The following is a 115343-nucleotide window of genomic DNA, read 5'->3' as shown; positions in this document are numbered from 1 at the left end:
GCGATTGGTAAATTGCAGCCTGCTCTGCCCACCCCATCGGTTGGGGGCGTGTGGCCCAGATCGTGGCAGACACTGCAAGAACAGCGACCGAAGCCGCAACCGCCAGCAATCGCCAGGGTCCGCCCGAAGTTTGAGGTTGGCTGACCGCCGCCTCTGGCAAGTTCACCTGCGGCACTTCGGCGGGAATGTCGTCAAATACTGCTTTCACAACGGGCGCGAAAGAGTCCAACGCCATTAGACGCTGTTCCAATTCTGGATCAGTTTCGATCGCCGCCTCGATGGCGACGGCCTCGGCCGCGTCCGCATTGCCTTCCAGATACGCCCTGAGCGTCTCGTCGGAAAACTTCATTTGCCACTCCGTCGAACGGCGTCTGCCGCATCATGCTGCATCACGTTTTTCAGTTTCTGCCGGGCATTTGACAACCGGCTCATGATTGTTCCTATCGGTACGTCCAGCAACGCAGCGGCTTCGCGGTAACTATAGCCCTCGACAAACACAAGCATAACCGTTTCCCGCTGCGCCTCTGGCAACTGCATCACTTGTGTAAACACTTCAGCAGCGAAAATATTCGTTTCTGAATCCGGTCCGACCGAAATTAATTCAGCTTCGGGCGTTACCGACAGCGCCTGGGCCTTGCGCACCGACCGCGCGCGCACCTCATTCAGCCAGATCGAGCGGCAGATCGTCATCAGCCAACTGTCCAGCCGATCATGCGAAGTGACCTGGTGGTGACGTTCCAGAGCACGCAGGCAGGTGGATTGCAAAAGATCGTCGGCCACATCCGACGCCCCCGAAAGCGCCAGCCCAAACCGCCAGACACGTTTCGAATGCGTCTGGATCGCGCCGCGCACGGCCTGTTCTGAGCTTATTTGGACACCCATCGAATAAATCGCGACCTGTGTGTGTTTGTCATTCACGGACCTGGCCCGTGTGGTCAGGATTTACACACCTGTAGGAGGAATGAAATGAAACTTCTGTTGAAAGCGGTAACGATTGCGTCGACAATTGTTGCAACCCCGGTTCTGGCGCAGACTTGGACGCTGGCCCCAGAAGGCTCGCATCTGGCCTATGGCTCGATCAAGAAAAACACCGTGGGCGAGGTCAATTCCTTTTCGAAACTCTCTGGCCAGGTAAGCCAGGATGGCAAGGCCGAGATCGAGATTGATCTGTCCTCGGTGGAAACAAACATCGACATTCGCAACCAACGCATGATCGAGTATGTGTTCCGCAAGGCCGGGACCGCATCTTTGACCGCTCAGTTCGACATGTCAGAGGTTTCAGCCTTGAGTGTTGGCGAGGCAACGACCGTCGATGCCGAAGCGCAGCTTTCGCTTGCGGGTGCAGAAGTCGGTTTCGATGCCGAGATGTTTGTCGCGCGTTTGTCTGAAACTTCGGTCATGGTGTCGACCAACGATATGATTTTCATCAGTACCGAGGATGCAGGCGTTGACGCAGGTGTCGACAAGCTGATGCAATTGGCTGACTTGCCCGGCATCACCCGAACAGTCCCGGTCACCGCGCGCTTTATCTTCAACCTCGATGACAAAAAGGTCGAGGCTGCACCCGTCGCGGAAACTACCGTTTTAGCTGCAGCCGTAGAGGGCGACGTTAAAGCCGGGAAGAAAGTGTTCCGAAAATGCAGCGCCTGTCACAAGCTGGACGCCGACCGCCACACTGTCGGACCCTCGCTGCACGGCATCTTCGGGGCAAAGGCCGGACAAGCGGACGGATTTCGGTATTCCGACCCTTTGCAACAATCCGAGATCGTCTGGACGCCTGAAACGATGGCCGCATTCCGGACCGACCCTAAAGGCACAGTCCCGGGGAACAAAATGCAGTTTCCGGGCCTGAAGAAAGAAGCCGATATCGCCAACGTTATTGCGTACCTGCTAGCCGAGACTCAGGGATGACTCCAAACCGGGTTCCCTTTTCCCACATGACCACGCTATCCCTTATCTGACTTCGGATAAGGGAGAAGCTGAGCATGAGCGAGACGGTCAAACTGACATTGGACGAGATCCGAGATCTGAGCCTGTCCATTCTGACCAAAGCCGGTTTTGGCCCCGACCATGCGGCCGCAATTACCGAAATGCTGACAACCTGCCAGATCGACGATTGCCAGTCTCATGGTCTGTTTCGCCTGTTCATGTGCATTGACACTATGAAAGCCGGCAAGATCGACGGCCATATTGCGCCCGTCGTTGCGCCCTCGAACAATGCCATTGTGCGCGTGGATGCGCAGGGCGGCATGTCGCTGCTGGCGTTTCGTGAGGCTCTGCCCATTCTTATCGAAAAGACCCGAACCCATGGGATCGCGGCAATGGCGATCAATCGCTGCTTTCATTTCTCAGCCCTTTGGCCAGAGGTGGAACGCCTGTCCGCAGAAGGTTTGGCTGCGATGGCAATGGTTCCCAGCCACAGCTGGGTCGCGCCAGCCGGAGGGACGCGAGGCAGCCTCGGAACAAACCCGTTGGCGTTCAGCTGGCCGCGCCAAGGCAAAGACCCGTTCACGTTTGATTTCGCCACCAGCGCATTTGCCCGCGGCGAGATCGAACTGTATCGCCGCGCGGGCAAGCCCCTGCCCGAAGGCGTAGCGATCGACAAGGACGGGAACCCAACCACCGATCCCCAGGCCGCTATGGACGGAGCGATGCTGACTTTTGGCAGCTACAAAGGCTCGGCCCTGTCTATCATGATCGAACTGTTGGCGGGCCCGCTGATTGACGACCTGACCAGCCTGGAGAGCATGGAGTATGCCGAAGGCCAGGGCGGCGCGCCCTACCATGGCGAAATCATTCTGGCTTTTGACCCGGCCCAGTTCAGCGGCGGTCGCACCGCTGATAATGACGCCCGTGCCGAGCGACTGTTCGCCGATATTGTAGATCAAGGGGCCCGCCTGCCCTCTCAAAGACGGTTCGCTGCACGGGCACGGAATACCGCACGTGGGTATGTGGAAGTGGCGAAAACCTTGCATGATGATCTGCTGGTTCTGGCCGATCAGATGTAACTCTCCTATCTCCTCTTTCCCTTGGCGATGGGGCTGGCTAAGAAGATTCTCCGAACAGACTTCAGGAGGCCCTTTTGGACCGCAACGCCCGCACCATCGCCACCGAAATCAACGCCCGCCCGGAACAGGTCGGTGCCGCAGTAAAGTTGTTGGACGAAGGGGCCACCGTCCCATTTGTGGCAAGGTATCGAAAAGAGGTGACCGGCGGGCTGGACGATACGCAACTGCGGATTCTATCAGATCGGCTAACCTATCTGCGCGAGCTTGAGGCGCGGCGCGAAACGATCCTCGGCTCGATCAAGGATCAGGGCAAATTGACGGATGACCTGGCAAAATCCATTGCGCAGGCCGACACCAAAGCGAAACTGGAAGACATTTACCTGCCTTACAAGCCCAAGCGTCGCACCAAGGCGATGATTGCGCGCGAGAACGGGTTGGAGCCGCTGTCGGATGCAATCCTGACAGACCGGTCCGCTGATCCGGAAGCGATGGCACAAAACTATGTTTCGGACGCTGTCCCGACGACCAAAGACGCGTTGAATGGTGCACGCGACATCATAACTGAGCGGTTGACAGAAAACGCCACATTGCTGGGTGAGTTGCGTGATTTCATGCAGCGCGAGGCCTTGTTGACGTCCAAAGTGATTGAGGGCAAGGAACGGGAAGGCGCAAAATTCAGCGACTATTTCAACCACACTGAGCTTTGGGCCAAAACTCCATCACACCGCGCACTTGCCATGTTGCGAGCCTCGAAAGAGGGTATCGTCACGCTGGATATTGCCCCGGAACCGGAAGCCGGAGCCGCGCGCGCCGAGGCCATGGTGGCCGCTCATCTGCATACACGCAGCGACACGCCAGGAGATAAATGGCTCCGAAAGGTGGCCGGCTGGACGTGGCGGGTAAAACTGTCACTTTCAATGATGGTTGAGCTTATGGCGGACCTGCGCAGCCGGGCGCAGGAAGAGGCTATTCAGGTTTTCTCTTTTAATCTCAAAGACTTATTGCTTTCTGCGCCTGCTGGAGCACGGCCAACTCTGGGTTTGGACCCCGGAATTCGCACAGGTGTTAAAGCGGCCGTCGTTGACGCCACCGGCAAGGTGGTTGCGACCGACACGCTGTTTCCTTTTCAGCCAAAAAACGATCTGAGGGGCGCACAAGCAACTATCCTTAACCTTATCTCAGCCCATAAGATTGAACTGATTGCCATCGGCAACGGTACAGCGAGCCGCGAGACTGAGAAATTGGTCGCGGAAGCTTTGAAGCTTTTGCCAAAATCCGTCAAAGCGCCAACCAAGGTTGTCGTGTCCGAGGCTGGGGCTTCGGTCTATTCGGCGTCAGAACTGGCCGCGCGAGAATTCCCTGATCTGGATGTGTCGCTGCGTGGGGCTGTCTCGATCGCCCGGCGTTTACAAGACCCCTTGGCGGAACTTGTTAAAATCGAACCCAAGTCAATTGGTGTTGGTCAGTACCAGCATGATGTTGATCAACATCGGTTGTCGCAGTCATTGGCATCGGTTGTCGAAGATGTTGTGAACGCGGTCGGTGTAGATCTGAACACGGCTTCCGCGCCCCTACTCTCTCATGTTTCGGGTCTTGGGCCCGGACTGGCCGAAGCAATCGTTATGCACCGCGATCTGAATGGCGCTTTCCAAAATCGAAATCAGCTTTTGGATGTCGCGCGCCTTGGGCCACAAACCTATGAGCAATGCGCGGGATTCCTGAGAATCCGGGATGGTTCCGAACCTCTGGACGCGTCCTCAGTCCACCCAGAGGCCTATGGCCTTGCGAAACAGGTTGTGTCTGCATGCGGCCGAGATATTCGGGACATCATGGGTCATGACGGGGCGCTCAAGAATTTGCGCGCTGAGGATTTTGTGGATGAGAGCTTCGGTTTGCCCACCGTGCGGGATGTTTTCACTGAACTAGAGAAGCCCGGCCGCGACCCACGCCCCAGTTTTGCGACCGCATCTTTTGCGGATGGCGTCGACGACATTACAGATTTGAAGCCTGGAATGGTGTTAGAGGGAACGGTCACGAACGTCGCCGCCTTTGGCGCATTTATCGACATTGGCGTCCATCAGGATGGGTTGGTTCACGTCAGTCAACTTGCTGACCGATTTGTTAAGGATCCGCACGAAGTGGTCAAAACGGGGCAAGTCGTGAAGGTGACTGTCGTTGATGTGGACGTACCCCGTAAGCGTATCGGCTTGACCATGCGAAAAGACGGAGGAAAGTCTGCACGACAAAATAGTGCGCATAAACCACAACAGAAGCGTCCTTACTCATCAAAAGGAAAGGAAGCTCAATACGCAAAAAACAAAAAAAATGCACACAACAGCGCATTTGGCGACGCGTTGAGTGCTGCGATGAAGAAGCATTGAGCTCTAAATCTACTAAGCTTCAATAAATGCGTCTGGTTCTAGTTCCTCCCAGAATTCGAATATCTTCGCGGCATTCAGGCCCGAGCGCCAACCATGCGCTCGAAAGTGCTCTCGGTCGAGGTCATTGTCGAGGCCAGACATAAACAACCTTTTGTCAGCGTCGCGTTGGGTCGGGTTTCGCTGCGAAACCACCTCTTCTACAATTGCAAGCTTGCGGGAACGTTCCGTTCGCTCAGCCGCTCTGGCCTCATACTCTCTGTCTTGCTTTTCTTGTTCTGCCGTTCTTATCTGCGCGGCCTTAATGGCATCTGGACTGGGCGGCGGCGATGTCTTTTCTACGGAACGATAGTCTTCGCGCAACGCAGCCGAGAGAAAACCGACGGTCGATTTCACGCCATCTTTCGCGCTGACATAGTTTAGCTTTTCTTGCACATACTCTTCGCCGTGTTCCGCTATCCATTGGCGGGCCAATCGATCAGAAACGCCCTGGTCGCGAAGAGTCTTGTACGTGGCAAGGTTACGCACACCACCTTCGTCATCAATTTCGAACATCGCTTTCTGAGGGTTACCTTTGATCAGAAAGCGGATATCCGTAACGGTCCGACCTTTCTTTTGAAATTCAGGTTCAATCAAAATATCGGAGCTTTTATTGACCTCAGCGACGGCTGGTTTGATTATTTTTGCGTTGAGGTGCTTAAAACTAGCGTAGTAGTCGCTTCCATCAACACCCATAAGTTTTCGAAAAACATCCAGCGTCCACCACCCGGTGGATCCGGTTCTAACGAACCGATAGCAATTCTCATAAAGCGCCAAGCCGTGGCCGGAACTGAAATTCCGTTGAATCTGTATGTTTATCAGCGCGTAAATTTTAGGGTCATACAGCTTCTGAGCCAAAGCGGGAGAGTATGCATACTCGCACACCCCGTTTTTCAATTTGGCGAAACTGAGCAGAGAAGAGACGCCCCATTCCTGGCGCCCCTGTTCGTCCAACATATCCCATTCAGCGACTGTTTCAGCGAGCGCGCGTAAGCTCATACGCAAGGTGTCAAAATCGTTCGAGTTGTAGCCCACCATCATCGCCAAGGTGCGTGCGTCAATCGTATGCGTCGGCGCAGACGTCAACGCATCGTACGCATTGAGCAACAATACATTGGACAACTTGCGCTGCAATAGAGAGAGTTTGCCGCTAATATGAATTGCAGCGACGTTCTTTTTTACCGTCTCGCGACGCAATGCCCCAGCGAGTTTATCCATATCTGTTTTTTGTTCCGGCATGATTCTGCCTGACTGCTCTTTTCAATATTGTTGGCATGAAAGGTACCCAGCGTGCAATCTGAATTGGGTGCCCAAATACAGGATGACCTTCATCCCGGATACGGGTACCTTGAGAAACCTCTGACATACTTATCCCCAGCAAGACTCAATATCAGGGCCATTCTGGAAGTAATGGCTCCGACCAATTGCGGTTTAGTGGCCAAATTAGGGTCTCAATTTCCAAGAATCTTCGCGTCCCGGGAATCGGCCCCCTTGCACCCGGACTCTAGTTCCCAAGGCCCTGTATATGGGTCCCTTAGGTACCGTATGTAGGTTCCTGTGATACCGGAAGCAGGCACCTAATTTCACCTATCTATTTGAATTAACGTCTCTATTTTTGTCCAAATATCTTAAAGCCCTTAAATGAATCAAACGTTTTGTTGATTGCCTTTTTTAGATTTTTGTTGGTTTCGTCGCGAAACTTAGGGAAATCAGCATTTCTGTGGAAAATTGAATACCCAAGGATAGCTTTGAGGAAAAATGTTCGCTACATTGGGATATATGCGCTGACAAAGCGAACATTTTCTGAGGCATCGACAGTGAATAAGGCAACCCAACTTCCCCTGCCCCCCTATCTGAATCTTGATCCAGCTGCTGCAGCGAAGAAGCTCCCAAATCCTATTGGGACATCTCGATTCGCAAAAGCTGCAACTTTCTGCGCAAAAGGCCGCGAAGACCTGGCCCGCCGCGGTTACGCACCAGATGGCGAAAAGCGCCTTCGTCGTTTTTCAATCTGGGAAATCACAAAGTACCTTATACCAGTGGCCCCTGCTCATTTACGCCGTGTTTTAAAAGCTAATCCTGACTTGCCGCAAGGCGAGGGTGAAGCCGGATCTAAGTGGTTCACGTTAGAGGAGGTTTTGACTCTTCGAAAACACTTTGCGGCGGAAGGTGTCAGTACCAAAGAGTACTTGCCCTACAGACCAGAAGGTTTGCCTGCAAAGGTAGTATCGGTCGCCAACTTCAAAGGCGGCGTTGGCAAAACGTCGACAGCAGCACATTTAGCAATGTCAGCAGCTTTAGACGGATACAGAGTGCTTGTTATTGATTTGGATAGCCAAGGTTCGATGACGTCGATCCTTGGTGGTACGGTGGCAGATGAATGGCAAACGGTATTCCCTCTTATAGCCAAGGATTACGCGCAAGCGGTTCTGGAAGAAAATCGGGTACGGCAGGTGAACGGTCAGCCAGAGATACCCCTTGACGAGACCTTGCAAGAAGCTCTGAAAACGACCCCAAGCGACGTGATCCAGAAAACGCATTGGCCCAACATTGATTTAATCGGCGCGCAGTTGAATCTGTACTGGGCCGAATTTCAAATTCCGGTCTGGCGGATGGGGTTGCGAAGCTGGCCTTTGTGGGATGGGCTTACCAACTTTTTGGACGACAGTGGTGTATTGAATGACTACGACGTTATTTTTCTAGATACGCCTCCTGCACTTGGGTACCTAACGATCAATGCTTTGGCTGCGGCAGACATTCTTTTGGTCCCGCTCGGCGCATCTTTCTTGGAATTCGACTCGACTGGTCGGTTTTTCGATATGCTCTACACGACGTTCGCCAGTATCGAAGATGGAGAGAATGCCGCGCAAAGGGCCGCTGGTCTCCCTGAGCTAAAGTTCGAATGGGACGTGGTCAGGGCGATTATTACCCGTTTTGACGCAAGCCAGCAGACGGATATGGCAAATGTCATCCAGGCCTATTTTGGTGATTTCATGAATGCGTACCGCCAGGATTTCACGGCACTGGTCGGGCAGGCCGGAGAGCAAGTGAATGGTATTTATGAAGCCGACTACCGAGATTTCAATCGCGAGACCTATGTGCGCGGACGGGAAACCTTTGACCGAACATATGCCGAGTTCAAAGAGGTTTTAATTGGCTGCTGGTGGCGCGATGCCCAATTGGGAGGACAGGCAGATGGCTAAACGAAGACGGTTAACCGCACCCGATACGACCAAACTAGAGGAACTGGAGGCCGGTTTCGCGGCGAAACCCTCGCTCAATCCATTCGATGCAACGACGTCCGTTCCGCCGATCGCGCAAGTCGCGGCTGAAGCCGCTTCGTTGAACGGCATGACGACAGTCACAGACCGCGTGGCGTTGGCCCAAGACCAGAACGATGCTGCACTTTGGCGAGATGCCCAGAGCGCGGGTCTCGTCGCCGAGATGCTGCCATTGGATCAGATCGACGCAGAATACATCCGCCGCGACCGAATGGTTGAAGATGAAGAAGCAATGGCGGAGCTTCTTGAATCGCTGCGGGCCCACGGATTGAGGGCACCGATCGAAGTGACGAGAGATGGCGAGGGATTTGGATTGATCTCGGGTTTCAGGCGCTTGGAAGCATTCCGTCGCCTTGCGCGATCCAATGATGGGTTTTTGTACATCCCAGCTTTTGTCCGAGAGGCAGGGTCGGGGCAGGGCGCTTACGTTTCGATGGTTGAGGAAAACGAACTGCGGTCCAACTTAAGCCCATATGAACGGGGGCGTATCGCCGTTCTGGCAGTAGCGCAAGGGGTTTTCGAGACGACAGAAGCCGCCGTTGATGTGCTTTTTGCGACTGCATCCAAAGCCAAGCGTTCAAAGGTACGCAGCTTTGCATTGGTTCACGAAGCGCTCGGTGATCTACTGCAATACCCTGTGGCCCTTTCCGAAAAAGCAGGGTTGAAATTGGCGGCGGCGCTGAGAAGTGGTGCGCAACCAAAGCTTCGCCAGGTGCTCGCTGAAGCAGAGGTATTGGACCCAAAGGCGGAATGGGCCATCTTGGAAGAAGCCATGAAGGTATCCCCCCATTCGGAAGCCAAGAGGTCACGAGGAGGCCGCCCGCAGAAGGTCAGACCTTTGACATCAGTCAAGCTAGTCGGGGGGGGAGTCTTGCGTGGCGAACTTTCATCGGACGAGGTTCGGATCAGGGTCCAGCGCCACGGTGTATCAGAGCAGGATGCTAAAGAGTTATTAAATCACCTCGCAAAGTATCTAAATTAGTATTTGTAGCAAAAAATACCTTTTGAAGATGCACCCATCACGGAACGGGCTAGTTATTGCCAAGAGCACTGTCTCTAGGTAGTGCTCGTTTTTGAAAATTAATGCGCATTATGCGCATAAGGCTTTAGCGGCGCGCCCTCCGAAGGGTTGTCCGAAAGCAGGAAGAGAATAGTTGGGTTTCTATGCTCAAGTTATGCTGTCATTCGGCCCAAAGATTGTGTTGTAACCAGATGAAACAACCTGCCACCATCGCCGAGTTAGGATGCGCACAGATCGTTCGTCATTTGACTATGACTCCCTGCCAGACGAGTTTTAGGTTTCCCTCTTTGGGTGAATGGGTTGAGATTGCACGAAAGCCGGTCGGATCGACTAAGTGGGATCACTTTCAGGGCGAATAGCGGCTCGAACCGAAGAATGTTGGGCTCTCCAACACAGCGAGGGAAAGTGGTATTGCACGGTAATAGCTTTTCTATCGTCACATTTCGAATGTGTAAAAGCACAACTTTTTGCGCATCAGGAAAACACAGCTATTAAATTGAGCCCGTTGTCATCCTGATAGAGCACACGAAAGTGATAAACCGATAATTTTCCGCTACCCTGTAGTCTCGGTGAATTTGCAAGACCCAATCAGCCCCGGTGTGCTTGGCAATAGCGGACGCTGATGACTTTGGCTTACAACTGAAACAAGGTTAGCGCTAATTCGGGAAGGGATGAGGAATCTTTCGATGCGAGCTGTTAGTACTGCATCTTTCTCGCGACCTTAATCAGCAACTTAATATTCGGCTGAATTACCTGTCTGCGGAGCGCGACAAAGCCGTGGCGGTGGAATCGGTTTGTCAAGCACGACAAATCATGTCAGCAAAAGCTTTGTCGAAATATGAGCCGTAAGAGATTTGCCTGGCCGTTGAATCCATGACAATTCTGACCTGGTAAAGGCGGTTTGGGATATAGCTGCTACGACTTTTTCCGGTTGAGACCAGCAGGATGGGGACAGACGACAAGTCCGTCGTGGACCCCGAGCTTCGTGTTTGAGGATTGAACGGTTTGCGCTTTGTAGATGCGTCAATCATCTCGAAAATTGTATCTGGCAACAGGGCGTTGCCAGTCATCATGATTACCGTAAAGGCTGCGGATCTGATCAAAGCGGATCAGCGAGCTTCGGAGACGACTCTTGCAAGGCTCTAAACATGCAGAGCTGTTTCAACGATCACCAAAGAGCCGCGCATTTGTCCTTGAAAACGGAAAGATGTGGAGCGCCACCGTTTGTATCGATAAATAAGGCTCCTTTTTCGGTGAGGGCAACGCGCAAAGAGCAGCTGGCATTCTGGAAGCAAAAGAAATTGCCTGCGAGATGGGTGAAGGTTTCTACGGATTGTGCCGCGGCAATTGCCACGTCAGGATTGCCATGACAACGGCAATCAATACTGTTTTAGACGGTCCTTGTTCTGATCCGGCCGAAACCGTCAAACAACAATGTTTACGGTCGTTTCGGGGCCTTTGGGACCTTGGGCGAATTTCATCGATACCGCCTGGGCTTCCGCCTTGGACATCCTGCGATACAACCCGTCTTTTGCATTGTCCGGATCGCCATCAAGGTAAAACTGTGTGGTCAGCAATTCTCGGCCCTGATCTACGACTTTCACGTGGATATGGGGCGTGCGACCCGGATATTTGGTCGGCTTGATCGTGCGGAACGCATAGTTTCCAGCGCCATCCGTAACATCGTGGCCAAAGCCCTGAAAACCGCGGTCATACGGCACCGGACGATTGTCGCCGGGGTGCAAGTACTTTCCATTCACGTCACATTGCCAAATCTCGATACGGGCACCCGCCATCGGAGTTCCTTTGCGATCGGTAACTTGGCCTTTGAGGGTGATGATCTCTCCGCCTGCCTCGCGCACAAGCCCCGCGACCTTGACCAGATCATTGTCGGTATCATTCATCCGCATGGATCTGGTCGGATAAAATGGCCCCTCTGCAGCGCGCGGCGTTAAATCGGCGGCAAGTACGGACCGCGGCAAAAGGAAACTTCCCGTAACAGATGAAAGTCCAGCCAGAATATTTCGTCGCGATTTTGAATACGCCATGAAATCCCTCCTCAGCTATTCCCGGCCCATCTTGGCATCAAGGCTCCAGCAACCTGGGCCGGAAAATACAAAATACAGGAAAACAAAGCAGTACAAAATCGCGGCATCACCTGCATTCAGGATCGGATAGAAACTCGCCGGGGCGTGGGCAATGAAATAGGCGCTGGCCATCAAACCGGACAGAAGAAACGCCACCGGACGCGTAAACAGGCCCAGAACAATCAGCGAGCCGCCGAATAGCTCCATCATACCAGCGATCCATGGCATCGAGAATGTCGCGACTTCCCACTCGGGCGGGGCAGGGAAGTTCAATATTTTCTGGGTTCCATGAGCCACAAACAGAAGACCCGTCATGATCCGCAAGATGCTGAGAACGCGAGGAGATTGTTTGTTAAGTGCTGCTTTCATTTGTCTATTCCCAAGGATTGGGGGCCAGCTTTGACCGGCCAGCGCCCCATTTAACTTAGAAACCGAATTGGGCGGCTTTTGATGTCGGTCTGGCTTACGGCCAGGACCGCTCGCCTTCGATAACCTGGGCGCTTAGCTCCAGATCGCTGACGTTCTCAAAGTCGGGATACGCGGCCTGCATTGCGGCGATCAGCTCTGCCGAACCTTCTGCCTTTTCTGCGGCTGCTTCGAATGCGGCGACATATTCATTTGTGAAGTCAACGATGCTGGCGTCTTCTGCGCTATCGCCGATGACGTGGCCCGGAATAATCCGCTCGGGCTTCAATTCCAGAATCTGATCCAACGTCGTGCGCCAGTTGTCGCGGCTTTCCGGAGTTTGGGTGTCGGCCATCCATACATGCACGTTTTCATAAAGAACAACGCCGCCCAGTACGGTTTTTTCGGAAGGCACCCACAGGAACGTGTGAACCGGATCATGACCATCAAGGCCAACAACCTGCACGGTTTCACCATCCACCGTCAGGCGATCACCTTCCAGAACGTCAGGAACAATCAACTCGGATGGCGCGTTGCCTTCCAGGATCGGACCCCAGAAATCGTATTTGAGCTGAATGGTCTTCTCGATGCCTTTGACGGTTTCGGGCGTCGCGACAATTTTGACATCCGGGTAGGCCGCGCGGATCGTATCCAGCCCGAAATAGAAGTCAGGGTCTTTGTGGCTGATAAAGACGGTCGTCAGGGGCTTACCAGTCGCCTTGATCATGTCCACCAGCTGCTGTGCATCATCCTTTTCGAATTGCGCGTCTACCAGAACCACCTCGGTCGGGCCTTCAATCAGGTTCGACGAGACCGGGAACAGGCTGCCTTCGTTGGGGTTGAAGGCGGTGATGGTGAGGTCCGCTGCAAAGGCCGCGGTCGAAAGCAGCACGGCTGCTGTGGAAGTGAGGATCGTCTTCATAAGGATGCTCCTAGCAACTACGCGGCCAGTGCCGCGGTCTTTTTGGGGAAGTTTTTGGTAGGTGGAAGTATCGATTTGGGGTGTGCTGGCGCCTTGGAACACATGGCGATGCGTGACGGTGACGTCGGCACATCTCGCAATCAGCGCGTCCAGTATCGGGCCGGTGCCATAGCAACGGTCGCAATAGCTCTCAGTGATGTAGGTAAGGCGCGTCATTGCGGTCTCCGGTTTGGTGAACCACAGATAATGCCCCCTTATTGTAAGCCAAAGGCAATAGATGTAGACATAATGTCAGTCAAAAGGTGACGATATGAAGAAATCCAATCTGAACCGCCTAGAGTACTTTGTTGCCATCGTCGAAGAAGGAACAATTACTGCGGCCGCTGAACGCATGCGCATCAGCAAAGCGGTTGTCAGCAAGCAACTGCAGCTGTTGGAGGAGGAACTTGGTGCAACCCTAGTTGTCCGAAACTCACGCCACCTGAACCTTACGGAAGTCGGACAGTCCTTTTATGAGGCCGCGCGCGCATCAGTGGCACAGGCCGAAGAAGCCTTTGAAGCTGTGCGACAGGGGCGCAAAGAGCCGACCGGAAACCTGCGTATCACAGCCCCGCTTGATATGGGTGTGACATACATTTCACCAGTCGTGGCCGAGTTTCGCATCGCCTATCCGGCTGTGACGATTGATTTGACACTGAGCGATACGCGGTTTGATCCGGTTGAGGCGCGGTTTGACATTGCGTACCGGGTGGGGTGGCTTGCCGATTCCGCCAACGTCGCGCGCAAATTGGCCGGATTCCAACAAATCGTCGTCGCGTCGCCAAGACTAGTTGAGCAGTTCGGGCGACCAGAACATCCAGAAGATTTGGCGAGGCTTCCGTTCGTCGAACACCGAGCGCTACCGAACCCACTACACTGGCAATTTGAAAGCACAAGCGGTGAAACCCGTGATGTTCAAATGACCCCAGCGCTGCGCGCAGACGTAACACCGGCCATCAAAGCAATGGTCGTAGAAGGGGCGGGGATATCTATCCTGCCGGACTTTTTCGCCAAAAGGGAAATCGAAAATGGCACGTTGGTCCGGCTTGTTCCAGACTGGTCGCTTCCAGCCGGAGGAATCTATGCCGTGTACCCTCCCACTCAGTTTCGATCTGCTGCAACTAAACGCTTTGCGGACCTGCTGGCAGAAAGGCTTCGCGAGAATTTAGCATGAATTGAGTGTGGCAGCGCTCGGCCAACGACCACAGTCATCTGGCGGTCGAGTTGTTGCGATATTGCACGGGCGCGAGATCCCGCCCTGGGTTCAAACCTCAGAGGTCCCGCTTGTTTTCTTGCAACGTATCGCGCACGGCTTGCCCGATGAACGCGCCCAATGGATCGGACACCAAACGCTGTGTCTGAACCATTTCGATATCCCAACCGGACAATTCCAAGGGCGGGGCATAAATGGTGCAGCCCGCACGTTGGGCAATATGCGAAAGGGATGCCGGAATAGTAGCGATCATATCCGATTGCGCCACAATGTCAGGCAGCACAGCAAACTGGGTGCCCGTCATGACAACCCGACGCGAAAGACCCTGACGTCTTAACGCGTGATCTACGACGCCAGAGAAGCCGCCACCCAATGTCATCAGAACATGATCCAGATTCAGATAGGTATCCAGCGTCAGCGGCGCGCCCTCTGGCAGTAACCCTTGGCGAGTGATGCAGATAAACTGGTCGCGCAGAACCTTCTGACGCAAGAACCGCGCGGGCAATTTTCCAAATGTCCCCAGCGCGACAGCCAAAAGCCCGTCATCCAGATCGCGTTCAAAACTGCGCTTGTCCAATGGAACAAAGCTAACGCGTAGGCTCGGTGCGTTCTGGTTCAGGTACTTCATCAATGGTGGGGCAAGGTTGATCACCATAAGGTCGGCAGCGGCAATCGTCACATCAGCACGCACCTGTTTGGGGTCGAACTCTGTCGGGGAAAGCATCCGCGAGATGAGCGACAGCGCCTCTTTGATCTGTGGGGCCAGTTCGTCGGCTTTGGCCGTGGGTAACATACCTTCGCGGCTGCGTTGAAACAGGGGGTCGTCGAACTGGGCGCGCAGGCGGTTCAAAGCGTTGCTCATGGACGGTTGCGCCAGGCCAATGGTCTCACCCGCGCGTCCGACGTGCCGTTCACGATAAAGGGCATCGAAGGCCTTGAGCAGATTTAAGTCGAGCGTGTTTAAATTCATTATGTCAATTTCTAATATACTTAATATCCATTTCAAGGATCAACGCCGATTTTCTATATCACTGCTCATGACAGAGAGAGCGGGCAATTCCCGCTGATCCGAGAGTTAGGACAAATCGCCATGAAAACTCAATTTGCAGACTTTCTGAACGGCAAACACGTTGTCATCGTTGGCGGTGGCAGCGGCATGGGCCGGGCCACAGCCGAACTGGCTACCAGCCTCGGTGCAAAAGTGACGATCGCCAGTCGCAACGCGGACAAACTGAACGCGGTGGCGGATGGCATCGAATTGCACGTCTCTGTCGCGGCCGTCGACACCACCAATGAGGCCAATGTCAAATCATGGGCCGCCGGATTGGGAGAGGTTGACCATCTGGTGATCTCTGCCTCAAGCGCGGCCCACGGGGCCTTTACCGACCTGCCAACCGACGACCTTCGGGGCATGATCGAGGCCAAGTTCATCGGCCCATACGTCACCGCCCGCGAAGTGCTGCCCTTCCTGAAAAAGGGTGGATCGGTGACCTTCTTCTCGGGCGTTCTAAGCCGTCGCCCGTCGGCAGGGGCAACAGGGTTGGCTGCGGTAAACGCTGCCGTCGAGACACTTGCCAAAGGACTGGCGCTGGAATTGGCGGGCAGGGTTCGCGTGAACTGCATCAGCCCCGGCATGGTCGATACCGAAGCCTATGCCGGGATGCCCGAAGAGGCCCGCACCGAGATGTTCGCACAAGTTGCCAGCGGCCTGCCGGTCGGGCGCGTCGGAGATGCCGGTGAAATTGCACAAGCCGCTGCGCTGGCCATGACCAACACGTTCATGACCGGCTCGATTCTGGATGTGGACGGCGGGCATCTGGTGCGCGGCTAAACCCCCTCAACGAAAGACAAACAGGAAACGAAAATGTCAGAAGCACTGTCTGACGATCTGCCCTTTGCAGCCAATGAGCTGCCTGAAGGCCGGATCGCATCGCTCACCACATATCGGATGCTCGGCAAGACCGGGTTGCGGGTGTCACCGCTTGCCTATGGCGCCGGAAGTTTCGGCGACGCCTGGGGCGACGCGTGGTCCAGCGGCAAGGCACAGGCCCGCGAGATCTTTGACCGCTATCTCGAGGCTGGCGGCAACTTCTTTGACACGTCCAATGCCTATCAAGGCGGCGAAAGCGAAGAATGGTTGGGCGAGTTCATTAAATCCGCAAGTAACCGCGAACGCGTGGTGGTCTCGACCAAAGGGACAATGAACCAGATTCCGGGCGATCCGAACGGCGGTGGCAACGGGCGCAAACACATTCTGAATGCGTTCGACGCCTCGTTGAAGCGATTGGGCACGGACTACATCGATGTGTACTACCTGCACCAATGGGACATGTTCACCCCGATCGAAGAGGTTCTGGACACATTCGACACGCTGATCCGTCAGGGAAAACTGCTGGCTTTTGGTCTGTCGAACTTCCCGGCCTGGTATGTCGCAAAAATACAGACGCTGGCCGGGTTGAACCATCGCAACCCCGTCTCGTCGATCCAAAACCAATACAGCCTGGCCGCGCGTCATGCGGACTACGAACACTTGCCGATGTGCGACGCGCTGGACATCAGTTTCACTGCCTGGAGCCCGCTGGCCAATGGTCTTTTGACCGGGAAGTACTCGGTGGATGATCAGGGCAATCTGGTGGGTGCTGGCCGATTGACAGACACGTGGACAACAGACCCCAGCACCGCGAACCTGACGTTACAACAGAACATCGCCATCCTGCGGGAACTGGTGCGTATCGCCGAGGAAACCGGTCACAGCGCATCGCAAATCGCTTTGAACTGGATGGTAAACCACCGCGGCGTAACATCTGCCGTTATCGGCGCGCGAAAACTCAGCCAGTTGGAAGACAATCTGGCCGCGCTGGAATTCTCGTTGGACAAGGCTCATGTTGCCGCGCTGGATGCCGTCAGTGAAATGCCGGGACTGTCCCCTTACACGTATCACACCAATACGATGCTGGGCATGATCCACACCGGTGCAAGGATTGCGCGCGTCTGACGATTTGACCCGCGGCCTGCAGAGGCCGCGGGCGCACTTTCACCGTTTCAGGGCTACCTTGCCACCCTTGGCGGCACGTGACCTTGCCTGGAATTGCTCAGAGATTGATGCGGAAGGCCGCAAAACCGTCGGCTCCTTCTCCGGCGTCCTCGATGGCAACACCTTTGACATCGCTGATGTAGTCCCGCGCCTTGGGCCCGGTCTCGAACAGCACTGTGGTGCCCTCTAGCGGCGCAAACGACCAGTTGGCATCTGCTTTTGGATCGATTGTGCCTTGCTCGACAATATAGCGCACGATGACGTCGCGATTGGTGTCTGGGGCTTCGAACACGATTGTATCGCCCAAAGCGCCAGGGAACGATCCGCCGCCCGAGGCGCGGTAATTGTTGGTGGCGATGATGAACTCCATGTCATCAGTCACCGGTTCACCGTTGAAGGCAAGGTTCACGATCCTCGCGGCGTCGGGGTTGATTTCTTCGCCTTTTGGTCCAAAGCGCGACGGCTGCGACAGGTCTATCTGATAGGTCACACCGTCCATCACATCGAAATTGTACGACGGGAAGTCAGGGTTGAGCAGGATCGCGTCGTTGGACCCGGCCTCGATCTGGTTAAACATACCCGCCGACCGTTCCAGCCAGCCCCGCACCTGCGCGCCATTCACGCGAACCGCACGGACCGTGTTCGGATACAGATAAAGATCCGCCACATTCTTGATCGCTACGTCCCCAACCGGAACGTCGGTGTAATAGTCGGGACCACCACGCCCGCCAGCCTTAAAGGGCGCCGCCGCCGAAAGGATGGGCAATCCTTCGTGCTCGGTGCCCTTCATCATCTCTTCGACATACCATTTCTGCGCGATTGAGACGATTTGAACCGAGGGATCATCAGCAACCAACGCGAAATAGCTGTGCAGCGGCGCTGATGTTTTGCCCACGGCGCGGCGGACATAAGCCAGCGTTTCGTCGTGATCCTGCGCGACCGAGTCGAGAACCTTTTGATCGTCACCGACCAGAGCGGTGATCGAACGGTCTTCGTTGCGCTTGGAAATCGGCCGCGCCTCGGACGTTGTGGTCACGACGCGCCATTCGTTTCCGTCCCGCTCGAGCAGCAGGTCAAGCAGGCCGAGGTGTGACCCCCAAAAGCCGCCCATCACGGCGGGTTTGCCCATCAATGTGCCTTTTTCGATGTCGATCCCCGGGCGGTCGGCAAAGGTCGGCGAGGGGAAGACGAGGTGATTGTGGCCAGTGACCAGCGCATCAATCCCCTCGACACCGGCCAGAACAACAGATGCGTTTTCCATGCCGTCCGCATGATCGGCGCTGCCGATCCCAGAATGCGAAAGCGCGATGATCAGGTCACAGCCTTGTTCCTTCATCTCGGGCACGTAGGCCCGAGCGGTTTCGACGATATCTCGGGCTTCGACATTCCCTTCCAGGTGCTTGCGATCCCAGTTCATGATCTGCGGCGGGGTGAAGCCGATGACGCCAATCTTGATCGGGTGCTTGGTGCCGTCTCCCATTTCGATCTCGCGGTCGAGAATGGCGTAGGGCTGTACCAAGGTCTTGTCGTCGCGCGGGTTTGCGCCTTTTTCCTTAGCGATGTTCGCCAGAACCACAGGGAACTCGGCCCCGGCCAGCGCTTTGTCCAGAAACTCTAGCCCATAATTGAACTCGTGGTTGCCAAGGGTGGCGGCATCATAGCCTACGGTGTTGAAGGCGGTGATGATCGGGTGGCTGTCGCCATCTTTCATGCCCCGCTCATAGGCGATGTAGTCGCCCATCGGGTTTCCCTGCAGAAAGTCACCATTGTCGACCAAAAGCGAGTTCGTGGCCTCTGCGCGGATGTCATTGATGATCGACGCCGTGCGGGACAGGCCCACCGTGTCACGGGGTTTGTCCGCGTAATAGTCATAGGGGAAGACGTGGACATGGATGTCCGTGGTTTCCATGATCCGCAGATGCGCCTGGTTGTTCGCAGCGGCCGCAGAAAAAGGGTGCAGGGCAATGGCGGCGGCACTGGCGGTGGTTGTTGCAAGAAACTGGCGACGCGAAATTGATGAGCGGTTGGAAAAAGACATGAGTCACCTTTCAGATTTGTTGGTCAACGCGCCTTAGCGGCCTTGTATAAAATTCGCATGAAATGCGGTGCCCGCATTTTCGACACGTTGTTTGTTCGGAATTATGACAAGTACCATATTCATACTTCCCGAAAACGCTACAGATTCAACCGATAGGGCCCGAGCGTCTGAGCGGGTCATCACCTGGCCGTATTCGCGCTGCCGTAGATGCCCGCGAGGATCTTCGAGCAAACGGAGGCGACATCCTGATCCTTGCGCGCACCGATGCGCGACATGATCACGGTCTTGGCGAAGCGATTGCCCACGCCGAGAAATTCGCAGAAATCGGAGCAGACATTCTGTTCGTCGAAGCGCCCCGCAGCGAAGAAGAAATGCGCGAGATTTGCAGCGCAGTTCCGCTTCCGCACATGGCCAATATCGTCGAGGGTGGCGTAACGCCCGACTCACCCAACGCTGTTTTACAGGACATCGGCTATTCGATCGCCGCCTACCCGCTGTCGCTGATGGCCGCAGCGATGCAAGCGATGGTGACATGCCTCAGGTCCATGCAGAGCGACGAACGTCCCGGGCGGATGGAGTTCACAGAGCTACGCCAAAGGATCGGATTTGACGACTACTACAACGAGTCCGAGAAATACGCGACGTCCAAGCGGTGACCTCAGAATCGGTCTTTTCGCGGCGGGTCGGTGATTGATCCTGCCTGCAAAACTGCGAGGTTCAATTCGCCAAATCGACCTGTTTCAATCCGCCGAAAATGTCGGACCGCGCATCGTCATCCAGACATTCAATTGAGATGGTCGCTTCGAAACTCTCTCTTTCCGGTTCACCGATTGCACCGTTTTGCGTGATCTCATCGGAAAGGGCTGCCAGCACCTGGTTGCCCAGACGAAGCAGCTCGGGGCGGATTTCAGTCACAAGATCAGGGGCTTTTGCAGGGGTGGCATTGCCCGCCTCCCATTGTCGGATCCAGCAATCCTGGATCGCTTTTGCGGCGTCGATCTGGGCCTGAAAGAACGCGGCAACGCTGGGTCCGGACAGACCCAGTTCCTGTGCTGCATCCATTGCGGCGGTCAGGACAACGGCCTCGCGCTCAAGGTCTTCCACGGCAACCGCATTCTCGTGCTTCCACGCAGCGACATCTTTCATCCAGGTCAGCCGCTCATGAATTGACGCGAACAACACGTCCCCGTCGGCACTGACCTGCACACTGCCAAGCAGCAGGAAGCAGAGCGCCAGAACAGGTTTCGACCGCAGCTTTTGATACATTTTCCCAATCCCGTAGTGAATGCCTGTTACTTCAGACGTTCCCCTTGTGGATCAAAGCGATAGACCTTGCTTGGTGAATATCCAAGCCGGATAGCCTGACCGGTATCCACCTGATACTGCCCGAACAGGCGGGCCGTAATCTGGTGATCTTGCATCATGGCAATCACGTTGGTGTCGCCGCCCAGATGCTCGACATGGGTGACATTTGCGGCCACCGGGCCGTCATCAGCCAGAAACAGATCCTCGGGGCGGATACCTGCGGTAATGCCTGCGCTTTCACCAATCAGGTTGGCGGGGAAGAAGTTCATCGACGGCGCGCCAAGGAACCCGGCCACAAACTGGTTGGCGGGGTTGTTATACAGCTCCATTGGGCTGCCGACCTGTTCAACGCGCCCGTCGCGTAGCACCACGATTTTGTCGGCAAGTGTCATTGCCTCGGTCTGGTCGTGGGTCACGTAGATCATCGAGGCATCAAGCTGCTGGTGCAGATTTGCAATCTCCAGACGTGTATTCATGCGCAAAGCTGCGTCCAGATTGGACAGGGGTTCATCAAACAGGAACAGTTTGGGTTCGCGCACAATGGCGCGGCCGATGGCCACGCGCTGGCGCTGGCCGCCGGACAGCTCGGACGGATAGCGGTCGATATAGGGCTCAAGGTTCAGCATCTTGCTGGCCTTGGCGACACGCTCTTCGATGATCTGCTTGCTCTGACCTTCCTGTTTCAGCGCCAGCGACATGTTCTTACGCACGTTCAAATGTGGGTAGAGCGCGTAGCTTTGGAAGACCATCGCAATCCCGCGTTTTGAAGGCGGGGTAAGGTTCATCAACTCGCCACCAATGCGGACCTCGCCCGCGGTCACGTCCTCAAGCCCTGCGATTACACGCAGAAGGGTCGACTTGCCACAGCCCGATGGGCCAACGAAAACGACAAACTCGCCGTCTTCCACCTCGATATTGATGTCTTTCAGAACTTCGACGGTCCCGAAGGATTTGTTCACGTTCGTAAGCGTCAGGGCGGTCATTTGCGTGCCTCTTTCAGCGTAATGGGTTGGCCGGTGCGGATGCTTTCGTCCGCGGCCAGACAGATGGCCAGCGATTGCACGGCGTCGTTCATGTGGCGGGTCAGGTCGATATCTTCGGCGATGGCGCGCAGCATGTAGGCTTGTTCGGCATCGCAGAGCTCCTGATGGCCGGGTTCGTCGGGCATGTCGATTGTCTGATCGCCTCCGGGGCGGTGGACAAGGATGCCGCCGACCTTGGTGTGGCCGTCGATATCGGCCGATGCCCCCTTGTTGCCGTCGGTGATCGAAACCGATCCGTTGGGCGAGACGATGTCTTTCACGAAGAACGCAGTTTCGGACATCATTGGCCCCCAGCCAGCCTCATACCAGCCGACCGAGCCGTCCTCAAAGATCACCTGAAACTGGCCGTAGTTGTACATGTCCTCGGCGACCTCATCGCTCAGCCGCAGGCCCATGCCATGGACGCGCACCGGGTCCGAGTCTGTGATCTGGCACATGACGTCCACGTAATGCACTCCGCAATCGACGATGGGCGAGGTGGTCTGCATCAGCGCCTTATGCGTCTCCCACTCGGCCCCGCTGCTTTGCTGGTTGAGGTTGAGGCGGAAGACGTAAGGCCCGCCCAAATCGCGCGCCTCAGCGATCAGGCGCATCCATGAGGGGTGGTGCCGCAGGATATAGCCGATGACCAGTTTGCGGTTGGTCTCGATGGCTTTGGCGACGACGCGCTTGGCGTCGGCCACTGTGGTTGCCAACGGTTTTTCAACGAAGACATGCGCACCCGCCTCCATCGCGGCGCATGCGAAGTCAGCGTGGCTGTCGGAATAAGTCGCGACAACAACCAAATCCGGTTTTGTCTCGGTCAGGGCAGCGTCAAAATCCGAGTAGGCCGGATAGGCTGACAGATCAGGATGGTCGACGCGCCCGGACCGGTTCACCAGCCCCACGATCTGAGCGTCTGGATGGTTGTGGTGAGCCAACGCATGGCTCAGGCCCATATTGCCAAGGCCGGCGATCAGAACTCGGGTCATTTGACAGCTCCTGAGGTGATGCCGCGGATAAGTTGGCGTGAGAAGATGACATAGAGCACCAGCACCGGCAGGATTGCCATCGACAGCGCCGACAGAACCGCGTTCCAGTCGGTGACGAACTGACCGATGAAGACCTGGCTGCCCAGTGTTAAGGTCTTGGTTTCCTCAGCCGGGGCAAGGATCAGCGGGAACCACAGATCGTTCCAGATCGGGATCATGTTGAAGACGGCAACCGTCGCCATTGCGGGACGAACCAGCGGCAGGACCAGTCGGAAGAAGATCGTGTATTCTGACAGCCCATCAACCCGGCCCGCATTTTTTAGATCGTCCGAAACTTGCCGCATGAACTCGGACAGGATGAACACGGCCAGTGGCAGACCTTGTGCGGTGTAGACGAGGATCAGCGCCCAAAGGGTGTTCACAAGGCCGGTGGCAACCATCATTTCCAGGATTGCAACCGTGCCGATGCGGATCGGGATCATGATCCCCAGCGCCAGATACAGGCCCATGATCAGGTTGCCCTTGAACCGGTATTCACTCAGCGCAAAGGCCGCCATGGCCCCGAACAGCAGGATGAAGGCAAGCGACGCCACGGTGACGATCAGCGAGTTCTGGAAGTAGAGGAAGAAATCCCCCTGTTTCATCACCGTCTGGTAGCCGATCAGCGAGAAACTCTCGGCATCGGGCAGGGCGAGCGGTTCGCGAAAGATGGCGCGGCGGGTCTTGAAGCTGTTGATGATGATCACAAAGACCGGGAACAGGGCTATCAGCGTATAGAGGATCAGCGCCCCGTGCATTGCGGCGGTATTCAGCGGGTTATGGCGTGCTTTGTTCATCGCTTGGCCCTCACAGCTGATACCGGCGCATCCGGGTCTGGATGCCGAAGAGGTAGATGCAGACGCCGACTAAAATGATCGCGAACATGGCCCCTGCGATGGCGGAACCCATATGCGGATCACCCAGTTGCAGCTGGAAGCCAAAGAAGGTGCGGTACATGAACGTGCCAAGGATATCGGTCGAGAAATCCGGCCCCGCCAGCGCGCCCTGAGAGACGTAAATCAGGTCAAACGCGTTGAAATTGCCCACAAATGTGAGGATCGAGATGATCCCAATCGAAGGCAGGATCAGCGGTAGTTTGATCTTCCAAAAGGCCGAGGCGCCGGTGATGCCGTCGATCTCCCCGGCTTCAAGAATTTCCTCGGGGATCGACAGCAGCGCGGCATAGATCAGCATCATCGGAATGCCGACGAATTGCCAGACTGATACCAGCGCCAGCGTGGTCAGGGCGTATTCTTCCTTGCCCAGCCAAGGCGCGAACAGGGATTTCAGGCCCACCGCATCCAACATAGAGGGCGCGATCCCCCACAGCGGCGACAGGATCAGTTTCCAGGCAAAGCCCACGATCACAAAGCTCAGGATCGTCGGAATGAAAATCGCCGAACGATAGAGCGCGGCGAAACGCAATCTTGGATGTGACAGCAGGGCGGCCAGAGCGATTCCGATTGGGTTCTGGACCAGCATGTGGATCAGGAAGAACCAAAAGTTGTTGCCCAGGGCGTTCCAAAACTGTTCTGACCAGATCGGATCAAAGAACAGCGTGCGGAAATTCTGCAAGCCCACGTAGATGCGCGTCTGATCGACCTCGGTAAACAGTGCGAGGCGCAGCGTGTTGAACAAGGGGAAGATCATCACTGCCGTGTAGACCAACACCGCGGGGGCGAGGAAAACGACAATGTGCCAGCGTATGCGGCGGGTCTGCATGGGAAACTCCGGGGAAAAGGTGCCGGACGCGACGCGGGTGGCCGCGTCCGGTGTGAGTGGTTCAGGTCTTACTGATGCGGCGCGTACCAGGTGGCCAGGCCATCCTGCAGCTGCTGGCCCAACGCCTCGGGGCTTTCAGTACCCTTGATGGCCGCAACGGATGCACCCCAGGTCTCGTTTTCGAGGTTCGGTGTGCCGCGCGACAGGATCTGATAGGTCGAACGGATCGTGCTTTCACACTCATCCCGCCAACCGACGATTTCCTTGGCCAGGGGGTCTTCCAACTCGACCGGAGTGTTCGAAAGCGGGAAGAAACCGGGAACCGCATTGCCAAAGATGCTGGCGAATTCAGGGCTGGCAACCCAGGACAGGAAGGTGCGCGCAGCCTCTTGGTTTTCGCTCGCCGTATTCAGGCCGATACCGATGTCTGTGTGGTCCGATATATAGCAGGTGTCACCGGCATTCTGGACCGGCGGCTTGAATGCACCCATCTCAAAATCGGCCTGCGTGTTGAAGCCTGCGATTTCCCAGCTGCCTGCCGGATAGATCGCAGCGCGGCCCAGCGTGAACAGGTTCTGGCTGTCAGGATAGGTCTGCGCTTCAAACCCGTCGCCCAGATATGCGCCCCACTTGGCCAGCGTCGCATAGGGGGCAACCCATTGCGGATCTGTCAGCTTTTGTTCACCCTTGATCAGGGCCAGACGACCTTCTTCACCTTTCCAGTAGTTGGGACCGATGTTGTTATAGCCCATCGTCGCAGCTTCCCACTGGTCGTTGGTGCCCATCGCCATCGGGATATAGGTGCCGTCTTCCTTGATCTTGTCCAGCGCGGCAAAGAACTCGGCCTCGGTGGTCGGAACTTCGATACCCAGCTCGTTGAACGCATCTTTGTTGTAGATGAAGCCGTGGATCACCGATGCCATCGGGACGCAGAAGCTGGCGGATGCATCGTCGGTTTGCCACGCGGATTTGGCAACGTCCGAGAAGTTGCCCATAGCTTCCAGATCGGACAGGTCGGTCAGATGACCGGCCTCATAAAGCGCCAGCGACGCGTCGAAGGGGCGGCAGGTGATCAGATCACCGGCTGATCCGGCTTCGAGCTTGGAGTTCAGAACAGCGTTGTATTCCGCAGGGGCCGACGGAGAAAACACGACCTTGATGCCCGGATTCGCCGCCTCAAAGGCCGGAATGATCTTTTCCTGCCACAGGGCGAGGTCATCGTTGCGCCAGCTTTCAATTGTCAGCGTAGCCTCTTGCGCATAGGCGCTTGTGGCCAGCGCTGTGCCCATCAGAGCCAGGCTCAGAACTTTGCGTTTCATTTGGTTTCTCCCAGGTTGATAGTTTCTTTGTTTTGGTTCAGCCGTTTCATCGCAGGGCGCAGGTGCCCGCTTGTTTCATCCAATAGCGTTTGGGCGTCCTCTGCCGATCCAGCGCCGGCGGCGATCAGCGCGGCACATTTGAGGTTGCCGCCTGCGGTCTTCAGCGCAGCATCCGCGCGCGCGGGCGTCACGCCGGTCAGTTGGCAGACAATCCCGTTGGCCCGTGCGCGTAGCTTGTCGTTGTCCGCCCGCAGATTGATCATCATGCCATCCTGAATATGGCCAAGCTCGATCGCCATCAGCGTAGATAGCATGTTCAGGGCAATTTTCTGCGCCGTTCCAGCGCCCATGCGGGTCGAACCTGAAATCAATTCAGGGGGCGTCGCCAGCAACACCGCATGATCTGCCATAAGCAGCAATTGCGAACCTGCGTTGTTTGCAATCCCGATCACGGGCGTGCCCCTGTCACGCGCCAGTTTTGCGGCGGCCACAGTATAGGGCGTGGTGCCGCTGGCCGAGACAGCGATCAGCGTATCTTTGGCATCCATATCCGCCAGTTCATCCGCAAGACCGTCAACCGCGTCCTCTACATCGCCCAGCATTTCGGCGGTGGTTGGCAATCCGCCAGCCATATGGATGCGGATCTGGGCAGCGGGGATTGAGAACGTTCCCCCAAGCTCTAACGCATCTGAGGCCGCCATAAGGCCCGATGATCCAGCGGCGAGGTAGCGAAGTTTGCCACCAGACCGGATCGTATTGGCCATCGCCTTTGCTCCGCCGCAAATCGGCGCAATAGCATCCAAGGTTACCTGCGCTGCTGATGCCTGCGACTGCGCCAGAAGGTTGGCCGCCTCTGCGAGCGGACGGGTGTCCAACCCATTCGCATCCTGATGCAGTTGTTCCGTTGCAGGCGTGTTCACGTGATTCTCCCCCAAGAGCTTTCAATATCATACCTTTTAAATACCATTAGTCTACCAAATATTTTTTGGCCTTGAATATCTGGAGGTTTAGGGCGGTATTTGGCCCTGTGGTTATATTTAGGACTTCTAAAACGCCAAAAGGTATTATAAAGGTATCTACTATGGCTCACGCACCGAAATACCTGATTCTGGCCGCCGATGGGGGTGGCACGCGTTGCCGCCTAGCGGTTTCCGACGGCAGCGCAACGCATCGGGTCGAGGTGGGCGCGGCAAATGTGTCCACTGATTTCAGCGCCGCCTGCGCCGAATTGCAGCGCGGCCTGAAAGCTTTGGCGGCGCAGTCGGGTTTTTCCTTGGACGAGCTTGCGCAAGCGCGCGCGTATCTGGGCTTGGCCGGGATAACGGGCGAGGCAATTGCCGGAAAGCTTGCGGCCGCATTGCCGTTTCAGAACGTTCGGATCGAAGATGATCGGGCCGCGGCCCTGCGCGGCGCATTGGGGCCCGGGGATGGGTTTATCGCTCATTGCGGAACGGGGTCCTTTATTGCGATGCAAAAGGGCGGCAAGAAAAGGTTCGCTGGCGGCTGGGGCCCTGTTCTTGGCGATCAGGCTTCTGCGCAATGGGTCGGCAAACGCGCGCTGTCCAAAGCGCTGGAATACACGGATGACGTGACCGGACCCTCGAAATTGGCGCAGGATCTGTTGTCTCGGTTTGACGGGGCCGCTGGAATTGTCAAAGCGGCGACCCAAATGACCCCGTCCGAATTTGGAGCCCTCGCCCCCTTTGTGACCGAGCACTCTGATCACGGCGATGAATTGGCACTTTCCGTCCTGCAGGATGGGGCGGACTATCTTACCGACATGATGATGAAAATGGGGTGGACCGCGGACATGCCGATATGTCTGACAGGCGGCATCGGCCCCCTTTACGCGTCGCATCTGCCCCCGGGCATGCAGTCTGTATTGCTTCAGCCCTTGGGCGACCCACTGTCCGGTGCACTTGCATTGGCGCAGGCGTATCAGGAGGAAATCGAACATGAATGTAGCTGATTTCCTGCGCCCGGAAGGATGGTTGGGGCAAAGTTCAGGCCCCCGGTACGTGCAACTTCGTCAACGCCTGGAACAAGGGATAGCGGACGGCATCCTGCCGCCCAACAGTTCACTGCCGCCTGAAAGAGAGATTGCCGAGCTGACCGACCTGTCGCGCGTAACCGTGCGCAAGGCCATTCAGGAACTGGTGCGCAAGGGCGCGATCGAACAACGGCAAGGGTCTGGTTCTTTCGTCCGCGAGCCCGTGGCGAAGGTCGAACAATCCCTGTCCCACCTGACATCGTTCACCGAAGATATGGAGCGGCGAGGGCTCAACACGACCTCGACATGGTTGGAACGCGGTATTTTCCTGCCCTCGCCAGAAGAGATGATGGCCTTGGGATTATCGGCCAACGAACAGGTCGCAAGAATTCACCGCCTTCGCGAGGCCGGAGGTCGCCCCATGGCGTTGGAAAAAGCAGCGCTGCCGCTCGACATCCTATCAAACCCGACTGAGGTAACAGGATCGCTTTACGCTGTTCTCGAACAGGCCGGTTTCCGGCCGGTCCGCGCAATCCAAAAGATCTCGGCGATAAATCTTGAAGCGCCCGAGGCAGAGCTGCTGGATGTTGCAGAAGGGTCAGCCGGTCTTCGGATTCAACGTACCTCTTATCTGGAAAGCGGGCGGGTCGCTGAACTGACTCGCTCAATCTATCGCGGCGACGCCTATGACTTTGTGGCCGAGCTGCGCCTGTCAAACTGAAAGCCTGGGATAATGTCTGACAAAACCACTCAAATGCGGCGGGAAATCAATGAGATACCCGACGCCGTCGATCGCCTTTTGACCGAAGGCGCGGACTTGATTGCACAAACTGCCGACGAAATCCGGGCCCGCGACCCACGGTTCCTGATCTCGGTGGCGCGGGGGTCGTCGGACCATGCCTGCAACTTCTTGAAATACGCCTCAGAGCTGCTGCTGGGGTTGCCGATGGCGTCGGTTGGGCCATCGGTCAAATCCATCTATGGCGTCGACATGCGCTGCGACGACGCCATCTGCGTTTCGGTTTCGCAGTCGGGGCAAAGCCCGGACATCGTTCAGCTGACGCAGTCCGTTACCTCTGGTGGCGCGTATTCGGTCGCGATCACGAACAACACTGCATCTGCCCTGGCCGAGGCGGCCACTGCGACGCTGCCAATTCACGCCGGGCCCGAACTGAGCGTGGCAGCGACCAAGACCTTCGTCACCTCACTGGTCGCAGGACTATGGCTCATCGCGCAGGTCAAGCGTGATGATAAACTGTTGCGCGCAATCCATGGCCTTCCGGACAGTCTGTCAGCGGCCATCGCCTGTGACTGGAGCGTTGTGGCGGATGCTGTCGACGGTCGCTCGCTTTTCACTTTGGGACGCGGCCTGTCCTTGGCGATCTCGAATGAAGCGGCATTGAAGTTCAAGGAAACGTGCCAGATTCACGCGGAAAGCTACTCGGCGGCCGAGGTTCTGCACGGCCCCGTTTCCATTGTCGATCAGGGCTTTCCTGTCCTGGCATTGGCATCCGGTGATGCGGCCGAGGCCAATCTGGCCGAGGTCGCGGATGAGCTGGCCGCAAAGGGTGCGCAAGTTTTTGCAACGACCAGCCGCGTGAAACGCGCGACGCAGTTGCCCCATGTTCGGACCTCTCATTGGATGACCGACCCAATTCCGACAATCGTATCGTTTTATGGAATGGTCGAAAAAGTTGCCGCAAACCGCGGCGTTGACCCCGACACGCCACGCCATCTGAAAAAAGTGACGGAAACGATATGACCGGTCCTTCGATCACCTTTGCAGGCGGCCCGATTTTTGACGGCACGGAATTGCATGACGGGTACGCGGCGCGGTTCCGAGACGGGGTTTTCGACGCATTAGTGCCCGAACATCAAATAGCGCGCGATGATCAGATTGAGGATCTGGCGGGACAAATTCTGAGCCCCGGCTATGTCGACCTGCAGGTCAATGGCGGAGGGGGCGTGATGTTCAACGACGATCCGTCCGTTGACACCCTGGCACAGATCGCCACGGCCCATCGGGGGCTGGGTGCAACGCGTATCCTGCCAACGCTGATAACAGATACGCCTGAAAAAACCCGAGCGTCCATTGATGCCGCGGTCGAGGCCGTTCAGGCCGGTATTCCGGGCATCGCGGGGCTGCATCTGGAAGGCCCCCATCTGTCCGAGCGACGCAAAGGGGCACATGATGCGGCCCTGATCCGCCCTATGCAGCCAGAGGATCTGGACGCTATACTCAAGGCCGCGAAACACTTGCCTGCCTTGATGGTCACGCTGGCCCCCGAAAACACCACTCTGGATCAGGTCGACGCATTGACCCGCGCCGGAGTGATCGTTTCGCTGGGCCATACGGATGCACCGTTTGAGACCTGTATGGCCTTCGCCAAAGCCGGGGCCCAATGTGCTACACATCTGTTTAACGCGATGAGCCAGCTCGGAAGCCGCGAGCCGGGATTGGTCGGTGCCGCACTGTCCTGCGGTTCCATGTCGGCGGGGCTGATTGCGGATGGTATCCACGTCCACCCCGACACAATGCGCACCGCCTGGGCGGCCAAGCGCGGGCCGGGACAGATCTTTCTTGTCAGTGACGCAATGGCGGTCGCGGGTACGTCGCAAACGGAATTCCACCTTGAGGGCCGTTTGATCCGGCGAGAGAACGGCAGGCTGACTTTGCAGGATGGAACTCTGGCCGGGGCGGATTTGTGTCTGACCAAGGCGATACAGGTTCTGACCGAACAGGTGGGCGTTCCGCTTGCCGAGGCGCTTGCCGCAGCCACCAGCGTTCCGCATCGGATGATCGCCAACGCAAGCGACGAACTCAAACCAACACTCTCACATATGATACGGATAGCGACCGATCTGTCCGAAGCCAGACCGGTTTCGCACTAATCCAAACGCCGCCCCATCGGTCGTTAAACTTGAAGGGGTCACAGAGACCATGGCGCGTGGCGACCGCCTCGGATTGGCTATTCCAACGCAGATTTAAGGTGCTGTCGAACCTTGAGGTCCAGTCGGTTGCTGTTCAGATCAACCTCTCCGCAGCTTGAAAACAGTTCCCGGACCGATCGGTAGCTCTCAACCTTTTTCCAAACAACAGGGGATGAGGTCGGCGTGCGCCCCGACAGAGACGCCAGATAGGACATCGTACCGAACAGAAGGCCCGACTTGTCGCGGTGGGGTTTGTTCAAAATATAAAGACAGAGCGAGGCCTCGGGACCGCGTTCGGAATCCACGACGAATATCTGGCCCGCGCGATGGGCCGCTTTGCCATCACAGCGTGTCCAGCGACGGGTTTTCGTTTTGGCATCGCCAAGAGCCTCGATAACCCGGCTATAGACCATGCGATCCCGTTCATCCAAAAAGGCAACGTTGATGATCGCCTTGGCAGGATCGTTCGGTGCCCGGAAGAAGATCTGATAAGACCCTAACAGCGGTCTCAACTTTTGCAAATCCCCCGGAAAGACATCGGTCAGCGGGTCGCGCCGTCGATCGGCGTCTGTTTTGGCAAGATGGGTTTTGTGTCGGCGCAGATCCTCTGGCTCACCCAGCAGAATGCTCTCGTCGATGTCGAAGAAACGGCAGACACGGCGCAGATTGTTCGGTGAAGGTGTACTGCGACCGCTGAGGTACTTTGCGAATTGCTGGTGATTGATGCCGATATCCCGGCACACCGATGCAACAGACGGGTAATCGGCGCAGAGGTAACGCAGATTGGTTGCCAGGTTGTTTTGCATGACCACCCCAAACTTTCGAGCTTAAACTCGCTAAAGAAAGCATAATGTGGCGTTATTGTTAAGCCATATTCGGTACGCAATCCTGCGCGCAACACAGCCATGCCCAGGGGAGGTCAACCGATGGATAAATTTCAATACGTCCGGCAAATGGAGCAGCGCCTGCAATTGCGTCAGGTTAATCGCCGTCAGTTCATGCGCGGGGTTCTGGCGACCGGCATGACTGTCGGCGCGGCGACTCTGTTGGCGGATCGCGCACTTGCCGCCGCGCCCAAAAAGGGCGGCAGCATGGTCGCCGGGATCGGCCATGGGGCGTCAACCGAACAACTTGATCCGGGGCAGATTTCGGCTGGTTTTCTTATTCCCCTAAGCCTCGGCGTGAACGGTTTCCTGACCGCTATTGACGCAGACAGCAATGTCCAGCCGTCACTTGCGCAATCCTGGGAAGCGTCACCGGACGCATCCGTCTGGACGTTCTCGCTGCGCGACGGGGTCGAGTTCCACAATGGCCGCAGCGTGACAGCCGACGACGTAATCGCCTCGATCAACTATCACCGGGGCGAAAACTCGACCTCGACCGGGGCCCCTCTGTTGGCTGGCGTCAAAACACTGCGGGCCGACGGGCCACAGACCATCGTTTTTGAACTGGAAGGCGGCAACGCGGACTTCCCGGCCATTCTCAGCGACTACCGTTTTGCCATTCTGCCCGCTGACGGCGACAGCATTGACTGGCAATCCGGTATTGGCTGTGGTGCCTATCAGCTTAAGGACTTCCAACCGGGGATTTCGGCTGACCTGGTCCGGCACGCCAACCACTGGAACCCCGAAGTTGCGCACGTTGATGAGTGGAAACTGCTGGTGCTGCTGGACACCACCGCGCGTATGGCAGCGCTGTCCGCAGGAACAATCGACGTTGCGGACAAGGTTGACCCCAAAACGGCCAAGTTCATTTCCCGGGACCCCAATGTGACGCTGCACTCGGTTGCAGGTACGCAGCACTATTCCTTCCCGATGCTGACCAACGCTGCTCCGTTTGATGACAACAATGTCCGTCAGGCGATCAAATGGGGTATCGACCGGCAGGAACTGGTGGACAAGATTCTGCTCGGCTATGGGCAGGTCGGCAACGACCACCCAATCGGGTCCGGACAGAAGTATTTCAATGCCGAACTAGAGCAAAAGACATTCGACCCGGACAAGGCGAAGTTCTACCTGAAACAGGCCGGGTTGGACTCGCTGCATGTTGAGCTTTCGACTTCTGACGCCGCTTTCCCAGGCGCCGTGGATGCGGCCACGCTGATTTCGAATTCGGCAGCGAAATGCGGGATCAACGTGACGGTCAAACGGGAACCCAATGATGGCTACTGGTCCGAGGTCTGGACGAAAAAGCCCTGGTGCGCCAGCTATTGGGCCGGTCGTCCGGTCGAGGATCTGATGTTCTCACTGGCCTTCCAATCCGGCGTCGCCTGGAACGAATCCTTCTGGTCCAATGAAAAGTTCGACACGCTTCTGGTCGAGGCCCGCGCCGAGCTGGACAGCGAGAAGCGCCGGCAAGTGTATGGCGAGATGCAGGAAATCGTGGCCAATCAGGGTGGCGTTGCGATCCCGATGTTCGCATCTTACGTCTTTGCCACGCGCCCAACCGTCGGAACGCCCGAGAAATTTGGCTCGAACCTCGACCTGGACGGCAGCAGCTTTATGGAACGCTGGTGGAAAGCTGAGTAGCAGCTGGTTTATGCTAGCATCGCGAATGCGCAGGGGATGGCTCGTGCAGTCATCCCCTAACGTGTTGGGGATTGGACATTTATGAAACTCTTTATTGCAACGCTTTCGACCGAGACAAATACCTTCTGCACCATGCCGACCGCGATGTCGGGGTTCGAAGAATATTTCCTGCGCCATGGAACCGCGACGCAAGAACCGCCGAACCTGATGACCGAAGCGTTGCATGTGTGGCGCGAAAAGGGCGAGGCGCTGGGATGGCAGATCATCGAAAGCCTGACAGCCATTGCCGAACCCGCCGGGCCGACCACGCGGGGCTGTTATGATGCGCTCAGCGCCGAGATTCTGTCCGATTTGGCAGAATGCGGTGGTGCCGACATTATTCTGTTGCAACTGCACGGCGCGATGGTGGCCGAGCATATCGAGGATTGCGAGGGCGATATTCTGACCCGCATCCGTACCCAATGCCCGGATGCCACGATCGGAGTGTCTCTGGACCTGCACTCACATCTGACGGACAGGATGCTGGAAGCCAGCGATCTGATCGTGCACTTTCGGGAATACCCGCATGACGACGCCACCGCCTGCGCGATTGAACTGTTCGATCTGGCGCGGCGCACGCGTGCCGGTGAAATAACACCGCGAATGGCGTATTTTGATACGCGCATGGTGAACCTTTACCTGACCAAAGAAGGGGCCATGAAGGATTTTGTGGCCGAGATGGCGGCAAATCAGAGCAATCCCGGCGTACTGTCCGTCTCGCTCAGTCATGGGTTTCCGTGGGGTGATGTGGAAGATGTCGGTGCCCGAATGCTGGTCATCACGGACGACCAACCAGATCTGGCCTCGCAGCTTGCCGAGCGGCTGGGCCGACGTTTCTTTGACCTGCGCCAAGAGGTGACGACGGAGTATCTGCCAATTCCCAAGGCCCTCGATCAGATCGGCACGAGACCTGGCCTGTGCGTGCTGGCGGATATGGGGGATAATTCCGGTGGCGGCGCACCGGGCGATGCCACCCATATGTTGGCCGCGATGCTGGCGCGCGGCCTGACCAATTTTGCCGCCGGATTGTTCTGGGACCCCGGCGTTCTGCGCATCTGTCAGGACGCAGGCGTCGGCAGCAAGCTGACCGTGCGGCTTGGTGGTAAGACTGGTATTGTCTCGGGCGATCCAATCGATTTGGACGCTACTGTCATGAGCATCAAAACGGGGCTGGGACAGCATCTGGGTACAGGCCTTGAACCCATGGGAACGGTCGTGTGGCTGCGCCTTGAGGGCGAGGTTGACCTGCTGGTGAACGACCTGCGCGTTCAGGTTTACCACCCCGAAGCGTTTGAACAGGTCGGCATTCGACTGGCAGAAAAATCAGCTGCGGTCGTGAAATCCCTGTTCCACTTCTACGGGCCGTTTAGACAGATTTCCGACCATATCCTTCAGGTCGCTAGCCCCGGGGGAACGCAACCTGCGTTCCGCGATATCGCACTGACCAAGCGAACGCTTCCGTATTGGCCGGCGGTGGAACACCCGTTTCAGGATGCGAGCCTCGACAAAGCCGGGTGACTGACCAAGCCGAAAGGTTTTTCTAGGTCCGCGTTGTCCTGACACAAGGACGCGAACCAACTAGATCTGTGTTATGCAGCCTGCACCCAACTGGCAATCCTGTTTCGGTGGATTTTGATTGCAAGTTGGAATCAGATGGCGCTCGTCCTCGTTGTCCAGCCACTCGTCATACAGGTGACGTAAGATGTTGTCCTTTCGGGCGAAATACCGATAGACGGTTCCAACACGGAACCCAACGGCGTTGGCAACGTGGTTTGTCGAAAAGTTCTCGAAACCGCGCTCGACAATGGCGGGTCGGGATACTGGAAGGATTTCTTACACATTGGACTACGCGAGGTTACCTACGCCCATTCGTCATCCATCGACACACCAATCGAAAAACTCGTGCGCCCGGTTCTCGAAAGCGGCACTTATCTACTCTCGCTGGGTGGCGACCGCAATTGTTCCAAACCGCTTCGCAAGGCTGTTGCTGCGGTTCATGGGCCCTTGGCCTCCGCTCACTTTGACGCGCATCTAGATGTGGAACGCTCAGAAGACCGCGTGCAAGATCACGGAGCGATGTTCGGATACGCAATTGAAACCGGCGTGCTACCCCGAAAAAGCCCGTTCAAATCGGTTTTCGGACCACTTTTGAGGACGAAGGCGACTATGGCATGGGGCATTAACGTAAAAGGCACGCTCTGAGCGGCTGACGGCAGACCGCCCGTCAGCCGCCGACATTCCGGCGGCGTATACGTCGGCGGCTCAGACCGATACTGCGGATTTTAGCTGTTCCTCTCCGACTTCGGATTTGGCGCCCTGCAGGAATGGCGCTCCACGCTCAAGCACCAGAAAGTCGTCGCCAAGCGAATAGGCGAACTCAAAATACTGTTCGACCAGAATAATGGCCATATCACCCTGATCGCGCAGAAGACGAATGACTTCGCCAATCTGCTTGATGATGTTGGGTTGAATACCCTCGGTCGGCTCGTCCAATAGCAACAGCTTTGGCTTTGTGATCAACGCACGTGCAATGGCAAGCTGCTGCTGTTGACCCCCCGACAGGTCGCCCCCGCGCCGCGACAGGAACTCTTTGAGGATCGGGAAGAGGTCAAAGATATAATCTGGGATCGTATGATCGCTGCGGGGCAGGCAGGCAAAGCCGGTTTCAAGGTTTTCGCGCACCGTCAAAAACGGGAAAATCTCGCGCCCTTGCGGGACGTAGGCCACGCCTTTTCTGGCGAGTTCGAAAGACGTGGCATTGCCGATCTCTTCGCCGTTCAGCACATAGTCGCCACCGCTACGCGGATGCGTGCCGGATATCGCTTTCAAAAGGCTTGTTTTTCCAACGCCGTTTGTGCCCATCACGCAGGTCACCTGACCCTTACGAGCAGTAATGTCGACGCCGTTCAAAATCTGGCTGCCGCCATAATGCAGGGTCAGATCGGAGATATTCAGAAGGTCAGCGCCCAAGATAAACCTCGATTACTTTTTCGTTCCGGGTGACATGGTCCAACGATCCTTCGGCCAGAACCGATCCCTCGTGCAGCACGGTGACTTTGCAGTTCAGGCGACGGACAAACTCCATATCGTGTTCGACAACGACGACGGCCCGGGTTTTGGCCGCTTCGACAAGAATGTCGGTCGTATGCTTGCGCTCTGCCGGGGTCATCCCAGCGGCAGGTTCATCGACCAGCAGCAATTGCGGGTCCTGAGCCAGCAGCATCCCGATCTCAAGCCATTGCTTTTGCCCGTGGCTAAGCTCACCGGCTTTGCGGTCCAAGGCGCTCTGCAGTCCGATTTCCTCGGCCAGCGTTGCGACTTTCTCGTGATCTGCCTGACGCGCCCGGAACCGCAGCACGGCCAACGGCCCGCGTTTGTTTTTCAGGGCAAGCATCAGGTTTTCGCGAACGCTTTGATCTTCGAACACAGTCGGTCGCTGGAACTTTCGCCCCACTCCGGCCTGCGCGATCTGACTTTCGCTCATGGACAGGAGTGAGACCGACTTTTCGCCCCACAAAACATGACCATCGTCGGGCTTGGTCTTGCCCGTGATGATGTCCATGAACGTCGTCTTTCCCGCCCCGTTCGGGCCGATGACGGCGCGCATTTCGGCCGGACCAATTTGGAACGTCAGGTTGTTGATCGCCTTGAACCCGTCGAAGGATACGGAGACGCCGGAGACTTCGAGAAGCGTGCTCATTCATTCGCCTCCTTTTCGCGCAGCGATCCAAGGTCTGGTCCCAGGTCGGCCCCATGTCGATCCGGTGCGCGGCGTTCCGTAAGCTTGTCGATCAGTCCACCTATGCCGCGGGGCGCGAAAAGCGTGACCGCAACAAACGAGAACCCAAGCAGGATGGTCCACCAGTCGACCCATTGGATCGTGTAGAACCCAAGCGAGATGTCTGGGGCTTGGCCTCCTGTGAACCATGTCGACAGCAACGAGACAAAGGCCGCGCCAATCACCGCGCCGTACAGCCGTCCGCGCCCGCCGATCGCCACCCAAACGGCCAGATAGATCGACGCGATGGGCGCAATTTCGGCCGGGTTAATGATGCCAGCCTGTGGATAGTACAAAGCGCCCGCGATACCACAGATTACGGCGGTGAAGGTGAAGATGAAAAGCTTGTAGGCCTCGACCGAGTAGCCAAGGAACCGAACGCGGCTTTCGTCATCGCGGATGGCGCGAATGACCGATCCGAATTTGCCGGACACCACCCATGCGCAGACAAGGTAGCCAAGGCCAAGCGCCAAGGCGGACGCCCAGAAGAACAGGATCGAGACTTTTGATTGCGGCACCGAGTCCAGTCCCGGCAGGTTCTGCAGCCCGGACAAACCATTGTTCCCGCGCAACCCGCTGTCATTCTGGAACAGGTACAGGGACAGCGCCAGCGTCATCGCCTGCGTCAGGATAGACAGGTACACCCCGGTCACCCGACTGCGAAACGCCAGCCACCCAAAGATAAGGGCCAGCAGACCGGGCACCAACACGACGGCAGCCAGTTGCAGCGGCAGGGAATGTGCGAAGGCCCAGATCGGGGGAAATTCGGACGCGCCGACAACGCCGAAAATCTGGGTGGCGATACCATCCGAGATTTCCTGGGCCGTCGGTGGCAAGGCAGAGGCCGCGAGGCTGTCGACCACGATAATCTCGGTACGGGCGTACATCAGCCACATGCCGATGGCATAGCCGCCAATGCCAAAGAAGGCCATGTGCCCCAGCGACAGGATACCTGTGTATCCCCACACCAGATCCATCGCCAGCGCAGCAAGACACAGGCACAGCGTCTTGCCCAAGGTTTTGATAAAGCTGGTGGAAATCAGCCCGATGCCAAACCCTTCGCCCAAAACGGTGATGATCGCCGTAAACAGGGACAGGATGATCAGAAAGATCGCGACAGAGGGATAACGCAGCACCAGCGGCTTGCGTATCGGCTCGGCTGTAGAAGTCATGTCAACCATATCACGCTTCCGCCGCCCGACCTTTGAGCGCGATTATGCCGCGCGGTCGGAATTGAATGAACAGGATGATGAAAAGGATCATGTAGGTCTGCGCAGCCAGCGTATTGGAGGGGTTGAACCACTCAATCCCCTTTTGCAGCGTTCCGACCATCGTCGCACCCAGCAGCGTGCCCCAGATGTTGCCAACGCCGCCGACGACCACCGTCATAAAGCTTTGCACAATGTAGTCAGAGCCCATCTCGGACGTGACTTTGGCGTAAAGCCCGATGGCCACGCCGGCGATGCCAGCAATGCCCGAGCCCAAACCAAATGTCAGCATGTTGATCCGGTCCGGGTTGATGCCCATCGAGGACGCCATGCGCGGGTTCTGGGTCACAGCCCGCACCTCAAGCCCCAGCCGGGTTCGGTTCATGACAATAAGGAACAGCGCCAGAAACAGCAGCGCCAGAACGAAGATCGCAATGCGAATGTAGCTGATCGACACGATGTCGTTCAAAACCATCGACCCATCCAACCAACCCGGAGCCGTCAGAGGGCGCGCCTGCGTGCCAAAGATGTTCTTGGCCAGTTGCTGCAAGGCAATGGAAACACCGAAGGTTGCCAGCAACGTCTCTAGCGGGCGGTGATACAGCCACCGAATGACCAGCCGCTCCAGCAGAACACCGGCCCCGAAGGTCACCAGAAACGCGCAGGGAATGGCCACAAGGATCGAAAGCGTCAGGTCAGGAATGAACAACTGCACCACATAGCCGGTATAGGCGCCCATCATGATGAACTCGCCATGCGCCATATTGATCACGCCCATGACCCCGAAGGTGATCGCAAGACCGATCGCCGCAAGGAAATAGATCGAGGCCAGAGACAACGCGTCCAACACCAAATCCGCTGTCTGGTTCAAAGCAACCTGCGTTTCGATTTTGTCCAAAGCCGCCTGCGCAGCAAGGGCGATGGGAAGGGGGGCCGACACGTAAACCTTGAAAAACTTATGCTTTTGAACGGCTTCGGCAATATCTACCTGTGTCACCAGCGGGGCCGCCAGACCTTGCTGGGCCAACACCTGATACGCGGCTTCTCGGGCGGCGTCCTCGTCAAGGCTCGCCACTTGTACACCCGCAACGGTATCGCCGTTTATGTTGGCGATCAGGGTTTGCTTTACCGCTGCGGCATCCACTGGTTCCGGGGCCAACCCATTTGCGACAAGCAGGTTATAGGCCTGGTCCTGGGTCAACTCGTCTGATCCGACCTCAATGCCAACCGCGCCATCCGGGATTTCATCTGCGACCTTGATTTCGGATAAAACCAAAGGATTGAGCGTTGCCCTGACATCAACACCGAGATCGCCGACAAAGCTGTCGATTGCAGCAAGCCTCGCGGCCTCACCCTCATCAAAGCGAATGGTGAGCAAGCGCTCCAACCGGTCTTTGCGCGCCTTGAGGTCGGCGTCTTGTTCAGCCTCGATGGAACCCCGCAGGGCAGACAGATGCGACGCTTCGGCGTCTCGCTCAATCGCTGTCAAAGCAGCGTCGCGTGTCCTGGGATTGGGGTCGTTCAGCTGAAACTGCACCAGAGCAGACGCGATCAACCCGCGAATACCAGAATTGGGCTTGAGTTGTTTGTATGCCTTTTTGTCGACAATCCCGATCTCGGCCCCGTCAGATACATCGAAAATCTGCAACCCTCCGTCAGCCTTTGAGGCAAAGACAAACAGACCGGTTTCTTTGTTGAACCACATGTCCTTGGCCTGCCAACGCTCCAGAACGGTCTGCGCTTCCGGCAGCCCACTTTGCGCCAGCGCGTCGATCGCAGGGCCAATCGTCTTGCGAGAGGATTTCTGGATCACCTCCGCGTGGGACTGCAATAGCTGCTGCACCGGGGCATCTGCGGATTGCGCTTGCAAAAGGGTAGGGGCCACAAGGACCAGCAGGGCAAGCACTGCCCGCCTGAACGGAAGCGTCATTTAGGAAGACCTTTGTATTAAGCCTCGGGGCACAAGTCGCGCGCCCCGAGGAATTCAGGTTAAGACCTTAGTAGTTGGACTTGATCTGTACGCAGCTCTCGGTTTCGGTGTTGTACATACCGCAACCCAGCTCTTTCCAATCCGACACGAGAACGGCGGATTCAGGCAGAAAGTCGGTCCAGGCGTCGCCCGGAACTTCTTCGGTCTGGCTGATGATGTCGAACTGACCGTCTTCCTGGATTTCACCGATCAGGACCGGCTTGGCCAGATGGTGGTTGGGCAGCATCACAGCGGTGCCGCCTGTCAGGTTCGGGAATTCCTGACCGTACATGGCGGTCCGAACGGCATCGACATCGGTGCTGTCGGCAGCGGTCGCCGCATTCACCCACATGTTGAAGCCGATATAATGGGCCTCCATCGGGTCGTTGGTTACACGGTCTTCACCCATGCGGGCTTTCCACGCTTCGACCCATGCCTCGTTCGCATCGCTTTCGGCCGATTGGAAATAGTTCCAGGCCGCCAGGTGACCGACGAGGTTGGTGGTATCCAGACCGGCCAGCTCTTCCTCACCGACCGAGAAGGCGACAACCGGAATGTCGTCAGCCGAGATGCCCGCTGCAGCAAGTTCCTTATAGAAACCGACGTTCGCGTCGCCATTGATGGTCGAAATCACGCCGACTTTTTTGCCATCCGCGCCAAGCGCGACCACGTCGGCCACGATCTTGGACCAGTCCGAATGACCGAACGGCGTGTAGTTGACGAAAATGTCCTCTTCCGCGATGCCCTTCTGCTTCAGGTAGCTTTCAAGGATATTGTTCGTGGTCCGCGGATAGACGTAGTCGGTTCCCAGCAGTGCAAATTTCTCAACTTCTAGCTCATCCAGGAAGTAATCCGTGGCCGGGATCGCCTGCTGGTTCGGCGCAGCGCCTGTGTAGAAAACGTTTTTCGAGCTTTCTTCGCCCTCGTACTGAACCGGGTAGAACAGCAGGCCGTTCAGTTCTTCGATCACCGGCAGGACGGATTTGCGGGAAACAGAAGTCCAGTTGCCAAAGATCACGTCAACTTCGTGCACGGTCAGCAACTCACGCGCCTTTTCGGCAAACAGCGGCCAGTCCGAGGCCGGGTCTACAACGACAGCTTCAAGCTCGCACCCCAGAAGACCACCGGCTTCGTTTTGCTGTTCGACCAGCATTTCCATCGTGTCTTTCAGCGTGGTTTCCGAAATCGCCATGGTGCCGGACAACGAATGAAGGACGCCAACCTTGATCGGGCAATCGGCCAGTGCAGGCAATGAACTGGCCAACAGGACTGCGGCGGTTGTAGTGAGAAGTTTGGTGTGCATCAGCATTTCCTTTTATGCGACGCGCAGCAGGGTTGTTCGGGGCGCCGAAACGTCCCATATACCCCCCACGCATAATTGCGGTGTGCGAGGGCGTCTTCAGGTTCCTAGGCCGGGCACCTTCGCACATGTTCCAAGCCGTCTTGCGGCACTCCATAGTGCTAGGACAGTTCTCCACAGCACTCAGAGTCTCATGACCCGAGTTCCTGGACAGATTGAGGGTATTGCCTAATTTTGCGGCAGCGCAGCATGTCCCGCTTAATAATGCGGCAGCGCAGCGAAGCGTCTCTTATGCACCGCCGAGGATCAACAGGTTACACTGATCCAAATACTGCTTGGCGGTACGGCGCGCCGCACTTGCCTTCGTTTCGTCTGAACCAAAGGTCGCGGTTTGCAGCAAACGTGCGTGCGCGTGTTTGGAATTCACCCTGTGGCTTAGGACAAATTCGGCGTTTTCTGCTGTGGTCGTCGCTTCCAGCAAAGACACAAATCCGCCGCGCTGCAGTTCATAGTCCTGAGCTTTTGCATCGTTCAAAAGCCACGCATGTTCCATTTCAGCCGAGAAGCGCCCTGCACAACCTGCAAAGGATTTAACCATATCACCTTCGGCGGAAAGCAACCCGGCAGACATCAGGGAGCACTGAATTGAAAGGAGAATTGTTCTCAAAGCGCTCATAAATTGAACATTGCAACTGAAAAAGCGCCCGTCAAGGCAGCACTTTTGAAACGCCTTTCTGTTGTCTACGGCCTGCTTTGCGCTGAACGCCCAGGTTTATCGGGCGTCCGCCCTCAGTTTCCATCGGTTGCAAGAATCGCAGTCATGGGTGATCTTTCAAGAAATCGAAGGATCGCAATATGTTTAGATATCTAGTAATTGCCCTCGGTCTTTGCGCATCAACTGCCCTGTTTGCCCAAGAGGCCACAGATGATGCTGCAGCTTCAGAAGAAACGTCCGACCGACTTACCGATGCCGAGCTGCAGACATTGGTTGCCCCGGTGGCGCTTTATCCCGACACGCTGCTGATCCAAATACTCGTCGCAGCAACACAGCCACTGGAGATTGTGAAGGCCGAGCGGTACCTGTTGGACAATGCCGACCGCGACCCTGTTGAGCTTGAGCCTGAAATCAACGCCATGGGCTGGGACCCTTCGGTCAGCGTTCTGGCAACGGCATTCCCCGAAGTTGTTGGGCAAATGGCCACCCATATCGATTGGACCGAAACTGTGGGCACCGCGATGCTTGCCCAATCCGATGATGTGATGGACGCGGTGCAGGTGATGCGGGATCAGGCGATTGACAGTGGTGCACTTGTTTCCGGGCCAGAACAAACTGTCGAGGTGTCAGACGACGATACGGTTGTAATCACGCCGACACAGCCTGAAACGGTGTATGTTCCTCAGTATAATCCCGCGACGGTCTACACCGGCCCGTCGACCGGAGACGTCGTGGGCGCGGCTTTGCTGACTTTCGGCGCAGTGGCCCTGATCGACGAGATCTTTGATGACGATGATGGCTGGTACGGCTACTGGGGCTGCCGAAATTGTGGTGGCTGGGGCGGGGGGCCGATCTACCGAAACCCGGACATCGACATTGACGTCGATGGCAACGTCAATATTGGCAATGACATCGATCTGGGCGACCGCACGGATGTTGGCTGGAAGCCCGATCCGGAACGCCAGAAGGAAGCCCGAGAAAGAATTGCAGATCACGAAAGACGCGAAGGTGGGCGCGGTGAGTTGCCGGTCAACCGTCCTGAGGGTCGAACGGACGAACTGCGCGCAAAGCTGAGCCGTGAATCCGGCGCCGCTGATATCAGCCGGGATCGCGCCGGCGCGGCAGCCGCAGTTGGCGCAGGAGCGGTCGCTGGCGGAGCTTTGGCGAACCGTGGCGGTGGAGACCTATCCCTGCCGCAAGTTAACCGCGGCAATGTCGACGTAGACAGGGCCGCTGCAAAACAACAGGCAATCGATCGCACCAAACGTCCGGATGCCGCGAACAGGCCGGTTGCGCAAAGACCGCAGACCGGGACCAGGAAGGCCACGACAACTCAGCGCAAGCCCACAGCATCAAGGGGGCAGGCGATGCAGAAAAAGGCGTCCGGCAGCCGGACACATAACGCATCCAGACGGGGACACGCGGCCAAAGGCACACGGAGACGATAAGATGCGTAGATCAGTATTCTCAGTTTTGGTGCTTGCCGCGACCACGGGCCCCGCGCTTTCGGAAGGGGCTCGGTTTGACACGCCGCAAACCGCGTTGGATGCCTTTGTCGGTGCGTTGCAAGCCAACGATCAGAGCAAACTGCTTGAGGTATTTGGCCCAGAGGCCGAAGACCTGATTGGCACCGGTGATCCAGCGGAAGACCAGGCTAGACGGCAAGAGGTGCTTGGCATGTATGCTGAAGGCTATCGCTTTCAGCCCGAGGATGATGGCGTTGTCCTTTTGCTTGGTGAAGACAGCTGGCCTTTCCCGATCCCAATTTTACGATCGGGAGATGGGTGGCACTTCGATATTGAAGCCGGGATCGAAGAGCTTTCGGCCCGCGAAATCGGTTTGAATGAGCTGGAAGTGATCGATCTGCTTGAGGCCTATGTTGATCTGCAAGCGGCGTTCCGTCTTGTGGATCACAACGGCGATGGCGTCATGGAGTTCGCACGGACGATCATCTCAAACCCCGGAGAGCGCGACGGGCTATTCTGGCCAGACGAAGACAGCTTTGTCGGAGCAGCACTCGCCCGAGCGGCGGCAACCGGGTGGAGCGACGGTGAGGCCGACTATGAAGCCGAACCGTTTCTGGGATACTACTACACGATCCTGCAGGGTCAGGGATCGAACGCGCCCGGCGGAGAGTACTCTTATTTTGTCGGAGACCATTTCGTCTCGGGGCATGCACTGCTGGCAGTGCCCTCGGACTATGGCGAAACCGGCGTTCATTCCTTTTTGGTTGGGGAAAATGGCATAATCTACGAGGCGGATTTTGGCCCGGAGACGCTTGAACGTACCGCTGAAATCTCTGCCTATGATCCGGGTCCGGACTGGTCACCAGTCGAGTAGGTTCGGAAGCAAGATGACAGTATGCGCAGTCTTACAACAGGCAGAGGTTTGACCGCGTCGGGACAGGGCGTCATGTGTTCCCAAGGCGTTGTTCGCCCCTGACATAGACCCGTTGAGCTGACACCTCAGTGCATTCCGTTCATTATTCTGTGACGGCGCGCAGGAAGGTTCCGCGCGCCGTGGTGCGTTTATTCTTGCCAGCTCATGAAGACCTGCCGCGCCTCTTCGCTTTCGGGTCGCAGGTTATCGATACCGCCATAGGGGATGTCCTTTCCGATTTCCGAGTTCGGATATTTGGCAATCATCTTCTGATGGCGCTTGATCATGTCCTGAAACGACGCGCCTGCCCAAAGCGAGTATCCAACCAGCGGATGCTCTTCGCGTGGGTCGCGATAGATGTTGTAAGTGGGCGCGGCCGCTCCGGGGGCACCCGGCGCAGGCAAGTGCATCTTGAACTCTTGCTTGACGACCGAGCGCAAAACCGGACCCTCATACACATAAACGTAGTCGCGACGCCCGTTTCCTTCTCCTTCCAGCAGCAGTGCCGTTTGGTCGATCCCATCGATCACACGATCACGCGGGATAAAGTCTGTGGCGCCCGCGATACGTGCGATTGTGGTGTAGATATCCGAGACGTGGAAAATGTCACCGGCGGCACTGTCGGCTTCGATCACGCCGGGCCAGCGAATGAACGCATCGGTGCGCACGCCCCCTTCCAGGTGTTGGGTCTTGCCACCCCGATAGATCAGTTGGTTCAGCCCGGATGTCCCCTCGTAATGGTACATCAACCCGTTGTCGGCCATGATCATGACAATGGTATTGTCCGCCTCGCCGGTCTCTTCCAGTGCAGCCAGGACTTCGCCGATCCAACCGTCCAGCAGCTGCAGCTTGTCTGCGTGGAACCCTCCGTTCCGTGACAACGCCTGATCGGGATAGGCAAAATTCAGCGGGTAAAGCGGCCAGTACTGGAGGAAAAACGGCTCATCCAACGCTGCAACGCGCTCAAGCTGTTCAATTGCCTGCGACTGGTAGCGCTCGTTCATCTCTTCGTATTTGGCTTGCGTCCATTCTTCGCCCGCGGCCATTTCGACCTCGCGCGCTGTCCCGCCTGCCTCGGCTTCAACACCTGTGACCAATCCATAGGGTTTGAATCGTTCGTCCAATAGAAACGCGTTGTTCTGTCCCGATGCGTGATAGCCCAACATATTGTTCGCCTGCATCGCCTCGCGGGTCATCAGGCTCAGCTGAACCTGTTGATGCAGCGGGAACGCCGCCCAGTCGAAGCCCTGATTGTGCGGGTAGGCCTCTTCAATATCGCCCTGATGCCATTTGCCGACATGCGAGGTGTTGTACCCGGCCTGTTTAAGGATTTCCGGCAGAGTCACTTCGTCGGCAGGCAGTCCTTCACCCACCAAAGCTACTTTCACCTCTTCTACTCCGGCCCGGATGGGATGCCGACCGGTCAACATGGCCGTACGTGTGGGCGTGCAGGAGGGTTCGGTGTACATACGCATCAACGACAAGCCTTCGTTGGCAAAGTCATTGATGTTCGGGGTTTCGATGCCCATAACGTAGTTGAGCTTGCGCTCTCCCATCTGGCCAAAGCTGATGTCGTCGATAAGGATGTACAGAAAATTAGGGGGTTTGCCGCCGTTGGCGTCCCGAATTTCTGCCAACCTCGCTTCGATCTCGATGTCCTGCGCATCCCATTGCTCGCCAAATTGGGCGCGCAGGAACTCAAACTCACCGTCATGCACAATTGCGTCTTGTTGAGCGGCCGCTGGCGTGGCGGCGAGCGCAGCCAGCAAACAGGCTAGAACCCCAGTCTTGTGAATAACACTAGTCACCCTTCTTTCCCCCTTTTATATCCGTGAAGCTCATCGCCTGAACAATCAGTTCGTGGCATTTGGCTGAAATAGATTGATTTGACTGATGTGCCAGCTCAGATAGCCGCCGATGTTCCGGTGGCGTGAGAAACGTCACCACGCGCTCTGATCGAGCATCGGCCTCCGGCAGCCGTGGTCGGCCCATGGTGGCAAGGTTTGGAGTTTTAGCTGACACTTGACTCCCTACGGTTCGAATTCGCTACATTACCGGTAAAGTGTCAGGCTTTGGGAATGGACCACATCAAGAATTCGCCAAATTTGCAAAAGGCTGACCCTGCCATAGCGGATGGGGTGATGCCCGCAGTCGTGCTGAATTTCGACCATCCCAATATGATCGGGGACTTTACGCCCTGGGACATTGACTTTCGACAGCTTGATCCAGGGCGATTATCCACGAGAGTAACAGTGCGCTCCGGGCGCTCGGTGTCAGCCTTGAACATTGCAATGAACCAACGTGTTCACCAACGTGGTGTTTCGCCGAAAGGGTGGGTAACGTTCGGAATTCCGTCAAATGGCGCTGTCGACAAGTGGCAATCAAAGGACGTCACCGATGGCGCATTCCTGTCCTTCGGAGACAGTGATGGGTTCGACGGTATTTCAACAGCCGGATTCACGGGCAACGTTGTTTCGTTTGAAACCGATCGGCTGGAGAAACTAGCAGAAACCTGTGGGTTTCATCTGGAACACGATAATCCGGACGCACACAAACTTAGGTCCAAAGCAGGTTTGGCCAGCATGGCGCAATTGGAACATCTCGTATCCGGGCTGTTGACTAGCGCAGATGCGCAGTGGTCTGAGGAAACAGAGGAAACTCTGATGCTTGAAGCCCTGAGTATTCTGACGGACAACGAAGCGCATTTTGACAGAAGTCAGGCGGCTAGCAGACGGCGTGCTGTTGATCGTGCAATGGACCTGATGGCTGCCAACCTGGAAGATCCGGTTTCGATTGAAGAGATTTGCAAGGAAAGCGGGGCGTCTTGGCGAACTTTGGATCGCGCGTTCAAAGAACAGTTCGGACTTGGCCCAAAGTCATACTATGTGCGTCTTCGGTTGAGCCGCGTTCGAGAGGACCTTTTGACCGGTTCTTTCGATGGCACGATAAACGACGCTGCGAATCGGCGCGGATTTTGGCATATGGGTCAGTTCGCGCGGGACTACAGGCGGTTTTTCCGCGAGTTGCCGTCTGAGACAAGGGGCTTGTAGATATGCCCTCTGGGTTGCCACTCAACGTATTTTAGCCACCCTAACCACTCGATCTTTGCGCTCCATAGCTCGATAGCTGTCCCCACAAAGACTGAACAGAGTTTCACCCGAACACGGCGTCTTCGCGCTTGAGGCAGCTTCGTCCGCTTGGCCGTCGTAGGCGCCGAATTTCGCAAAATCCGGCAGCGGACTATCGGGGTGTGATTGCCTTGCTGACGGCTTCTCAGGACAAATGTCTTTGACATGAATGCTGATTCATGTTTCATATCTTCGTGAGGAAAACGGGAGGAGCCTTTATGTTGCGCATGCTTGCACTAACCGCTGTCGGCGCGTTGATATCGTCGACGGCGATCGCGGAAATCAGAATTGCCCATGTCTACGGCAAAACTGGACCTTTTGAGGCCTACGCGGCCCAATCCCACAATGGTCTGAAGCTGGGGCTGGAATACGCCACCGATGGCACGATGGAGATCAATGGCGAGAAGATCGTCATCATCGAAAAAGACACTCAGTTGAAGCCGGACATTGGCCGCGCGCAACTGGAGGAGGCTTATGGCGACGATGATGCCCATATCGCCGTTGGCCCGGTCAGCTCTGGTGTCGCCTTGGCGATGCTGCCCGTCGCCGAGGAGTATGAGCGTGTGTTGATCGTAGAGCCCGCTGTGGCGGATTCGATCACGGGCGCGAACTGGAACCCATATATTTTCCGCACCGGCCGAAACTCGTCTCAGGATGCAATCGCGAACGCGGTAGCCTTGGGCGGTGAGAACGTCGCCGTTGCAACTTTGGCGCAGGACTACGCTTTTGGTCGTGATGGCGTGGCCGCGTTCAAGGAAGCTTTGGAAGGCACCGGTGCGACACTGGCACATGAAGAATATGTGCCGACCGACACGACGGATTTCACCGCGGCCGCAGAACGCATCTTCAATGCGATGAGTGAGGTCGAGGGCGAAAAGAAGCTGTTCATCATCTGGGCCGGGGGCGGCAACCCCATGAGCAAGATCAACGCGATGGAGCCCAGCCGCTTCGGTGTTGAGATTGCCACTGGCGGGAACATCCTTGCAGCTTTGAAAGCGTACAAAGAACTGCCTGGCATGGAAGGTGCCACATATTACTACTATGAGATCCCGCAAAACCCGGTGAATGACTGGCTAGTCAAAACGCATTTTGAGCGTTTCGACAGCCCGCCCGATTTCTTTACCGCTGGTGGCATGGCTTCCGGCATCGCCATTGTTGAAGCGATCAAAAAAGCCGGTGGTGCCGAAGATACCGAAGCGTTGGTTGCGGCGATGAAAGGGCTTACGTGGGAAACGCCCAAAGGCACCATGATGTTCCGTCCGGAAGACCACCAGGCAATGCAGACCATGTACCATTTCCGCACCGAAATTCAGGACGGCAAGGACTATGGCGTGCCGGTTCTGGTTCGTGAGATCGGCATGGACGAGATGGAAATCCCGGTTCGCAATCAGTAATCCGCGACCTCAGCCTGTCGCATGAAACCGGGGCGGTTCGTTTTTCCCGCCCCGGGACCTTAGGACTTCATCCAATGACCCAGATACTTTTGGAAACTGACGCACTTACAGTGCGCTTTGGTGGGCATGTGGCCGTGGATGCGGTGACCTGCAAATTCCCCGCCGGAGAGCTGACGGCGATTGTCGGACCCAATGGCGCAGGCAAGACGACGTACTTTAACCTGATCTCAGGTCAGATCGCGGCGACCGCCGGAACGGTGACCCTGAAAGGTCAGGACATCACCCGCCTGGGCGTCGCCGAACGCTGCCGTCGTGGTCTGGGGCGCGCCTTTCAATTGACCAACTTGTTTCCCGACCTCTCGGTTCTTGAAAACCTTCGGTTGGTTATCCAGTCGCGTAAACACAATGGCTTTGGGCTGTTTTCAATGGCTGACAGCCACACAGAATTGACTGCGGAAGCCAGCGAAATTCTGGAACGGGTTCGCCTTGATACTCAGAAAGACCAACTGGTGACCGAACTTTCGCATGGCGATCAGAGAAAGCTGGAGGTGGCCATGCTTATTGGCCTCGACCCGCTGGTTTACATGTTCGACGAACCGACCGCAGGCATGAGCGTGGATGAGGCCCCGGTGATCCTGGACCTGATTGCCGAGATCAAGGCCGATACGAGCAAAACGGTGCTGCTTGTCGAACACAAGCTCGACGTGATCCGCACCCTGGCTGACCGCATTATCGTTTTGCACAATGGCGCCTTGGCTGCTGACGGTCCGCCCGCCGAAGTCATGGCCTCGGCCGTGGTACAAGAAGCCTATATGGGCAAGGAGCTGGATCATGTCTGACCCAATCCTGACACTGAAAGATGTCTATACCGACATCGCGCAATACCACATTCTGCAAGGTGTCGACTTTGAGGTGCCACGTGGCGAGGTGACCATGCTGCTTGGCCGCAATGGCGTGGGCAAAACCACGACGCTCAAGACGATCATGGGGCAATGGACCGCGAAGTCGGGCGAAATACTCTATAACGGGCAGGACCTGAAACGCATGCCAGTCTCTGCCCGCGCCCGCGCAGGCATTGGCTTTGTGCCCGAGGATATGGGCATCTTCAGCGATTTGACGGTCGAAGAAAATATGGTGCTGGGTGCCAGCTCTGGTCCGCTTGACCCAAAACGGAAAGAGTGGCTGCTAGGTGCGTTTCCGGCACTGGGCACCTTCTGGAACAGCGAAGCCGGAAACCTGTCGGGGGGGCAAAAGCAGATGCTCTCTATCGCCCGCGCTATGGCCGAAGACCGCGAACTGTATCTGATTGATGAGCCCACCAAGGGCCTGGCACCCGCCATCATTGCGACCATGGCAAACGCTCTGCGTGACCTAAAGGCACAGGGGCGTTCGATCCTTCTGGTGGAACAGAATTTTTCGGTCGCCAAAGCCCTTGGGGACAGCGCCGTAGTCATGGATGACGGGCGCGTAATCTGGACCGGGGCCATGGCGGAACTTGCAAGCAACAAAGACCTTCAGGAAAGCCTGATGGGTTTGAGCATGGAGGCGCACTGAATGACGGCCGCTCCTGATCATAGACCCACCTTCGCAGACGTATCGCTGGGCGAGCGTCTGGACAAGGCGATGCCGTTTCTCTTGATCCCGATCCTGGTGGTGCTTGGGTTCTTCGCGATCGGCGCGCCATCGTCCTGGCTGACTTTGACGGTGTCGGGCCTCGCCATGGGGATGATGATCTTCATCATGGCATCCGGGCTTACGCTGGTGTTTGGCCTGATGGATGTCATCAACTTTGGCCACGGCGCATTCGTGTCGGTCGGGGCCTTCGTCGGGGTCTCGGTCCTGATTGCGCTTGGCGACTGGACCGGTGCGACCTCGCTGCTGCTCAACATGTCCGCGGTTTTCCTTGCGGTTGTAGCAGCGATGACTGTGACTGGCGCGTTGGGCTGGGTGTTCGAAAGAGTTATCGTCAAACCCGTCTACGGCGCACACCTGAAGCAAATCCTTGTCACCGTCGGCGGCCTGATCGTGATCGAACAGCTGATCCATGTGATCTGGGGCCCGGATGAGATCTTTATCAACCGCCCCGAAATGCTGAAAGGCGCGATCACCTTTGCAGGCGCTGCGATGGAAAAGTACCGCCTTCTCGCCGTGGGGATCGGCGCTGTTTTGTTCATCGCCATGCGCATGATCCTGCGCCGTACCAAGATCGGTCTGATCGTGCGGGCAGGCGTCGAAAACGGCCCGATGGTCGAAGCGCTGGGGTATCGTCTGCGCGTGGTTTTCGTTGGCGTTTTCATCGCCGGATCAGCGCTTGCTGGCTTGGGCGGTGTGATGTGGGGCCTTTATCAAGAGGTTATCACTGCGGGCATGGGCGAACGCATGATGGTTCTTGTTTTCATCGTGGCAATTATCGGTGGCCTTGGCTCGGTCGAAGGAGCTTTTATCGGCGCGCTGCTGGTTGGGCTTTTGCAGAACTACGTCGCGTTCCTTGAACCGAAACTGGCGCTTGTGTCCAACATCGCGCTGATGACTGCAATCCTGATGTGGCGGCCACAAGGCATGCTGCCTGTAGTGAAGGCGAAGTGAAATGATTGTGCGTCTGATATCTGGCGATACGCCCCGGTCCCCCATTCTGACCGCGCTTTTGCTGCTGATCCTGATTTGTCTGGCCGGTGCGCCGTTCCTCTTTGAAGGTGTGCGAGCGTTGGATACCGCTGCTCGGATCTGCATCTTTATCCTGCTGGTGGCGGGTTATGACCTGCTTCTTGGATACACCGGGATCGTGAGTTTTGCGCATACCATGTTCTTTGGCATGGGCGCGTACGGCGTGGCGCTGGCATCCACCCATATGGGGCGCGGGTTTGATGCCCTTTTGGTCGGTACGGTCCTCGGCGCGCTGGCGGCAATCGTTCTGGCGCTGTTGATTGGTTTGTTCAGCCTCAGGGTGCGCGCGATATTCTTTGCGATGATCACACTTGCTGTTGCCTCTGCCGTCGCGGTTCTTGTGTCACAGTTTTCTGACATCACCGGTGGTGAAGACGGGCTGACCTATAAAATCCCGCGCGTTCTGACCTCTGCCAACAGGATGGGCGAGGTGATGGGGGTCAAGTTCACCGGGAAGATCCTGAACTACTACCTGATCTTCTTCAGCTCGCTGGCGCTGTTCCTGCTTCTGCTGCGTATCGTGAATTCTCCGTTTGGTCGGGTCCTGCAAGCCATCCGCGAGAACGACTTTCGGGCCGAAGCAATCGGTTACCGGGTGGTCTGGTATCGCACGGCTGCGACCTGCTTGTCGGCGGCCACTGCCGCCCTTGCCGGAAGCTTGTTTGCAATTTGGCTAAGGTATGTCGGTCCGGATACAACGCTGAGCTTCGAGATTATGCTCGACATTTTGCTGATGGTCGTCATTGGCGGCATGGGCACGATGTATGGCGCAGTGCTGGGTGCGGTGCTTTTCGTACTGGCGCAGACGTATCTGCAAAACCTCATGGGCGCCGCATCTCATGCCACCGAAGGCTTGCCACTGATCCCCGAGCTTGTTGATCCCGATCGTTGGCTGATGTGGCTGGGCATCCTGTTTATTCTCAGCGTCTATTTCTTCCCAACCGGCATCGTCGGTCGCCTGCGCAGGCAGCGCACCACATGAGCGTACCGCTGGTTTTCCTGCATGGCTGGGCCATGAATGGCGCGGTTTTTGACGACGTCAAAGCTCGGCTCGGGCCTGATTTCGACTGCCATGCACCGGATTTGCCTGGACATGGTTGCCGAGAAAAGGATGAGCCAAGCCTTGCGCGTTGCGTCGAGGTTGCGGGCAAGATCATCGACCAGTTGGATCATCCTATTCTGGTCGGCTGGTCCATGGGGGCCGCAGTTGCGTGGCAGTATCTCGCGCAGGCAGGCACCCAAAGTTTGGGCGGGCTGGTCACCATCGACATGAGCCCGCGTTTGCTGCCTGACGATAAGTGGACTTTTGGATTGGGCGGCCAAAACGCGGATGCTGTTCTGTCCACGTCCTCGAAGATCGAATTTCAATGGCGCAGCATGGTCCAAAACATTCTGCGTAACATGTACGCGCCCGGCGGTGTGCAAGAGACCGACGACGATGCGATGAGGGCGCTTCTTTTGAAGCAGGACCCGACAACGCTGCGCCCGATTTGGGACGATCTTGTTGCAATGGATGCACGGCAGATCATCGCCGGGATCGATATTCCCTACCTAGTTTGCGCGGGGGCGCAGAGCAGGCTTTATGATCCTGAGGTGGCGTATTGGATCGCCGGACAATCACCTATGGCCGAGGTGCAGATTTTTCAGAACTCGGGCCATTCTCCGCATCTCGAAGAGCCCGACGCCTTCTGCGATGCCCTCCGGCGCTTTGTCAGCACACTGCAAAGCGCAAAGACTGAGCAAAGGAAGACACTATCAAGATGACAAAATCCTCTGCTTCCCAACCGAAAACCAAACGCGGGATCGAACGCCGCGCAAAGATCCTTGCGGCTGCCGAGCAGGTGATCGGTGAAAAGGGCTTTGCCGCTGCTTCCATCGCCGACATTACACGTGCGGCGGAAACGGCACTTGGCACGTTCTACATCTACTTTTCCAGTAAGGAAGAGCTGTTTCGCGAGCTGGTCGAGGACATGGGCCGCGCCACAAGAACCCAGACGACCGAACGGATCGTGGACGCGCCAAACCGATTGGAAGCCGAGCGTGCAGGGCTTGAAGCCTATTTGCGTGTAGTTCGCGACCGCCCGTTGCAATATCGGATCGTAGAAGAGGCCCGATTTGTTGATCCCGAAGCCTATCGCACCTACTACACAGAGTTTGGCAAGGCTTATGCCGATCAGTTGGAACAGGCGGTGCAAAAGGGCGAGATATCTGAAGGTGATGCCGAGGTCAGAGCTTGGGCTTTGATGGGGATCGCGAAGGCTTTGGGCGAGCGCTACGTGCTTTGGGACGACAACGTCGATATCGACCGCGTTGTTGCGGAAGCGCATGAGTTGATCTGCAACGGACTGGCCCCATGAGCGGGTTGGTCACTTGGCAAACAATAGAACTGCCGAACTCGGAACCCTGCTGCCACATCCGCTTGCAAGCGCCGCGCGCAAATGCTCTGGAACCCGGCCTTCTGGCCGAACTGCACAGGGCATTTGATGCGCTGGACCAATCGGATGTACAAAAAGCGCTGATCTCAGGCGGGCGCAATTTTTCGACCGGCGGGGATGTCGGACGGTTTGCCGAGGCGGCGCGGGCCGGGCAAATCGACAGCTATACAGCGCAGGTTGTACCCGTTCTGCAGGCGCTGGTTTTGCGCATGGTCGAGATGCCGGTCGTCCTGGCTTCGGCCATTCGCGGTGCAGCTACAGGTGGTTCGGCCGGGATGGTGTTTGCCTCTGATCTGGCGGTTGCAGCGCCTGACGCCTTTGTTCAACCCTATTACGGAGTGGTGGGTTTTGCCCCGGATGGCGGATGGTCTGCCCTCTTGCCGGACTTGATTGGCGGCGCAAACGCAAGCGGTTGGATAATGGCCAACCATCGACAGGGCTCAGAGCAGCTAAAAGGCCTTGGGCTTGTTCAGGCTGTTGATCCCGACCCCGAAACGCGCGCCGCGAAGCTGCTTGCTGAGATCGATACCGGCACTGCGCTGGCAACAAAATCCCTGTTCTGGGACGACAAGCGCCGGGCGGCCGTCAAAACACGGCTCGAGGCTGAGACCGAGGCTTTCCGGGCCCTCATTGGGCGGCCGGAAACTCTGACCAAGATGCAAGAATTCCTTCAACATGGGGGATGAAAGAGATGTTTGACCAGATCCCAGACATGGCCGCAAAAAGGGCAGAGCTTTCGCCCAGTGCCCTGGCGTTTCATGACACGGCATCGTCGCGCGATTGGACCTTTGGCCAGATAAATGACGCCGCAAATGCAGTTGCCGCCGGTCTCACTGGCCAAGGTCTTTCCGAGGGCGACCGAGTGGCCATCCTGTGCCAAAACTCCGCCGAGTTCTTCATCACCCTGTTTGCATGTCAAAAAACAGGCATCATTCTCTGCCCACTGAATTGGCGTCAGCCCGCACCAGAGCTTGTGGAGACATTGGAGCAAGTTGGTGTATCGATTTTGCTTGCGGACACGGAATTCCAACGGGTTGCGGCCGAAACGGCTAAAGGGGTCGGGGCGCCGCTCTTGACGATAGAAAACGACCTCGCCAGATGGATCGAGCAGGGTGGCCCGGAGTTGACGGCTCCGATCCCATCCGATCGGCCTTGGTATCTGCTTTTCACCTCCGGGACGACGGGCCTGCCCAAGTCCGTCATCCAAACCGCGGGAATGGCATGGGCGAACACCATAAACATCGGGCAAGCCATCGACATCGCGTCGACAGACCGCTCTGCGTGTTTCTTGCCTTTGTTTCATACGGCGGGGATCAACCTTTACACGCTGCCCATTTTTCTGTCCGGCGGTTCATCGACCATCTTTCCAAAGTTCGAAGTTGACGAGATACGCGACCTGATCGCATCAGGTCAGATCAACCAGTTCTTTGCCGTACCCGCGGTGTATCAGGCGTTGTCGCTTGCCCCATGGATTGACGATCTTGACTGGCGCAATATCCGCTGCGGTTGCGGCGGTGCCCCTCTGTCGGAACCCCTGATCCAGTTTTTTGCTGAACGCGGTGTGAAAGTCCTGAATGGAATGGGCATGACCGAAACTGGCCCGACTGTATTCCTGATGGACCCCGCCCGTGCCGAGCAAAAGATCGGTTCGGTCGGCAAACCACAAAGCCTGACGCAAGTACGATTGAGCGGAGTACCCGATGGCACGGAGGGTGTAGGCGAGTTGCACATCAAAGGCCCCGGTGTGACGCCGGGCTATTTTGGCAACCCGGAAGCTACGGTAAACACCTTCACCGAAGATAGGTGGCTCAGAACCGGAGACGTCGCACGCCGCGATACAGACGGGTATTATTTCATCGTCGACCGCATCAAGGATATGTACATTTCGGGCGGCGAAAACGTCTATCCGGCTGAAGTTGAAAGGGTTTTACATTCCCATCCCGCCGTTCTCGAAGCAGCTGTGATCGGTGTGCCCGACGATAAATGGGGAGAGGTTGGTGCCGCGTTCATTCTATTGCGACCGGAACAAACGCTTGATGTCGAAAACTTCCGCCCGTGGTGCCGCGAGCGTCTGGCCGGATACAAAGTGCCTGCGCATGTCAGAGTTGTCGAAGATTTTCCACGCACCGCCGCGGGTAAAATTCGCAAGCCCGCCCTGATGGAGGCATTTAATCATGATTAACGTCCAAGAACGCTGGACGCCGACGCAGGATGATTTCGACGCCTTTGCGCGCGTGTCCGGTGACGACAACGCAATCCACGTGGACCCGGGTTTCTGTGCAAACACCGGGTTCGGTCGGACGGTGTCTCATGGCATGCTGCTCTATGCCAGGCTTTGGGGCATGTTGAAGCAACACGACCCGTCTCTCAACACGGCTTCACAAAGTCTTATGTTTCCTAACCCGGCTTTTGCCGGAGAACCCCTGGATTTGTCTATCAAGCAAGACACCCAAAGATGCCTGAATATGCGCGTCGTCCGGGTTGTCGACGACGCGGAATGTCTGATCGGAGAGGCCGAGATTAAATGTTGAAAGTAGGACAATCCGCTCAAATTGCCCGACGATATACCCAAGAAGACTTGCGCGCTTTCACTACGCTGAGTGGGGCCGAATCCAACTGCGTCCCGGAACCGCTGCTCGCCGCTTTGTTTTCCTACCTGCTTGGGGTCGAGTTACCAGGTTCAGGCACCAACTACCTAAAACAAGACCTGCAGTTCCATGCGGCTGCACCGTTGAACACCGTCCTGACCGCGCAAGTCACGATCACCAAATTGCGCCCCGAAAAACACCTGGTGGATCTCTGGGCCAGCTGCACGACCCCCGAAGGCACCGTGATTTGCGAGGGCCGCAGCCTGGTAAAAGCCAAAGATGTGCATGGGGCCTTTTGCGAGCTGACGTAGATTTGCATTGCATCCGAATGGAAAGGGCAGTCATTCCGCTGGATGGCAGATCAACAACGAAAACGCCTCCGCGACATTCAAAATCGATGGCAAACAAAGCCTCGGTTTTGGGCGAAACGGTATCATGCAAGGCAGTCAAGCCCTTGACCGACTGTAAAGCAGTGTTCTTCAATGAGGAAAATGCGGACTGGTCATTCCGACGACGACCAAAGCCTGTTCCGGGCAGTTAACAGCCAAGGAGGTGCTTGCCGGCGAGGCGCAGATACATGTACTGCGCAATGGCATGCGAAACAACACAATGTCTGATCTTGCGCTCTGGCTTGAGAAACACGGTTTGTCGAAGTATTCCGCAGCCTTTGCTGAGCATGAAATCGAACTCGGTGATCTGACCGAGTTGACCGACCAAGATCTTGTGACAATCGGACTTCCCCTGGGGCCAAGACGGCGTTTCATGAAAGCCGTGCGCGCAGATACAACGGGGGGACAGAGACCACCCAACACGGCATTGGGTCCCGCCATCGTGGCAGAGCGTCGGCAGCTTACCGTCATGTTCATCGACTTGGTGGGATCGACGGAGATAGCTCAGCGTGTCGATCCAGAGGATTTGGCCGAAGTTCTGAGGCTTTTCAAAGAGACATGTGCCGCGTCAGTTGCAGCTTTCGATGGGCACATCGCAAGCTACTACGGCGATGGGATCATGGTCTTCTTCGGATTTCCCCATGCGCATGAAGATGACCCTGAACGCGCCATTCGCGCAGGCCTTCGCATCATCGAGGAAATACCAAAGATCCGCACACATGCGAAACTGAATGTCCGCATTGGGATAGCGACCGGTTTGGTCGTTGTCGGCGATTTACGCGGCGAAAAAATGTTTGAGGACGGAACAGCGATGGGCGAGACGCCAAACCTGGCTGCCCGTCTGCAGGCAATGGCCGACCCTGGAACCCTGATCGTCGCTCCCAGCACGCATCAGTTGGCTGGCGATACTTTCGAATACGTTCTGCGTGGCGCGTTCAAACTCAAAGGTTTTGCCAAGGAAGTCGAAGCCTGGCAAGTGACAAGGGCGCGCGATACCGACAGCCGTTTTATGGCGATGCATGACGTGCAGCTAAGCCCTTTGGTCGGCCGCGCTGGTGAGTACGAAATTCTGAACGAAAAGTGGAACCTGGCGAGTATTGGTCAGGGCCAGATTGTGCTGGTGTCGGGTGAGCCGGGAATTGGGAAGTCTCGACTGGTGGAAGAGTTAAGGCAGAACGTTCCCGCGGCCTCTCACACTCAAGTCCGCTACCAGTGCTCACCGTATCATTACGCGAGTGCGTTTTACCCAGCAATTCGTCAATTCGAGAATGCCGCGGATTTTCATTCCGAAGATTCAAACAAAGAAAAGCTGCAAAAGATCTCATCCGTTCTGGATGACAAATCTGACCATGCCCTGAAGCTAGCCGCGTCGCTTCTTTCTGTTTCATTCGAAGATCAGCTGGGACCTTTGGAGCTGACACCGCAGCAACTTATGGAGCAGACGTTGAAGTTGTTGTTAAACAACCTGACGTCAAAAGCTGCGAAAGAACCCGTACTGCTTTTGTTTGAAGATGCGCATTGGATTGATCCGACAACAAAGCTGTTGCTCGACCGGATTGCCGACCGGATTCACACCCTTCCAGTTCTTGTTGTGATGACATTCAGACCCGAGTTCGACCCAGGCTGGGCGCTGCAATCCAACCTTTCGAAACTGGTTTTGAAGCAATTGGACTTTCACCAGGTCAAAAGCATTGTGGACGATGTCGCCAAAGGACAGTCGATTTCGGAAGAGATGTACAACACCGTCGCGGCCAGATCTGACGGTGTGCCGCTATACGTTGAAGAGGTGACAAAAGACCTTTTGGAGTCAGGTGCTTTGAGCGAGGCAAAAGCCCCACGTGACACGGGCGGGACATCCCCAGCAAGCTCGGTTCCCAGCACGTTGCATGACGCACTGATGGCGCGACTGGATCGCCTGAGTTCCGCGAAAGAAGTGGCGCAGATCGGAGCGGTGATCGGACCTCAGTTTTCGTATCCGTTGATCGCCGACGTTGCGCGCGTTGGTGACAAGGCCTTGCGCGCGGGGTTGGAGTTGTTGGTTGAAGCGGGTGTTGTCACTAAATCTGAAGAGGAAAACCTGGAAACCTTCAGCTATCGTCACGCCCTAATTCGCGACACGGCTTACAACAGCCTGTTAAAAAGCGAGCGACGGGTTTTGCATGCTCGTGTGGCCCAGACGCTAAGCGACGAAACTGCGGTTATCGGGGACGCCAGTCCCGAGATTTTGGCCCACCACTACACCATGGCGGGCATGAGCGCCGAGGCCATCGATAATCGCTATCTTGCCGGCCAGCGCGCTGTCCAGCGCTCTGCCAATATCGAGGCAAACACGCAGCTGTCCCTGGCGATAGAACAGTTGAGCGACCTGACGCAGAGCGTCGAACGGGATCGTAAGGAAATTGAGATACAGGTTCTCAGGGCGGGCGTTCTGCGATCGACTGCGGGTATAGCGGCAGATGAGACCGGTGCGGTGTACTCAAGGATACGACACCTGTGCGAAGTGATCGAAGAAACAGATCACCTGTTCCCGGTGCTGAATGGTCTTTATTCCTTCCATTTGGTGCGCGCCGAGTATGACTTGGCCAGAGATGTTGCCGAACAAGTTCTGAAAATGGCCGCTTCGACACATGAGACACAGCATCAAATGGTCGCTCATCGTGCCATGGGGGCAGTTCTGTTTCATATCGGCGAACTGGACGCGGCCTACTCGCATCTTAGCAAAGCCCTGGAGCTTTACAGCCGCGAGCGTGATGGGCATCTGGCATTTATCTACGGTTCAGACCACGCAGCCATCACGTCGTGCTTTCTGAGCTTGGCGATCTGGATACGCGGGGAACCGGACAGAGCGCTTGAAATCCAAAACCAAGCGGTCGCGGCAGCACATAAGCTTGAGCACGCACACAGCATAGCTCAGTCACTCACCTACCTGTGCATGCTTCATCTTCTGCGCCGCGAACCTGAAAAAGTCATTGAGCTTGCCAACCAACTTGATGCGCTTTCATCCAAGCATTCATTCACATTCATGTCATTGACTGCCAACCTCTGGCGAAGCTGGGTCAGCGCCTATGTTTCACCGAAACCGGAAACGATCGAAGCATTGCACAAGGCATCCGAAGCTTGGTGGGCTAGCGGGGCGGGAAACTATAAGCCTTTCTTTCTTACTTTGATTGCCGAACTCACCCTGAAAACAGGTGACCGGGAAGGTGCTTTGCACTTGTTGTCCCAAGCGCGCAAACATCAGGAAATCACCAATGAAGGTTGGGCGCAGGCCGAAACGGATCGAGTTTACGCACTCGCAAACTGCGAAAATGAGGTGGCCGAAGCCGAGTTTCGCAAAGCTTTGAGCACTGCACGACGACAGCATGCAACGATGTTCGAACTTAGAACGGCGGTAGATAGTCTGAAACAACACCGAAAATACGGAGACGCGCAAAGGGCCAGCTCCGATCTGCGATCTGTCCTTGAGGCGGTCAAGGGTGGAGAGAACGCAGTCGACATGCGCGAAGCTTTTGAGCTGCTTGATGAGGTTGCCGTCGGCTAGTTCCAGTCTTCAAGTTTGTGCGCTCGATGCGTCATTTTCAGCGAAGAAGGAAATTTCCTGCCAGTTTGGCCATCTTGACCAAAATGGCCACTTGATTACCGAAAGTTCTTTCCAAGTCTGCGCCGTCAGGGTCGATCCGCATGTGCTCGGCAACTCGCTTTTGGCCTGTGAACTCGGCGTCGAAGCTTATTGAATATGGCTGCAGCTCGGCGTGTCTTTTGGCTGCAAAAAAGATGCAGGTGCTTCGGATAGAAAATTTTGGGATCAAGAACCCCGTCCTGCTACACGACCCAACACTACGGCACTTAAGAGTCCATTTCCGGAAAGATATCCGCTGTCCCCTTTGCCCGACACACCAACAGCCGCGCCGCCGCCTGCATAGAGGTTGATGAAAGCGGAACCGTCCTCTTTGAGGACGCGCGCAGAGGAATCAACGCGCAAACCGCCTTGGGTGTGGAATAGGGCCCCTGTGACGCGGACACCCATGTAAGGCGGTACCAAAGGCGACGGGTTGAAAGACCGGCCGAATTGATCCGTGCCGCCGATGGGGATTTCTTGAATTGTTTGCTCCAAAGCCAAAGATGGTAGGCCCAGTGCCTTCGATAGGTCTTCGATTGTATCAGCGGATCGGATCGCGCCTGTCTCTTCCGCGCGCTTGAAATCCTCGAACTGGCGCGCAATGGCAGCGATGCGGCCGTCAAAGATGGCGAAGGCTTCTCCGTCGGGCTGCGCCAGCACCGCGCGGGCGGCCTCAGAATAGCCTTGTGACTCGTCCCAGAAACGATGACCGTCGCGGTTCACCTGTATGCCGCCTTCGGTAATCACCGCCCAGGTTATCAGGATTCCATGTGGATGCGCGACATTGCCATGGCCTTGGTAGGCCCCCAGGTTTTGCAGCCCGGCACCCAGCCCCTCTGCCCACAGAACAGCCTCGCCTCGGTTACCGCTATGCCCGAACCATAGTGCATCTTCGATTTGCGGCATATGCTCGGAAACGAGTGCAGGGTTGCCACCAAAACCGTTGCAGGCAAGGATAAGCCGGCCGCAGGCAATGGTTTCGACTGTTTCGTCCGGGCCGGTCACGGCAACACCTGAAATCTGGTCCTGATCCCGAAACAGCGTTGTCGCGCGTCGATTACAGATAATGTCCAAACCTTCACACTCGCAGGCGCTGCGAAGCGCGTCGATCAACTCTTGTCCCGAGCGCGTCGGCAGCCCGTGCATCCGACGGCGCGAGTGACCGGGGTAGTCGAAATCCGTGACAACCGAGAAGGGCAGGGCGTGGCGTTCAGACAGCCAGTCGATGACCTCCGAGGCATTGCTGGTCAACAACTCGACCAGAGCTTGATCGTTCTCGCTGTGGGCCTTCGACTGAATGTCGCTGGCAAAGAGTACCGCATCGTCGATGATCCCCGCGGCCTGTTGAACTTTTGTGCCAGAAGCAGGGATCAACCCGGCGGACAACGCGGTTGAACCGCTTGGAACCGGATCGGCTTCGATCACCAGCACGTCCTGTCCCGCCTCCGAAGCCGACAAGGCCGCGACCAGACCGCAAGCCCCCGCGCCGATGATCAGGGTACCGGTCTTCAGATCGAACCGATCAGGTGCAACACTCTCAACCTTGGGCGTCATCATAGCGGGCACCGGCATCGAGCATCTCGGCAGTTCCGATGACTTCGTTCAGACCGCCGAAGTCGAACATATTCTGCGCGAAGGGCTTGTTCGAGCCATTCTCTGCCAGGCTCTGATAGTAAGCCTGAGCGGTTTTGGCCAAAGCCCGGACGATCCCGCCGGGGAAAATGACGATGGAATAACCCTGAGCCTCTAGATCGTCGGCACCAAGGATCGGGGTCGCGCCGCCTTCGACCATGTTCGCCAACAGGGGAACGCGCGGGGAAAACCGGTCAGCGATGGACGTCAGCTGTTCGCGGCTTTGGGGCGCTTCGAGGAAAAGTACATCCGCACCAGCCTCAAGATAAGTTTCAGCGCGCTCGATAGCTGCGCTGAACCCCTCGACGGCGATTGCGTCCGTGCGGGCAATGATTAGCGTTTCACTTTTGGCGCGCGCGTCGGCCATCGCCGCAATTTTTCCAGCCATTTCCTGCTTCGGGATAAGGGATTTGTCCGACAGATGACCGCAGCGCTTCGGAAAGGTCTGATCTTCAACTTGCAGTGCGGATGCACCGGCTCGCTCATATAGTCGCGTGGTACGCTGAGCGTTCAATGCGTTTCCAAAGCCGGTATCAGCGTCGATGATAACGGGTAACGAGACCCGATCGGCAATCAGCGTCATCGTGTCCGCCATCTCGGACGCCGTGGATAGCCCGATATCGGGACGGCCAAGTCGCGTGTAGGCAACAGCCGCGCCGCTCAGATAAAGCGCTTCGAAGCCAGCTTTTTCAGCCAGCGAAGCCGTCAGACCGTCATACACGCCCGGTGCAACGAGAATTTCTTTCTTTGCCAGTCGGGATTTAAGGCTCATTTGGCTCCCTCCAACCAGTTCAACATTTGATCGCAATTTCGCTGATGCGTGACGGTACCCAGTGACAGGAGTGTTGCGTCATGAACCTCTTGCCGAAAAGCGGCACATCCGTCTGTCAGCATAACGGTGTCGATATTCCGCAAATGCGCATCGCGCAGAGTTGAGGCAACGCCGCCATTGGTCACGATGCCCCCGACGATCAGGTTCTCGATACCCAAAGCGCGCATCAGATATTCCAGCCGAGTCTGATAAAAGGCCGAGTAGGCAACCTTTTCGATGACGAAATCGCAGGGTTGCAACGTATCGACCAAACTGTGACCAAACCCGCCCGGCGCGAAGTCGCCCTTGGTCAGGAACGGACGCAATTTCTTCAGATGTGGCGCAATCAATGGCTCGCCGTTGCGGTCGGGTACAAGTGTGAACTGCGCTGAAAAATAGCGTCCGCCCGCGGCTTGCAACTTTCGCGCTAAGGGCGCGATGCGTTCGGGAAGAGCTGCGATTTCTTGCGCCGACTGGCCAGCCCGGCCATAGGCTCCGTCAGTATGAATAAAGTCGTTCTGAAGATCGATAGTCAGCAGCGCCGTCTTGCGCGGGTCCCAGGTTTCTGGTTCGCTCATTCAGTCGTCCTCCCGTGGTTCGATAATCGTGTTGCCAAAGGAGTCCACGCGCCCTTGAAAATCCGGTTCGATCAGGACGGTCGTGTCCGGTTGCGTCAGAATGGCTGGACCTTTGACTAACGTGCCAACCGGAAGCGACAAGCGATCATAGATGGCTGTGTCATGCCAGGCATCTCCGAAGTGAACTTTCCGCGTCGACGAGGGCGTGGCACTGCCTTCTGTTGCCGGAGCAAGGGAAGAAAGATCGAATTTCGGTCGCTTGCCAGTTACAGCGCTACGCAGATTCAATATGCGCCGCACGCCGTTTTTCAGCAGTCTTCCATAGGTGGCTTGATAGGCCGTATCGAAGGCCTCTTCGATGTCGGCTTTGCTGGGCGGTTTAACCTTGCCATCTGTCATCGTAACAGTTAGCGGCACCGGCACGGTATGCGTTTGACCGACATAGGCCATGTCCAGCTCGAATGATATCTCACGCTTGTCGAACGTGGTCCGCGATGCGTCAAGTAGCGCCATACCCTGGTCCATGTGCTCTTGCATGAATGCGCCCAATGCAGCTTTGTCCAACTGCGCGACCAGTGTGTTGATCGTCTGTACAAAATCTTGCCGCATGTCGGCGATCACACAACCTAGCGCCGAGGTGACACCGGGATAGCGCGGTACGATCGCGCGGGCGATCCCCACTTCGGCCAGCATTGCCCCTGCGTGCAAAGCTCCGCCACCGCCGAACGGCATAAAGGCAAAACGTTTGGGGTCAAAGCCGCGCTCGATGCTTACAAGACGGATCGCTCCGGCCATACGGGAATTGGCGACGCGCAGGATAGCCTCGGCGGCCTCAAGCCTGGACAAACCGAGAGGTTCGCCGACGTGGATGTCGATTGCTTTGCCAGCGGCCTCCACATCCAGCCTTTCTAGTTTGCCTCCGATTGGGTTGTCCGGATCGATGCGACCCAATACGACATTGGCATCCGTCACCGTGGGGCGATCATTTCCCAAACCGTAGGCAACAGGACCGGGATTTGATCCCGCGCTTTCAGGGCCGATATTTAACAATCCACCCTTATCGACCCAGGCGATTGACCCTCCGCCTGCTCCGATTGTTGTTATTTCGATCATTGGGCTGCGTACAACCATCCCAAAATCGATGGAGGTCTGGGCCGACAACATCGTCTGCCCCTGTGATATCAGCGAGACATCAAAACTGGTGCCGCCCATATCCCCCGTGATCACATTGTCGAAGCCAGCAGACTGCGCAATGTAGCCTGCAGCAATCACACCCGCCGCCGGACCAGACAGCGCCGTACGCACCGGTAGGCGGGACGCGGTGTTGACCCCCATGACCCCGCCATTGGACTGTACGATCATGAACTCGCCGTCGAACCCGCCGGATTGCAGGGCGTTTTCCAGGCGCGTCAGATAGCCTGAGACTTCGGGTTGCAGATAGGCATTCAGCGCCGTGGTCGAGAACCTTTCGAATTCACGAATTTCCGGTAGGATTTCTGACGAGGCGGATACATGTGGATTTGGCCAAATCTCGCGTACGGCGGCGACAGCGGCGGTTTCGTTTTCAGGGTTGGCATAGGCATTGGCGAACAGGATTGCGATGGCTTCGCATCCTTGCTCTCGCAAGTGCTCGGCTGCTTTGCGCACGGCAACCAGATCGACAGGTGTGCGAATGGTGCCATTCGCCAGCGTACGTTCCGGCACCTCCAGACGGTCGCGGCGATCCACAACGGGTTCGAAATCCCCGCGTAATCCCCAGGTGCGCGGTCGGTCCCTTCGGCGCATCTCCAAGACGTCCCGCAGACCTGCAGTACAGATCACTCCTGTCTTGGCCCCTTTGCGTTCCAGCAGAGCATTTGTGCCCGCCGTGGTGCCGTGTACCACTACTGAGATCTCGGACGGATCGTCGACCTCGCGCCCGATCCCGTCCAGGAAGCCACCTGATTGATCCGGGCGTGTGGTTGGAACCTTGGCGACGGTTGCGCTTCCGTCTGCTTCGTTCAGAACAAAAACATCCGTGAACGTGCCCCCCACATCCACGCCGATCATACGTCCGGTCATGGCGCAACCTCCCGCCATGTGGTGCCGTAGACCTGATCCGCCTGTTCGGCACTCACAAGACCCCGAGCCACATCTTTGGCGATCGCTGCAGGAGCGCGGCGGCCCGCAGCGCCATAGCCGCCACCGCCGGGTGTTTCAAGGCGAACCGCTTGTCCTTGCTTCAATTCGATCCCTCTCATTTTTGAAACTAGTGGCGGTGCCTTCCACCCATCGTCTTGTTCGTACGTGAAGACATTCATGGCCCCGTCGCCACCGTCGGCGATACCCTTCGGCGCGAACTTGCCGCGTTCGCCGAACAGAAACGCCTGAGCGCCGTTTTCCTCAAGAACTTCAATTTCATAGACAGCGCCAAGCCCCCCACGATGCGCACCTGTACCCGCGCTGTCGGGGCGCAGAGCCCACTGGCGGAACATGACCGGATAGGCGGCTTCAAGAATTTCCATCGGCGGGATCGTCGCCGTCGAGATCGGAGCGTTACCGTGGTTCAGCCCGTCGCTCTCGACCGAGCCGCCGTGCCCCCCACCATAAAAGCTGAACATCACCCATGGCTGTCCGTTCGAGCGTTTCCCGGCGATAGAAAGCGCATTGATTGTCCCGTAGGCATTGGCGACAACCCGATCCGGTGCAGCGTTGGCAAAGGCCGAGAATACAACATCGATCATTCGCAGAATGGTTTCTGTGTATCCACCTGTCGGGGCAGGGAACTCGGCCGCCAACAGGCTGTCTTCGGGCACGATGACTTCGATCGGACGCATCACGCCAGCGTTGGCAGGCAGCGCCGGAAAAACGTGTTTAACAGCCACATAGGCGGTTGCAACGGTCGTGGGTAGGGCGATGTTTACCGGTCCGGCGCATTGCGGAGACGAACCCGAGAAATCAAGCACCATTTGATCGCCTTTGATCTCAAGAGCCAGTTTGATGCGAAGCGGATCATCTGTGATACCGTCATTGTCCAGGAAATCTTCGGCCTCCCACCGACCGTCCGGCAAGTCCTGCAACTCAGATCGCATAAGCACCTCGGCCCGATCGCTGAGCGCCTCAAGAGCGGCTGAGACTGTTTCCGCATCATATTCGTCCAGCAACTCGTCCATCCTGCGGACCCCAAGATCCAGTGCACCCAGTTGTCCGTTCAAATCCCCCATCGCTGATTGGGGTAGGCGGGTATTACGCAGCAGAATGTCGATAATGTCCTGGTTAACCTCACCTTTACGCGCCAGTTTTACCGGCGGCAGAACAAAGGCTTCCTGGAAAACTTCGGTCGCAGCGGGGTTGTAGTTTCCCGGCACCGCACCGCCCACGTCGTGCCAGTGCCCAACTGACGCGAGATAGCAGAACAACTTGCCATCGCGGAAATAGGGGCGCACCAGGCGCATATCCGACAAATGTGTTCCGCCGATATGTGCATCGTTGAAAATATAGATGTCGCCGTCTTCCAGATCCCTGTCAGCGGCGGCCTTTTCAATCACCGCTTTCACGGCAAAAGACATCACACCCACGAAGATTGGCAACCCGGACTTACCCTGAACCAGAGTGTCGCCCGTTGTTGCAGAATACAGACCATGGCTGGCGTCATGCGCCTCGGCAATGATCGGATTAAAGGCCGCCCGAAATAGGGTTGCGTCCATTTCGTCGGCGATCTGTTCCATGCGGCCTGCAAGTACAGAAAGAGTAATTGGGTCAATCTCGCTCATGCCTGCGCCCTTGTTTCTGCAATGTCATTCCAGACATCCTGACGTGTGATCAGATCGTTCTGAATCTCGAACCGGTCAATGAAGCGAATGCCTTCGAATGCTGAGCCATCGGTCCATTCGCCAGACAACGTTCCCCGGCAGTAAACGGTCGCGGCGTCGCCATCGCTTTGCATTGCGTCGAACCCCTCGTAGGTTTTCGCGATACGGCGATACCGGTTTGCCGCCCAACTCCTGAGGTCCTCGAGATCTCGCATGGGCGCGGTTCCGGGAAACTGCATCACGAAGTCCGAGCTGAGCCTTTTGCGGGCGCTTTCAAACGCGCGATCACTCATTTCAGCCAGGAAGGCGCGCACGATGTGCTCGGGGTCTTCTTTGGCCCTAGCAGGCTGTCTGCTCTTGCCGCCCCGATAGTAGTTCTGGTCTGAAATGTCGTGGATCACGACGGTCACAAGCTCTGGCGCAGCAGGCACTACGAATCGCACGGCATTGGTCAGCGCCACGCCAAGCCTTTGTTTTTCTTTCGCGTTATAGCCCTCGATCACATGCAGTTCGACGATCGGCATGCAAAAGCTCCTCCGGTTGTTGTATTATTTGTAATACAGGTTTTTAAGTAATTGTAAGACTATTTTTCGAGAAGCAATAATACTAAAGCTTGATTTTCCAAGTTCCGGTTTTACGATTGAAGGTGCTGTGAAAGGGGAATCAACGGGTGAACAAGATCAACGCGGCCAATCTACCGGACGGGACCAAGGCGCAACGCGTCTACCTGCATCTGCACGATCAAATCACCGAAGGACAGCTTTCGGCGGGGGAAGCCCTGCCCGGTGAACAGCGGCTGGCCGAGAAATTCAGCGTATCGCGAGTGACAATACGGCGGGCGCTGGACGCGCTTTCACGCAATGGCCTGATCGAACGTCAGGCGGGAAGTGGCACCCGGGTTTCCGGCCAGTCCACCCTTGGTGCACCCGCAGCGATGGATTTCAACACGCTCATGCCGCAGCTGGTCGAAATGGGCCAGAGCACAACCGCACGGCTATTGTCCTTTTCCTACGGCAAAGCTCCGGAGGTGGTGGCGAAGGCCATGGGGCTTCCGAGCGACCATCAGGTGCAGATCGCAACGCGGGTGCGTCTGACTGATGATGTCCCGTTTTCGCATCTGACGACCTATGTGCCCGCTGTGATTGCACAGAACTACTCGGAAAGCGACCTCGCCACGACACCGCTGTTCAAACTTCTGGAGCGCAGCGGTGTGCAGATCGAACAGGCGCATCAGACCGTCTCCGCAACATTGGCGGGGCCTGACGTGGCTGAGGCATTAGGCGTTGCAGTCGGCTCAGCTCTGCTGTCGCTTAAGCGCATCGTTCGGGATGTCGAAGGAAATGGGGTCGAGTATCTTTCTGGCCTCTATCGCTCTGACATGTTTCGGCTTGAGATGCCTTTGGCGCGTGTGGGAACCGGTTCATCCCGGCATTGGGAACCCGCGATCGGACGCAGCGAGGAGACCGGGAAATGAGCGCACCGCGCACCATGCTCGACAAACTCTGGGCCTCGCACGAGGTTCTGAGGCGCGAGGATGGTGTGTCGCTGCTTTGGGTTGACCGCCACTTAGTGCATGAAGGGTCGCATCATGCCTTTGCCAAGCTGGCAGAGCGCGGCCTATCCGTGGCTGAACCTGCCCTTACCTTTGCGGTTGCAGATCATTACGCGCCGACAAGAAACCGAGACCGGATCGCCGATCCAAAGATCGCCCGGATGATCGAAACCTTGCGAAACAACGCGTCGGACCACAACATCAGACTTTTCGATCTGAGCGACCCGTCGCAGGGCATCGTTCACGTCATCGGGCCCGAGTTGGGTCTGACATTGCCCGGGCTGCTTATCAATTGCGGGGACAGCCACACATCTACTCACGGGGCATTCGGCGCATTGGCCTTCGGGATCGGGGCAACAGAGGTTGCGCATGTGTTGGCGACGCAGACGGTCTGGCAGAGAAAACCCAAGGCCATGCGTATAAGCGTCGAGGGGCGTTTGGGGTTCGGCGTCACTGCCAAGGACATTGCCCTGAACTGGATCGCGCAATTGGGCAGCGGCGGTGCGCAGGGCCACGCGATTGAGTATGCAGGTCAGACAATTCGGGATCTGTCGATGGAGGGGCGCATGACGCTGTGCAACCTTTCAATCGAAGGCGGGGCGCGGTTTGGCATGGTTGCGCCGGATGAGATCACGTTTGCCTATCTCGAAGGGCGCGAATACGCGCCTTCGGGCGCAGATCTGCAAAGAGCGCAACAGGCGTGGCGCGGCCTGATCACGGACGAGAGGGCCGTTTTCGACCGCGAGGTTAAGCTCAGCGCAGCTGACATCGCACCAACCGTGACGTGGGGCACCAGCCCGGAACAGGCCCTGCCCATAACGGCCAACATCCCCAGTCCAGACGCCACTGATACGGCAAAGTCAAATTCAGCACACGAAGCTTTGGAGTACATGGCATTGAGACCGGGGCAGCCTTTGGACGGTATCCCGGTGGATCAGGTGTTTATCGGCTCCTGCACGAATGGGCGGATTGAAGATCTTCGCGAAGCTGCTTTGGTGTTGTCAGGGCGCCAGGCGCGTGTGCCGGGGCTTGTCGCGCCCGGTTCGGCGCGGGTAAAGGCGCAGGCCGAAGCCGAAGGGTTGGACAGGATATTCCAAGATGCCGGGTTGGAGTGGGCCGCGTCAGGTTGCTCTATGTGCGTCGGCATGAATGGCGACGTTGTGGCCGAGGGCAAGCGCTGCGCATCCTCAACCAACCGCAATTTCAGAGGACGTCAGGGACGGGGCGCGCGAACGCATCTGATGTCCCCGGCGATGGTAGCTGCAGCCGCCGTAACGGGCACAATTACCGACGTAAGGCCGCTTTTGCATGGCAGGGCGGCGTGATGGCGGGATGGAGCACTCAACAGGGGCAGGCCCTAGCACTGGCGCTCGATAACATCGACACGGACCAGCTGATCCCGGCGCGGTTCATGTCGGTCCCGCGCAGTGAGGGGTATGGCCGCTATCTGCTGCACGACATGCGGCGCGACGACAATGAACAGCTTTCTGCGGATTTTCCGCTGAACCGCCACGAGGGGATCAGCATTCTGGTCGCCGGGCACAACTTTGGCAGCGGCTCGTCGCGCGAGGCGGCGGTTTACGCGCTGGTCGACGCAGGCATTCGCGCGGTCATCGCACCCAGTTTCGGCGACATCTTCGCAAACAACGCCATCAACAACGGCCTGCTGCCCGCTCGTGTCGACACTGAGAAGGTGGCGCAACTGCAGCAGGCGCTGAAAGATGCCCCATGCCTTGCGTCGATTGATCTGACCGAGAACCGCCTGACCCTCGGGGACATAACATTGACCTTTGAGCTGGACGAAGGATGGCGTGTGAAGCTGATCAACGGCTGGGACGACATCGATCTGACCCAGCAACATACGCAGGCGATCAGTGCTCATAGGGATAACCGCAACAAGGCCGCCCCGTGGGCCTGGCCGAACAAACCGGATTAGGACACGTCGCGCAAAGACGACGCAATACGGGTCAAGAGACCTGAAATTAGGGGAAACCAGAAAAATACCCCTGAAACACGTGGAGGAATAAACATGAAGATGAACGCATTGGCTGGCCTTTTGGCAGGGGCCGTGATCGTCGCCGGAACGGCCAAAGCCGAAGAAACGATCTCGGCGGTTCACGCCTTTCCCGAAACGCTGATCTATACCCAAAGCTTTCTGGACTTTGTCGACAAGGTAAACGAAGCGGGCAAAGGGGTCATTCAGATCGACGTTCGCGGTGGGCCGGAAGCCATTGGCATGTTCCAACAGCCCGATGCGGTGCGCGACGGGATCGTTGACATGGTTTACACGCCGGGCTCGTTCTACGGTGGCGCACTGCCCGAGAAAGATGCGATGGTCGCGTCGAACCTGACCGCGATCGAAACCCGCGAAAATGGCGGAACGGAACTGATCGACCAGATTCATCAGGACAAAATGGGCCTGAAATACCTCGGCTGGTTCGACAGCGGCGTCTGCTACAACCTTTGGACCCGTAACGAGCCCAGTTTCGATGCTGATGGCAATCTGGAAGTCGAGGGACTAAAGCTGCGCGGCAACAACGTCTACAACGCTTTCTTCACCAATTACCTTGGTGCGCAAGTCATCGACCTGCCCACGGGCGAGGTCTACTCGGCCCTGCAGCGTGGCGTCGTTGATGCGACAGGCTGGACCCAGATCGGCCTGATCGACCTGAAGTGGAACGAGTTCCTGAACTACCGCATCGAACCATGCTTCTTCTCGACGGATCTCGGCGTCATCGTGAACCTCGACCGCTGGAACTCGCTATCTGAAGAGGCGCGCACGATCCTGCAAGACGTTGCGATCCAACACGAAAAGGACAGTGTTGAAGCCCTGCGGAGCAAACGCGACGAAGACTTTGCGGCCCTGGACGCCGCAGGCATGACAGTTGTCACGCTGGAAGGTGAGGCAAAGGCAAACTACCTTGCTGCGGCCCGAGAAAAGACGTGGGAGCGTATGAAGGGCCTGATGGCCGAGCAGCCCGGCGGCACCGATAACTATGATCGCCTGATCGAGCTGTTCTACGATCTCGACGCTGCGAACTAAAACCACCGACAGGCCCGTCCCAGATGGGCGGGCCTTTACTACTAGGGCTGAGCAGGCGGGATGATGAAAAGGATTTATGACGCAATGCTGTTTGGCATGGCCGTTATCGCTGGTCTATTGCTGGTTTGGCTGATGCTATCCGTCATCACGTCAGTTCTGATGCGAAATGCCGGGCTGCAACCCTTTGCTTGGCTGTTTACGTCTGCAGAATACGGGCTGTTGTACATGACCATGCTGGGCGCGCCTTGGCTGGTACGGGAAAAGGGCCATGTCCACATCGAACTGGTGACGGCCGCGCTGCCTGTTGGTTTGCGCCGGATTGTCAGCCGTACGGTGGCAGCCGCCTGCGTGCTGGTCTGCCTGATCCTCGCCTGGCAAGGGGCTGATCTGGTCCTGACGAATATCGAGCGCGGGGACTACGACACCCGCGCTTACTATTTCCCCCGATGGATGCTGACTATCGCCTTTCCGCTATCGTTTGGAATGATGGCGGTCGAGTTTTCGCGCTTTGTCTTCGGGCCCGAGCTGATGCACAGCGGAGAAGCAGGGATACACGAGTAATGGAGTGGTACGAAGCGCTTGCCTTGCTGCTTGGGTCGATAGTGTTCCTGATGGCCATCGGAATGCCCGTGGCACTGGCTTTTCTTGCAGCCAACATTCTGGGCGCCTGGGTCTTTATGGGAGGGGAGCGCGGCGTCACGCAACTCCTCAACAACGGGCTGGGCGCATTGACCAAGTACGCGTTGATGCCAATCCCGCTGTTCTTGTTGATGGGTGAGATATTCTTCCACACCGGGTTGGGTGGGCGCATGTTCAGCGCGATAGATAAGCTGCTTGGCCGACTGCCAGGGCGGCTGAGCTATGTGACGGTTCTTGGCGGCACCGCGTTTTCAACGTTGTCGGGGTCGTCGATGGGCTCAACCGCGCTTTTGGGGTCGCTCATGGTCCCTGAAATGAACCGCCGCGGATACAAATCATACATGAGCATTGGACCAATTTTGGGAACCGGTGGCTTGGCGATCATCATCCCGCCCTCGGCGCTTGCCGTTCTATTGGCCACGCTGGCGCAGATAGACGTCGCAGCCTTGTTGATAGCCGGAGTCATTCCCGGTCTGATACTCGCCTTGTTCTACATCGGCACGATCTGGCTCCAGACTCGGTTGGATCCCGAGGCGGCTCCTGCTTACGACGTCGAGCCCATGTCGTTGGCGTACCGCCTGAAACTGCTCATGACTGAGGTCGTGCCGATGGTTGGTGTCATGGTCGTAATTATCGTCTTGATGATCCGTGGCTTTGTCACCCCATCCGAGGCAGCAGCGTTTGGCGCATTGGGCGTATTGATCCTGGCCGCGATTTTTCGTTGCCTTTCGTGGGAGGCGATCAAAAAGTCGGTCATTGGCGCTCTCAAGGTCACGCTGATGGCCTATTTGATCGTCTTCGGCTCGGCCACGTTCAGCCAGCTTTTGGCATTTTCCGGAGCATCGCGAGGACTGGTGAACTGGGCCATCGCGTTTGAGCTTGCTCCATTGGCCATGCTGACGGTGATGTTCGCTGTCTTGTTGTTACTTGGCATGTTCATGGAGCAGATTTCGATCATGTTGCTAACCGTGCCAATCTTCTTTCCACTGGCGCAGACACTCGGGTTTGATCCGATCTGGTTCGGTCTGATCATGTTGCTCTCGCTCGAGATCAGCTTCACCACACCACCATTTGGGTTGCTGTTGTTTGTGATGAAAGGTGTCGCACCGCCTGGCACAACGATGCGCGAAATCTACACGTCCGCCTTCCCCTTCATTTTCTGCTCAATCTTGCTGGTCGTTCTATTGATCGTTTTCCCAAACCTGGCTTTGTTCCTGCCGTCCTTGTGAGACTGCTCCTTTGCGGACGACACGCATATGCGTTTCCCAAAAAACTTGGGGTGAGCGGGTTTTCGGGAAGTCTGTCAAAAAACAGCCGGCCCTGTCAGGCCTTCGACGCGAACAACCCGTTCAGGATAAAGTCGGCCGTGCTTGGGCTGCTGGCAAAGGGCAGGTCATAAACGATCGCCAGGCGGCTCAGCGCTTTTACATCCACGTCGTGGGGCATCGGGGATAGCGGGTCTATGAAGAAAAACAAACCATCCAGTTTCCCTTCGCAGATCATCGCGCCCAGTTGTTGATCGCCGCCCAAGGGGCCGCTTTTTAGACCTGTAACCTGCAAATCCGGCACCGACGCGTTGATGCGCCCGGCTGTGGTGCCGGTCGCAAACAATGTTGCCTTTTGAAGCTGATCGGCATGCGACAAAGCCCATTCGACCATCTGGTCTTTCTTGGCATCATGCGCCACCAGTGCCAGTTGCAGGTGCCTATCTGATGAACTGCTCGACATAATCCGCCCCCAAACCAACCTCTTCATAGTGCTTACGGCACATGTCGATTTTGGTAAAGACGTCCTCATAGCCCATGGTTTTACCCCATGGGTCGACGTAGAGCATCACGCCGTTCACCTGAAAATAGGTGATCATCTCTTCGACATCGTCAGGCACGACAAGTGTATGGGTCTCGCCGGGCGGTTCATACACGTAACCGCCTTCCTGGGCGATCCAATCATGTTCCAGATAGTGCCAGCGGCCTTTCAGAACAAAGCCGTGAACGGGCTGAGGGTGCCGATGCCGGGACAGAACGCCCGATTTCCGAACACGCAGAAGGTTCATCCAATAGCCCTGAGATCGGTTCAGGCACAAAGGTCGGAACGACACGTTCTCGGTTTGCGGAACCCAGATACGCTCATCCTGGGCGATCGCGTCGGCAACAACGATCTCTTCCTGCGCTTCTTTGGGAAACGGCAGTTGATACGGCATTCTCGGGTCGTCGTCGTGTTCTTGTACTGGCATTTGCTGCTCCTGTGTCACATCGCGGAATAACCGCCGTCGACCGGATAAACGGCTCCGGTTACGAATGCTGCCTCGTCCGACAGCAACCATGCGGCCAGCGCACCAACCTCTGCCGGTTTGCCCCAACGATCCAGAGGAGTACGACCCAAGATCGGCTGATTGCGGTCCGGATCAGCGCGCAGGGCGTCGGTCATTTCGGTTTCGATCCAACCGGGGGCCACGGCGTTGACGCGCACGCCATCTGCAGCCCACTTTCCGGCCAAGGCCTTAGTCAATTGGGCGACCCCGCCTTTGCTGGCGGAATAGGCCGGGACTAGCGGCCCGCCAAAATAGCTGAGCATTGAGGCCGTGTTCACGATGGCCCCGCCGGACGCGGCCACCAGGGGTTGCGCGGCCAGACAACACCGCATGGAGCCAGTCAGGTTGATGTCGATGACTGTTTCAAACACATCGATCTCATATTCTGCACCACGCGCCAGAATGCCTGCGCAATTGACCAGACCGTCGAGGTGCTCAATCCCATCGAAGAATGCGGTTACGGCCTGAGTATCTCGCACATCCAGTTGCGCGCAGGTGTCGTCAGGATGCCGCGCGGCATAAGCGGAAACCTCGTCAGCACCGACGCCGGTTGTGGTGATGCGCCATCCCTTGCGGCGCAGTTCGCCCGCGATACCCGCGCCAATGCCGCGGGTGCCGCCAATGACAACGGCATGCTTCATGGATCAGTCTCCTTCCGCAAGAAACGCCTCGACCGCGTCCTTGCGCGGCATTGGGGCGACTGCGCCATACCCTTGGGTCGACAGGGCGGCGGCGGCGTTGGCATAGCGTGCCGCCTGACACGGATCATCGCCTGCAACAATACGAGACAGGAAAGCACCGTCAAATGTGTCGCCCGCGGCGGTGGCATCCACCGCCTCGACCCGGCGGCCTTTGACACGCTCGCGCTTGTCTGGTGTCGCAACCAATGTCCCTTCGGCCCCCAGCGTCAGGGCAACAATTTTTGCCCCGAGGTTCAGGTAGAAATCTGCGATGGCATCGGGGTTGGAAAGGCCAGTCAGTTGCTCGGCATCGTCCAGACCGGGAAGGGCAATATCGCATTGTGACATGGCGGCATGCGTTACGGCGCGCGCGCGCTCGATCGGCCAGAGCTTTAGGCGCAGATTGGTGTCGTAGGACACAAGGCCCCCAGCGTCCTTCACGATCTGGATGGCGCGAAACACGGCGTCAGCCGCAACATCCGATATCGCCTGACTGATGCCTGAAACATGCAGAACTTTGGCCGATTGCAGCGCGGCTACCGGAAGATCATCTGACCCCATCCGGCTGCTGGCAGAGCCTGCGCGGAAATAGCTGAACTCGTGCCCGTTCACGCCATGCGTCACGAAATAGACCCCGGTATGTGCGTCCGTAACCTGACGAACGGTCGACGTATCCACCCCTTCGGCCTGCCACAAATCCATGAACGAGTTGCCGAAAGTATCCGCCCCGATATGCGTCACGTATCCTACGGATGCACCCTGACGCGCAGCGGCGATGGCACAATTCGACGTGTCGCCGCCATGTCCGGGCAGGTAGTTCCCATCGGGCTGCTGATTGAACTCTAGCATCGGTTCGCCAAGGCACAGAATATCGGGGGTCATTGGTGTCTCATTTCCGAAAAAGGGGTCAGCCCCGAAAGGCTGACCTAGTTGTGTGGGAGGATTATTCGGCCGTATAGCTTTGGCCGACACCTGGAATCTTCCAGATACGGAAGTTCGGGATTTCGGGGTCTTCAAAATTCATGTCGCCATCGACCCAGACATGCAGGTGGTTCGACACCACATACATTTCGCCATCCGGACCCCAGGCCAGCGTGTCAGGCCAGTTCATTTCCGGGTGGTGGACGAAACGGCTGACCTCGCGCGTGGATTCATCGAACTTCATGATCCCGTCCAGCGACAGCGCGGTCATGTAGATGTTGCCTGCGTTGTCCGCCGTCATCCCATCGGTGTTCGAAGGCAACACTGCGGCAACCTCAACCGCGTTTTCAATGACTGTCTCATTGGTCTCGAAATCACGCAGGATTTCGGTCGGCAAGCTATACAGGTGATTGCCGGTCAGGTTGGTCCAGTAGAGCGTTTCCTTGTCGCCCGACAATGCGATGCAATCGGCACCTGTGCGCATCCCGCCCTCTTTCAGAACAGGGCGGTTGTCGATGTTGAAGAAGAAATTCGGCTCATCATTGGTGAACCGGTGCTGATCCAGAATGCGGCGCACCGAGTTGGTGTTGCTGTCATAGACGATCAGACCGCCATGCAGCGGGTCACAAAAGATGCCGCTGTCCGCGATATAGGCAAAGCCGGTATCGTTATCGACGGCCAGATCGTTCAGGAAAGAACACTGCCGATCCGCTTCTTCCGCGGTGAAAACATAGCGCTGGACTTCCTTGTTCTCTTTCAGATCCCAAAGCACCAGCTTGGCGTCACCGTCTTCGAACGGAGGGCCGGCCACGTGGCCCTGATCCAGGATCCACATCACATCGTTCCGGTCGATCTCAAAACCCAGAACAGCCTTCAGGCCATCAGGGTTGGACATGCTATTCATTTCCTCAGACGGAGACGCCTCCAGATCCCACGTGTCACCGTTTTTGACCAGCTTAGAGACGGTCGAGGGGATCTCGGCCCCGCCCCAGCGCGCGGTGGACACATAGATGTTGCCCTGGCTGTCGACCTTGGCACCCTGAACCAGCGCCTTGCCGTAAATCTCGCTGCCTTCCCAGGCGGATTTTGTCGCCTCGTCCTTGACGGCATAGGGCAGACTGTTCCATTCCGCTACTACCTCGGGCTCGTTCGCAAGCGCCGGGGTGGCCAGAACGGCGGTAAGGGCCACCGTGTTGAGCATTCGTTTCAGCATGTATTCCTCCCTTGCCGAGTTTTGGTGTTCCGCAGGCCGTTGCCGCGGCCTGCGGGACGTTTGGTTTAGATGCGACCGTATTTCGCCAGACCTTCGCGCAGCGAGCCGGTTTCGATGATTAGGCGTGCCTGTTCGGCTTCGCGCTCGTCGATCTCGCGCGCCATTTCCAGAATTGCCTCGGCATGGTCGCGCGGCACAGCCACCGCACCGTCAATATCGGCTACGATGATATCGCCGGGATGAACGATGACTTCGCCCATCGCCACTTCGACATTCGAGGCCAGCGTCCGGATGCGGCCCAGCGTGGTGCCCGGGCTGACACAGCGGGAATAGACCGGGAAGTCATAGTCGCGCTTGATTTCGACCAGATCGCGGACACCGCCATCCAGAACCGCGCCTTCGTGCTTGTTGGCGACTGCTCCGGCGGTCATCAGACCACCCCAAAGGGCAACGTCAGTGGTGCCATTGGTCGAGATCACAATGACCGAACCGGCCTCGGATTCATCAATGGCGTCCAGCGCGTGCTGGGGTGGCAGAAACTCATCAGTCGGACCTTCCAGAATGGTAACGGCTGGGCCAACGATTTTCTTTTCGTTGATGCGCGGCTTGATCGAGGCAGGCAGAAAGCCGGTTTTTCCTGCGATCTTGTCTACCGCGTCTGCGACGGATGCGGTGGCCACTTCGCGAAACCCGGCAACGAGTTCTTGAGTGTTCATGAGTATTATCCTCTTGGGTCAGATAGTTAGAAAGCGGGGCGTCTCACCACGGGTTTTTCCAGCTTTTGGGCTGATCCCCGTTGAGAACGCGGGTGATTTCTTCGGCGGCGTTGCGTTGCAGGACCGCAACCGAGCGTTCCGAGTACCAAGCGGCATGATCGGACACGATTGTGTTGGCGCTGTGCAGCAGCGGGTTGTCAGGGGCGACCGGTTCCTGTTCGAACACATCGATGCCAGCGCCAAATATGCGCCCCTGGTTCAGAGCGTCAGCCAGCGCCGCCTCATCAACCAAACCCCCGCGCGATACATTGATCACGATCGAGCTTGGCTTCATCATCGCAATGTGTTCGGCATCCAGGATATGCCGCGTTTCAGGGGTGAGCGGCGCGTGCAGGCTGATCACGTCGGCCACCTTGCAAAGCTCGGCCAAATCGACCTTTTGCACATCTGCCGCGGCGGCAGCCTCGTCTCCAAGGTACGGGTCAAAGACCAAAACGGACGCAAACCCAAGCGCCCGGAATTTTTGCGCTGCCTGCAAACCGATCTTGCCACACCCGATCAGACCAAGGGTGGCGTTTTCGCGGCTGGGGATCAGGGCCGCCTGGCCGATGCCCCATTTGCCCTGTCGCACTTCGGTATCGCGCGATGGGATACGCCGCTGCACCGCCAGATAGAGCGCCAGCGCGTGTTCGCTGACCTCAGTTTCGGCCCCATAATCGGGGACATTCGCGACGTAAATGCCGCGCGACTGCGCATAGTCCAAGTCGATGTTGTCGACGCCCACACCATAGCGGACGACGACCTTGAGGTTTGGACAGGCGTCAATCACCGTCGCATCCACCGCGCGTTCGCGCACAAGGATGGCGACAGGGTCCAACGCCTGCAGGGCTGAGACCGCCTCAGTCTCCGGTGCGACCGGTGCGATTTGAACGTCCTGCTCAGCCAGCACCGAGGCTTCGGTGTCATAAGCGGCGTAGCCGGGTTCCAGGATTGCTATGGTCTGGCGGGTCATGTGACGGTCTCTCGGCATGGGTTACTGGGCCTTGTACGCTTCGACAGCAGCGTCGAGGCGGTTCGGCCAGTCCTCACCAATCTCACCGACGATGTATTCGCGCACGGCCGGTTGGGCGGCGGCGCGGAACATCGCTTTTTGTTCAGGGCTGACCGGTACGACTTCCATGCCTTTTCCCGACAGGATCGCTGTTGCGTTGGCGTCCTGTGCAGCGGTCATGCCGCGGTGGATCGTTTTCGAGATCTCGACGCACTGCTCAACAGCTTTCTTTTCGTCGTCGGTCAGGCTTTGGAAAAACGCGTCCGACATCAGATAGGCGTGCCAGCTGAACACGTGGCCATCCAACGAGACGTATTTCTGATGCTGATAGAGCGAGGCGTTGACGATGTTCGTCACGCCGTTTTCCTGCCCATCCACAACGCCCTGCTGCAGCGCACCGGGCAGTTCCGGCCACGGAACCGGGGTCGCGGACGCACCCAGGCTTTCGACCAGAGTCACCCAGACCGGCGCGGTCATGACGCGCATTTTCAGGCCTTCCATATCGGCAGGCTCGGCCACAGGTTTGACGTTGTTGGTGAAGTTGCGCACGCCGTTGTCGGCCACACCAAAGTTGCGAATGCCGGTCTGGGCCAGCATATCCTCGGCCAGTGCATCACCGAATTCTCCGTCCATAACCGACCACGCCATCGCCTGATCGTCGAACAGGTAAGGCATCGCCAGAACCGAGAACGGTTTGTAAACGGCCGAGATCGGTCCGTCATGAATGGCTGCCATCTGAACAGTGCCCAGTTGCAGACCTTCCATGATTTCAGAACCGCCACCCAGCTGCGACGCCGGGAAGATCTGAACGTCGATCGAACCCGAGGTCTTGCCCTCGACACAGGCTTCGAACGCCAGCGCCGCGGCATGTTTGGGCGAGCTTAGGTCAGCGGCCTGAAAATGCGCGTATTTCAGTTCCTTCGCCGAAGCCGCACCAGCAGCGGTCATCGCGACAACAGCAGTGGCCGTCATCAGTTTCGACATGGTTTTCATGAGGTTCCTCCCTTTCATGTCAGTTCGCAAATCCAAAGAAGTTGGGGACAAAGGTGCTGACGCCCGGCACGAGAATGACCAAAAGCAGCACCACGAGTTCAGCCAGCAGCAGCGGAAGCACCGCTTTTGACAGGCGTTCGATTTTGAGTTGCCCGACCGTAGCGATCACGAACAGCACCGGGCCGACCGGCGGGGTGATCATGCCAATGGTCAGGTTCAGGACTAACATCATGCCGAATTGCAGCGGGTCGATCCCGGCGGAATAGGCGATGGGGCCCAGGATCGGCGTCAGGATGATCAGCGCGGGCAGGGTGTCGATGAAGAACCCGCAGATCAGTGCAAATCCGGCAAGGATGAACAGGATGCCCAACCGGTTGTCGGTAACCTGAGTGATCAGCTTGGCCAGTTCCTGCGGGATTTGCAGGTAGGTCAGCAGCCAGGCAAAGATCGACGCCATCGCGACGATCAGAAAGACCGAGGATGTCACTACTGCCGCCCGAACAAAGGCTGCATAGAGCGCACGGATCGTGAAGGCCCGCAGGATGAAGCCCAGAAACAGCGCATAGGCCGAGGCCACCGCACCCGCTTCGGTAGGCGTGAACACTCCAAACAGGATACCGCCCAGAATGATCGCTGGCATGATCAGGGCCGGAATGGCGGACAAGGTTGCGCTGGCTAGCTCAGACCGGGTGGCGCGATGCTCGCGCCCGCGATAGCCATAGCGGGTCGAGACGATGTGGTTGGCGACAGCCAAAGCCAGCCCCAGCAGAACGCCCGGCACGATTCCGGCCAGAAACAGACCGGCAACGGTCACACCATTGGTCGAGATCGCAAAAATGACGGCAAGAATGGATGGTGGAATGATAGGGCCAATCGTGGCCGTCGCAGCGGACAACGCTCCGGCATAATTCTTCTCATACCCGGCCTCGCGCATCATCCGCATGACGATGGCCGACGGCCCGGCCGCGTCTGCAAGCGCAGATCCGCTGATCCCGGCAAACAGCATCGAAACCAGAATATTCACGTGGCCCAAACCGCCGCGCACATGCCCGACCAGAGCGTTGGCGAAACGCAGCAAGGCATTCGTCAATCCGCAGGCCGTCATCAACTCGGACGCGAGGATGAAGAACGGCACCGCCATCAATGGGAAGCTGTCGATCCCGGCAAACATACGCTGCGTCGCCACCAACGGGTTCAGCGAACCGTCGACAAAGATCGCGGCCAGCCCGGCGATTCCCATGGTGAAGGCCACCGGCACGCCCAGAAACAGGGTGGCGAAAAACAGGATGATCAGAGTTTTTGCCACGGCTCAGACCTCTGTCTCATCGCCATCGGCGTCGACGCCGTGCTCAAAATCCTGGTCGACGAAGCGCTTGGCAAAAAAGGCCAGCTGGATCAGGAACAATGCACATCCGATCGGGATCGCAAGATAGGGGATGCCGCGCGAAATACCGGTGGACATGGTTTCCTTGTTCCAACCGAACTGGACGAACTGAACGCCCAGCCACAGCATCGTTGCCATAAATCCGAACATGACGATGACGATGCCCCAACGCAGCAGTCGGGCCAGAGGGGGCGGGAGAAGATCGGGGACAGTCGTGATCGCGACAAGCCGTCCTTCGCGCAGGGCCAGGCCCGCGCCACAGAACGCGCCAAGGATCATCAGGTGGCGGGCGACCTCTTCGACCCACGCAAAAGACGAGCCCAGACCATAGCGCCCGACCACATTGGCAAAAACGATTGCGAAGACCGTTGCCAGCGCCACGGCGACCAGTGCGCGGTTCAATCCCACAATCCATGTTTCCAGAATTCGCAAAGAGGCCCCTCCCGATGCCGTCTCTTGTGAGAAACGAAACTGGCATACAGTATGCCAAACTGTCAACACTAACACATTGTATGCCAGGCACAGGGCTGCTAATGTCCACCTGAGGAGAGCGAGATGAGCCCATTCAACAGACCGAAATCATTGACAGAATTGGTGACCGAGAACCTTCGCGAACGGATCATCAAAGGCGAGTTTGAATTGGGCGAGCAGCTGTCCGAAGCTAAAATCGCAAAGAACCTCGAGGTCAGCCGCACGCCCGTTCGCGAGGCGATCAACCGGCTTGAGATGGAAGGACTGTTGGTCGTTGAACCGCAACGTGGGTCTTTTGTGTTCAACCTCGAGCCTGAAGAACTGGCCAAACTCTGCGATGCGCGTGTCTGCCTTGAGACCACGGCGATCACCTCGGCCATGCAGTCGAACCCGGATGCGCTGCATAAGGCGCTCAGTGAATGTGTGAGCCGAATGAAAGCGGCGCGCGAAGCCGGGGATGATGCGGAATACCTGTATCAAGACACGGTGTTTCACCAATGCCTGTTCGATTGCGCCGACAATCGATTCCTGAATGATGCCTACCAGACCATTGCCCTGAAAATGGCCGCCTTACGCAGCCGGTTGGGCCACCACGCGGATCACATGGCCAAATCCTATCGGGAACATATTGAGCTGGTCCAATGCGTCGAAGACAGGGATGTTTCAAAGGCACTGGACGTGTTGAAGCTGCATATCGATAGGAAAGAGGGATCCTATTGGAATGACGCGACAAGTCTGGACGGCGCTGCTGCGGCATTAAATTGAACGGCAATGCTTGGCTTGCCTCAACGTAACAAATTTCAGCGCTGGTCGATTTCAACGTGACCTTGGCTATAAGGTTGTGAGGTAGTTTTGCCCGATACCCGATCGCCTGCGATACTGATCTGAATGACCGCATCATAGCCTGCTGCTGACGTTCATTCTTGACCGGTGGTACCCATTTTCGTCAGTGTTTAACGAGTACTGTCAACCGGAGGCGTCTTTATGAAGCGGTTTTCGCAAACACTCGTACTGTTCCTGTCTCTACTTTTGGGCACCGCAGTATCAGCTCAGGACAAACCCAATATCGTCTTCATATTTTTAGATAATTTTGGCTGGGGTGAGCCAGGGTTCAACGGCGGTGGTATAATCCGTGGTACAGCGACTCCGGAAATGGACGCTCTGGCTGCCGAAGGGTTACGGCTTACGAATTTCAATGTGGAAAGTCAGTGCACGCCCTCCCGCGCAGCTACCATGACCGGGCGCTATGGTATCAGAAGCGGCAATCACACAGTCCCATTGGGAGGCGGTGTCTACGGCTTGACCCAATGGGAAATCACGATGGCCGAGATGCTCAAGGACGTCGGGTATAACACGGCCATGTATGGTAAATGGCATCTCGGCTGGACCGAGGGACGCTTTCCCACAAACCAAGGCTTCGATGAATTCTATGGTGTCGAGACCACTGACGTTACTGTCTGGCGCTCGCTCCCGGGCTTTGCAGAAGCAAACATGGAAGAGCCTGTCGTCATGCAGGGTTTTGCGGGCGAACCCGCGAAAGTGGCACGGGACTACGACCTGGACTATCGTGGCGAGATAGACGGTGACCTGACAAAAAAAGCCATCGAATTCATCGACGCCAAGAGCAAGGAAGACGCTCCGTTTTTCATTTATCTTGCATATACTCAAACCCACTATCCAAATATTGCGTCCGAGGAGTTTGATGGAGCCACCGGCAACGGTGTCTGGGCCGATATCTTGCTGCAGACAGACACTTACATCGGTCGCATTGTTGCCGCGCTTGAAGCGGCGGGCGTTTCTGACGACACGGTAGTGATCTTTACAGCTGACAACGGCCCAGAAGCCCTTCCGGTAGGAAACGCCAATGTTTCTCCAGTGCCAGCTGTTCATGGCACCGCTGGGCCATGGCGTGGCACATTGTTCACAAGCCTCGAAGGCAGCATGCGCGTACCTTTCGCGATCAAGTGGCCAGGGAAGATCCCCGCCGGTTCAGAAAGCAACGATGTTGTCCATTCAATGGACCTGTATCCGACGCTTGCGGCATTTGCGGGCGGCAAGGTGCCCGCAGACCGGGCCTTTGATGGCATCGACCAGTCCGAGTTCTTTCTTGGTGTCCAGCCTAACTCTAACCGAGAAGGTGTAATTGTTTACATGGGCGAGCAGATTTTCGGCGTCAAATGGAAGGATTGGAAGGTCTTGTTCAAAGAAAACACCACGGCTTTTGGCGCGACAGAGTCCTTTGACACACCAAGGGTTTACAACCTTCTGAATGATCCGCATGAGCGCGAAAGCGTTCTCTTCCCGCACACATGGGCGGTGGAAAAGGCGCTGCCTCAGTTGCAAGAACACATCGCAACATTCGAGGAGTACCCGCCGATCCCGCCGGGAACACCAGATCCCTACGAACCACCCAATGACTGAGCGGCAGACACAGCGTTCGGAGCAGGCGTGTACAAAACTCGCATTTCCGGAAGTCTGGGCCCTTCCCGTCACTTCTCAATCGGCGCATAACTTCCGTCTTCGCGATGCACCTCTCCTCCGGTAAGGGGGGGATTGAAGACGCATATCAGCCGAAGGTCCGCATCCAGCGCTTGCACAAGATGTCTGTCGTGTTTGTCCAAGGCGTACAGTGTGAAGGGCTGCAACGCGTACCATGTCTGGTCGTCGAAGCGCCTGATCTGACCTCTTCCCTCGATGCAGTAGCACGCTTCCAGGTGATGGGTGTATTCAAGCTCGAGCACGGCGTCTTTTTTGATGACAGTGTCCGTCATCGAAAAGCCCATGCCGTCAGACGCCAGTAATAGCCGCCTGCTGTTCCATCCCGGTCCGGTTACGTCCCGCTCTGTGCCTACGACATCTCCAAGCGATCTTACGATCATGCTTTCCCCTTTCCGAACTCATCGAACCCCGCGGTTCATTCCTCCATCCGACAGGATGTTCTGGCCACTAATGTAACGCGCGCCGTCGGACGCAAGGAAGACACAGGCCTGTCCAATCTCGGCAAATGTGGCCGGGCGTTGCGCAGGGATAGACCGTCTTGCCAGATCTGACAGGTTCACGTTTTCACAAAAGCCGGGCATCAGGTTGTTCATGTTGATGTTGTGGCGGGCGTATCGATCTCCGAACAGCTTGGCAAAACTGTGTAGCGCACCGCGCAGCATGCTCATCGGATAAGGCGCGCGCGGTTCGACCGTGTTCATGGACGAGATGTTCACAAAAGAACCGCCGCCCTGTTCAATCATGATCGGAGTTACAATGCGGGCCAGCTTGACGACGTTTAGGACATACATATCCAGGCTTTCGTGCCAAAGCTCATCCGGCAATTCCAGCAGTGGTCCAACAAAGTCCGGATCAAAGCCGACCGTCTTGATGGCTTCCGGCACGCCACCACCATGGCCCATGTTGCTGACGACCGCATCGATCCTGCCGTAGGTGTCGAGCGTGGCATCGACCATCGCCTGTAAATCTGCCGTATCGAGGACCGAGCCCTGGCGTCCGATCCCCCCCAATTCCTTTGCCAGATCCATGGACCGCGTTGAGGGGGACATCAGCGAGACCTTGTAGCCCGCTTTCGCCATTTCGATGGCGCATCCTCGTCCGATGCCCTGGCCGGTTCCGGTCATCAGGGCCACTTTGACATCAGTCATCTGATAGTCTCCGCTGTGATATTTCCTGTCAAAGATAAGCGGCGGGAATCCACCTTCCAAACGACTTTACGGCGCAAGTATGTGAGATAAACTCACATCTATGACGAACATCAGACACCTACGTGCTTTGCAAGCCTTCGACGCAACCGCAGCGCGCCTGAACATCAGCAAGGCAGCCGATGATCTGGGCGTGACGCATGGCGCTGTCAGCCGCCAGATCAAGCAACTGGAGCAATATCTGGATGTTCGGCTGCTGCACAGGTTGCCGGGTGGCGTACAGCTGACCGAGGAAGGTGCCCGTCTGCATCGCTTCACGCAGGAGTCATTTGCGACCTTGCAGCAAGGGATTGGCGCGGTAAAGCGGACAAGACCCCGGCGTTCGGTAACGGTGTCGCTTTCATCATCCCTGGCGATCAAATGGCTTGTGCCAAGGCTTCCGGAGTTCCGCGAACGTCATCCGGGCATCTCCATTCGACTGGATACCGATGATCAGATCATCGACTTCTTTGACAGCGAGGTCGACGTAGCCTTGCGGTACGGCGGCCAACAGTCGGCTGGGCTTTACTCCGAACGTCTTGTGAATGAACGCCTCGTCGTTGTTGCTGCGCCGTCTTTGGCAGAGGGTTTGGTTGGGCCTGAAACCATCATCCAACTGCCCCTATTGCATGATCAGTTTCATCCTCAGTGGGACAGATGGGCGACCCAAGCTGGGTTGGTCGACCCGGATGTTCAGTCAAAGAGTTTGGCCTTCCCGAACTCGGCCGTTTTGATTGCGGCTGCCATTGATGGGCAAGGTGCCATTCTGGTGCGTCAGGTTCTTGTCGAGGGCGACCTGGACGCAGGGCGATTGATCTACGTGAGTGATATCAGCATTGAAGACGAAAATGCCCTTTGCTTCGTTTGCCGAGACGGTGATGAGCGGTCTTCTCCCATCAGCACATTCCGTGCTTGGCTGGGCGAAATCGCCCCAAAACCATGACCACGCAGAAGTGCTTCGCTTTAAGCAACAACCAACAGAATTATCGTCGCCATACCCCATAACGTCATCTGGTAATGGGTGTTCTGCGCCCCTTCGTGGCAAAACCAATAGCAGAACCAGTTTCCGACTATCAAAAACCCGGCCCATGTCGCCGTGAAAAGCAAAACACCCAGCACGCCGATGGCGCGGGCGCTTGCGGGATCGACAACGCCCATGATGGCAAGGATGAGCCACAAGACCCCGGCCCATAGGGTAAGGGTCGCGATGCCTTCCCAGCAGACGATCAGTTTGAACAGGAACTTTTGCATCGCGGGGTTTTGGATGCGGCGATGGGCGACGACCTCATACGCCTCGGGGTACTCTTCGCGCATCCGCTCCATTGTCAGCACTTGGTTGGTGAATGTCTCGTTGAGATCGGGATGGACAACGTTCTCGATGAAACCTGTGCTCAGCCATGCGGCAAGAAAAAAGACGGCTGCGGTTTGCGCAACCAAGACCACCAGTTCAAACAATCTGACTTACTCCGCAAGTGGCGCGGGGTGACACAAGCCACCCCGCAGCGTCATTAACTCCAATACATCTGCGCTGGACGTATTTCCAACGAGATATGCTGGGCAGCTCCGCCAAGCCCTTCGCGGGTGTGATTGTAGAGCGACCGCCAGTACGGCTGGATCGTCACACCTTCGTCGCGGACAATCTGCTCGCCTTGGGCCATCAACTCGCGGCGTTTCTCGACGTCGGCTGTAGCAAGCGCTTGTTCGAGGATCGCGTCAAATTCGGGATTGGCCCAGCCAAACTCGTTCCACGGCTCACCCGACCGATAGGCCAGAGCCCAGATCTGAACGCCCAGTGGACGGTGGTTCCAGTTGGTTGAGCTGAACGGGTACTTCGCCCAGTCATTCCAGAAGGTCGATCCCGGCAGAACCGTACGCTTGACCTTGATTCCGGCGTCCCGAAGCTGAGCGGCAACCGCGTCGGTGGTGTCTTTGCGCCAAGCATCGTCGATGGACAGCAGCTCGTGCTCATAGTCTTCCATCCCGGCTTCCTTGATCAGTTCAAGGGCGCGGGCAGGGTCATAGGTCGGCATGCCGATATCTGCGTATTCCGGATGCGCCGGGCCGACATGGTGGTTGGCGGCAACGGCACCGCGACCGCCATACCCAAGTTCAAGCAACACAGCGTTGTCCACGGCCATTGATATGGCCTGACGGACACGTTTGTCGGCATAGGGCTGCACGCCATCGACTTCGGCCAGCTGGTTTGGGCGGATGACGATCGTCGCCATTGTGACGACCTCATTCTCAACCCAGCCGTCCAGCGAACTGAGGATGTCGATGAACTCACCTTCCGAGATGTAAATCATGTCGACTTCGCCAGCATCCGCAGCCGCAAGGTGCGCCGACGGGTCGGTTCCGAAGTCGATATACTCGATACGGTCGAGCCATGCGCCGTTTCCGGCATTCCACCAGGTGTGGTCCTCATTGCGGACCAGCACACCTTTTACGCCAACTTCAAGGCTTTCGGGCAGGTAGGGCCCGGTCCCGATCGGATTGCCCAGCATGTTCTCGGCATCATGCGAGGAATGGACGATGGCCGCCGGATAATCCGCCATGCCCGCGATCAGCGAAATATCCGGGCGCGGCAGGTTCAGTTGAACTGTATGCGTGTCCACGACCTCAATCGCGCCGTCCAGAGCACGCTCGGTTTCAGGATTGACCAGAACCGAGAAACGACCGGCCATCGAGTTGCCCTCAACCGACTTGTCGCACCAACCGGCAATGTTGCGCGCCACGTCATCTGCCGTGAAGTCGTCGCCATTGTTCCAGGTCACGCCCTGACGGACTTTTAGCGTATAAGTCTGCGCGTCATCCGAAATCTCCCAGCTTTCCAGAAGGGCGGGTTTGAATGTGCCGTCGTTTTCATAGGTGACAAGGTTTTCCAGCCAGCCTTTGGCATAGTTCGCAATTTCATTCCAATCGAACGTACGCGGGTCCTTCAGACCACGTACGTCCATTTGGATGCGCACCGTACCACCTTGTTTTGGCTCTGCTGCGGCCTCTGCCGGCGTGGGCAGGCCCAGCATCGCATAGGCTGTGGCGGCGGTGGCTCCGAATGAACTGGCAATCGCCAGAAACTCGCGGCGGTTCACCGCGTCATTGCCAACCTTTTTGGCCTGATCAGTGACCACTTTGGGCAGTGGTTTCCCTGTACGGGTTCTGAAAGTCATATGTTTTCCTCTCTGTTGGTCGTGAGGTGGACCCCTCGGTGGGTGCGGCGTGTTTCGCCATCTGGTGCCCGGCCGGGTTGCCGGGTTCTATTGTGATATGCGCATGGTTTCGATTGCGTCGGCTTCCGTGACGGTCGAGCAGATGCTCGACAGCACGCGTGGCTGTTCGTAGGGCCACGGCGTGCCACGATGGAGCACGGCGCGCTGATCCCAGATCAGAACGTCGCCGACCTGCCAGTTGTGGGAATAGACAAACTGCGGTTGCGTGCAGAAGTCGATGAGCTCTTCGATGATCGCCTGGCTATCGGCTTCGTCATAGCCATCCAGTTTGAATGCGTGCGACGCGATATAGAGCGCCTCGCGTCCGTTCACCGGATTGCGCCACAGCGCGTTCCAATGCTGGTCCGGCCATTTGTTGAACATTGGCAACTCGGCCAGTTCGGGCGAGATTTTGCGGCGCGAATGGCTATAGCGATGCCAGATACCGCGCCCTTGCACCTTTGCTTTCAGACTGTCGGGCATGTTTGCCCAGGCCGCGCGTGTGCTGGCCAGTTCCGTAGCCCCGCCCTCGGTCGTGACAACGCGCCCGATCAGAATATTCGTAAGGGCAGGGGTGGGCAAAAAGGTGCTGTCCGAATGCCATAGGAAATTCGACTTCAGGTTCAGCGTGTGCAGGTCCATTTCTTCGGTGATCGACCCGTCATCGCGCACATTGGAAACTGTCGGAACCTCGAATTTCTCGCCGTTTTTGCGCTCGTCGGCTTTTCGATCCTCGATGGGGCCGAAAAGCTCGGCCAGTTGCTTGTGTTGGTCGTCCGAGATGTCCTGACCGCGGAACAGAAGGGCAGAATGCTCTTCGAACAAGGCGCGGACCTGTCCAAACAACCGATCCTTAGTGGCGTCGGCCAGATTGATCCCGGTGACTTCGACACCGAATTCCGGGTTCAGGGGGCGTGTTTCAAATGCGGACATGGCGACCTCTTACACAGTTGCCTTGGCTTCGATTTCTTCGGGTGGCAGGTCCTTCACCAGATCCCAGGCGCGGGATTTTCCCGGGTTCAGCAACCCCTTGGGGTCCAGTCGTTTTTTCCATGCGAGATGCAGGTAATCGGCGGTTTTCAATCCACCGCTTTCCACGTGGAAACTGTGGGCGTCGTAGACGCTGTGACCGTGTTCTTCGTAAATCCGACCGATCTCTCGCAGGCGATCTTCGGTGGAATACCAGATGATTGGCAGATCAAAGGCGACGACTTCGCCGTTCAGTAGCGAGAATTCGTGATGTTGCCAAACGTCCTCGCCAAAGGCCGCACCAACCTTTGCAACCGCATCGGCATCGGAGGCGTCCGGCACACCGATTTGCTGGTAGGTCGCTGACCGGTCCGCTTTCAAAACCTGTAAGGTGGTGTGGTTGTATGCAAACTCAAACACATGCGGCAGCGACGCTGCCTTCCGATCCTCCTCGGTCAATTCCAAATCAAGGCATCCGCCCTGATCCGCGATGAGGTCGCGAAACTGCTGCATATCAGTCGCGGGCACCAGCGAAACAAGCAGGTGCTTGTTGGGTCGGACATGGCCTTTCAGGCGGGGAAAATACTCGACGATCCGCGCATCGACCGTGCTGGCCAGTTTGCATCCGATCTGATCGTCAGTCGCAACCGCGTACCCGGCGGAGTAGCATTCCTGGTAGCTGTCGAATGTTGCCATACACCCGATCCAATCTGGGTGAGGGACCGTGCGCAGCGTCACTTCGGTAATGACCCCGTTCAAGCCCCAGGCGTGGTGGATCTGCAGAACGTCCTGACCTTCGAACACATATTCCTGCGGGTTTTCTTCAACGGACAAAGCCTTGAGCTGCAGGATGTTGCCGGGCTCTCTGAGGACACCGTTCGCAATCGAGCCAATGCCGGCGGACCCGCCCGCGACAAACCCGCCGATCGTCGCGATATCCTGCGTTGAAGGGAACATGGCCATTTCCCACCCCTGTGCCATCAGCGCCGCGTTTACATCGGCCATCAGCGCGCCCGCCTCGGCGCGAACAAAGCCGTCTCCGATTTCCAGAATTCGGTTGAGACCGGTGGTTTCGATGATCAGCCCACCATGCAAAGGCACGGCCTGGCCGTAGTTACCCGTCCCGCCACCGCGCAGCACGACTGGGGCATCCGCGTCATGCGCGGTTTTGAGGCAATGCGCCATCTCTTCAACGGTTTTCGGCAGGGCGACAAGATCGCCAAAGCTGCGCTTGAGCTGTTGGTTCAGGATCGGGCTGTACCAAAAGAAATCCCGAGACCGTTTTTTCACCAGAACGGGTTCATCAATGACCTCGACAGGGGCCAAGCGTTCGGCAAACGCGGCCCAGTCCAAGTCGGATTTTCCTGAAATCGAAGTCATGCAAGGTCTCCTGTCAGGACATTTGCCAAAGGTTTGGGTTCGGTGGTTCGGGTCAGCCAGTCGGATGTAGATGCCGCATCAAAGATCAGCAGGTCCTGGACCGCTGCCCCATCCACGGTTGTTGCGGAAAGCCCCAGCGCCCTTTGAGCGTTCGTGGTGATCATGGGCAACAGATCACCAAATGGCGGGTCCAGATGCGCCGTCAGGGCCGCCAGTTCCAGACTTTTGCGGGGATCATGGCGACCAAGGGGACAAAAGGCGTCACGCACGTTGTCCGTCCCAACGACAACCGGCACACCAGCGGCGCTCAACTCGCCGATCCGCGTGATCCCGCGCCGGTCCGGTGTGCCGGTATCGCGCCCCTGCAGGTACAGGTTGGACGTTGGCAGGCTGGCTATCGTCAACCCGGCCCGCGCAATCTTGTCCAAAAGCGCCTGCAAGGACTCGCCTGCCAGATTGATCAGGCTGCAGGCATGACCACACAGCACAGGGCCCTGAAATCGCGTCTCGATGAGGGTGTCCGCAATGATCTCAAGCCCGTCCAGCCCGTCATGCAGGCCTTCGTCCACGTGAAAATCAAGCGCCAGCCCGTATTTCTCGGCCACGCGCACTGCGGCTGAAATTGCGGCGTGACGATCCGATTGATCCAGGACGAACACGCCCAGAACACCGCTGCCATTGGCGATTTCCTGACCTATCGCATCCGCGCGCGCGGCGTCCGTCAGCTCTGTAGTGTCGATCAGCGGCGCGACCTGCAGCAAGACCCTGTCTTCGAAGTCTTTTGCCAGGTCGCGCAGTACATGCCACGCCAGCGGATGCGTGTCTGAGCCCGGTTCGGGCGACCAGTCCAGATGGCTGCGCACGATGCCACAGCCCGAGGACATCAGCTCTTTCAAACCCCGTTCCGCTCGTTGCCGCAGATCATCCTCGGTCCAGAGGACGCGGTCACGGTACTGGGCCTCTATGGCGGCGCTCAGATCTCCGCCCACCCGGTCCATTCTTGAAATCGTGTGGCATTTATCCAGGTGGACATGGCATTCGGTCAGGCGCGGCATGACGAGGCCCGAAATTTGCGCCTGCCCTGCACAGGGCTGCAATGCGACGGCGTGTCCATCACGGATAACCAAATCGCCAATTACACAGTCTGAAACCGGAACGCCGCCGAACTCGTGCGCGTTGGCGATCATCGAGGACGGCACGAGAACGTTTTCGACGGTCAGCAGATCGGAAGAGGGCAGCACATTCATGTCGTGCCCCTCCGGTGATCGAACCGGGCGAACTCGGCCAGAAACTGCGCGAAATTGGCGGCGGCCGTGTTCAACAGGCGTTCCCCCTTTTTCACGGTCGCGGCAGAGGCATCCCCGCAGGCCCCATCCGGATGCAGGTCATCAATGATCCAGCCCGGCCGTGCGGCTTGTCCCGTCAGACCGATATGGTTGAACTGCTTTTCCCATGTGCGGATCGCGGGAACAAAATTCTGCGCCCGGTTCATATCCACCAGATGCGTTCGCGCCGCCAACATAGATGAGGTCTCGGACTCTCCGGCATGCAAGTCGACCGAGGCCGCATCGGGGTCAAGAACGCTGTCCCATTCGGAAAACCCGAACCACGAACATGTGGCGACAATCAACTCGTGCGAGATCCGCAAGTCACGCGCGGCGGTTTCCAACACCGCAGTGTTGCCCCCATGGCCGTTGAACAGCACAAGCCGCTTCACACCCGCCCGCGCGACCGAGGCTCCGATGTCGCGCAAGACCGCCAGCAGAGTATCTGCGGACAGGCTGAGGGTTCCGGGATGCCGATCGTGTTCACCACTTTTGGTGACGGTCAACCCCGGCAGGACAAGCACATTCTGCTCGGGACCCAACCGCGGCAACGTGCGATCGACCACCGCGGCCACCAGATCACTGTCAACGGATACCGGCAGATGCGGTCCGTGCTGTTCGGTTGCACCAACAGGCAGCACCGCGATCATATCATCCGGCAGATCTCGGAAATCCGGTGCCTTGTGATCGGCCCAATAGCCTTGAATACTCATGCGGCCCTCCCAGAAAGGCGGGCCATATATCCCATTCCCCGCTCACCCTGAGGGTCGCCGACAAAGGGTTTTTGGCTGTCGGTTTCCAAGCCTGCCCGGCCAAGCCAGGTGACAATTCGATCATCGGTGGGATCATTCCCATGGCGCACCAAAAGAACACGTTCTCCCATATCGCCCTCCTTGAACGACAGTGGTTTTACGTGGCCCTTGGAATATCCGTGCCAGAGAATGGCTTTAAGACTTGCAAAGAATATTCAAACTCGCAAGCTTAAATTGACAGCGAAAAAGAGTACGGGAAATGAAAGCGTTAAGCCCAACAGACATGCCGCCGCCGTTCGCGCGCTATGCGCATGGCGTCGAAATTCCGGGCGACTGGAGGATGGTGCAAACCTCGGGGCAACTGGGGATTCGCCTGGATGGGACCATCCCCGAGGAGGCCTATGATCAGGCGGTGATTTGCTTTCAGAACATCGAGAAAATACTTGGATCAGCGGGCATGAGTGCAAGCGACGTCGCGCATGTCAGCGCCTTTGTCACCGACCGGTCCCATATGGCGGATTACATGCGCGCCCGAGATGAGTTTCTTGCGTCGACCAGCCGCTTGCCAAGCTCAACCCTGTTGATTGTCAGCGGCTTTACGCGACCAGAATTCAAAGTCGAAGTTGAGATTCTGGCGGCAGCCCCCTAGTGTATGCGCCGGGGCCTCAGCCCCATCTTGCCGAAATCTCAGGAAACCGCAGAAAGATGGCGGCCGTTGTTTCAGCCCCAAAGACTGGATTGGCATCTCGGGCCAGGATTTCTTCGGTCCGCGTGCGCGCGGCCTCAAGTGTCGATGGTGCGCCGGCATCTGCCCAGGCCTGCGGCGTCGCACGATCCGCAAGGTCGGGGTAGAAGTAATCGCTCTGCATGCGTCCCAAGGTTTGTCCACTGCCCAGGAAATGGCCGGGACCGTTCAGGCAAACCTCGCGGATGACGTCAAAGGCCAAGGCGTCTTCGTTTATCTCAAAACCGCGCGTCGCTCGCATGACCGAACCGATCATGTCGTTGTCCAGAACAAAGCTCTCCTTGCTGGCCGCCAGTAGTGACCCGTACATGCCCGCCGCCTCGTAGATCAGGTTCGCGCCCGCCAACGCGCTGAGAAGCTCGGTGATGCCCTTTTCGTACCCTGCCTGAAAGTCGGGCATTTTGCTGTCCGTCATACCTGCGCTGACGGCGCAGGGAATGCCGTAGTATTGCGCCATCTGGGCACAGGCCGCCATCAACACGCCCTGTTCAGCGCTGCCCCCGGACATGGCCCCCGTGCGCAGATCGCTGACAAAGGGCAAAGCACCAAAAAGCGCGGGGTGACCGGGGTTCAGCAGGTTCACATAGACCAGCCCGGCCAGCACTTCGGCTGTTTGCTGGGCGACCGCGCCCGCAAGCGGGGCAGGGCTGGTTGCCCCGGCCTGACCCGCCGAGACAAGTTTCAGCGGCGTGCCGGTTTCAGCGGCGCATTCGATGATGCCAAGCGCTTCTTCGGCAAACGTGAGGGGCGGCACGACAAAGCAGGTGGAAACACAACAGAAGGACCGCGCGCGCCATGCCTGTTCACCGCCTGCGATCATATGGAACATCTCAACCGCCGACTGCATGGTTGCCACGGAACTGAAAGATGTACCAATCGGCTTGGCCGTCCCGGCGGCGCAGGCATAGGCTGTATTCAATTCCATCGCATGCGTATCTTCGATGTCGCGCGCCACGACCGTGCGTTGGAACATGTGGATGTTCGGCAGCGCCTGTGCCAGCCGGGCCATGTCGTGCAGATCGGCCAGAGTGCTGTCCCGTATCTGGCCCGTCTTGCTATCGACGATGTGAACCGCCGCGCCCGAAGTGCCCAGATGAATACGCGTCCCGCTTGGATCAAGATCGTATTCCGGACGTTGTCCAAACAGCTTGAAACCACGTCCCGCAGTTTCCAGCGTGCATTCGACAAGCTCTGGCGGAAACAACAATCTGCCAGCCTTGGAAACGGACCCACCCGCAGCTGTGACCGTATCAATGCAGCGCGGAGTTGCGCTGGCCAACCCGACCTCGGCTAGAATACGCAAGGCGGTCTGGTGGATGGCTTCGATCCCGTGGGCCGGGATCGGACGATAACGCCCGCCCTCAATGCCGGGCCAGATAGCTTCGCTGGGTCCCGAACCCGCACCGCCCTGACGTTCGGCATGCCGTGCCGCGCGGCCTGATCTTGATCTGCTCATCACGGGACTCCTTGCTGGGTCAAAAGTGCGCCAATGCCCGGATGTTCTGGCCAGTTGTGCAACTTGGCCGCCCACGCGTCCGAGTGCCGACCGGTATTGGCATGGAACTTCTCCCAAATCTGAGCGTCGCTCATGGGTGCCTGTGGCGCGCCTAGTGGATAGGCGCAGGTGTCCTCGATGTCTGTCCCATCCGTCAGCGAAACAACGATGCGGTCAGGGTCATTTTCCGAATAGTTCAGGTCAGGGCGGATTGGCGCAAAGGCATGCATTTTGGTTTTCGCGATCAGATCGGCCACCTCGGGGTCGGCCCAAACTCCGGCCCTAAGATCGGACAGCGTCAACCCACCGCGCAGCACCCCCATCGCCACGACAAAAGGCGCGCTGAACAAAGCCTCGGCGCGGTTCGTCGGCTGGCCAAAGGGCAGCACAGCACCGTGGAAATCCGGTAGATGCAGATCGATCTGCTTGATCCCGTCTGGCGAGATCCTCTGATTCATGCGCACCGCGCAGGTCATGAGGCGATGCGTGTATCCACAACTTGGCCAGGGCTTCAGAACCAACCCATGTTCGGTTAGGGCATAACCGGTGCCGAGCTTTTCGAGAGCGGCGTTCATCCGGTCAGAATTCAATCCGCTCATCAACGCGGCGCTGCCCCTTGCGTGGTCCAAAACATGCGGCTGGCCGGTCAAGCCTGCCTGGGCAAGGCACGCTGCTTCAACGCCGGCGCGGGCTGCAAAACCCGCCTGAATTGGCTTTGCATGAGAGCCAAACTGGCAGGTATACCCGCTGGCCGAACTGATGGCGAAAGACATGGCATGTGTCGTTTCCGCCACCGACAATCCCATCAAGCGTGCACAGGCCGCGGCGGCGGCCGGGGCACCCAGCGTTGCGGTGGAATGCCAGCCGGCATCGTAGTGCTGGAAATTCATCGCCTCGCCCAACCGTGCGATCACTTCGAAACCCGCAAGGTAGGCCCGCGCAAGCTCCGCTCCGTTGGTCTGCGGTCCGGCCACCGCCAGCAAAGCAGGCAACAGAACCGCGGTCGGGTGCGCGTTGCCCGGAATTTCCCAATCGTCAAAGTCTAGCGCGTGCCCCGCGACCGCGTTCAGGAATGCGGCCTGAGGTCGGGCGGTTGTCATGTCCGTTCCGATTACGGTCGCAGGACCGGTCGCGACCATGGCCCGAACACCCTCTCGCGCAAGGCGCGCGACATCTGTTTTCACACCCGCATGGATGCAGCCCAAGGTGTCAATCACACCACTGCGCAAAATGGCGAGTGTGTTGGGATCCGCGTCCAGCGGATCTTTGGCAGCAAAGCGGGCCAACCTGACCAGGGCTGGTTCAGCGCCTGAAACGGTTTGCGATCCCGACATGCTCAGCATCTCGCCCGCGAAAAAGGGTCCTTCGCTCCGCTCAGCCATGCGCGACCTCATCGAACAGGATTATGCCACGCCCCTCCTTTCCAGCCAGCATGTCAGCAATCGCCTCATTGATCTGATCAAGCCGATAGCGCCGCCCGATCAATTGGTCGATTGGCAGATCGCCGTTCAAATAGTGCTGCGCATAGGCCGCAAAATCGCGCGTTGTGCAGGCCGACCCAAAGATAGAGCCAGTGACAGTGATCTCGGCCCTGGTAATGTCTGTAGTGGGCAGGTCTATGGTTGCGTCATTGGCATCCAGTCCAACAAAAGTCACCTGTCCGCCGGGGCGACAGTAATCCAATGCAACCCGTTGCAGGGCGCGTTTCCCGACAGCCTCAAACACATGATCCGCGCCGTGCGCCGTCATTTCTTTGATACAAGCGCTGACATCCACGTCAGCAAGGATGAAATCTGTGGCCCCCAACTCACGCGCTTTGGCTTCGGCATCGGGCGAGGCGTCAATTGCAATGATCCTGCCCGCACCAGCCAGCTTCGCGCCCATGATGATCGACAGGCCAACTCCGCCCGCGCCGATGACGGCAACCGTTGATCGAGGCTTGACCCGAGCGCGGTTCAGCACGGCCCCAACACCCGTCGTGACTGCACAACCCAGCAAGGCGGCAACCTCGAACGGGACGGATTTGTCGATGCGGACGCAGCTTTCCTGGGGCACCACCACGTGATCCGCCCAGCAGGCCAGCATCGACAAATGACGTACCGGACCATCTGAATTGGACAACCGGCATGTCCCGTCCATCATCGTGCCGTCCCAAAGCGGCGCTTCATAGGTCTTGCACAAGTGGGTTTGCTCATGCCTGCAAAAGAAGCAATCGCCGCAATAGGGGATCCAGCTCAGCACGACATGTTCGCCGACGGACAGATCACGCACCCCTTCACCCAGCCGTACCACCCGACCGGCACCTTCATGACCCAAGACAACCGGCAACTCATGGTCGGCCTGACCTGAGATCACGTGATAGTCGGAATGGCAAACCCCGGCCGCCCCCATGCGAACCAACACCTCGCCTTTGCGCGGCGGGGCCAAATCCAACGTTTCCACGACAAGAGGTTCTGCCTTGCCGTACATGACGGCCGCCCGGGATTTCATGACGGAAACCATTGGGATGGCACGTGCGGCGTACGTGGTTTTTGCGAATTCATTGGTCACTCCATTCGGAATGATGGGACTTTTGAAGAAGACTATTTTGCCCTATTCATCAGGGGAACGTCGGAAAACCTTATAATTTCCATTCCCTGGGGGAATAGAATGGCGGCCTTGAACTGGAAACTTCTGACCGCATTTGAGTCGGTCGCGCGGCATCGAAATTTCACGCGTGCGGCGCGCGAGATGAATGTTCAGCAGCCCGCGATCAGTCGCCGCGTGGCCGAGTTGGAATCCGAGCTGGGCGTCAAACTTTTGCAACGAACCCGACCCTTTGCAACGCTCACGCGGGAAGGCGAGGTCCTTTACCGCGCACTTTCGGGCGGCATCATGCAGGTCAGCAGCGCACTGGAACAGGTACGCCAGCGACCGGACCAATCATGTGTTTCCGTCAATACGACCATTGGATTTGCCAGTTGTTATTTGATGAAACGATTGCCCGAGTTTCGCGCCTTGCACCCCAATATCTCGATCGAGTTGATCTCAAGGGATCAGAATGACGCCTATGACACAGAAACGGATGTTGTGATTGCCTTCAATCATCCGGACCGTTTACCGGGCACGCGCAAGGCCCCAATCTTTCACGAGACCATGGTTGCCGTCGCAAAGCCCGCCCTTGCGGCCTCAATCGGTGATGACCTTGAGGCACTGGCACAGCAAAACCTTCTGTGCCTGACGATGGGTATACACGGCAACGACTGGGCAACCTTCTTCGATGGCACAGGCATTTCTATACGACCGCCCACGACCGATCAGAAATTCACCAGCTTCATGGTCTATCTGCAGGCGGCATTGAACGGCGATGGCGTCATCCTGGGGTGGGAGACGCTGTTGCAGGATCATTTCGACCTCGGCCAGCTTGCCCCGATCACAAGCCGACGTATCGAAACACAGCGCGGGTACTACGGTTGCCTGATGCCGCGCGCAGCGGACAAATCTTCGGCTGTCACGTTCCTGAATTGGGTGTCTGCCTAAGCAAAAGCACGCCGTTTCCTAGGTTCGAAACAGGGCTCTGAATCCGTGGCGTTTCTGCGAATCTTGAATATGTGGCATTCTGTGTTCTGGGCGATACCAGACGGAACCTGATTTAGGTCTGGCGCTCGCGGCCTGGGAGGAGCCAGTTATGAACCTGAGACCTGACCCGACTTTTCACGCAACTCCGAAACTTGCTATGGAGGCACCAGCGGAAACGCTTGCCTTCACATTGATGCTCAGTCCGGACGGCTCACAGCCGGATGGCCTGGCCGTTGTGGACGTTGACCCGAAATCAAAGACCTACGGCCAGATCGTCCATCAGCTCATCATGCCCAACAAGGGTGATGAGTTTCATCACTTTGGATGGAACGCGTGCTCTTCTGCACTTTCGCCCCTGACGGGGCATGCCTTTCTGGAACGCAGGTATCTGATCGTACCGGGTATCCGGTCCTCGCGCATCTACGTGATCGACGTGAAGGAACCCCTGAAGGCGAAGATTCACAAGATCATCGAACCTGAAGAGGTGTTCGCCAAAACGGGCTATTCCCGCCCGCACACAATCCACTGTGGTCCCGAAGGGATTTATGTTTCGACACTCGGCGGCGGTGGGGCCGATGGCACAGATGGTCCTCCGGGCATTTTCATCATGGACTGCGAGACCTTTGATATCCTTGGCCGCTACGAGATGGACCGCGGGGAACAGGACAAGCACTATGATTTCTGGTGGAATATTCCGCGCGACTACATGGTGAGTTCTGAATGGGGGCTGCCGCCGCAGTTCGAAAACGGGATCGTGGCCGAGGATTTGCTGTCCAATAAATACGGTCACAAGATCCATTTCTGGAACCTGCGCGAACGTCGTAACGTGCAAACCATTGATCTGGGTGAGAACCACCAGATGGCTCTGGAAATTCGGCCCGCTCATGATCCGGCAAAGGATTATGGATTCTGCGGTGTCGTCGTGGACACAACAAACCTGCAGGGCGCAATTTTCACCTGGTGGCAGAAGGATGACGGAACCTTCGAGGCGAAAAAGACGATCACGATTGATCCGCGACCTGAGAAGGCCGAGAACCTTCCGCCTCTGTTGCAGGGATTTGAGGCCGTACCTCCGTTGGTCACCGACATCGACCTGAGCCTGGACGACAGGTACCTCTACGTCGCCTGTTGGGGCCAGGGTGAAATGCATCAATATGATGTCTCTGACCCAATGAACCCCAAGCTGACCGGCAAGGTCGAGCTTGGCGGGATTGCGCGCGGGGCGAAACACCCCAACGGCAAGGATTTTGTTTACGGCCCCCAAATGGTTGAGATCAGCCGGGACGGCAAACGGGTCTATTGGACCAACTCGCTGTATTCGACATGGGACGATCAGTTCTACCCGGACGATGAGGGCGGACAAATGGTCATGGCCAATGTCGGGGAAAACGGTGGTCTGGAGCTGGACAAGGATTTCTATGTCGAGTTCCCCAAAGGCTATCGCAGCCACCAGATCCGCCTCGAAGGCGGAGACTGCTCAACAGATAGTTTCTGCTACCCGTCTGTCTGACGCGTGGACGGATTAGACACGGCAACAGCCCTGTGGTGGGCTGTTGTCGCCTCGGGCATATATCACGGGGTCAATCCGGGTATGGGTTGGCCCCTGGCCGTGTCCGCGGCGTTGATGGACAAAAGCCGCAACAGTCTGTTCAAGGCGCTGATCGCGCTGGCGGCCGGGCATCTGGTGGCAATGGGCGCCATTCTGTTTCCCTTTACCGCGCTGCTGTTTCTGGCCGAATGGCAGCGAGAGATTCAGATCTTCGCAGCCTGTCTCGTGATCGGACTGGGCGTCTATCTGTTGTTCAACCGGCGTCACCCGCGGATCCTTGCGCGGGTTCCTCCGTCGCGGCTGGCGCTGTGGTCGTTTTTGGCAGCAATGGCGCATGGTGCGGGGCTGATGCTGGTTCCAATCTATCTGGGCATCTGTCGCACGATCGCCACGGACCCGGGCCATGCAGCGGTAGCTGATCTAATGACCGGAAACGCTAAAATCGCTGTTGGTGTTGCCTTGGTACACACCCTGGCTATGACGGCCTCGGGCGGTATTCTTGCGTTCGGAGTGTACCACTGGCTGGGCCTGCGTTTTCTCTCAAAAGGGTGGTTCAATCTGGACGTGGTTTGGGCGTTGAGCCTGATCCTTGTAGGGTCGATTTCGCTGTTGTTCCTTCACTAGTGCACGGGGCCGGAGGTCCGAACGCTTGGGAGAGCCATTCAAGACGCTGTGGTTATCACTATTCCCGACATCCGCCCGTGCTTGATCTTGCAAAACAAGGGCTACGGAAATTTGGAACACCTTGCGAGTTCCTTCTCCCGAAAGACAAACACTTTTTTTCATGCTTGAACGCATTGGCTAAAGACTTTAATTGTCTAAAATGACAATATGAAATCTGAGCGAAACTTGGGGACGACCGGACATGCTTGATCAAGACAAAATGCCGGAGGAGGCATTCCAGATACTCAAACCCGACGCGTACACATCGGAAGAATGGTTCGCGCGGCGGATGTCTTTGACAACTTTCTCGCCGTGGCTCTGCTTGGTTCCGGGTTTCTTTCTCATCTCCACTCCTTGGTGGTTACGATGAGCCAGAAACCCTCTCCTATCAAATCGACCTAAACTGTCCCATTGGTGCTGACGTCAGACACACACTGGCTTTCATATGCTTAAGACAGGCGGTTTTTAATTCGAATTTGCTTCACGCGCAGCTTTGGCTCGAAAACTTGCCAATTTTGACGCGTCAAATTTTGCAGCCCCGGAACCTAATTTTCCAATGGCGCTTGGATCGTTGACCTCATCCGCGTCAGTGAACTTCCAACCATAAGCTGGGAGATCATCGCCAGCCTCTACATACTGAGCTTCAAATGAATACGTTGCTCTCATTGGAACGAACCCATCCACGAAATTCATCGTCCTCTCTGACGGCGAAATAGAAACTATCCCTGTAAGGCGAACTGGCTCGTGAAAGCGTTCTGGATACCAACCTTCCGGCAATCGAACACGAATAAGCTGGTTTGGGTTCGGTGGAGGCGTATGGCTGCACATACCTCTCTCCGGAACCAAGTAAGCGACGTTTGTACCATCAGGATCCGGTGGTGCGGGTATCGCATAGCCCGCCAGCTTTACGACTTTTCCGTCAATTTCTGGATTACCAGCCGTGGCGGCTTTCTTTCGTCGCTCTGCAACGACCCATCGTTGTTCAATCAACCAATCAACGTCGATCCCAGCCTTTTGCAGCGGCGTCTCATTTTCCAGAATTTTCGCTTCAAGACTTTTGCGGACATCTTCGGAATGGGCTCCACTATCCAGTCTGAGCTTTAGTCGGACGACTTCAACAAGACCACTAAGCTGGTCAGGTGTCAGTTCTTTGAAAGGATCTACGTATTCCTGAGATTCTTCATCAATCAATTGGTTCCAGTCTAACTCAGCGATTTCTGCGGACAACGACGTTGAAATCAAAGAGGCAACACAGACTATTCTCCAAATCTTCATGACTTATCCTTTTCAACCGTATGGCCACTTGGATGTTGGTCAATGCGTCATCACCTGCCAGCTTAAGACATTTATGGACACTTGGGCTCTAAGCGAAACACAGTTCAAAGCTCGTTTTTATAGATGACTCCGTCCTTCATAATCAGGTCGAAGTTTTCTTGTGGGTCCCCTACAAGCTCCAAGTTTTCAAGCGGGTTGCCGTCCACGAGGATCAGATCAGCGTATGCGCCATCTCTGATAACTCCGAGTGGACCGTCTTGGTAGGGATGACGAGGGCCACTCATTTCCATTAGGCGGGCATTTTCAGAGGTCGCTATCTTGAGCGCTTGATAAGGCGTCATCCAAGTTCCCAACCTCACAAGATATTCGCTCTGTTGATACGCCTTTGATGGATCCATGAGTTGATCGGTGCCAAAGGCGAGATTCACGCCAATTTCGACGGCCATTGGGTACAGCGCGTCTACAGCATCAGTCACCTGTTTCCACTTTTTGGCACTAACTGGGCTATCCCAAACCATATCGGCCTCAAACATCGCCTGAGGACTGAGCCAAGCGCCTTTTTCCTTCATCAATTCCAGTGTTTCTCTTGATGCGAAGAAGCCGTGCTCAATGCTCATCACGCCGTTTTCTATTGAGGTACGGATACCTCTGTCTGTCATCACATGCGCCAAAACATAGGTGTTAAAGTTCGTTGCCTCTTCGACTACCGCACGAATTTCGTCGACCGAATACTCGCTCACATCCAGCGGATCGTATTGGGAAGAGACACCACCACCAGTCGTGATTTTGACCTGAGTAGCACCAAACTTGAGGATTTCTCTGGTTCTCTTTCTGACTTCCGGTACGCCATCAGAAATCATCGCCATCATATTTTTTTCCCAATAACTCAGTTCAGAGTTGGAGTTTCTTGGGTTTTCAAGCAGCGTGTGAAAGTCGGCATGGCCTGACGTTTGGCTCATGAATGGTCCGGAGGGCAAAATGCGGTGACCGGGGTATTCACCAGCGTCAATCAGTTTCTTGATCGTAAACGGATTTCCGCCAGGGTCTCTAACGGTGGTAAATCCACGCATTAAAGTCTCTTCAGCCCCCTTCATACTGCGAATGGCCACTTCCGACATGTCGCCTTGATTCAACATTAGAACGGATGCAGGGGTGTAGGCATACGTCGTGTGCCAATGGACATCGATCAATCCTGGGATCATCGTGCGACCGCCACCGTCAATCACCACCGCGTTCTCGGCTTCGATTGGGTCGGAAGAAACAGCGGTTATGAGATTATCTTCGATCAAAACGTTAGCATTCTCGATGCGTGCTTCGTTTACCCCGTCAAAAACATGAACATTCGTTATGAGAGTTCTTGTAGAATCCTCTTGAGCGCTCGCCAGCGTTGCCAGCATGCTTGAGATTACCACGCAGAGCGTTGACAATTGATTTTTGCGCATATCTTTCACCCTAGGAATATCAAAGCATTCGATTGTTTAATTTTAACGAAGGTAGCCAACTCTCCGAGGAAAATCGATATGAACTTTTTTAAGGAACTTGGCGAAGGCAAACCGGAGCTTTTTGCGGCAACCGTACGTGAAGCAATGACAGGAGAGGTTTTCGATGGCGATGTGATACAGTTGGGAAAGGGGGCTGACGAAGGCGCAATTTTCACAGCTCGTTTAGGGCTTTCCCGTTTGTCTAGTATCCGCTTCAAGCCCCATGCATTGGTGAGAACCGCACAAAGTGAAAGCTTCGCTAATTTCACTGTACCAATCTGCGCTTCAGAGTTATGGACGGTAAGTGGCGTTCCTTTGAAAGAAAACTCCGTTTTCTTCAATTTCACTGCATCGGAAACCGAGGTAGTCGCGCGCAATCGAACTTCGTTATGTGGTCGTGTGCCCTTGCAACGATTTCTCAAAGAGGTTCAACTTTTTTCCGGCAGAAATACATCGGATTTTCGCGGACCAACGGTTATCGTGAAACTGTCTTCTGATTTTCACGCAGCTTTGGTGCGAACACTTAGCTGCATAATGAACCAAGCCGATGGTCAATATACCCAGAGTGATTTGGAGGCGCGTCTTGCAAGGACGCTTGCGATCTTCTTTGCCTTATCTCTGAATAGTGGGAATGCACGCAAAGCGACTTGGTCTCAAAAAGTGGGTTTGGTCTCAAAAGCACGAGAGTACTATTCTTCCGCCTTGTCAAAAAGGCCATCAGTGGCAGATCTGTGTCGAGTAACCGCGGTAAGCGCGCCAACATTGATCTCAGCATTTCGCGACGTAACGGGTGAAACACCAGCACGATTTTTTGCTCTTCAAAGACTGGCCAATGTCCATGATGAACTTGTTCAGGCGTCTCAGCAAAAACCCATGGTGAAGCAAGTGGCGCTCGCTCACGGATTCACCGATTTGGGACGATTTGGGAGCCTGTACAAAAGCATATATGGAATTTTACCATCAGAGCAAATTGAGCGTACTGTACCCATTTGACCGGTTGTCTTTTTAGTTCTGCCGAAAACCGATTAATACGAATCTCGGCTCCGATGTAGCAGAGTTCCCTTGACGGATTGCAATGGCACCTCAACGATTTGCCAAACAGAACTATGGATTGGACGGCGGAATGTTTTCATTTTTTTTGAATTTCTACAGGCTCTTAAAAGCGATTGTTCGCTCTTGGAGTAGCCCTAGATTCCGCGGAGCGCTTACCCTTGCAATACTCTTGTTGCTTTCCGGAACTTTGTTTTATGTCAGCGTCGAGGGGTGGTCTTGGGTGGACGCGCTGTACTTCAGTGCAACTACTATTTCTACGGTTGGCCTCAGTGACCTAACGCCCGTAACCGACACAGGAAAACTCTTTACCGTGTTGTATATTTTCGTAGGCGTCGGGGTCTTCATCACGCTGTTTGTACAATTCACACATGCCCTTCTTAGGGACTACGATGAGAAAAAGTCGTCAGATAATTGAAGACTGAAGCAACGGTCTTTCGGTCGTTGCACCCTAGCGCTTCGCTCTGCCGTATGCGGTTAAGGTCGTTGAGAAACTGCTTGGATTAAGGCAAACAAAGCAAAGACAAGGTTCTTTATCATCTTGTCTAAGCAGCTAGTTTGAGAACATGGCCTCCGTAGCACAACTAACCGACTGGATGATTACCGAAGGACGCCGCTCAGGCGACCCTGTTAAAGTAGTTTCGCATTTCTGCTCGTCCTTAATTGAGGAAGGTGTACCGCTCTGGCGGGTCAATATCGGTCAGCGCTTCGCCAATCCGCTACTCATTGCATGGGGGGTCGTTTGGACACCTGATGGGACCGACAGCTACGACGTAACTCATGAAACGATGTTGACGGAAGGGTATGTTGGTAGCTCGTTTGAGTACATTCTGGAGCACAGAAAGCCGCTTCACAAAAGCCTGCGACAACTGGATCCAAAGACTGAGCATTTATCGTATCTAGAGTTCGCTGAGCTCGGTGGCACAGATTACTATGCAACTCTGATGTATTATGGCGACGGATCTCTGCACGGCTGCACATTTGTCACGCAGGAACCAGACGGCTTTTCACCGCAACATCTGGAATTGATTGAGGCAGCGCTGCCTGCTTTGTCTTCCGCTTTGGAACCTGTCACGATGCGCAAGTCAGCCAAGGGTCTATTGCGAACATATCTTGGCGATGGGCCCTCCGACGCCGTATGGAGCGGGCGGATCAAGCGAGGCGAACGAACGACCCTTGATGCGGTGGTCATGTTTTCTGATTTACGAGGGTTCACGGCGCTTTCAGAAGCCGCACCCGAGGCCGATGTGTTTGACGCGCTGAGCGGCTACTTTGATCTGGTTGTTCAGTCTGTGGAAGATAACGGTGGCGATGTTCTCAAGTTCATGGGTGATGGAATTCTCTCGATCTTCACCATCGCAACTCAGGCTGATCACGCCGACCGATGCCGAAAGGCTGCGCAAGCCGCACAAAGTGTATTGACCGGTTTGACGGTCCTCAACCGTCGCCGCGCTGAAGCGAAAAAGCCGTCTTTGGACGTTGGGATCGGGATCAATGTTGGACAAGTCAGCTATGGCAACATCGGCAGCCCTGGTCGACTTGATTTCACGGTTCTCGGAGGTGCAGTGAACGTTGCGAGTCGAATTGAGGGGCTGACTAAATCTATTGGCCGGAGAGTGCTGGCAACATCTGCGATTGCCGAAGTCTCCCCTGATCTGTTTTCCCCTTGTGGGTTTCAAGAAGTTCGTGGACTTGCGCGTCCAATCGAATTGTTTTCTCTCGTCGAAGAAGAGCTTTGATTCAGCGCTGACTTAATTTTGGCAGCATCGCGAGAAGCAGGAACCAGATATTGGGCACCAAGTGTTAAGAGGCAGGTTTTTACCTCATTTGGGAGTTTGCAAAGCCCGACGATGGATGTCCGTTTTGGGCTGGAAACAGTCGTCGCCGATTGAAGCAATGAGCGATTGCTTAGAACCTTTCGAGGACATTGCGCTAAAATTGGATTGGCCCTTGGCACGATTTGTCTGCGATAGTTTCGAGCTTTGGCATCCTGACCAACTCTACGGCTTAACACCAGCTTTCTTCAAGCCTTCGACCAAAAGCGCATTGTGTTCGGGTAGACGGAAGAGGATCAAAGCTCCGGAGACAATGCTGTCTAGGAACGCTGGGGCGAAATCCGCCAGCGCCTGCTCATGTGGCAGGCCTGCTTCGGCGCGCCCGAGGTGGGCGGCACTGGCGATCATAAGAGCCCGGCGGATCGGCGCACGCGGCGTCATCTGAATGGCGTGCTCACCCCAACGCATTGCGTCTTCAAAATCAGCGTCGGCGAAGGCAGCTTGGGCGAGCGCCAGATAGGCGTCTCCTACCCAGAGGTCAGTGTCGCGTGGGGAAAGCTGGAGGGCAAGGTGGGCATGTTCGCGCGCCTGTGTGGTTCGGCCGACCAAAGATTCATGCCAGGCCATGAAGAAGATGTTCCGGGCAAAGTTCGGGTTCAGTGTGAAGCCCAAACTGAAGTCGGCGTTGGCCCCGTCAAAATCTCCACGGAAATGACGAACCATACCGCGAACGCATAAGGCGCGCGGGTCGAGTTGACCACCAAGAAACGGAGGTTCAACGCTTTTATCAGCTAGGCCCAGGTTTTCGGTGGGGTCCTCATCGAACTGGTATAGATAACGCATCAGGTAGGCAAACGCTTTGATCCAATGGGCCTGGACGTTGCGCGGGTCGAGATCAATGGCGCGATCAGAGACCGATATGACCTCATCGAACTTATCCTGAGAGTAGAAGCCTCCCGCGTAGAAGATCGCCATTGCACGTAGCGAGAGGTCGTAGGAGTTGAAGTCGATATCTCGAGCCACAGACGCGCGATCTATTTCGGCAATGGATATCTGGGGGGCGATGGCGCCGACCACGCTGCGTGTAATCTCATCCTGTAACGCGAAGATGTCGTCTAGCGTGCGGTCGTAGCGCTCGGCCCAAACATGGGCTCCATTTGTGCAGTCGATGAGTTGGGCAGTAATGCGTACGCGGTTTTGGGCTCGACGGAGGCTACCCTCTAGCATGTAGCGAACACCGAGTTCTCGAGCGATATCTATATGGGTGACGGGGCGACCCCTGAACGAAAATGAGGAGTTGCGGGCGATGACGAAAAGCTCGGGAAAGCGCGAGAGCTCTGTGATGATGTCTTCGGAAACGCCGTCACAGAAGTATTCCTGTTCTGGATCATTGGACATGTTCTGGAAGGGCAAGACAGCGATGGAGGGTTTGTCAGTGGGTTGAGATTGGTTTTGCGTGGAATCTGATTTGCCCTCCATCGCCAATTTGTAGGCGCGAACTGGCTCGGAGATGTTTTTGAGCGCTACTTCGCCAAGGTCTATGATGTCGTGTTCGATTTTGCCTCGAACCTGCCGGCATGCGTCGTCAGACAGTATGACACCGCCTGGGTCAGCGATGCCTTCGAGTCTTGCGGCAAGATTAACACCCTCGCCATAAATGTCGCCCTCGTCCAAGATTACGTCTCCAATGTGCAACCCTATTCGGAAGCTGATCCGGCTTTCGGTGGGGCTCTCGGCTTCGGCGGCGTGCAGCGCCTTCTGGAGCGTCGCTGCGGCCTCAACGGCAGAAACGACCGAGCTAAAAAGTGCAAACAGGCCATCACCGGTAAGCTTGATAATCTCACCTCCGGCACTTTCGATACTTGGATTGATGATGTCCCGTCGTAGGTCTTTGAGACGAGCAAGTGTTCCCGCCTCGTTAGCCGCCATAAGCCGTGAGTAGCCGACCATATCGGCGGCAAGTATGGCGGCAAGTCGGCGTGTCATGCGCATTTCCCAATAGCAACCTTTTTTCGAATCTATCAAGTTCGGCAGTAGTGTGCCAACTTTCGAGAATGTCCGCTTCGGGCTGAGACCAGTCATCAGAAAGCGATGAGTCTACGGCAACTTTGTCCGCGAAGCAGACGCTCAATGAAATTTTCCGAACGACCGTTCCGAGCCCAAAGTTACGGGTGCTGCAAACTGAACCAAAAGTCCGCTATCAGTCGAACAAAGCAGGGCGGCCGAAGCAGGAAGTTGATCCGATTGGTTTTGTCTGGCATGAATTGAGCTGGTGGGCTCGGACGTTGGTATGAGCCCAGAGAGCCCATTTTATCGGACAATGAAGCAACCGCAAACTCAGTACGCATTCGCAGACGACATTGCCATCGCGTATCAGGTGATTGGCGATGGACCTATAGATGTCGTGTATAGCCAAGGTTGGCTTACTAACATCGAATATGCTTGGCAAAGCTCGCACTATGCGAATTTTCTGTCCAAACTCAGCCGGTTTTGCCGATTAATTTTCTATGACAAGCGAGGGACCGGTCTTTCTGAGCGCAATGTTGGCTTTCCGACGCTGGAGCAACGCATTGAGGACATCACCGCTGTGCTCGATGCCATTGGTTCAGATCAGGAAGTATTACTTGGTGTATCAGAAGGCGCCAACATAAGTGCACTATTCGCAGCTACTTACCCTGAGCGCACACGAGCTGTCATTCTGAGTGGAACATCAGCCAAAGGTAGTTGGGCACCTGACTACCCTTGGGCGCCGACGCTGCAGGCTACCGAAAATACGATCAGCTATCTGCGCGAAAACTGGGGAAGTGCATTTGGGCTCGATGAAGCCGCGCCAAGTATGGCAAAAGATGCTGAGGCATGTGAGTGGTGGGGCGGCTACATGCGCAATTCAGCAAGTCCAAAGACTGCCGAGCTGATAACACGATTAAACGCGGAGCTCGACATTCGAGAAGTCTTACCACTTATCGATGCTCCCACGCTCATAGTTAATCGCGAAAATGATGTCTGGCACCCAAAAGATGAGGCGCGATTTGTGGCCGACCTTATTCCCAATTCAGTTTTGAAATTCGTTCCCGGCGTTGATCACCTGGTCTGGTATGGAGATCAGGACCGGGTGATAAACGAAATCGAAGAGTTTGCGACGGGGCAAAAAACCGTCACTCCGAGCGAGCGGGTGCTACTGACGATATTGATGACAGATATCGCAGGTTCCACAGAACTGGCCGCCAGTTTGGGTGACGACCAATGGCGTGCCTTGTTAGACCAACATGATGAGATCGTGCGTCGACAGCTGGAAATCTACGATGGTTCTGAAATCAACACTACGGGGGATGGGTTCATCACCGCTTTCAAAGGACCGACGCGTGCCATTCAATGTGCTCACGCAATAAACTCTGACTTGGCCAAGACCAAGTTAAAAGTGAAGGCCGGTATCCACACTGGAGAATGTGAGCGACGTGGCGGTGATATTGGGGGCTTGGCAGTTCACATTGCCGCGCGAATTTTGGACACTGCATTACCGAGCCAGATACGGGTTTCAGGCACAGTGAAAGATCTGGTCGTTGGCTCCAAACTCGAGCTTGCATTCATCGAAAAGCAACCACTCAAAGGTTTGCCAGGAGAGTGGTCATTGTATGAAGCCCAACAGGAACTTCATTGAAGCTGATCGCGAAGACTAATTGATGGATTGCCGAGCGCTAGGTTGAGTTGGTTACTTTCAACCCCTAGCGGCTTTCCTGGGTAGAGCTGACCTTGTGCAACACGCTCTGTATGACAGAAAAGTCCGCAACTCGGACATAAAGCCTAATTTGCTGAATGCCCGGTCTCGGTGAAAGCAGATATCGCGCAATATCGACTCGTTTTTTCGACTTAAATGTCTGCTTCTGCCGAAAACGGTCATTCCCGAAAACCATTGGAAGTTCCGCTAAGCGGACCAAGCCGCTCTCAGATGGTATCGCTTGCATGTCTGCGTTACATTGGAGCGGTCGTCGCCTAGAACAGCTTGCAATTCTATCGCGACGGAAACCCGAATGGTGGAAGTCCATGTCCGACACAATCCTTGTTGCTGAACCAACTATCCGCCTTATTGCCTTCCTTTCCGTCCTGGCCGCGATGGCACTTTGGGAAGTGGCCGCACCCCGGCGAAGACGGGATATTCCGCGCGTTATCCGATGGACAAACAACCTTGCGCTCGTGGTGCTCGACACCGCCATTCTGCGGCTGACCTTTCCAATCCTCGCAGTCGGTCTCGCAGCCATGGCCGAGGATCGCGGATGGGGGCTCTTCAACAACATCGAGGCGCCGGTTTGGGTTGCCATCTTGGTCTCCATGCTGCTTCTCGATCTCGCAATCTACCTTCAGCATGTGATGTTCCACGCCGTACCTGGGCTTTGGCGTCTACACCGGATGCATCACGCCGACCTCGATTTTGACGCGACCACTGGCTTGCGTTTCCATCCGGTAGAAATCCTGATCTCGATGGGGATCAAGCTGTCGGTTGTAGCAGCCTTAGGGCCGCCCGCTGTCGCCGTACTCCTGTTCGAGGTGATCCTGAACGCTACCGCGCTTTTCAATCACGCAAACATCGATTTGCCGCGTCCGGTGGATCGAATTCTCAGATGGCTCGTTGTCACTCCAGACATGCACCGAGTCCACCACTCCGTCGATCCAAGCGAGACCAACTCGAACTTTGGCTTTAACCTACCGTGGTGGGACCGCCTTCTAGGTACTTACATTGCGCAACCCGAGAAGGGGCATAAAGGCATGGAAATCGGCATCGAGCAGTTTCGCACACGCCGAGACCTCTGGCTCGACCGAATGCTGCTTCAGCCGCTGCGCGGCCCGGCGAGCGGAGGTGCCCTCGACGCCCCGAGCCAACGGAGGCGATCTTCATCTGTCTCGTCCGGGCGAACCAAGCTTGGCACTGACCAAATAGACCAATAGCGTTGAACCAAAGACTGCTTTGCCGCGCTTGAGTGTCCTTCACAAGGCGTTCAGCATCGGCAGAAAAGTCCGCACTGCGGTCTTTGATGCACTATGCTGTAAAAGACTGCTTTGAGCCCGAAGCGGACACAGTTTCTTTGACAGAAGATCGAGCATTATGCGGTATCCAAAAAAACCGAGCGCGCGATACAGCGAACCTTACTGGGACTTCGCTGGGATGTTCTGCGAATAGTCTTTTCACTCGTCCACAACACGAAACTCACCGGAAGGCGCATCAGTAGGTGGTTCCTCAAACTCATTGGAAATCAGACCGCGGCGGATGAGTTCTCTAATGGCGGCCGCTCTGGATGGCAGTCTGTTCTCGAAGCGCCAATCATCAATGGCCTTGAGCTCTTCTAGGTCGAGCATCAGTTGCAGTTTTTCCGTGCGCTTTGGTGGTCGATTTTGATCAGACACTGGCATGACCTCAGTAGCTTACGTCAGTTACTCCAAGCATGTATGGCAATGAGCCTGCGTGTCTACAGCAATGTTGGCATGTTGGGCCGGATACCCAGCATCATGAAGCCCCCTATGATGCGCTGGATACATATTTTAAGTATATGTTTTTAATTGATATTTTTTATTTCGCCCTTAGGTATTACTCCGCAAGCAACGAAACGGAGTGAAAATGATACAGCAAGTCTTAAAGTCTGAAGTTCAGGAAGAAACCAACGACACAGGCATCGACAAGAACGCCTGGATCGCCAACGCGGTGACGGAAGTACTGGCCGATACCATGGTCCTGATGGTGAAAACACAAGGCACACATTGGAACGTCGTGGGCCCGCTATTCCTGCCGATCCATGAACTAACAGAGCGTCAGTATCGCGACCTGTTCGAAGCTGCGGATGAATTGGCCGAGCGTGTGCGTGCGTTGGGTCAGGTGGCACCGATCTCGTTCACGGACATGGTTAGCCAAGCCAAGCTGACCGAAGAAGAGACGGTTAAAGATGCAGAGGGCATGATCAAACAATTGGTCGCAGACAACGAAGCGATTGCTCGGAACCTGCGTGAGACTGCCGCGACCGCAGCCCGTTATGGCGATGGAGCTACAGAGGATCTGATGAACGCCAGGATGGCGAAGCATGAGGAAGCTGTCTGGATGCTCAAGGCAATTGTTGCGGCCTAATTGGCGGCTCCCCTCGATTTGAACCAAGGTTTGCGAAGAAAGGAAAAACGATGACACGTGTTGGGTACGAGAAAAAGGCACAGCTGCAACTGGATAGTTGGAATGCCCAGATTGATGTTCTCGAAGCCAAGCTGAAGGTGGCCGAAGCGGACGCCAAACTCGAGCTCGAGGAGCAGCTCAGCAAGCTCTACAAGGCAAGATCTGACGCAGAGGCTCAACTGAATGATTTGAAGTCGACTAGCGACGAGGCCTGGGAAGATGTCAAAAAGGGCTACGAGGCTGCATGGAGCGATATGCAGAGTGCTTTGAAAAAAGCGGCCGACCGGTTCTCGTAGAGCTGTGTTTGTGAACAAAGCTCGTGTCGTAAATGGGGACCGGAATGCAAACACCTAGAGAATTAGTGAGGTACTTTCGCGGGTTCCTAACTATCCCTGCCGCCATTAGTCTTTCAGGGCTTTTGGTGGCTGGGATTGTCTTCAAGACGGAGCAAGCGCTCGCGAGTTGGGGTTGGTCCGCTTCCGATTGGCTGAGCGTTTCTAATCGTACTGCGAGCGATGTACTAAGCGCAATCTCGGCAGCATCCATGTCCGCGTTGGTCATGGTCTATTCCATTGTTTTGCTGGTCTACACCTTAGCAGCCGGATCAATTGGGCCCAGGCTCTTGCAGCGCTTTGGCGAAGACAGGGTAAATCAGATTGCAGTTGGCTCACTTGGAGCGACGTTTTTATACAGCTTGTTGATCTTGTGGCTGATACGCGATGACACATCCGTCAATTTGGCCGTTGCGATTGGAATAGTCTATTCGATCATCTCAGTTCTTTTGCTGTTGCTCTTCGTTCATACAGTATCAACGCGCGTAACCATTGATCAGGAGGCGGCGCGGATTTCGGAAGCCTTGGATCGCCAAGTGAGCACCGCAATCGAAAACAGTGCAGATATCCCATCTTCAGTGGCAGTCCCTGAGGTGGGAGACAAGCGCCAAGTCTTGGCTTCGGGCACTGGATATGTGAACTCCATCAATACCGAAGGTCTGGTGAGTGCGGCCAAGAAGGCAGGAGCGGTCGTCGCTTTTGATGTGCAGCCAGGTGACTTCATGGTTCCAACGGACACTTTGGCCAATGTTTATGGTGATAGTGACGAAAGTCTTAATGATCTGGTGCAAGCGGCAGCTCCGTTAATCTCCGCGCGAGATCCTAATGGCGATATCCGCTTTTCTGTCCATCTTCTCGTTGAAATCGCACTTCGGGCGTTGTCACCGGGTGTCAACGACACGTTTACCGCAATAGTCTGCATCGACCGACTGTCGGCGTCTCTGGCTCGAGCGTGGTCGTCAAAGCTCTGCACGGGTGTGTATCGGGATGATGACGGAAACGTACGGGTGGTTTACCCGTCCATCACGGCTGAGGCACTGTTTCACGACTCGATGCCAGCTCTAAGACACGCTGCCCGGGGTAATGGCCTCGTAACGGCCGCCCTTATTCGCGCTTTGGTGCGCATCGCAGAGGCAGCTCCAGAAGAAGATTTGCTGGCTGTTGTAGATGAACTATCTGCGGTCAGAGATGAGACCCGAGAAAGCGATATGCTTGAGCGCGATATTGATAAGTTTTGTGGCCAGGTCGAA

The 115343-nt window shown here is 56.5% G+C and carries 109 protein-coding genes (1 of these 109 running past the window's edge); 52 read left to right on the top strand and 57 right to left on the bottom strand.

Annotation, left to right across the window (positions count from 1 at the left end; translation table 11 throughout):
• On the bottom strand, positions 1-349 hold the beginning of the coding sequence (locus tag GOV53_RS05315; protein ID WP_170464623.1) for a hypothetical protein. It extends 395 nt beyond the left edge of the window; the window shows 349 of its 744 coding nt (coding positions 1-349); its start codon is at positions 347-349; the stop codon falls past the left edge of the window.
• On the bottom strand, positions 346-918 hold the full coding sequence (locus tag GOV53_RS05310; RefSeq protein WP_367647645.1) for an RNA polymerase sigma factor: 573 nt from the start codon (positions 916-918) through the stop codon (positions 346-348). The genes GOV53_RS05315 and GOV53_RS05310 overlap by 4 nt, the downstream gene beginning before the upstream one ends.
• 48 nt (positions 919-966) lie before the next feature.
• Here GOV53_RS05310 and GOV53_RS05305 point away from each other — a divergent pair, with 48 nt between their 5' ends.
• The 3 genes from GOV53_RS05305 (at position 967) to GOV53_RS05295 (ending at position 5389) form a co-directional block, all read left to right on the top strand.
• On the top strand, positions 967-1911 hold the full coding sequence (locus GOV53_RS05305) for a c-type cytochrome (protein WP_170464622.1): 945 nt from the start codon (positions 967-969) through the stop codon (positions 1909-1911).
• 74 nt (positions 1912-1985) lie between these two features.
• A complete protein-coding gene (locus GOV53_RS05300; RefSeq protein WP_170464621.1) occupies positions 1986-3008 on the top strand; it encodes an Ldh family oxidoreductase in 1023 nt (340 codons plus the stop codon).
• A 74-nt stretch (positions 3009-3082) separates the two neighbouring features.
• Positions 3083-5389 (top strand): Tex family protein, encoded by a 2307-nt coding sequence (locus tag GOV53_RS05295; protein WP_170464620.1) that lies wholly within the window; start codon positions 3083-3085, stop codon positions 5387-5389.
• Between the two features lie 12 nt (positions 5390-5401).
• Here GOV53_RS05295 and GOV53_RS05290 read toward each other — a convergent pair whose 3' ends face one another.
• Complete coding sequence (locus GOV53_RS05290; protein WP_170464619.1) at positions 5402-6664, bottom strand: replication initiation protein; 1263 nt, start codon at positions 6662-6664, stop codon at positions 5402-5404.
• Between the two features lie 578 nt (positions 6665-7242).
• On the opposite strand from GOV53_RS05290, the gene GOV53_RS05285 reads away from it, so the two are divergent.
• Together GOV53_RS05285 and GOV53_RS05280 are read left to right on the top strand one after the other, a co-directional pair.
• A complete protein-coding gene (locus tag GOV53_RS05285) occupies positions 7243-8628 on the top strand; it encodes an AAA family ATPase (RefSeq protein WP_170465050.1) in 1386 nt (461 codons plus the stop codon).
• A complete protein-coding gene (locus tag GOV53_RS05280; RefSeq protein WP_170465052.1) occupies positions 8621-9688 on the top strand; it encodes a ParB N-terminal domain-containing protein in 1068 nt (355 codons plus the stop codon). The genes GOV53_RS05285 and GOV53_RS05280 overlap by 8 nt, the downstream gene beginning before the upstream one ends.
• Positions 9689-11151: 1463 nt before the next feature.
• Here the strand turns inward: GOV53_RS05280 and GOV53_RS05275 are convergent.
• The 3 genes from GOV53_RS05275 to GOV53_RS05265 all read right to left on the bottom strand — a co-directional run bounded on the left by GOV53_RS05275 (position 11152) and on the right by GOV53_RS05265 (position 13357).
• A complete protein-coding gene (locus GOV53_RS05275) occupies positions 11152-11775 on the bottom strand; it encodes a protocatechuate 3,4-dioxygenase (RefSeq protein WP_170464618.1) in 624 nt (207 codons plus the stop codon).
• A gap of 15 nt (positions 11776-11790) precedes the next feature.
• Positions 11791-12183 carry a DoxX family protein gene (locus GOV53_RS05270; RefSeq protein WP_170464617.1) on the bottom strand — a complete coding sequence of 131 codons (393 nt, stop codon included), beginning with the start codon at positions 12181-12183 and terminating at the stop codon, positions 11791-11793.
• 94 nt (positions 12184-12277) lie between these two features.
• Positions 12278-13357, bottom strand: a complete 1080-nt coding sequence (locus GOV53_RS05265; protein ID WP_217361233.1) for an MBL fold metallo-hydrolase — start codon at positions 13355-13357, stop codon at positions 12278-12280.
• 94 nt (positions 13358-13451) lie between these two features.
• Between GOV53_RS05265 and GOV53_RS05260 the strand changes: the two genes are divergently transcribed.
• Positions 13452-14354 (top strand): LysR family transcriptional regulator, encoded by a 903-nt coding sequence (locus GOV53_RS05260; RefSeq protein WP_170464616.1) that lies wholly within the window; start codon positions 13452-13454, stop codon positions 14352-14354.
• Positions 14355-14451: 97 nt separating this feature from the next.
• Here GOV53_RS05260 and GOV53_RS05255 read toward each other — a convergent pair whose 3' ends face one another.
• Complete coding sequence (locus GOV53_RS05255; RefSeq protein ID WP_170464615.1) at positions 14452-15363, bottom strand: LysR family transcriptional regulator; 912 nt, start codon at positions 15361-15363, stop codon at positions 14452-14454.
• Between the two features lie 120 nt (positions 15364-15483).
• On the opposite strand from GOV53_RS05255, the gene GOV53_RS05250 reads away from it, so the two are divergent.
• Positions 15484-16224: an SDR family oxidoreductase gene (locus tag GOV53_RS05250; protein ID WP_170464614.1), complete on the top strand. Its 741-nt coding sequence runs from the start codon at positions 15484-15486 to the stop codon at positions 16222-16224.
• 33 nt (positions 16225-16257) lie between these two features.
• The gene (locus GOV53_RS05245) at positions 16258-17388 is read left to right on the top strand and encodes an aldo/keto reductase (RefSeq protein WP_170464613.1); all 1131 of its coding nucleotides are present in this window, start codon (positions 16258-16260) and stop codon (positions 17386-17388) included.
• A gap of 97 nt (positions 17389-17485) precedes the next feature.
• Here GOV53_RS05245 and GOV53_RS05240 read toward each other — a convergent pair whose 3' ends face one another.
• Positions 17486-19465: a bifunctional 2',3'-cyclic-nucleotide 2'-phosphodiesterase/3'-nucleotidase gene (locus tag GOV53_RS05240; RefSeq protein ID WP_170464612.1), complete on the bottom strand. Its 1980-nt coding sequence runs from the start codon at positions 19463-19465 to the stop codon at positions 17486-17488.
• A 143-nt stretch (positions 19466-19608) separates the two neighbouring features.
• Here GOV53_RS05240 and GOV53_RS05235 point away from each other — a divergent pair, with 143 nt between their 5' ends.
• A complete protein-coding gene (locus GOV53_RS05235; RefSeq protein ID WP_170465046.1) occupies positions 19609-20121 on the top strand; it encodes an isocitrate lyase/PEP mutase family protein in 513 nt (170 codons plus the stop codon).
• A gap of 61 nt (positions 20122-20182) precedes the next feature.
• Here GOV53_RS05235 and aroQ read toward each other — a convergent pair whose 3' ends face one another.
• From aroQ to GOV53_RS05200, 7 genes are all read right to left on the bottom strand, one after another.
• A complete protein-coding gene (gene aroQ / locus GOV53_RS05230; RefSeq protein WP_170464611.1) occupies positions 20183-20731 on the bottom strand; it encodes a gamma subclass chorismate mutase AroQ in 549 nt (182 codons plus the stop codon).
• A 26-nt stretch (positions 20732-20757) separates the two neighbouring features.
• A complete protein-coding gene (locus GOV53_RS05225; protein WP_170464610.1) occupies positions 20758-21753 on the bottom strand; it encodes an ABC transporter ATP-binding protein in 996 nt (331 codons plus the stop codon).
• Positions 21750-22784, bottom strand: coding sequence for a Gfo/Idh/MocA family protein (locus tag GOV53_RS05220; protein ID WP_170464609.1), 1035 nt, complete (start codon positions 22782-22784; stop codon positions 21750-21752). Before GOV53_RS05220 ends, GOV53_RS05225 begins: the two co-directional genes overlap by 4 nt.
• Positions 22781-23620 carry a carbohydrate ABC transporter permease gene (locus GOV53_RS05215; protein ID WP_170464608.1) on the bottom strand — a complete coding sequence of 280 codons (840 nt, stop codon included), beginning with the start codon at positions 23618-23620 and terminating at the stop codon, positions 22781-22783. The genes GOV53_RS05220 and GOV53_RS05215 overlap by 4 nt, the downstream gene beginning before the upstream one ends.
• Positions 23621-23630: 10 nt before the next feature.
• The gene (locus GOV53_RS05210; protein WP_170424050.1) at positions 23631-24545 is read right to left on the bottom strand and encodes a carbohydrate ABC transporter permease; all 915 of its coding nucleotides are present in this window, start codon (positions 24543-24545) and stop codon (positions 23631-23633) included.
• Positions 24546-24613: 68 nt separating this feature from the next.
• Positions 24614-25864, bottom strand: a complete 1251-nt coding sequence (locus GOV53_RS05205) for an ABC transporter substrate-binding protein (RefSeq protein ID WP_170464607.1) — start codon at positions 25862-25864, stop codon at positions 24614-24616.
• Positions 25861-26784 (bottom strand): N-acetylmuramic acid 6-phosphate etherase, encoded by a 924-nt coding sequence (locus tag GOV53_RS05200; protein WP_170464606.1) that lies wholly within the window; start codon positions 26782-26784, stop codon positions 25861-25863. Before GOV53_RS05200 ends, GOV53_RS05205 begins: the two co-directional genes overlap by 4 nt.
• 161 nt (positions 26785-26945) lie before the next feature.
• Between GOV53_RS05200 and GOV53_RS05195 the strand changes: the two genes are divergently transcribed.
• The 4 genes from GOV53_RS05195 to nagA are packed head-to-tail and all read left to right on the top strand — an operon-like array spanning position 26946 to position 30746.
• Positions 26946-27833, top strand: a complete 888-nt coding sequence (locus GOV53_RS05195) for a BadF/BadG/BcrA/BcrD ATPase family protein (protein WP_170464605.1) — start codon at positions 26946-26948, stop codon at positions 27831-27833.
• Positions 27820-28575: a GntR family transcriptional regulator gene (locus GOV53_RS05190; protein ID WP_170424058.1), complete on the top strand. Its 756-nt coding sequence runs from the start codon at positions 27820-27822 to the stop codon at positions 28573-28575. Before GOV53_RS05195 ends, GOV53_RS05190 begins: the two co-directional genes overlap by 14 nt.
• A gap of 12 nt (positions 28576-28587) precedes the next feature.
• Positions 28588-29616, top strand: coding sequence for an SIS domain-containing protein (locus GOV53_RS05185; protein ID WP_170464604.1), 1029 nt, complete (start codon positions 28588-28590; stop codon positions 29614-29616).
• Positions 29613-30746, top strand: coding sequence for an N-acetylglucosamine-6-phosphate deacetylase (gene nagA / locus GOV53_RS05180; RefSeq protein ID WP_170464603.1), 1134 nt, complete (start codon positions 29613-29615; stop codon positions 30744-30746). Before GOV53_RS05185 ends, nagA begins: the two co-directional genes overlap by 4 nt.
• A gap of 77 nt (positions 30747-30823) precedes the next feature.
• On the opposite strand, the gene GOV53_RS05175 is transcribed toward nagA, so the two are convergent.
• Positions 30824-31591 carry a helix-turn-helix domain-containing protein gene (locus GOV53_RS05175; RefSeq protein ID WP_170464602.1) on the bottom strand — a complete coding sequence of 256 codons (768 nt, stop codon included), beginning with the start codon at positions 31589-31591 and terminating at the stop codon, positions 30824-30826.
• 120 nt (positions 31592-31711) lie between these two features.
• Between GOV53_RS05175 and GOV53_RS05170 the strand changes: the two genes are divergently transcribed.
• Both GOV53_RS05170 and GOV53_RS05165 read left to right on the top strand, forming a co-directional pair.
• Complete coding sequence (locus GOV53_RS05170) at positions 31712-33313, top strand: ABC transporter substrate-binding protein (protein ID WP_254439192.1); 1602 nt, start codon at positions 31712-31714, stop codon at positions 33311-33313.
• 81 nt (positions 33314-33394) lie between these two features.
• Positions 33395-34870 carry a M81 family metallopeptidase gene (locus tag GOV53_RS05165; RefSeq protein WP_170464601.1) on the top strand — a complete coding sequence of 492 codons (1476 nt, stop codon included), beginning with the start codon at positions 33395-33397 and terminating at the stop codon, positions 34868-34870.
• 60 nt (positions 34871-34930) lie between these two features.
• Here the strand turns inward: GOV53_RS05165 and GOV53_RS21485 are convergent, their stop codons facing one another.
• Complete coding sequence (locus tag GOV53_RS21485) at positions 34931-35158, bottom strand: TetR/AcrR family transcriptional regulator (RefSeq protein ID WP_367648761.1); 228 nt, start codon at positions 35156-35158, stop codon at positions 34931-34933.
• Here GOV53_RS21485 and GOV53_RS21480 point away from each other — a divergent pair.
• Positions 35120-35554: an arginase family protein gene (locus GOV53_RS21480; RefSeq protein WP_217361232.1), complete on the top strand. Its 435-nt coding sequence runs from the start codon at positions 35120-35122 to the stop codon at positions 35552-35554. The genes GOV53_RS21485 and GOV53_RS21480 overlap by 39 nt on opposite strands.
• A gap of 60 nt (positions 35555-35614) precedes the next feature.
• Here the strand turns inward: GOV53_RS21480 and urtE are convergent, their stop codons facing one another.
• The 6 genes from urtE to GOV53_RS05125 all read right to left on the bottom strand — a co-directional run bounded on the left by urtE (position 35615) and on the right by GOV53_RS05125 (position 42238).
• Positions 35615-36322, bottom strand: a complete 708-nt coding sequence (urtE, locus tag GOV53_RS05150) for an urea ABC transporter ATP-binding subunit UrtE (RefSeq protein WP_170464600.1) — start codon at positions 36320-36322, stop codon at positions 35615-35617.
• Complete coding sequence (urtD, locus tag GOV53_RS05145) at positions 36312-37052, bottom strand: urea ABC transporter ATP-binding protein UrtD (RefSeq protein ID WP_170464599.1); 741 nt, start codon at positions 37050-37052, stop codon at positions 36312-36314. Before urtD ends, urtE begins: the two co-directional genes overlap by 11 nt.
• Positions 37049-38302 (bottom strand): urea ABC transporter permease subunit UrtC, encoded by a 1254-nt coding sequence (urtC, locus tag GOV53_RS05140; RefSeq protein WP_174823369.1) that lies wholly within the window; start codon positions 38300-38302, stop codon positions 37049-37051. Before urtC ends, urtD begins: the two co-directional genes overlap by 4 nt.
• 10 nt (positions 38303-38312) lie before the next feature.
• Entirely contained in the window at positions 38313-40268 is a 1956-nt protein-coding gene (gene urtB, locus GOV53_RS05135) for an urea ABC transporter permease subunit UrtB (RefSeq protein WP_170464598.1), read from the bottom strand.
• Positions 40269-40335: 67 nt separating this feature from the next.
• The gene (gene urtA / locus GOV53_RS05130) at positions 40336-41610 is read right to left on the bottom strand and encodes an urea ABC transporter substrate-binding protein (RefSeq protein WP_170464597.1); all 1275 of its coding nucleotides are present in this window, start codon (positions 41608-41610) and stop codon (positions 40336-40338) included.
• A gap of 286 nt (positions 41611-41896) precedes the next feature.
• On the bottom strand, positions 41897-42238 hold the full coding sequence (locus tag GOV53_RS05125; protein WP_170464596.1) for a hypothetical protein: 342 nt from the start codon (positions 42236-42238) through the stop codon (positions 41897-41899).
• A gap of 224 nt (positions 42239-42462) precedes the next feature.
• On the opposite strand from GOV53_RS05125, the gene GOV53_RS05120 reads away from it, so the two are divergent.
• Together GOV53_RS05120 and GOV53_RS05115 are read left to right on the top strand one after the other, a co-directional pair.
• On the top strand, positions 42463-43770 hold the full coding sequence (locus tag GOV53_RS05120) for a DUF3300 domain-containing protein (RefSeq protein WP_170464595.1): 1308 nt from the start codon (positions 42463-42465) through the stop codon (positions 43768-43770).
• A gap of 1 nt (position 43771) precedes the next feature.
• Positions 43772-44662 (top strand): DUF2950 family protein, encoded by an 891-nt coding sequence (locus tag GOV53_RS05115; RefSeq protein ID WP_170464594.1) that lies wholly within the window; start codon positions 43772-43774, stop codon positions 44660-44662.
• Positions 44663-44850: 188 nt separating this feature from the next.
• On the opposite strand, the gene GOV53_RS05110 is transcribed toward GOV53_RS05115, so the two are convergent.
• A complete protein-coding gene (locus GOV53_RS05110) occupies positions 44851-46509 on the bottom strand; it encodes a sulfatase-like hydrolase/transferase (RefSeq protein ID WP_367648753.1) in 1659 nt (552 codons plus the stop codon).
• 483 nt (positions 46510-46992) lie between these two features.
• On the opposite strand from GOV53_RS05110, the gene GOV53_RS05105 reads away from it, so the two are divergent.
• The 13 genes from GOV53_RS05105 (at position 46993) to GOV53_RS05045 (ending at position 60840) form a co-directional block, all read left to right on the top strand.
• Positions 46993-47751: a helix-turn-helix domain-containing protein gene (locus tag GOV53_RS05105; protein ID WP_170464593.1), complete on the top strand. Its 759-nt coding sequence runs from the start codon at positions 46993-46995 to the stop codon at positions 47749-47751.
• Between the two features lie 296 nt (positions 47752-48047).
• Positions 48048-49223, top strand: coding sequence for a substrate-binding domain-containing protein (locus GOV53_RS05100; protein ID WP_170464592.1), 1176 nt, complete (start codon positions 48048-48050; stop codon positions 49221-49223).
• A 74-nt stretch (positions 49224-49297) separates the two neighbouring features.
• Complete coding sequence (locus GOV53_RS05095; protein ID WP_170464591.1) at positions 49298-50062, top strand: ABC transporter ATP-binding protein; 765 nt, start codon at positions 49298-49300, stop codon at positions 50060-50062.
• The gene (locus tag GOV53_RS05090; RefSeq protein ID WP_170464590.1) at positions 50055-50777 is read left to right on the top strand and encodes an ABC transporter ATP-binding protein; all 723 of its coding nucleotides are present in this window, start codon (positions 50055-50057) and stop codon (positions 50775-50777) included. Before GOV53_RS05095 ends, GOV53_RS05090 begins: the two co-directional genes overlap by 8 nt.
• Positions 50778-51809: a branched-chain amino acid ABC transporter permease gene (locus tag GOV53_RS05085; protein ID WP_170464589.1), complete on the top strand. Its 1032-nt coding sequence runs from the start codon at positions 50778-50780 to the stop codon at positions 51807-51809. It begins immediately after the preceding gene.
• Position 51810: 1 nt separating this feature from the next.
• Positions 51811-52869, top strand: a complete 1059-nt coding sequence (locus tag GOV53_RS05080) for a branched-chain amino acid ABC transporter permease (RefSeq protein ID WP_170464588.1) — start codon at positions 51811-51813, stop codon at positions 52867-52869.
• Positions 52866-53651: an alpha/beta fold hydrolase gene (locus GOV53_RS05075; protein ID WP_170464587.1), complete on the top strand. Its 786-nt coding sequence runs from the start codon at positions 52866-52868 to the stop codon at positions 53649-53651. The genes GOV53_RS05080 and GOV53_RS05075 overlap by 4 nt, the downstream gene beginning before the upstream one ends.
• Complete coding sequence (locus GOV53_RS05070; protein WP_170464586.1) at positions 53648-54244, top strand: TetR/AcrR family transcriptional regulator; 597 nt, start codon at positions 53648-53650, stop codon at positions 54242-54244. The genes GOV53_RS05075 and GOV53_RS05070 overlap by 4 nt, the downstream gene beginning before the upstream one ends.
• Positions 54241-55008 carry an enoyl-CoA hydratase/isomerase family protein gene (locus GOV53_RS05065; RefSeq protein ID WP_170464585.1) on the top strand — a complete coding sequence of 256 codons (768 nt, stop codon included), beginning with the start codon at positions 54241-54243 and terminating at the stop codon, positions 55006-55008. The genes GOV53_RS05070 and GOV53_RS05065 overlap by 4 nt, the downstream gene beginning before the upstream one ends.
• A gap of 5 nt (positions 55009-55013) precedes the next feature.
• Positions 55014-56504 (top strand): AMP-binding protein, encoded by a 1491-nt coding sequence (locus GOV53_RS05060; protein WP_170464584.1) that lies wholly within the window; start codon positions 55014-55016, stop codon positions 56502-56504.
• On the top strand, positions 56497-56853 hold the full coding sequence (locus GOV53_RS05055) for a MaoC family dehydratase (protein WP_170464583.1): 357 nt from the start codon (positions 56497-56499) through the stop codon (positions 56851-56853). The genes GOV53_RS05060 and GOV53_RS05055 overlap by 8 nt, the downstream gene beginning before the upstream one ends.
• Positions 56847-57221, top strand: coding sequence for a phosphate acetyltransferase (locus GOV53_RS05050; protein ID WP_170464582.1), 375 nt, complete (start codon positions 56847-56849; stop codon positions 57219-57221). The genes GOV53_RS05055 and GOV53_RS05050 overlap by 7 nt, the downstream gene beginning before the upstream one ends.
• Before the next feature lie 298 nt (positions 57222-57519).
• Positions 57520-60840, top strand: a complete 3321-nt coding sequence (locus GOV53_RS05045; protein ID WP_170464581.1) for an ATP-binding protein — start codon at positions 57520-57522, stop codon at positions 60838-60840.
• A gap of 37 nt (positions 60841-60877) precedes the next feature.
• On the opposite strand, the gene GOV53_RS05040 is transcribed toward GOV53_RS05045, so the two are convergent.
• From GOV53_RS05040 to GOV53_RS05010, 7 genes are read right to left on the bottom strand one after another with little or no spacing between them, the layout of a single operon-like run.
• A complete protein-coding gene (locus tag GOV53_RS05040; protein WP_170464580.1) occupies positions 60878-61108 on the bottom strand; it encodes a hypothetical protein in 231 nt (76 codons plus the stop codon).
• Positions 61105-62475 carry an FAD-dependent oxidoreductase gene (locus GOV53_RS05035; protein WP_217361231.1) on the bottom strand — a complete coding sequence of 457 codons (1371 nt, stop codon included), beginning with the start codon at positions 62473-62475 and terminating at the stop codon, positions 61105-61107. The genes GOV53_RS05040 and GOV53_RS05035 overlap by 4 nt, the downstream gene beginning before the upstream one ends.
• A complete protein-coding gene (locus GOV53_RS05030) occupies positions 62456-63322 on the bottom strand; it encodes an isocitrate lyase/PEP mutase family protein (protein WP_170464579.1) in 867 nt (288 codons plus the stop codon). Before GOV53_RS05030 ends, GOV53_RS05035 begins: the two co-directional genes overlap by 20 nt.
• Positions 63319-63939 (bottom strand): cysteine hydrolase family protein, encoded by a 621-nt coding sequence (locus tag GOV53_RS05025; protein ID WP_170464578.1) that lies wholly within the window; start codon positions 63937-63939, stop codon positions 63319-63321. The genes GOV53_RS05030 and GOV53_RS05025 overlap by 4 nt, the downstream gene beginning before the upstream one ends.
• Positions 63940-66000: a hydantoinase/oxoprolinase family protein gene (locus GOV53_RS05020; RefSeq protein ID WP_170464577.1), complete on the bottom strand. Its 2061-nt coding sequence runs from the start codon at positions 65998-66000 to the stop codon at positions 63940-63942.
• On the bottom strand, positions 65997-67691 hold the full coding sequence (locus GOV53_RS05015; protein ID WP_170464576.1) for a hydantoinase B/oxoprolinase family protein: 1695 nt from the start codon (positions 67689-67691) through the stop codon (positions 65997-65999). The genes GOV53_RS05020 and GOV53_RS05015 overlap by 4 nt, the downstream gene beginning before the upstream one ends.
• Positions 67688-68254 carry a nuclear transport factor 2 family protein gene (locus GOV53_RS05010; RefSeq protein ID WP_170464575.1) on the bottom strand — a complete coding sequence of 189 codons (567 nt, stop codon included), beginning with the start codon at positions 68252-68254 and terminating at the stop codon, positions 67688-67690. The genes GOV53_RS05015 and GOV53_RS05010 overlap by 4 nt, the downstream gene beginning before the upstream one ends.
• 146 nt (positions 68255-68400) lie before the next feature.
• On the opposite strand from GOV53_RS05010, the gene GOV53_RS05005 reads away from it, so the two are divergent.
• The 6 genes from GOV53_RS05005 (at position 68401) to GOV53_RS04980 (ending at position 74193) form a co-directional block, all read left to right on the top strand.
• The gene (locus tag GOV53_RS05005) at positions 68401-69204 is read left to right on the top strand and encodes a GntR family transcriptional regulator (RefSeq protein WP_170464574.1); all 804 of its coding nucleotides are present in this window, start codon (positions 68401-68403) and stop codon (positions 69202-69204) included.
• Positions 69201-70607 (top strand): 3-isopropylmalate dehydratase large subunit, encoded by a 1407-nt coding sequence (leuC, locus tag GOV53_RS05000; RefSeq protein WP_170464573.1) that lies wholly within the window; start codon positions 69201-69203, stop codon positions 70605-70607. Before GOV53_RS05005 ends, leuC begins: the two co-directional genes overlap by 4 nt.
• Positions 70607-71218 (top strand): 3-isopropylmalate dehydratase small subunit, encoded by a 612-nt coding sequence (leuD, locus tag GOV53_RS04995; RefSeq protein WP_170464572.1) that lies wholly within the window; start codon positions 70607-70609, stop codon positions 71216-71218. Before leuC ends, leuD begins: the two co-directional genes overlap by 1 nt.
• A gap of 93 nt (positions 71219-71311) precedes the next feature.
• Positions 71312-72325, top strand: a complete 1014-nt coding sequence (gene dctP, locus GOV53_RS04990; RefSeq protein WP_170422455.1) for a TRAP transporter substrate-binding protein DctP — start codon at positions 71312-71314, stop codon at positions 72323-72325.
• 60 nt (positions 72326-72385) lie between these two features.
• A complete protein-coding gene (locus tag GOV53_RS04985) occupies positions 72386-72886 on the top strand; it encodes a TRAP transporter small permease (RefSeq protein ID WP_170464571.1) in 501 nt (166 codons plus the stop codon).
• Entirely contained in the window at positions 72886-74193 is a 1308-nt protein-coding gene (locus GOV53_RS04980; protein ID WP_170422451.1) for a TRAP transporter large permease, read from the top strand. The genes GOV53_RS04985 and GOV53_RS04980 overlap by 1 nt, the downstream gene beginning before the upstream one ends.
• Positions 74194-74287: 94 nt before the next feature.
• Here GOV53_RS04980 and GOV53_RS04975 read toward each other — a convergent pair whose 3' ends face one another.
• The 10 genes from GOV53_RS04975 to GOV53_RS04930 form a co-directional block, all read right to left on the bottom strand.
• Positions 74288-74692 (bottom strand): methylglyoxal synthase, encoded by a 405-nt coding sequence (locus tag GOV53_RS04975; protein WP_170464570.1) that lies wholly within the window; start codon positions 74690-74692, stop codon positions 74288-74290.
• Positions 74670-75197, bottom strand: coding sequence for a 2,4'-dihydroxyacetophenone dioxygenase family protein (locus GOV53_RS04970; protein WP_170464569.1), 528 nt, complete (start codon positions 75195-75197; stop codon positions 74670-74672). The genes GOV53_RS04975 and GOV53_RS04970 overlap by 23 nt, the downstream gene beginning before the upstream one ends.
• Before the next feature lie 14 nt (positions 75198-75211).
• Positions 75212-75916 (bottom strand): SDR family NAD(P)-dependent oxidoreductase, encoded by a 705-nt coding sequence (locus GOV53_RS04965; RefSeq protein WP_170464568.1) that lies wholly within the window; start codon positions 75914-75916, stop codon positions 75212-75214.
• A gap of 3 nt (positions 75917-75919) precedes the next feature.
• Positions 75920-76837: a sugar kinase gene (locus tag GOV53_RS04960; RefSeq protein WP_170464567.1), complete on the bottom strand. Its 918-nt coding sequence runs from the start codon at positions 76835-76837 to the stop codon at positions 75920-75922.
• A 61-nt stretch (positions 76838-76898) separates the two neighbouring features.
• A complete protein-coding gene (locus tag GOV53_RS04955) occupies positions 76899-78089 on the bottom strand; it encodes an L-dopachrome tautomerase-related protein (protein WP_170464566.1) in 1191 nt (396 codons plus the stop codon).
• Between the two features lie 65 nt (positions 78090-78154).
• Positions 78155-78805 (bottom strand): RraA family protein, encoded by a 651-nt coding sequence (locus tag GOV53_RS04950; RefSeq protein WP_170464565.1) that lies wholly within the window; start codon positions 78803-78805, stop codon positions 78155-78157.
• Between the two features lie 43 nt (positions 78806-78848).
• The gene (locus GOV53_RS04945; protein WP_170464564.1) at positions 78849-79817 is read right to left on the bottom strand and encodes a C-terminal binding protein; all 969 of its coding nucleotides are present in this window, start codon (positions 79815-79817) and stop codon (positions 78849-78851) included.
• Positions 79818-79838: 21 nt separating this feature from the next.
• A complete protein-coding gene (locus GOV53_RS04940; protein WP_217361230.1) occupies positions 79839-80849 on the bottom strand; it encodes a DctP family TRAP transporter solute-binding subunit in 1011 nt (336 codons plus the stop codon).
• A 19-nt stretch (positions 80850-80868) separates the two neighbouring features.
• The gene (locus GOV53_RS04935) at positions 80869-82155 is read right to left on the bottom strand and encodes a TRAP transporter large permease (RefSeq protein ID WP_170464563.1); all 1287 of its coding nucleotides are present in this window, start codon (positions 82153-82155) and stop codon (positions 80869-80871) included.
• Between the two features lie 3 nt (positions 82156-82158).
• Positions 82159-82665 (bottom strand): TRAP transporter small permease, encoded by a 507-nt coding sequence (locus GOV53_RS04930; RefSeq protein ID WP_170464562.1) that lies wholly within the window; start codon positions 82663-82665, stop codon positions 82159-82161.
• A 123-nt stretch (positions 82666-82788) separates the two neighbouring features.
• Here GOV53_RS04930 and GOV53_RS04925 point away from each other — a divergent pair, with 123 nt between their 5' ends.
• Positions 82789-83469, top strand: coding sequence for a GntR family transcriptional regulator (locus tag GOV53_RS04925; protein WP_170464561.1), 681 nt, complete (start codon positions 82789-82791; stop codon positions 83467-83469).
• Between the two features lie 219 nt (positions 83470-83688).
• The gene (locus GOV53_RS04920) at positions 83689-85125 is read left to right on the top strand and encodes an arylsulfatase (protein ID WP_170464560.1); all 1437 of its coding nucleotides are present in this window, start codon (positions 83689-83691) and stop codon (positions 85123-85125) included.
• 68 nt (positions 85126-85193) lie between these two features.
• On the opposite strand, the gene GOV53_RS04915 is transcribed toward GOV53_RS04920, so the two are convergent.
• Together GOV53_RS04915 and GOV53_RS04910 are read right to left on the bottom strand one after the other, a co-directional pair.
• Positions 85194-85583, bottom strand: a complete 390-nt coding sequence (locus GOV53_RS04915) for an ectoine synthase (RefSeq protein ID WP_170464559.1) — start codon at positions 85581-85583, stop codon at positions 85194-85196.
• An 18-nt stretch (positions 85584-85601) separates the two neighbouring features.
• Complete coding sequence (locus GOV53_RS04910; protein ID WP_170464558.1) at positions 85602-86351, bottom strand: SDR family oxidoreductase; 750 nt, start codon at positions 86349-86351, stop codon at positions 85602-85604.
• Between the two features lie 100 nt (positions 86352-86451).
• On the opposite strand from GOV53_RS04910, the gene GOV53_RS04905 reads away from it, so the two are divergent.
• The gene (locus GOV53_RS04905; RefSeq protein WP_170464557.1) at positions 86452-87330 is read left to right on the top strand and encodes a LysR substrate-binding domain-containing protein; all 879 of its coding nucleotides are present in this window, start codon (positions 86452-86454) and stop codon (positions 87328-87330) included.
• Positions 87331-87350: 20 nt separating this feature from the next.
• Here GOV53_RS04905 and GOV53_RS04900 read toward each other — a convergent pair whose 3' ends face one another.
• From GOV53_RS04900 to GOV53_RS04870, 7 genes are all read right to left on the bottom strand, one after another.
• A complete protein-coding gene (locus GOV53_RS04900; protein WP_170464556.1) occupies positions 87351-87842 on the bottom strand; it encodes a DUF2165 family protein in 492 nt (163 codons plus the stop codon).
• A gap of 53 nt (positions 87843-87895) precedes the next feature.
• Positions 87896-89557: an ABC transporter substrate-binding protein gene (locus GOV53_RS04895; RefSeq protein WP_170464555.1), complete on the bottom strand. Its 1662-nt coding sequence runs from the start codon at positions 89555-89557 to the stop codon at positions 87896-87898.
• Positions 89558-89644: 87 nt separating this feature from the next.
• Positions 89645-90529 (bottom strand): TauD/TfdA dioxygenase family protein, encoded by an 885-nt coding sequence (locus GOV53_RS04890; protein WP_170464554.1) that lies wholly within the window; start codon positions 90527-90529, stop codon positions 89645-89647.
• A gap of 9 nt (positions 90530-90538) precedes the next feature.
• Positions 90539-91945 carry an FAD-binding oxidoreductase gene (locus GOV53_RS04885; RefSeq protein ID WP_170464553.1) on the bottom strand — a complete coding sequence of 469 codons (1407 nt, stop codon included), beginning with the start codon at positions 91943-91945 and terminating at the stop codon, positions 90539-90541.
• Positions 91942-93192 carry an amidohydrolase family protein gene (locus GOV53_RS04880; protein WP_170464552.1) on the bottom strand — a complete coding sequence of 417 codons (1251 nt, stop codon included), beginning with the start codon at positions 93190-93192 and terminating at the stop codon, positions 91942-91944. The genes GOV53_RS04885 and GOV53_RS04880 overlap by 4 nt, the downstream gene beginning before the upstream one ends.
• The gene (locus GOV53_RS04875) at positions 93189-93983 is read right to left on the bottom strand and encodes a creatininase family protein (RefSeq protein WP_170464551.1); all 795 of its coding nucleotides are present in this window, start codon (positions 93981-93983) and stop codon (positions 93189-93191) included. Before GOV53_RS04875 ends, GOV53_RS04880 begins: the two co-directional genes overlap by 4 nt.
• Entirely contained in the window at positions 93980-94153 is a 174-nt protein-coding gene (locus tag GOV53_RS04870) for a hypothetical protein (protein WP_170464550.1), read from the bottom strand. Before GOV53_RS04870 ends, GOV53_RS04875 begins: the two co-directional genes overlap by 4 nt.
• A gap of 128 nt (positions 94154-94281) precedes the next feature.
• On the opposite strand from GOV53_RS04870, the gene GOV53_RS04865 reads away from it, so the two are divergent.
• Positions 94282-94671 (top strand): RidA family protein, encoded by a 390-nt coding sequence (locus GOV53_RS04865; RefSeq protein ID WP_170464549.1) that lies wholly within the window; start codon positions 94282-94284, stop codon positions 94669-94671.
• A gap of 16 nt (positions 94672-94687) precedes the next feature.
• On the opposite strand, the gene GOV53_RS04860 is transcribed toward GOV53_RS04865, so the two are convergent.
• The 3 genes from GOV53_RS04860 to GOV53_RS04850 are packed head-to-tail and all read right to left on the bottom strand — an operon-like array spanning position 94688 to position 98752.
• Positions 94688-96223, bottom strand: a complete 1536-nt coding sequence (locus GOV53_RS04860) for a trimethylamine methyltransferase family protein (protein WP_170464548.1) — start codon at positions 96221-96223, stop codon at positions 94688-94690.
• The gene (locus tag GOV53_RS04855) at positions 96223-97644 is read right to left on the bottom strand and encodes an MmgE/PrpD family protein (protein ID WP_170464547.1); all 1422 of its coding nucleotides are present in this window, start codon (positions 97642-97644) and stop codon (positions 96223-96225) included. Before GOV53_RS04855 ends, GOV53_RS04860 begins: the two co-directional genes overlap by 1 nt.
• Positions 97637-98752, bottom strand: coding sequence for a zinc-binding dehydrogenase (locus GOV53_RS04850; protein ID WP_170464546.1), 1116 nt, complete (start codon positions 98750-98752; stop codon positions 97637-97639). The genes GOV53_RS04855 and GOV53_RS04850 overlap by 8 nt, the downstream gene beginning before the upstream one ends.
• Before the next feature lie 159 nt (positions 98753-98911).
• Here GOV53_RS04850 and GOV53_RS04845 point away from each other — a divergent pair, with 159 nt between their 5' ends.
• The 3 genes from GOV53_RS04845 to GOV53_RS04835 all read left to right on the top strand — a co-directional run bounded on the left by GOV53_RS04845 (position 98912) and on the right by GOV53_RS04835 (position 101993).
• Positions 98912-99781, top strand: coding sequence for a LysR family transcriptional regulator (locus tag GOV53_RS04845; protein ID WP_170464545.1), 870 nt, complete (start codon positions 98912-98914; stop codon positions 99779-99781).
• 148 nt (positions 99782-99929) lie between these two features.
• On the top strand, positions 99930-101330 hold the full coding sequence (locus tag GOV53_RS04840) for a selenium-binding protein SBP56-related protein (RefSeq protein ID WP_170464544.1): 1401 nt from the start codon (positions 99930-99932) through the stop codon (positions 101328-101330).
• 3 nt (positions 101331-101333) lie between these two features.
• Positions 101334-101993: a hypothetical protein gene (locus GOV53_RS04835; protein ID WP_170464543.1), complete on the top strand. Its 660-nt coding sequence runs from the start codon at positions 101334-101336 to the stop codon at positions 101991-101993.
• 504 nt (positions 101994-102497) lie between these two features.
• Here the strand turns inward: GOV53_RS04835 and GOV53_RS04830 are convergent.
• Positions 102498-103307, bottom strand: coding sequence for a DUF3299 domain-containing protein (locus GOV53_RS04830; RefSeq protein ID WP_170380014.1), 810 nt, complete (start codon positions 103305-103307; stop codon positions 102498-102500).
• A 104-nt stretch (positions 103308-103411) separates the two neighbouring features.
• The gene (locus GOV53_RS04825) at positions 103412-104749 is read right to left on the bottom strand and encodes a metal-dependent hydrolase family protein (protein WP_170464542.1); all 1338 of its coding nucleotides are present in this window, start codon (positions 104747-104749) and stop codon (positions 103412-103414) included.
• Positions 104750-104827: 78 nt separating this feature from the next.
• On the opposite strand from GOV53_RS04825, the gene GOV53_RS04820 reads away from it, so the two are divergent.
• From GOV53_RS04820 to GOV53_RS04810, 3 genes are all read left to right on the top strand, one after another.
• Positions 104828-105781, top strand: coding sequence for a helix-turn-helix domain-containing protein (locus GOV53_RS04820; RefSeq protein ID WP_170464541.1), 954 nt, complete (start codon positions 104828-104830; stop codon positions 105779-105781).
• 82 nt (positions 105782-105863) lie between these two features.
• Entirely contained in the window at positions 105864-106256 is a 393-nt protein-coding gene (locus GOV53_RS04815) for a potassium channel family protein (RefSeq protein WP_367397140.1), read from the top strand.
• Between the two features lie 148 nt (positions 106257-106404).
• On the top strand, positions 106405-107577 hold the full coding sequence (locus tag GOV53_RS04810; RefSeq protein ID WP_170464540.1) for an adenylate/guanylate cyclase domain-containing protein: 1173 nt from the start codon (positions 106405-106407) through the stop codon (positions 107575-107577).
• 261 nt (positions 107578-107838) lie between these two features.
• Here the strand turns inward: GOV53_RS04810 and GOV53_RS04805 are convergent, their stop codons facing one another.
• Positions 107839-109599 (bottom strand): adenylate/guanylate cyclase domain-containing protein, encoded by a 1761-nt coding sequence (locus GOV53_RS04805; RefSeq protein WP_170464539.1) that lies wholly within the window; start codon positions 109597-109599, stop codon positions 107839-107841.
• A 304-nt stretch (positions 109600-109903) separates the two neighbouring features.
• On the opposite strand from GOV53_RS04805, the gene GOV53_RS04800 reads away from it, so the two are divergent.
• Positions 109904-111271: an adenylate/guanylate cyclase domain-containing protein gene (locus GOV53_RS04800; RefSeq protein WP_217361229.1), complete on the top strand. Its 1368-nt coding sequence runs from the start codon at positions 109904-109906 to the stop codon at positions 111269-111271.
• Positions 111272-111654: 383 nt separating this feature from the next.
• Positions 111655-112554 carry a sterol desaturase family protein gene (locus tag GOV53_RS04795; RefSeq protein WP_170464538.1) on the top strand — a complete coding sequence of 300 codons (900 nt, stop codon included), beginning with the start codon at positions 111655-111657 and terminating at the stop codon, positions 112552-112554.
• Positions 112555-112791: 237 nt separating this feature from the next.
• Here GOV53_RS04795 and GOV53_RS04790 read toward each other — a convergent pair whose 3' ends face one another.
• Positions 112792-113010 (bottom strand): hypothetical protein, encoded by a 219-nt coding sequence (locus tag GOV53_RS04790; RefSeq protein ID WP_152456637.1) that lies wholly within the window; start codon positions 113008-113010, stop codon positions 112792-112794.
• Between the two features lie 211 nt (positions 113011-113221).
• Between GOV53_RS04790 and GOV53_RS04785 the strand changes: the two genes are divergently transcribed.
• The 3 genes from GOV53_RS04785 to GOV53_RS04775 all read left to right on the top strand — a co-directional run.
• A complete protein-coding gene (locus tag GOV53_RS04785; RefSeq protein ID WP_170416161.1) occupies positions 113222-113722 on the top strand; it encodes a Dps family protein in 501 nt (166 codons plus the stop codon).
• 50 nt (positions 113723-113772) lie between these two features.
• Entirely contained in the window at positions 113773-114057 is a 285-nt protein-coding gene (locus tag GOV53_RS04780) for a coiled coil domain-containing protein (protein ID WP_170416163.1), read from the top strand.
• 32 nt (positions 114058-114089) lie between these two features.
• A partial coding sequence (locus tag GOV53_RS04775; RefSeq protein ID WP_367648752.1) for a DUF2254 domain-containing protein occupies positions 114090-115343 on the top strand: 1254 nt, incomplete at its 3' end.

The sequence above is a fragment of the Ruegeria arenilitoris genome (assembly GCF_013035315.1).
Lineage (GTDB): Bacteria > Pseudomonadota > Alphaproteobacteria > Rhodobacterales > Rhodobacteraceae > Ruegeria > Ruegeria arenilitoris_D.
Note: the sequence above shows the minus strand (reverse complement) of the source record. Positions and strands in the feature narration are given on the sequence as shown.

Excerpts from the sequence above, each read along its gene's own strand:
- GOV53_RS05060 (WP_170464584.1), top strand. The coding sequence starts at position 55,014 with ATGTTTGACCAGATCCCAGACATGGCCGCAAAAAGGGCAGAGCTTTCG.
- GOV53_RS04840 (WP_170464544.1), top strand. The coding sequence starts at position 99,930 with ATGAACCTGAGACCTGACCCGACTTTTCACGCAACTCCGAAACTTGCT.
- GOV53_RS05015 (WP_170464576.1), bottom strand. The coding sequence starts at position 67,691 with ATGAGCGAGATTGACCCAATTACTCTTTCTGTACTTGCAGGCCGCATG.
- GOV53_RS04825 (WP_170464542.1), bottom strand. The coding sequence starts at position 104,749 with ATGCGCAAAAATCAATTGTCAACGCTCTGCGTGGTAATCTCAAGCATG.
- GOV53_RS04955 (WP_170464566.1), bottom strand. The coding sequence starts at position 78,089 with ATGCTGAAACGAATGCTCAACACGGTGGCCCTTACCGCCGTTCTGGCC.
- GOV53_RS04880 (WP_170464552.1), bottom strand. The coding sequence starts at position 93,192 with ATGAATGTGCTGCCCTCTTCCGATCTGCTGACCGTCGAAAACGTTCTC.
- GOV53_RS05085 (WP_170464589.1), top strand. The coding sequence starts at position 50,778 with ATGACGGCCGCTCCTGATCATAGACCCACCTTCGCAGACGTATCGCTG.
- GOV53_RS05260 (WP_170464616.1), top strand. The coding sequence starts at position 13,452 with ATGAAGAAATCCAATCTGAACCGCCTAGAGTACTTTGTTGCCATCGTC.
- GOV53_RS04850 (WP_170464546.1), bottom strand. The coding sequence starts at position 98,752 with ATGAAATCCCGGGCGGCCGTCATGTACGGCAAGGCAGAACCTCTTGTC.
- GOV53_RS05195 (WP_170464605.1), top strand. The coding sequence starts at position 26,946 with ATGGCTCACGCACCGAAATACCTGATTCTGGCCGCCGATGGGGGTGGC.
- GOV53_RS05105 (WP_170464593.1), top strand. The coding sequence starts at position 46,993 with ATGAACCAACGTGTTCACCAACGTGGTGTTTCGCCGAAAGGGTGGGTA.
- GOV53_RS05175 (WP_170464602.1), bottom strand. The coding sequence starts at position 31,591 with ATGCAAAACAACCTGGCAACCAATCTGCGTTACCTCTGCGCCGATTAC.
- GOV53_RS05205 (WP_170464607.1), bottom strand. The coding sequence starts at position 25,864 with ATGAAACGCAAAGTTCTGAGCCTGGCTCTGATGGGCACAGCGCTGGCC.
- GOV53_RS05025 (WP_170464578.1), bottom strand. The coding sequence starts at position 63,939 with ATGAGCGAACCAGAAACCTGGGACCCGCGCAAGACGGCGCTGCTGACT.
- GOV53_RS05030 (WP_170464579.1), bottom strand. The coding sequence starts at position 63,322 with ATGAGCCTTAAATCCCGACTGGCAAAGAAAGAAATTCTCGTTGCACCG.
- GOV53_RS04830 (WP_170380014.1), bottom strand. The coding sequence starts at position 103,307 with ATGAAGATTTGGAGAATAGTCTGTGTTGCCTCTTTGATTTCAACGTCG.
- GOV53_RS05050 (WP_170464582.1), top strand. The coding sequence starts at position 56,847 with ATGTTGAAAGTAGGACAATCCGCTCAAATTGCCCGACGATATACCCAA.
- GOV53_RS04920 (WP_170464560.1), top strand. The coding sequence starts at position 83,689 with ATGAAGCGGTTTTCGCAAACACTCGTACTGTTCCTGTCTCTACTTTTG.
- GOV53_RS04865 (WP_170464549.1), top strand. The coding sequence starts at position 94,282 with ATGAAAGCGTTAAGCCCAACAGACATGCCGCCGCCGTTCGCGCGCTAT.
- GOV53_RS05245 (WP_170464613.1), top strand. The coding sequence starts at position 16,258 with ATGTCAGAAGCACTGTCTGACGATCTGCCCTTTGCAGCCAATGAGCTG.
- GOV53_RS04950 (WP_170464565.1), bottom strand. The coding sequence starts at position 78,805 with ATGAACACTCAAGAACTCGTTGCCGGGTTTCGCGAAGTGGCCACCGCA.
- leuD (WP_170464572.1), top strand. The coding sequence starts at position 70,607 with ATGGCGGGATGGAGCACTCAACAGGGGCAGGCCCTAGCACTGGCGCTC.
- GOV53_RS05080 (WP_170464588.1), top strand. The coding sequence starts at position 51,811 with ATGATTGTGCGTCTGATATCTGGCGATACGCCCCGGTCCCCCATTCTG.
- GOV53_RS05240 (WP_170464612.1), bottom strand. The coding sequence starts at position 19,465 with ATGTCTTTTTCCAACCGCTCATCAATTTCGCGTCGCCAGTTTCTTGCA.
- urtB (WP_170464598.1), bottom strand. The coding sequence starts at position 40,268 with ATGACGCTTCCGTTCAGGCGGGCAGTGCTTGCCCTGCTGGTCCTTGTG.
- GOV53_RS04925 (WP_170464561.1), top strand. The coding sequence starts at position 82,789 with ATGAGCCCATTCAACAGACCGAAATCATTGACAGAATTGGTGACCGAG.
- GOV53_RS05275 (WP_170464618.1), bottom strand. The coding sequence starts at position 11,775 with ATGGCGTATTCAAAATCGCGACGAAATATTCTGGCTGGACTTTCATCT.
- GOV53_RS04885 (WP_170464553.1), bottom strand. The coding sequence starts at position 91,945 with ATGACTTCGATTTCAGGAAAATCCGACTTGGACTGGGCCGCGTTTGCC.
- GOV53_RS04875 (WP_170464551.1), bottom strand. The coding sequence starts at position 93,983 with ATGAGTATTCAAGGCTATTGGGCCGATCACAAGGCACCGGATTTCCGA.
- GOV53_RS05250 (WP_170464614.1), top strand. The coding sequence starts at position 15,484 with ATGAAAACTCAATTTGCAGACTTTCTGAACGGCAAACACGTTGTCATC.
- GOV53_RS05165 (WP_170464601.1), top strand. The coding sequence starts at position 33,395 with ATGAAACTCTTTATTGCAACGCTTTCGACCGAGACAAATACCTTCTGC.
- GOV53_RS04805 (WP_170464539.1), bottom strand. The coding sequence starts at position 109,599 with ATGACACGCCGACTTGCCGCCATACTTGCCGCCGATATGGTCGGCTAC.
- GOV53_RS05045 (WP_170464581.1), top strand. The coding sequence starts at position 57,520 with ATGTCTGATCTTGCGCTCTGGCTTGAGAAACACGGTTTGTCGAAGTAT.
- GOV53_RS04945 (WP_170464564.1), bottom strand. The coding sequence starts at position 79,817 with ATGACCCGCCAGACCATAGCAATCCTGGAACCCGGCTACGCCGCTTAT.
- leuC (WP_170464573.1), top strand. The coding sequence starts at position 69,201 with ATGAGCGCACCGCGCACCATGCTCGACAAACTCTGGGCCTCGCACGAG.
- GOV53_RS04780 (WP_170416163.1), top strand. The coding sequence starts at position 113,773 with ATGACACGTGTTGGGTACGAGAAAAAGGCACAGCTGCAACTGGATAGT.
- GOV53_RS05185 (WP_170464604.1), top strand. The coding sequence starts at position 28,588 with ATGTCTGACAAAACCACTCAAATGCGGCGGGAAATCAATGAGATACCC.
- GOV53_RS04800 (WP_217361229.1), top strand. The coding sequence starts at position 109,904 with ATGAGCCCAGAGAGCCCATTTTATCGGACAATGAAGCAACCGCAAACT.
- GOV53_RS04915 (WP_170464559.1), bottom strand. The coding sequence starts at position 85,583 with ATGATCGTAAGATCGCTTGGAGATGTCGTAGGCACAGAGCGGGACGTA.
- GOV53_RS05265 (WP_217361233.1), bottom strand. The coding sequence starts at position 13,357 with ATGACGCGCCTTACCTACATCACTGAGAGCTATTGCGACCGTTGCTAT.
- GOV53_RS05210 (WP_170424050.1), bottom strand. The coding sequence starts at position 24,545 with ATGCAGACCCGCCGCATACGCTGGCACATTGTCGTTTTCCTCGCCCCC.
- GOV53_RS05290 (WP_170464619.1), bottom strand. The coding sequence starts at position 6,664 with ATGCCGGAACAAAAAACAGATATGGATAAACTCGCTGGGGCATTGCGT.
- GOV53_RS04910 (WP_170464558.1), bottom strand. The coding sequence starts at position 86,351 with ATGACTGATGTCAAAGTGGCCCTGATGACCGGAACCGGCCAGGGCATC.
- GOV53_RS05305 (WP_170464622.1), top strand. The coding sequence starts at position 967 with ATGAAACTTCTGTTGAAAGCGGTAACGATTGCGTCGACAATTGTTGCA.
- GOV53_RS05070 (WP_170464586.1), top strand. The coding sequence starts at position 53,648 with ATGACAAAATCCTCTGCTTCCCAACCGAAAACCAAACGCGGGATCGAA.
- GOV53_RS04980 (WP_170422451.1), top strand. The coding sequence starts at position 72,886 with ATGGAGTGGTACGAAGCGCTTGCCTTGCTGCTTGGGTCGATAGTGTTC.
- GOV53_RS04845 (WP_170464545.1), top strand. The coding sequence starts at position 98,912 with ATGGCGGCCTTGAACTGGAAACTTCTGACCGCATTTGAGTCGGTCGCG.
- GOV53_RS04855 (WP_170464547.1), bottom strand. The coding sequence starts at position 97,644 with ATGGCTGAGCGGAGCGAAGGACCCTTTTTCGCGGGCGAGATGCTGAGC.
- GOV53_RS04860 (WP_170464548.1), bottom strand. The coding sequence starts at position 96,223 with ATGAGCAGATCAAGATCAGGCCGCGCGGCACGGCATGCCGAACGTCAG.
- GOV53_RS04795 (WP_170464538.1), top strand. The coding sequence starts at position 111,655 with ATGTCCGACACAATCCTTGTTGCTGAACCAACTATCCGCCTTATTGCC.
- GOV53_RS04785 (WP_170416161.1), top strand. The coding sequence starts at position 113,222 with ATGATACAGCAAGTCTTAAAGTCTGAAGTTCAGGAAGAAACCAACGAC.
- GOV53_RS05220 (WP_170464609.1), bottom strand. The coding sequence starts at position 22,784 with ATGACCCGAGTTCTGATCGCCGGCCTTGGCAATATGGGCCTGAGCCAT.
- GOV53_RS04970 (WP_170464569.1), bottom strand. The coding sequence starts at position 75,197 with ATGCCAGTACAAGAACACGACGACGACCCGAGAATGCCGTATCAACTG.
- urtC (WP_174823369.1), bottom strand. The coding sequence starts at position 38,302 with ATGACTTCTACAGCCGAGCCGATACGCAAGCCGCTGGTGCTGCGTTAT.
- GOV53_RS04965 (WP_170464568.1), bottom strand. The coding sequence starts at position 75,916 with ATGAAGCATGCCGTTGTCATTGGCGGCACCCGCGGCATTGGCGCGGGT.
- GOV53_RS05170 (WP_254439192.1), top strand. The coding sequence starts at position 31,712 with ATGGATAAATTTCAATACGTCCGGCAAATGGAGCAGCGCCTGCAATTG.
- GOV53_RS04960 (WP_170464567.1), bottom strand. The coding sequence starts at position 76,837 with ATGACCCCCGATATTCTGTGCCTTGGCGAACCGATGCTAGAGTTCAAT.
- GOV53_RS04940 (WP_217361230.1), bottom strand. The coding sequence starts at position 80,849 with ATGAAAACCATGTCGAAACTGATGACGGCCACTGCTGTTGTCGCGATG.
- GOV53_RS04985 (WP_170464571.1), top strand. The coding sequence starts at position 72,386 with ATGATGAAAAGGATTTATGACGCAATGCTGTTTGGCATGGCCGTTATC.
- GOV53_RS04810 (WP_170464540.1), top strand. The coding sequence starts at position 106,405 with ATGGCCTCCGTAGCACAACTAACCGACTGGATGATTACCGAAGGACGC.
- GOV53_RS04890 (WP_170464554.1), bottom strand. The coding sequence starts at position 90,529 with ATGTCCGCATTTGAAACACGCCCCCTGAACCCGGAATTCGGTGTCGAA.
- GOV53_RS05270 (WP_170464617.1), bottom strand. The coding sequence starts at position 12,183 with ATGAAAGCAGCACTTAACAAACAATCTCCTCGCGTTCTCAGCATCTTG.
- GOV53_RS05010 (WP_170464575.1), bottom strand. The coding sequence starts at position 68,254 with ATGCCGATCGTCGAACTGCATGTGATCGAGGGCTATAACGCGAAAGAA.
- GOV53_RS05300 (WP_170464621.1), top strand. The coding sequence starts at position 1,986 with ATGAGCGAGACGGTCAAACTGACATTGGACGAGATCCGAGATCTGAGC.
- GOV53_RS05095 (WP_170464591.1), top strand. The coding sequence starts at position 49,298 with ATGACCCAGATACTTTTGGAAACTGACGCACTTACAGTGCGCTTTGGT.
- GOV53_RS05280 (WP_170465052.1), top strand. The coding sequence starts at position 8,621 with ATGGCTAAACGAAGACGGTTAACCGCACCCGATACGACCAAACTAGAG.
- GOV53_RS05115 (WP_170464594.1), top strand. The coding sequence starts at position 43,772 with ATGCGTAGATCAGTATTCTCAGTTTTGGTGCTTGCCGCGACCACGGGC.
- aroQ (WP_170464611.1), bottom strand. The coding sequence starts at position 20,731 with ATGTATCAAAAGCTGCGGTCGAAACCTGTTCTGGCGCTCTGCTTCCTG.
- GOV53_RS05075 (WP_170464587.1), top strand. The coding sequence starts at position 52,866 with ATGAGCGTACCGCTGGTTTTCCTGCATGGCTGGGCCATGAATGGCGCG.
- GOV53_RS05035 (WP_217361231.1), bottom strand. The coding sequence starts at position 62,475 with ATGATGACGCCCAAGGTTGAGAGTGTTGCACCTGATCGGTTCGATCTG.
- GOV53_RS05055 (WP_170464583.1), top strand. The coding sequence starts at position 56,497 with ATGATTAACGTCCAAGAACGCTGGACGCCGACGCAGGATGATTTCGAC.
- GOV53_RS05225 (WP_170464610.1), bottom strand. The coding sequence starts at position 21,753 with ATGACCGCCCTGACGCTTACGAACGTGAACAAATCCTTCGGGACCGTC.
- GOV53_RS04815 (WP_367397140.1), top strand. The coding sequence starts at position 105,864 with ATGGCACCTCAACGATTTGCCAAACAGAACTATGGATTGGACGGCGGA.
- GOV53_RS05100 (WP_170464592.1), top strand. The coding sequence starts at position 48,048 with ATGTTGCGCATGCTTGCACTAACCGCTGTCGGCGCGTTGATATCGTCG.
- GOV53_RS05125 (WP_170464596.1), bottom strand. The coding sequence starts at position 42,238 with ATGTCTGCCGGGTTGCTTTCCGCCGAAGGTGATATGGTTAAATCCTTT.
- GOV53_RS04870 (WP_170464550.1), bottom strand. The coding sequence starts at position 94,153 with ATGGGAGAACGTGTTCTTTTGGTGCGCCATGGGAATGATCCCACCGAT.
- GOV53_RS04895 (WP_170464555.1), bottom strand. The coding sequence starts at position 89,557 with ATGACTTTCAGAACCCGTACAGGGAAACCACTGCCCAAAGTGGTCACT.
- GOV53_RS05120 (WP_170464595.1), top strand. The coding sequence starts at position 42,463 with ATGTTTAGATATCTAGTAATTGCCCTCGGTCTTTGCGCATCAACTGCC.
- urtA (WP_170464597.1), bottom strand. The coding sequence starts at position 41,610 with ATGCACACCAAACTTCTCACTACAACCGCCGCAGTCCTGTTGGCCAGT.
- GOV53_RS04820 (WP_170464541.1), top strand. The coding sequence starts at position 104,828 with ATGAACTTTTTTAAGGAACTTGGCGAAGGCAAACCGGAGCTTTTTGCG.
- GOV53_RS04975 (WP_170464570.1), bottom strand. The coding sequence starts at position 74,692 with ATGTCGAGCAGTTCATCAGATAGGCACCTGCAACTGGCACTGGTGGCG.
- GOV53_RS04905 (WP_170464557.1), top strand. The coding sequence starts at position 86,452 with ATGACGAACATCAGACACCTACGTGCTTTGCAAGCCTTCGACGCAACC.
- GOV53_RS05255 (WP_170464615.1), bottom strand. The coding sequence starts at position 15,363 with ATGAATTTAAACACGCTCGACTTAAATCTGCTCAAGGCCTTCGATGCC.
- GOV53_RS05065 (WP_170464585.1), top strand. The coding sequence starts at position 54,241 with ATGAGCGGGTTGGTCACTTGGCAAACAATAGAACTGCCGAACTCGGAA.
- dctP (WP_170422455.1), top strand. The coding sequence starts at position 71,312 with ATGAAGATGAACGCATTGGCTGGCCTTTTGGCAGGGGCCGTGATCGTC.
- urtD (WP_170464599.1), bottom strand. The coding sequence starts at position 37,052 with ATGAGCACGCTTCTCGAAGTCTCCGGCGTCTCCGTATCCTTCGACGGG.
- GOV53_RS05190 (WP_170424058.1), top strand. The coding sequence starts at position 27,820 with ATGAATGTAGCTGATTTCCTGCGCCCGGAAGGATGGTTGGGGCAAAGT.
- nagA (WP_170464603.1), top strand. The coding sequence starts at position 29,613 with ATGACCGGTCCTTCGATCACCTTTGCAGGCGGCCCGATTTTTGACGGC.
- GOV53_RS05215 (WP_170464608.1), bottom strand. The coding sequence starts at position 23,620 with ATGAACAAAGCACGCCATAACCCGCTGAATACCGCCGCAATGCACGGG.
- GOV53_RS05090 (WP_170464590.1), top strand. The coding sequence starts at position 50,055 with ATGTCTGACCCAATCCTGACACTGAAAGATGTCTATACCGACATCGCG.
- GOV53_RS05020 (WP_170464577.1), bottom strand. The coding sequence starts at position 66,000 with ATGACCGGACGTATGATCGGCGTGGATGTGGGGGGCACGTTCACGGAT.